This window comes from Pseudomonas sp. KBN12P06040, assembly GCF_037574965.1.
GTDB lineage: Bacteria > Pseudomonadota > Gammaproteobacteria > Pseudomonadales > Pseudomonadaceae > Pseudomonas > Pseudomonas aeruginosa.
In genome coordinates, this window is record NZ_JBBELS010000001.1 from 4770483 (window position 1) to 4885825 (window position 115343).

Sequence of the window (115343 nt, forward strand, 5' to 3'; positions counted from 1 at the left end):
GATGCCTGAGCGCGTCACCTGGAGGCTGTACTGGGCGACGCCGTTGGTCGGCGCCCTCGGCGGCTGGCTGGCAAGCCTGGTCGGCTGGCCGCTGCCGTGGATGATCGGCTCGCTGCTGGCGGTGATGCTGGTGCGCTGCCTGGCCGACCTGCCGCTGGCCGAAGTGCCGGGGGCACGCAAGTGCGGGCAATGGATCGTCGGCATCGGCATCGGCCTGCACTTCACCCCGGCAGTGATCGAGCAAGTGCTGGCGCACAGCGCGATCATCGTTTTCGGCGCCGTGGCCACCACGCTTTCCAGCGTACTGGCGATCGCCTTCATGCGCCGCAGCGGCGAGGACCGCGCCACCGCGTTCTTCGCCAGCATGCCCGGCGGCGCCAGCGAGATGGTCAACCTCGGGCAGCGCCACGGCGCGGTGCTCAGCCGCGTCGCCGCAGCGCAGAGCCTGCGCCTGTTGCTGGTAGTGCTGCTGGTGCCGGCGGCGTTCCAGTACCTGCTCGGCGGCGGCCAGCCGGGCCCGCACCAGGCCGCGCCGGTGGACTGGCGCTGGCTGGCCCTGCTGTTCCCGGCCGGGGCGCTGGTCGCGCTGGGCTGGCAGAAGTTGCGCCAACCCAATCCCTGGCTACTCGGCCCGCTGCTGCTGGCGGCCAGCGTCAGCCTCGGCTTCGACCTGCATATCGGCCTGCCGGCCGGTTCCAGCGGCGTTGGCCAATGGCTGATCGGCAGCGCCCTGGGTTGCCATTTCAACCGCAGTTTCTTTCGCAGCGCTCCGGCCTTCGTCAGTCGCACCCTGGTCTGCACGCTGTGGATGATGTTCGCCGCGGCGCTCGCCGCCGAGTTGCTCGGCTGGCTGACCACCCTCGACCACCAGTCGCTGATGCTCGGCATGATGCCCGGCGGCATCGCCGAGCTGAGCCTGACCGCCGAAGCCTTGCAGCTCTCGGTGCCGCTGGTCACCGCCCTGCAGGTGCTGCGGCTATTGCTGGTGCTGTTCCTCGCCGAGCCGTGCTTCCGCTACTGGAGGAAGCGCGCCGGCTGATCGAGCCACGCCGCCACACTGGATGTGTGGCGTTTTCCAGCCCGCCTCGTGCGGGCTTTTTTATTCCGCGCGCGGCCAGAGGGCACACAGCGGCGCCCGCCATGTGAAGAGCTGGGCGACAGTGGTCAGAGGTCCGGCAGCGACCAGTCGATAGGCGTCTTGCCGTTCTGCTCGAGGAACTTGTTGGTGCGGCTGAAGTGACCGTTGCCGAGGAAACCGCGGTAGGCCGACAACGGCGACGGGTGCGCCGACTTGAGGATCAGGTGGCGCTGCGGGTCGATCAGCTTCTGCTTGCTCTGCGCGTGGCTGCCCCAGAGCAGGAACACCAGGCGCTCGCAACGCTCGTTGACCACCTCGATGACGCGGTCGGTGAACGGCTGCCAGCCGGCATTGGCGTGGGAGCCGGCCTTGGCCTGCTCGACGGTCAGCGAGGTGTTGAGCAACAGCACGCCCTGCTCCGCCCAGCGCTGCAGGTAGCCGTTGTTGGGAATCGGGATGTTCAGGTCGCGGTTGAGTTCCTTGTAGATGTTCTGCAAGGACGGCGGCGTCGGCACGCCGGGCTGCACCGAGAAGCACAGGCCGTGGGCCTGGCCTGGTCCGTGGTAGGGATCCTGGCCGATGATCACCACCTTGACGTTCTCCAGCGGCGTGGTGTTCAGCGCGTTGAAGATCAATGGCCCGGGCGGAAAGATCACCTTGCCGGCGGCCTTCTCCTGGCGCAGGAACTCGCCCAGTTGCTTCATGTAGGGCTTGTCGAATTCCTCGCGCAGCGCTTCCTTCCAACTCGCCTCGAGCTTGATGCGGTCGTCGTTATCGGTCATGGAACCCCCTGTCTCGGTACTGAAAAAGTCGTCCGGCCTTTTTCAGAAGGTCGCCGACAGCCTGTGGCCGCGGAACCGTAGAAAAGCGCGCCGCGCTTGTCAATCTCGGGACAGGCGGGCCTCTTCCAGCGGATACTTCACGCGCACCCGGTTGCGGTACAGGCACTCGCTGGCCAGCAGGGTGCCGGCCTGGCCCTTTTCCCGGATGTCGCGCCAGATCTCGTTGAGCCTCAGCACTGCCTCGCCGTCGCGGACAAAACGCTGGGCCCTCTCGTAGACGTGGTAGCGCACAGGGCGCGGCGCGCTGCACAGCAGTTCGCCTTCCAGTTGGTGGGCGGCGATATGGAAGCGCAACTGGAAGGTATCCGCCGTCGGATTGTGCAGCACCAGGTCGATGAAGTTGTAGAAGATCGCCGCGCCCGAGCCGAACGGCAGGATCCGTCCCTCGTCGGGAAACGGGTCGAAGCTGTGGTTGGCCCGCTCCACCACGCGCAGCGGCGAATGCAGGGCCATCTAGTGGATCAGGTTGCTCAGTTGGCAGATGCCGCCGCCGATTCCGCTGCGCGCCTCGCCGAAGGACAGCTCCATGCCTTCGACGAAGCCACGCCGGGCGCTGGGCCGACCGACCAGCCGGCAGAACGAGAAGTACTCGCCGGGGCCGATGCGCACGCCGTTCATGCAGTCCACCGCCAGGCGCAGGTTGACCACCTTGTTGCGTTGCAGGGCGAGGTCGCTGTCGCCGAGGCGGCGGATCAACTTCGAGGTGTGCTTGATGTAGCGGTACGGCAGGCGCTCGTCGACCGATGGCAACCGCACGTAGCGACGGCCGCCAAGACGCCAGCGGCAGTGCCGCCAGAGACGTCGTTGCCAGACCCGCAGCCAGTAGAGCCAGGGGTGGTAGAGCGATAGGGGTTTGCGCATCGACGATCCTTGTCGGTCTCGGGCCCACGGGCCGGAGGCAGCATTATGCCCGGAGCACTAGCCCTGGTGCAGCGCCCGGTAGTGACTGGGCGCCATGCCCACCACCTTGCGGAACAGCCGCGAGAAGTAATAGGGATCGGCGTAGCCGAGCTGCTCGGCGATCTGCCGCACCTCCAGCGCGCCCTCGTCGAGCAGGCGGCAGGCGTGGGCCATCTTCATCTGGATGAAGTCCTGGATCGGCGCCTGGCCGGTCAGGGCGCGGTAGGTCTTGGCGAAATGGAAGCGCGACAGCTTGAACTGCGCCGCCAGCTCGTCGAGGTTGAGGCTGTCGTGCAGGTGCGCGCGCATCAGCGCCTGCACCGCGTCGATGTCCAGCACCCGCCCGGATTTCAGGCTGGCCCGCGCCGGACGCACCGCCAGCGAGGTGAGCAGGCCCTGCAACAGGTGCGCGGCATGGATGAAGTGCGGCAGGCTGAGGCCCTGGCGACGCAGCGCCAGCAGCGCGTCGAACTCCGCCAGCAGGCGCGGCTGCATGCCCAGGCGCAGGCGCGGAGCGCTGCCCAGCGGGCGCAGGAAGTCCTCCGCCAGGAGGCCTTCGAAATGTACCCAGTAGATGCTCCAGGGCCGCTGCGGGTCGGCGCCGTAGGCGTGTTCCAGGCCCTTGGGCAGGACCAGCAGGTCGCCGCCGCCGACCTCGACGCGCTCGTCGGCGCACTCCAGCCAGCCGCGTCCGGCACGGCAGTAGATCAACAGATGGTCGTCCGGCGCGCGCCGCTGCATGTGGTGGCCATGCGCCTCCGGGTAGTAACCGAGGGCCAGTGGGTAGCAGGCCTGGCCGAGCGGATGGCGGGCCAGGGCGCGACGCAGGCGGGGCGGCGTGATGAAACGCACCCCCTGGTTGGGCAGGGGCCAGGCGGAGGTCTGTACGGAACGCTTCACGGCGACGCGACTCGGCAGTCTGAATCCCAAGATCGTCCATCCCTTGCGCAAGATCGTCAATCCACAGGCGGCTTGCGGCCGGCTATAACGACTCAAAACAACATCCCGGTCCACCGGGAAGCGGAGGCGACGATGGCCAAGGCAATCCCCCAGCTGATCGACGGCGAATGGCGCGGCAGCCGTTCCCGCGAACTGATCGAAGTCACCGATCCGGCGACCCAGGACGTCCTCGCGCTGGCGCCGAAGGCCACCGCCGACGAGATCGAGCAGGCCATCGCCAGCGCCCAGCGCGCCTTCGAGACCTGGCGCGAAGTCCCGGCTCCCGAGCGAGCGCGGTTGATGCTGCGCTACCAGCACCTGCTCAAGGAACACCACGACGAACTCGGCGAACTGCTGGCCCGGGAGACCGGCAAGAACCTCGCCGATGCCAAGGGCGACGTGTGGCGCGGCATCGAGGTGGTCGAACACGCCGCCAACGTGGCCAGCCTGATGATGGGCGAGACGGTGGAAAACGTCGCCCGCGAGATCGACACCGCCAGTTGGATCCAGCCCCTCGGCGTGTGCGCCGGGATCACCCCGTTCAATTTCCCGGCGATGATCCCGCTGTGGATGTTCCCGCTGGCCATCGCCTGCGGCAACACCTTCGTCCTCAAGCCCTCCGAACAGGATCCGCTGACACCCAATCGCCTCGCCGAGCTGTTCCTCGAGGCCGGCGCGCCGAAGGGCGTGCTGCAGGTGATCCATGGCGGCCGCGAGCAGGTCGATGCCCTCCTCACCCACCCGGACATCCGGGCGATTTCCTTCGTCGGCTCGGTCGCCGTCGGCCAGCACGTGTACCGCACCGGCACCGCGCACCTGAAGCGGGTGCAGGCCTTCGCCGGGGCGAAGAACCACATGGTGATCCTCCCCGACGCGAACAAGGCCCAGGTTCTCGGCAACCTGGTCGGTGCCAGTTGCGGCGCCGCCGGCCAGCGCTGCATGGCGATCAGCGCGGCGGTGTTCGTCGGCGCGGCGCGCGAGTGGATTCCCGAACTGGCCGAGCGGATGGCCGCCCTGCGCCCCGGCCACTGGCAGGACCCGGACGCCGCCTATGGTCCGCTGATCAGTCCGCAGGCGCGCCAGCGCGTGCTGCGCCTGATCGCCGAAGGCAAGGCGGAAGGCGCCGAGTGCCTGCTCGACGGCTCGCAGTGCCAGGTCGAAGGCTATCCCAACGGCAACTGGCTCGGTCCCACCCTGTTCCGCGCAGTGACGCCGAAGATGGGCCTGTACCGCGAGGAGATCTTCGGCCCGGTGCTGGCTTGCCTGGAGGTCGATACCCTGGAAGAGGCGATTGCCCTGGTCAACGCCAATCCCTATGGCAACGGCACCAGCCTGTTCACCCGCTCCGGCGGCGCCGCTCGGCGCTACCAGCACGCGGTGCAGGTCGGCCAGGTGGGGATCAACGTGCCGATCCCGGTACCGCTGCCGTTCTTCTCCTTCACCGGCTGGAAGGGTTCCTTCTACGGCGACCTGCACGCCTACGGCAAGCAGGCGGTGCGCTTCTATACCGAGACCAAGACCGTCACCAGCCGCTGGTTCGACGATGAACCGACGACCGCCGAATCGTCGGCCGGCCCGAACATGACCATCCATCTCAAGTGACCCGAGGACCTATGGATTTCGACCTCACCGAAGAACAACGCCTGCTGGTGGAGAGCGCCCGCGCCTTCGCCCGCCACGAACTGGCGCCGAAGGCGGCCGACTGGGACCGCGACCATCACTTTCCGGTGGAAGTCATCCGCGCCGCCGCCGAACAGGGCTACCTCGGCCTGTACATCGCCGAGGAAGACGGCGGCCTGGGCCTGTCGCGGCTGTCCACCTCGCTGATCTTCGAGCAACTGGCCGCCGGCTGCGTGGCCACTACCGCCTACATCAGCATCCACAACATGGCCGCCTGGATGCTCGCCTCGTTCGGCGACGCGGCGCTGAAGGAGGCCTGGCTGCCCGGCCTGATCGGCGGCGAGTCGCTCGCTTCCTATTGCCTCACCGAGCCCGATGCCGGCTCCGACGCCGCGCGCCTGCGCACCCGCGCCCGCCGCGAGGGCGACGAATACGTGCTGGACGGCAGCAAGTGCTTCATTTCCGGCGCCGGCAGCACCCAGGTGCTGATCGTCATGGCGCGCACCGGCGAGGACGGCGCCAGGGGCATCTCCTGCTTCCTGGTGCCGGCCGACGCGCCCGGCATCCGCTACGGCCGCAACGAGGACAAGATGGGCTGGCGCGCGCAGCCGACCCGCACCATCACCTTCGAAGGCGTGCGCATCCCCGCCGGCAACCGCATCGGCCCGGAGGGCCAGGGCTTCGTCTATGCCATGAAAGGCCTCGACGGCGGCCGCCTGAACATCGCCAGTTGTTCCCTGGGCGCCGCCCAGGCGGCGCTGGAGCAGTCGATGCGCTACGTCGAGGAGCGCGAGCAGTTCGGCAAGCCGCTGGCGACCTTCCAGGCCTTGCAGTTCAAGCTCGCCGACATGCTCACCGAACTCACCGCCAGCCGCCAGATGGTCCGCCTCGGCGCCCATCGGCTGGACCGCGGCGACGCCGAGGCGACCCTGTACTGCGCAATGGCCAAGCGCTTCGCCACCGACCGCTGCTTCGATGTCTGCAACGAGGCCTTGCAACTGCACGGCGGCTACGGCTATCTCAACGATTATCCGCTGGAGCGCTGGGTACGCGACACCCGCGTGCACCAGATCCTCGAAGGCACCAACGAAATCATGCGGGTGATCGTCGCCCGCCGCCTGCTGGAGCAGGGCGGCATGCTCGATCGCCTGCTGTGAACGCCGCGAACCATCGCATCCGATAGTGCCGGGACGCCCCGGCCCATGATCCAGTGAGGGACTTCATGAACACTGCCGTCGAACCCTACAAGGCTTCCTCCTTCGACCTGACCCACAAGCTCACCGTGGAAAAGCACGGGCACACCGCGCTGATCACCATCAACCACCCGCCGGCCAACACCTGGGACCGCGACTCGCTGATCGGCCTGCGCCAACTGATCGAGCACCTCAACCGCGACGACGATATCTACGCCCTGGTAGTGACCGGCCAGGGGCCGAAGTTCTTCTCCGCCGGCGCCGACCTGAACATGTTCGCCGACGGCGACAAGGCCCGCGCTCGCGAGATGGCCCGCCGCTTCGGCGAGGCCTTCGAGGCGCTGCGCGATTTCCGCGGGGTGTCGATCGCGGCGATCAACGGCTACGCCATGGGCGGCGGCCTGGAGTGCGCCCTCGCCTGCGACATCCGCATCGCCGAGCGCCAGGCGCAGATGGCCCTCCCGGAGGCCGCGGTGGGCCTGCTGCCCTGCGCCGGCGGGACCCAGGCGCTGCCCTGGCTGGTGGGCGAAGGCTGGGCCAAGCGGATGATCCTCTGCAACGAGCGGGTGGATGCGGAAACCGCCCTGCGCATCGGCCTGGTCGAACAGGTGGTGGACAGCGGCGAGGCGCGCGGCGCCGCCCTGCTGCTGGCGGCCAAGGTGGCACGCCAGAGCCCGGTGGCGATCCGCACCATCAAGCCGCTGATCCAGGGTGCCCGCGAACGCGCGCCGAACACCTGGCTGCCGGAGGAGCGCGAGCGCTTCGTCGATCTGTTCGACGCCCAGGACACCCGCGAAGGGGTCAACGCCTTCCTCGAGAAGCGCGATCCCAAGTGGCGCAACTGCTGAGCCTTCCCATCGAACCCGGCGGGCTGCGCCACAGCCCGCCCGAGCCGAGAGCCCCGACATGAACGTGCTTTTCGAAGAACGCCCGAGCCTGCATGGCTTCCGCATCGGCATTGCCACCCTGGATGCGGAAAAGAGCCTGAACGCCCTGTCCCTGCCGATGATCGAGGCCCTGGCGGCGAAACTCGACGCCTGGGCCGAGGACGCCGGCATCGCCTGCGTGCTGTTGCGCGGCAACGGCGCCAAGGCCTTTTGCGCCGGCGGCGACGTGCGCAAGCTGGTGGACGCCTGCCGTGAGCAACCCGGCGAGGTACCGGCCCTGGCGCGACGCTTCTTCGCCGATGAATACCGCCTCGACTACCGCATCCACACCTACCCGAAACCCTTCATCTGCTGGGCCCACGGCTATGTAATGGGCGGCGGCATGGGGCTGATGCAGGGTGCCGGGATTCGCATCGTCACCCCGTCCAGCCGCCTGGCGATGCCGGAGATCGGCATCGGCCTGTACCCGGACGTCGGCGCCAGCTGGTTCCTCGCCCGCCTGCCCGGCAGGCTCGGCCTGTTCCTCGGCCTGAGCGCGGCGCAGATGAACGCCCGCGACGCTCTCGACCTCGACCTGGCCGACCGCTTCCTTCTCGACGACCAGCAGGACGCCCTGCTCGCCGGCCTGGTGCAGATGAACTGGAACGAGTCGCCCCAGGTGCAACTTCACAGCCTGCTTCGCGCCCTCGAACACGAGGCCCGCGGCGAACTGCCGGAGGCCCAGTTGCTCCCGCGCCGGCCGCGCCTGGACGCACTGCTCGACCAGCCGGACCTGGCGAGCGCCTGGCAGGCGCTGGTGGCGCTGCGCGACGACGCCGACCCGCTGCTTGCGCGTGGCGCGAAGACCCTGGCCGAGGGCTGCCCGATGACCGCGCATCTGGTCTGGCAGCAGATCGAGCGTGCGCGCTACCTGTCGCTGGCCGAGGTGTTCCGCCTGGAATACGCCATGAGCCTGAACTGCACGCGCCATCCGGACTTCGCCGAGGGGGTACGCGCAAGGCTGATCGATCGCGACAACGCACCGAACTGGCATTGGCCGCAGGTGGAATCGATCCCGCAGGCGGTGATCGAGGCGCACTTCGAGCCGACCTGGGAGGGCGAGCATCCGCTGGCGGGGCTCTGATCCGCCGCGCCGCCCTCTGCCGAAGGAGGGCGCGGGCCCGCCACGTCCATAGCGTCTAAGCTGTTTCACAGCATCCCCAAGAGGCCTCGCGGCCGCCACAGGAGGAGCTCCATGAAACAGATCGCCTTCATCGGCCTCGGCCACATGGGCGCGCCGATGGCCACCAACCTGCTCAAGGCCGGCTACCTGCTGAACGTCTTCGACCTGGTGCAGAGCGCCGTCGACGGCCTGGTCGCCGCCGGCGCCAGCGCCGCCCGCAGCGCCCGCGACGCGGTGCAGGGCGCCGACGTGGTCATCAGCATGCTGCCGGCCAGCCAGCACGTCGAAGGCCTGTACCTCGACGACGATGGCCTGCTCGCGCACATCGCCCCCGGCACCCTGGTGCTGGAATGCTCGACCATCGCCCCGACCTCGGCGCGCAAGGTCCACGCCGCCGCCCGCGAGCGCGGCCTGGCGATGCTCGACGCGCCGGTGTCCGGCGGCACTGCCGGCGCGGCGGCCGGCACCCTGACCTTCATGGTCGGCGGCGACGCCGAAGCCCTGGAGAAGGCCCGGCCGCTGTTCGAGGCCATGGGTCGGAACATCTTCCATGCCGGCCCCGACGGCGCCGGCCAGGTCGCCAAGGTGTGCAACAACCAGCTCCTCGCGGTGCTGATGATCGGTACCGCAGAAGCCATGGCCCTGGGTGTGGCCAACGGCCTCGAGGCGAAGGTGCTGGCCGAGATCATGCGCCGCAGCTCCGGCGGCAACTGGGCGCTGGAAGTCTACAACCCCTGGCCGGGGGTGATGGAGAACGCTCCGGCGTCGCGCGACTACAGCGGCGGCTTCATGGCCCAGTTGATGGCCAAGGACCTCGGGCTGGCCCAGGAAGCCGCCCAGGCCAGCGCCAGCAGCACGCCGATGGGCAGCCTGGCGCTGAGCCTGTACCGTCTGCTGCTGAAGCAGGGCTATGCGGAGCGGGACTTTTCCGTGGTGCAGAAATTGTTCGATCCGACCCAAGGCCAATAGACAGACAGGCGGGTCCGCGCCCAGGCTGGTCGATTCGACGATGCGAGGAGCCCGCCTTGAACGCCCTGCTGCTGCGTTACCGTTTCCGCCTGCTGTTCTTTTCCACTGTGCTGTTCACGGCGATCCTCGGCCTGCCGTCGAGCACCAAGCCACGGGTGCTCGGCAGCCTCCTGCTGCTGGTGCTGGCCGGGATGAACACCTTGCGCAGACGCAGTCCGCTGGTCTACCTGACGGCCTTCTTCGGCCTGTTCAGCCTGGCCCTGTACACCACTGCGGATTTCAGCAGTCCCTACTCCAGCCTGCCGCCCGGCCTGCTGCGCGGGCTGAGCCTGATCCTGCTGTACCTGACCCTGTTCGCCGCGCTGTTCCGCCGCGTCACCCAGGAGCGCCCGGTGACCCACGAGCTGCTCTACGGACTCTGCGCGCTCTACCTGCAGATGGCGCTGGCCTTCGCTCTCGCCTACTACATGGTCGAACAGATGCAGCCAGCCAGCTTCATCGCCAGCCATGGCGCACTCGGCCTGGATACCTTCGTCTACTACAGCCTGGTGACCCTGACCACCGTGGGCTACGGCGACATCCAGGCGATCAACCCGCTGGCGCGCCTGCTGGCCGGCAGCGAAGGAGTGATCGGGGTCCTGTTCATCGCCCTCGCCGTGGCCCGCAGCCTGACCCTGATGAGCGACAGCGAGGAGGTCTGATTATTAAGCTGGGCTAACGAGTGCATCCCCCTCGCAGCGGTTTATCCCGGCGAGCGCAGGGCGGATGATGCTGATCGACGCCGCTCTGCGGCATTTCTCGAACGGAAGGTGCAGCATGAAAATCGCCCTGATCGGCGCCACCGGCCACGTCGGCCACTATTTCCTCAACGAAGCCCTGCAACGCGGCCACGCGGTAACCGCCCTGGTCCGCGACCCGAGCAAGCTGGCGGCGCGCGACGGCCTCGGCGTAGTGCAGGCGGACGTCAGCGACCCGGCCCAGGTGGCCAGCGCCGTGGCAGGCCACGAGGTGGTCATCAGCGCTTTCAACGGCGGCTGGGGCAGCGCCGACCTCCGCGCCCGCCACGCCGCCGGCAGCCAGGCCATTCTCGACGGCGTGAAACGCTCCGGCGTGCCGCGCCTGCTGGTTCTCGGCGGCGCCGGGAGCCTGGAGATCGCCCCCGGCCAGCGCCTGGTGGACAGCCCGGAATTCCCCGAGCAGTGGAAGCAGGGCGCCCTCGGCGCCGCCGACGCCCTCGACCAACTGCGCGGCGAGCAACGACTGGACTGGGTGTTCCTCAGCCCTGCGATGCTCCTCGAACCCGGCCAGCGCAGCGGCAAGTTCCGCCTCGGCGGCGACCAGGTCCTGTTTGACGCCAAGGGCGAGAGCCGGATTTCCCTGGAAGACCTGGCGGTAGCCATGCTCGACGAGGCCGAGCAGCCCCGTCATCATCGCCAGCGCTTCACCGTGGCCTACTGAAAAGACCAGGCGCCCCTCTCGGGCGCCTTCGTCGTCAGCCTTCGGACTTCGCCGCCGGCGTGACGATATCGAACCAGAAGTCGAAGTCGCCGAGCATGCCGAACAGTTGCCCCAGCAACAGCGGATTGCCGGAACTCTTCAGTTTGCCCTCGAAGACCAGGCGTACCGCCGATACCTCCTTGAGCAGCAGCCGGTTGAGATCGGCGCGGTCGATGCTCACGGTCTGCCCGGCGTCCTCGCTCTGCACGCCGCGCAGGTTGTTCAGGTGCGAGTTCTTCAGTTCCAGCAGGTAGTTCTCGCCGATGTCCGGCAGGCGCAGGTTGATGCTCAGCGCCTTGCCTTCCGCAGCGCCGGCGTCCAGGCGCACGCCGAGATAGTCGAACAGCAGGCCGGTGTCCATCGCCGCCAGGGCATCGGCGCTGCCGGCCTTCATCGTCGGCTGGTCGCGCGGTACGCCGTGGCGCAGTTCGTAGGCGGCGCTGAGGTAGCTGTTGCGCCAGCCGGCGTTCTCCGCCTGGTAGCCGAGTTGCTCCAGGGCGTCGGCCTGCAGCTCGCGCGCGGCCCGATTATCCGGCTCGGCGAAGACCAGCCTGTTGACCACCTCGACCACCCAACGGTATTCGCCCCTGGCGTACGACGCCCGCGCTTGCTCCAACAGGCGCTCGGCGCCGCCCATGTATTCCACGTAGCGGCCCGCCGAGTCCTCCGGGCTGAGCGGGTCGAGGCTCGCCGGGTTGCCGTCGTAGTAGCCCAGGTAGCGGTTCAGCACGGCCCGTGCGTTATGGCTGACCGAGCCGTGGTAGCCGCGGTCGTACCATTCCTGGTCGAGGCTGGGCGGCAGGTGCAGGCGGTTGTGCACCTGGCCGATGGTCACGCCCTGGTTGGCCAGGTGCAGGGTCTGGTCGTGCAGGTAGCCGTACAGGTCGCGCTGCTTCTCCAGCACCTCGACGATCTCCGCGTTGCCCCAGCGCGGCCAGTTGTGCACCGCGAACATCACCTCGGCCTGCCTGCCGAAACGATGCAGCGCCTGGTTGATGTACTTGCTCCAGCCCAGCGCATCACGTACCTCGGCGCCGCGCAAGGTGTACAGGTTGTGCAGGGTACCGACCACGTTCTCGGCCATCAGCAGGGCCTTCTGCCGCGGCAGCCAGATGTTCATCTCCGCCGGCGACTCGGTGCCCGGCGTGTTCTGGAAGGTGAACGGCACGCCGTCCAGCACCAGGTCCTCGCCCTCGCCTTCGATCAGGCGGGTCGGCGCCAGCAGGCTCAGCGGTCCGCGCGCCAATCCCTTGCCGATGGCCATGTCGACCTGCCCCTGCGGCCCCTTGGGCAGTTGCGTGCCGTACTGGTAGGTGGCGCGGCGCATCATGGCGTTGCCGGCCAGGACGTTCTCCTTGATCGCCGCCTCCATGAAGCCGGCCGGAGCGATGATCTGCACCGCGCCGCTGGCGACCTGCTGCGGCTCGACCAGACCGCGCACGCCTCCAAAGTGATCGGCGTGGGCGTGGCTGTAGATCACCGTACGGATCGGCCTCTCGCCCAGCTCGCGGCTGACCAGCTCGTAGGCCGCCCTGGCGGTGGCCGGGGTGGTCAGGGTGTCGACCACGATCCAGCCGCTGTCGCCGCGGATGAAGGTGATGTTGGCCAGGTCGAAGCCGCGCACCTGGTAGATACCCTCGGCAACCTCGAACAGGCCGTACTTGAGATTGAGCAGGGCCTGGCGTTGCAGGCTGGGATTGATGCTGTCCCGGGGCTTGCCGTCGAGGAGGAAGTCGTAGCCGCCGAGCTGCCAGGCGACGCTGCCGTCGGGGTTGCGGATGAGCACCCGCTCCGGGCGCCGGATCAGGCCGCGTTCGGCGCGCTCGAAGTCGGCACGGTCGGCGAACGGCAATTCCGCTTCGACCCGCCGCTGGGCCTCGACGGTGAAGGCGCTGGGCGGCTTGGACGCGGAGGGTTCGGCGGCGCCGGCGAGTAGCGGGGCGAGCGCCAGGAGTGCGAGCAGACGGCTCATCGGATGCTCCGTTTTATTGTTGTGAGGTTCGGCTGGCACTATGCCGAGCGGCACGGCAATAATTCCAATGCATTCCAGGTCCACATTCGATGCGGAGTCCGCATGAGCGATCTACGCCAGTTCCGCCACTTCGTCGCCCTCGCCGAGCACGGCCACTATGCCCGCGCCGCCGAAGCGGTGAATCTCAGCCAGCCGGCGCTGTCACGCAGCATCCAGGCGCTGGAGGGACAGTTGGGTTGCACCCTGGTGGAGCGCGGCAGCCGCGGCGTGGCCCTCACGGCCCACGGCCGGCTGGTGCTGGAACACGCTCGGCGCCTGCTGGCCGGGCATCGCGCACTGCACAACGCGGTAAGCCAACTGGGCAATCTCGACAGCGGCGAGCTACGCCTGGGCGGCGGTCCCTTCCCCGCCGCACGGCTGTTGCCCGAGGCACTGGCCGGTTTCTCCAGCGCCCACCCACGCGTGCGCGTCGCACTGCTCATCGAGGACTGGCAGACCCTGCGCCAGCGCCTGCTGGATGACGCCGTCGAACTCTTCGTCGCCGATATCCGCGAGCTGCAAGGCGATCCGCAGTTGCGCATCCACCCGCTACGCGAGCATCCCGGCGTACTCTTCTGCCGCCCCGGCCATCCGCTGCTGGGTCTGGAGCGGCCGAGCGCCGGGCAATTGGCCGATTACCCGCTGGCCGGCCCGCGTCTGCCCGCGGAAGTCCGCGGCGACCTGGCGCGCCTGCTGCAACGCGACGAACCGCTCGGCATACAGTGCGACGATGTGCTGATGCTCAAGGGCCTGGTCGGCTCCAGCGAGCTGATCAGCCTGGCGCCCTGGGACGTGGTTGCCGCCGACGTCGAGGCCGGCCGCCTGGCGCTGCTGCCCTGGCCCGCCGGCGCCGAGCCCGCCCGCGCCAAGGGCTCCGCCTACGGTCTGGTCAGCCGCGCCGGCCGCAGCCTGTCGCCGGCCGCGGCAGTGTTCGTCGAGCGGGTGCTGGAACAGGACCGGCGCTTCGCCGCCACCTGAGGATCAGCGCCAGCGAGCGTCGTCGCGGCGCTCCTGCCAGGAACGGTTCCAGTCGCGCCCGCGGTTGTCACGGTCGCGGTCGTGATAGCGCTCGTAGCGGTAGTCGGGACGATGCCGGTGGTCGTCGCGGTCGTAGACCACGCAGGCCGACAGCGGCAGGACGAGGATCAGCAGGGAAAGCAAACGACGCATGGCGCCTCCTGTGCGGTTCCGGCCTCTCCTGCGGATGCGGGAGGATTGCCTGTTCCGGAACCTGCACATCGGACTGCGCGGCGCGCGGGCGGTGCCCGCGGCGAGAGTAAAGCCTGTGTAAATCAGCCGAGGCTACGCAGGTGCAGGACGCCGAACAGCAGCACCTGGAGGCGCTCCAGCCAAGGTGCCGGGCGCGCCTTGAGACGCCCGTTGAGCAGCAGGATCTCGGCGGCATGGACCAGCACCAGCACGCCGGACAACAGCAGGATCGGTCGATGCAACTCGCCCAGCGGGTAGGCCAGGTTGACCAGCGCGACGAGCCAGAACATCGCCAGGGCGCCCTTGGCAAACGACAGAAAATGACTCATGGGAACCTCCTCGTTTCGGTATCGGCAGAGTGTGCCGAGCAAATGCGCCAAGAGGGTCCGCACTTTCGACTGGAAAGCACGACGGCGCCCGCAGGCGCCGCCTTTCCTTGCGCACCTCAGTTGCGCCAGCGAGGCGCCCCGCCCTGCTGGCCCCGGTGCCGCGGACGATCCTGCCCACCGTGTTGCTGCCAGCGTTGCGGAGAATGCCCGCGCCATTGCGGCTGGCCGCCGCGCTGCCAGTTGCCCGGATGCCGCTCGCCGCGATGGGCCGGGCGCGATTCGTGGTGGCGCTGCGGGTAGCGATATTGCTCGCGCCGGTAGTCGCGGTGGCCATCGTAGCGGCGTGGCGCCGGGTAGTAGCGTTGGTCGTAGTAGCGCGTCGAGTAGTAGCGCCGTTCGCTACGCCAGCCATCGTCGTAGACGCGATAGCGCGGCACTTCGTAGGCGTAGGGCTGGCCGCGATAGCGGCGCCAGTCGCCGTCATCGTAGTCGTAGTCATACACCGCGCAGCCACCCAGGCTGGCGAAAAGCAGAAGAAGCGGGACTCTCAGGAATGTGCGCCACATGGCAGCCTCCTGCGGCCCCGCCGCCAGCCGGACGACCGGCGACGCTGCGAGGCGCGCATACGACGTGAAGACTCGGGAAAAGGGAGCGGGCTCAGCACCAGCCTTTCTTGGCCTGGCCTGGAGGACAATGGGGCGGGCCGCCGCGATGGTAGCCGTAGTAACCCTGGTCGAAGTCCAGTTCGACGCAGGCGCCCGGCCCCCCGCTGCAACCGCTCCCCAGGAAGGCCGCCGGCAGCAGCCCGATCAATCGCATGACCATCAGCATTCTCCTTCATCGCAGAACGCAGCCGAACCACGCCTGGACAAGATCCCGATGGAGCGGGAAGCCGGTTGCGGCGGTTGCAACCCGGCTGCACTAGAGACCGAAGGGAAAAACGGAAATTCCCTGAATCCGACCAACGACAGGCCCCTCCAGGGCGTGACCGCCGCCGGCGTTTCTCGGTAGAGTGCGCGGATCAAGGACTGTCGGCCCCGCCGGCAAGGCTCAAGGAGCATGCATGCAACCCATCGACCGCGCCCAGGCACAGCAGCGCGCCAACGACATCCTGGTGTTCCAGCGCGAGCTGCAACGCCTCGACCAGGAGCAGGCGTTCCGCCTCGAACCGACCCAGGCCCGGCAACTCGCCGACTATCACCTGGCCCTGCTGGACAGCTACCGCGACCGTTTCGACATCGACCACGACCTGCGCAGCCAGCAACTTTCGCTGGGCATGCGGGTGGCCTCGTTCTTCGGCGCCCTGGCCTTCGCCGCCAGCGTGTTCCTGCTGTTCTATCGCTTCTGGGGCCTGTTCCCCACCGTCGCCCAGGTGGCGATCCTGGTCGGCAGCGCCTTCGTCGCGTTCTTCGCCACGCTCTGGGTCCAGGCCAAGGACGCCTCTGGCTACTTCAGCAAGCTGGCGGCGATGGTCGCGTTCGCCTGCTTCGTCCTCGACCTGACCATGCTCGGGCAGATATTCAACGTCACCCCCAGCGACCTGGCCCTGGTGCCCTGGGCGCTCTACGCCCTGCTCCTGGCCTACCTGTGCAACGCCCGCCTGCTGCTGGCGGCGGCGATCCTCTGCGTGATGGGTTTCATCGCCGCGCGCGTCGGCACCTGGGGCGGCGGCTACTGGCTGGGCGTAGGCGAGCGACCGGAGAACTTCTTCCCCGCCGCCGCGCTGATCTTCGCCGTGCCGCTGTGCTTCGAGCAGCGCAACTTCAGCGGCTTCGCCGTGATCTACCGGGTGTTCGCCCTGCTCGGCCTGTTCCTGCCGATGCTGGTGCTGGCCAACTGGGGCTCAGGCAGCTACCTGGCGCTGCCGTCGGCGCTCATCGAGGGGCTCTACCAGGTCGCCGGCTTCGTCGCCGCCGCCCTGGTGATCTGGCTCGGCGCGCGACGCAACTGGGCCGACGTGAGCAATACCGGGATCACCTTCTTCGTCATCTTCCTCTACACCAAGTTCTTCGACTGGTGGTGGGAAGCGATGCCGAAGTACCTGTTCTTCCTGGTGCTCGGCCTCAGCGCCTTGCTGATCCTGCTGGTCCTGCGCCGCCTGCGCACGCCCCTGGGCATCGCCGCGAGGACTGACGCATGAATCGCAACCGTCGCAACGCCCTGATCGCCGGCAGCCTCCTGCTGCTGGCGGCGAACCTGGCCGCCCTCGGTGGCGTCGCCTGGAACCGGTCCGGCGAGGCCGAAAGCAAGCTGGTGCTCAGTCAGCGCGAACTCCAGCGCAACTGGTCCTACGGCTTCTGGAGCGAAGAGAACAGTGGCGTCGAACTGCGCCTGGAGCTTCGCTCGCCGAACGGCGAGCCGCCCAATGACCTCGCGCCCCCGCTGCCGCCCGAGCAGATGCGCGCCCTCGGTTTCAGCATCCCGGACGCGCTCGACGAAGAGAGCGTACGGCGCTACCGCCGCCAACAGGAAAAACAGGTGCTACTGGTCCTGGAGCTCGACGGCCCGGCCTATCGCCGCGAAGTACGCCTGGCCGAGGAGCGCCTGGCCGAGGCCCGCGCCCGCAGCAAGGCCCTGCCCAAGGACGAAATGCTGTCCAGCCAGATGGAAGCCGCTCGCCACCAACTGAAGCATGAGCTGGGAGAGGCCAGCCGACTGTTCATCGTCGACGCCGGCCTCGACCTGGCCGCCCTGCGCCAGCGCTACCCCGAGCGCCAGCGCTACGCCATCGTCAAGGGCCGGGTGCGTCCCTGGTCCGCGGTCGACGAAGGCAGGACGCTGGTCGGCGGCTACATCAGCCGTACCGACCTCGCCGCGATCAACGTGCCACGACAATGGCACGCGGTATTCGCCAAGGTCGACGGACAAAACTACCGGCTAGCGCCGCTGGAACTGCACCTCAGCTTCGGCCAGCGCCTGGAGCCCTGGATCACCAACGCCGTTCGCCGCTGAAACGCCCCGCCCGGCGCGCGATGCTTGCATCCGCGCGCCGGGCGCTGCACCCTGGGCACCCGCCAGCCATCCACCGCGTCATGAACAGCGAAATCGACCCCGGCCGCTGCCCGCTGTGCCAGCAATCCAACCGCTGCACCCTGGCCGATCCCGCTAGCGCCGCCCAGGCTTGCTGGTGCTTCACCACGGAAATCGATGCGGCCGCGCTGGAGCGGATTCCCGCCGAGCTGCGCCGCCGTGCCTGCCTCTGCCCGCGCTGCGCGCAACTATTGCCGCCCGACGCCGACGACTGATGCGCCTGGACCGCTTCCTCGCCAACCTGCCCGAACTCAGCCGCCGCGACGCGCAGATGCTGATCGCCGGTGGACGCCTGCGCGTGGACGGCCAGGTGGTGCGCGACGGCACCCACGAAGTGCGTGTCTTCAGCCGGGTGGAACTGGACGAGCAGCTGCTCCAGGCTGGCAAGCCGGCGCGCTACTACATGCTGCATAAACCGATGGGCTGCGTCAGCGCCACCCGCGACCCGCAACACCCGACCGTCCTCGACCTGTTCCCGGAAGACCAGCGCGACGACCTGCACATTGGCGGTCGTCTCGACTACAACACCACCGGCCTGATGCTGCTGACCAACGACGGCCAGTGGTCGCGCCGCCTGACCCTGCCGGGCAGCCGGCGCGACAAGGTCTACTACGTGGAAACCGAGGCGCCCATCGACCAACGCTACGTGGATGCCTTCGCCGCCGGCCTCCACTTCCGCTTCGAAGACCTGATCACCCTCCCCGCGCAGCTCGAACCGATCGGCCCACGCTGCGCCCGCCTGACCCTGCACGAAGGCCGCTATCACCAGGTCAAGCGCATGTTCGGCCACTTCGACAACAAGGTGCTGCGCCTGCACCGCGAGCGCATGGGCGATATTTGTCTCGACCCGCAGTTGCCGCCGGGTGCCTGGCGCCCCCTGAATGCTGAAGAAATCTGTTCGGTGTGAAACCCCGCCGCCCGCCGCCTGTCCACCGAAAGAGGCCGGACCGCAGGGGTTTGGCCGGCCGTCGCGAGCGACGCTAAGCTGAATGGCGTCTGTCGGAGCGACAGCCTTTCCCGCATGGAGCAAGAGAAAGCGCCGATGAAAAGATCCCTTGCCGTACTGCTGCTGGCCTTCGCCGTCGGCAGCCTCCACGCGGCGCCCGCCAGCCCAGCGAACGCGCCTTTGCCGCCGGCCGACATCAAGGCGCGGCTGAAGAGCATGAAGCCCGGCGAGTACCTCTGGTACCCGGAGGTTTCCCCGCAGGGACCAGTGACCATCGTGGTCAGCCTTACCGAACAGAAGGCCTACATCTACCGCAACGGTATCGCCATCGGGGTCAGCACCCTCAGCTCCGGCAAGAAGGGCCGGGAGACCCCGACCGGAGTGTTCTCGATCCTGCAAAAGAGCGTCGACCACAAGTCCGACCTCTACAATAGCGCGCCCATGCCCTACATGCAGCGCCTTACCTGGGACGGCATCGCCCTGCACGCCGGCAACCTGCCCGGCTATCCCGCCTCCCACGGCTGCATCCGCCTGCCCATGGCGTTCGCCAAGAAGCTCTACGGCATCACCGGATTCAGCTCCACCACGGTAATCATTTCCAACGCCAGCAGCGCGCCGAAGGAAGTCGACCACCCCGGCCTGCTGGCGCCGACGGTAGCGGACGGGCGACCGGTGACGCTGCCGGTGGAGCCCGGAGAGATCGCCTGGAACGACCCCGGCGCGGAGCGCGGTCCGTTGTCGGTGCTGATCAGCCGCGCCGACCAGCGCGCCTATGTCTACCGCGGCGGCCAGCGCATAGGCACCGCACCGGTGCAGTTGCCGGCACGCCCGCAAACCGGCATGGCAGTGTTCTCGCTGCTGGAAAAGCCGACCCTGGACGAAATCGGCGAGACCTCGCCGAACCTGCGCTGGTCGGTGGTCCAGGTGAGCAACCCGGGACAGGGCCTGACACCCTCCGAGCAACTGGGCAAGATCCGCATGGACCCGACCTTCGTCCGCGAAATGCTGAGCGCCATGGACGTCGGCAGTACCCTGGTGATCACCGACTGGGCCTCGACCCGGGACACCCACAGCGACTCCGATTTCACGGTGATCGCCACGGAAACACCGAACAATCCGACGAAATCGCTTAAAAAGTAGTCGGCAAGTTGTTCAAAAATCGAGCACAATGCCTCTCATCCGGTAAAAACCACACTGAACCGATGGGAATACTGCTCGTATGCCAACCTTCCTCCGTGCCGCCCTGCGCAGGCTGAGCCTGGCGGGCGCCACCCTTTGCGCACTGGCCAGCGGGCCGGTGTTCGCCATGCCACTTCCCTCCGCCAAGGACCTTCAGAAACTCGCTCCCCAGGCCAGCCTGCCGACCCTCGAACTGGCCCTCACCGCCTATGCCTGCGCGAGTGCGAGCCAGGGTGGCGACAACGGCCTGCTGACGGTGATCGACTACTCGCGGCCGTCGCGCGACAAGCGCCTCTGGGTATTCGACCTGAAGGCCCGCAAGCTGCTCTTCGAAGAGTGGGTGACCCACGGCAAGAACAGCGGCGATGACCTTGCCACCTCCTTCTCCAACCGGCCGAACAGCTACCAGTCGTCGATCGGGCTGTTCCAGACCGGCCAGCTCTATACCGGCAAGCACGGCCAGTCGCTGCGCCTGGTTGGCCTGGAGCCGGGTTTCAACGACAAGAGCGAAGAACGCGCCATCGTCATGCACTCCGCCGCCTACGCCGATCCCAGGGTGGTTCCCGGGCTCGGCCGCCTGGGCCGCAGCCAGGGCTGCCCTGCGGTACGCCCGGCCGTGGCCGCCCGGCTGATCAACACCCTCAAGCGCGGCAGCTACGTGTTCGCCTACTACCCACAGCCGAAGTGGCTGGAAACCTCGCGCTTCCTCGCTCCGCAGAGCTGCGCCGTGGCACGTGCGGCACGCACGCCGGAAGTCATCGCCAGCCTGCTCAAGTGAACCGCCGGGGCGGCGGCCGCGCCGCCCCTCTCCTTCCCGGCCCCCCGAAATCGCGGCATCGGCGCTTGCCCGGCGGCATTTCGTCGGATTCCTTCCCTTCTTCCCCCATCCACAAGCGAAACAGGGCTTGCAGCCCGGCACGCCGGCTGCTTAACTGACGCTCACGTTGTGACCGATCGGTCACAAACGACTTCCAAGAAAGCCCGCGTGACTGCCCGCGCTTCGGCGCCGGCCTTTCCTGCCCGGCCAATAGCTGCATCGCCAAGACCCGAAAGGGTTTCGGACGAACTCTATTTGCCTGTAAGTCGTTGAAAATTAAAAGTTTATTAAATCCATCCGAATGACATTCAACTGTCATTGGGAGGCGCTTTCATCTGCCCATGAGCATTTTGTATTCGCCGCGACAAGCAGGTCGCCGCGTTCCCATCGAACGATTCCAGGAGGAAGCGACATGAGGCCGGAAACAGCCATCATCGAGATCCACGGGCAATACAGGATTCACACCGAGTTCTACGGCAACCCCTCGGCGCAGCAGACCATCATCCTGGTCAACGGCTCGCTGTCGACCACAGCGTCCTTCGCCCAGACCGTGAAGTACCTGCAGCCGCATTACAACGTGGTGCTCTACGACCAGCCGTATGCCGGCCAGTCCAAACCCCATAACGAAAACCGCACGCCGATCAGCAAGGAATGCGAGGCCAGGATCCTGCTGGAACTGATCGAACGCTTCCGCGCCGACGTGGTGATGTCGTTCTCGTGGGGCGGCGTCGCCACCCTGCTGGCCCTGGCGCAGCGTCCCGGACGGATCCGCAGGGCGGTGGTCAACTCATTCTCGCCTCAGCTCAACCCGGCCATGCTCGACTACCTGCATCGCGGCCTCGACTACCTCGCCGCCTGCGATCGCACCCAGGTCGGCAACCTGGTCAACGAAACCATCGGCCGCTACCTGCCGCAGTTGTTCAAGCGCTACAACTTCCGCCACGTCAGCAGCCTGGACGAGCACGAATACCACCAGATGCACTTCCATATCCGCGAAGTGCTGCGCCTGAACGCCGATAGCTATACCGAGAGCTTCGCCGGCATCGAGATCCCGGTGCTGTTCATGAACGGCGAGCTGGACATCTACACCACGCCCCACGAAGCCCGCCAGTTCGGCCAACTGATCCGCGGCGCGGAATTTCACACCATCCGCAATGCCGGCCACTTCATCGACGTCGAGCACAAGGCCGCCTGGCAACAGACCCAGGACGCCCTGCTGGCCTTCCTCCGCCCGCAGCGCACGCAGCCGCTCAACCCGATCTACCGCCCCCAGCCCAACGGCGCCAGCGTCCCCCTCGCCGCCCTCGCCAGCTAACCGCCACCGCCACGGGGAGCCCCGCTCCCCTGGCGGAAAAACCCAGCGAAATCAACAAAAACCCCGCCCCGGGCTTCACCTGCCGCCGCGCATCTGGTAAAAAGGCGCCCTGGCCGCAAAAGCCGTCCGAGCGGGCGTCGTATAATGGCATTACCTGAGCTTCCCAAGCTCATGACGAGGGTTCGATTCCCTTCGCCCGCTCCAAATCACCCTGCCAAGCCCCTGAAATGCCTAGCGTTTCGGGGGCTTTGCTTTTTGGGGGAAGGAAAGGTGTCGAAGAAGTGTCGAGGCGCATTCAGCGCTACATGCTCAGGAGTAGAAAGCCATCACTCGATTGGCCCCACCAAGCAGTAGCGGATCAATTGCTGCTCAACGCTCTGCTTCTGTCGCAAAACCAAGATCACTGCCGCCTCGCCTTGCTCTTCGTGGAATTCGTAAAAAACACGATAGGGGCCGGTATTAAGCTCGCGATAGCTCAGCACCCCCAGAAGACTCGCCTGCTGGCTGACTGGGTAACCTTTAGGTGCAAGTGAAATCTTCTCTTCAATCTCATCCAAAAGGCTCAGTACTGACTGGAGTGCAGCCTGTTCACCTTGGAATGGAGCCAAGTGGTGGACTTGGTCTTCGATGCTTTGCTCTGCGGTATCAGTAAAACGAATGACGACCGGGGACATTAAACCTCCTTATTCTGGCTGAGCGAACCTCCTGGAAAGGCGAGCTTTCAAATCATCAACAGAGCGATGCTTGCCTTCTGCGTACTGGCGGGAGCCAATCGCAAGCAACTTCACCAGCGCAATTGCTTCATCGCGCTGCTTCCGCTCAGCATATGACTCAACCACATAGGCAGGAACACCGTTCTGCGTGACGACCATTGGCTCGGATAAATCCAGGTCAGCCGCATGACGTTTCAAATAACTAATTGTCTCGACTCGCATGAGCCGGTACCTCCATTGCTGTGGGAACACTTAAGGTCTGGAACTCAGGTTCTACGGTGTTCGAACTCCACCACGCTCCATATCCAGGCGACGAGTGGGATTCGCGCGTCGGCAGTCTGTCTACCGTCGGCTCCAACATCATAATCCGAATTCAGACCGAATTTGAACCACCTCAAGTCTATTTTTCTTTCCCTCTGTCGACCCCCGCAGCCTTCAACCTATGAGCGGGTTGAATCGAACAGCCTCAGATAGGTGGTCTTGGGAGAGGTGCGCATATCGCATCGTCATCGACAACGAGGCGTGCCCCAGGATGTGTTGTAGGGTCACGATGTGCCCGCCGTTCATGATGAAGTGACTGGCGAACGTGTGGCGCAGTACGTGGCTGGCCTGCCCCTTCGGCAGCTTGATCGAGGTCGACAGCAGCACCAGGCGGAACACGCCAAGGCAGTTCGTGAACGGCCCGTGGATCTGCCAATGCCGGCGAAGGTCGGCGCCCAATTCTTCCGAGATCGGCACCGAGCGCACACGCTTGGACTTGGTGTTGGCAAAGATCACCGTATTACCTTTCAGACGTTCCGGCGTCAGCGCCTGAGCCTCACCCCATCGAGCCCCTGTCGCGAGGCAGATACGAGCGACCATCTTCGGATGTGGCGACGTGGTGCGCGCATCCAGGGCCGTAAGCAGTTCGGACACCTGATGCTTGGTCAGGTACGACAGCAGTCTTTCCTGAAGCTTGAGCGGCCGCATGCGCCCTACCGGATTCTCATAGTCAATGACGCCGAGTTGACGCAATTCGTTGTACATGGACTTGAGGTAGCCAAGACGGTTATTCGCGGTCTTGCCCGACATGCCATTGGCTATCTGCCGGCTACGCAACCGAGCCACTTTCGCGGGCTCCAGGGAGACAGCGACCGGGTCGCCCAGGTCCTTTGCCACCAACCGCAGAATCGCCACGCAACGATGCCCGTTGCTCAGGGTCTGGCCGTGCAGTTCATACCAGAGTTCGACCAACTCCGAGAGACGCCGACGGTCCTTCGGCCTGAGCGTCCAGCAGGGGTTTTCCGCACACTTCTGACGCGCGGTGGCCTCGAATTGCTGCGCCTCCATCTTGGTCTTGAACCGCTTGCGAAAGCGCTTGCCCTTGATCGGTTCTACATCGACGAACCAACGGCCATCGGGGAGCTTGGTGATCGACATTAGACGGCATACCCCCGCCGCAGATACCGATCACACATCAGCTTGTGTATGTGCCTTTCCAGATCGCGACGAGTCCAACCCTTGGCGAGATAGTGGTCTTCGATAACGTGCCAGAACTCCAGTTTACGGGCGGACTCAATAGCCTTTTTTGCCGGGACACGCTCCCGCGCGATCAGGCTCACGAACTGGCCGAGAAACATCTCGCAGTTACGCCCGCTAAAGCCCTTGGCGGTCTTGTAATAGCGCCGATACTCGGTGCGCTCGATCAGCGGATCGCACTCGACCTGGACGCGGGCGTCCTGGCTGATCAGGCTCCAGAACGGATCGTAGACCGCCGTCCGGCTCAGCAGCTTGAAGCTTTCGCAGGCGTAGTTCCACAGTCCTTGCAGGTGCGGGCAAAGCCCCTCATAGGTGCGGCAGCCGATGACCTCTCCCGAAGCCATGCGCGAGCCTTCGGAGAACTGCTGGACGATGGAGTGGTGATAGCGAAACTCGATCCGCCACACCGTTTCCAGGGGGTTATAGGCCGGGTCGCCATCGCCGAACGGATCGCCGTTCAGGGTCGCCCACACGCTTTCCCAATAGTCGAGCTTGTCGGTGGCCCGAGCCTGGAGGGTCTTGTTATAGATCGACAGTTGCAGGCCGTTGGCCGAGCCGAACATGTACGTCTCGCCACGCCCGTAGACCGAGGCGTTGCCGTCGAATTCGATCCGCTCGATACCACTGATTTGTCGCACCCGACGCGAGCGGCAATGCATGCGGTCCACCAGATCGCGAGGCGGTTTCCAGCCCTGCACGTCCAAGGCGATATGCACAGCGGCTTGGTTGGTTTCGCAGTGACTCAGCACGGCAGCGGCCAAATCATCCAGCACGCCCTGGAGGATGCGCGGATCGGCGCCATCGAGGGCGTGAGGCGATACCTCGATCTTGAGGTGCGAGCCAATGGTATCGACCTTGATGTTGTGATTCTTGATCAGCAGGATCAGACCCATTTCAGCGTTCTGCAGGCGGTACTGATAGCCAGAGTCGCGACCGATACGGCCCTTGGACCATTCGTAGCCGGCGAACTCGACCACATCCACCGACAGGTCAAACAGCGCCATGACTTCCGGCCGGAGCTTGCCGTTGTACAACTGCCGCACCGTATCCACGCCGCAACGCAGAATGCGCACGCCTGACAGATCGGTGAATTGAGCCGTGGTGTCGTCGAAGAACAACCGCCCTTTCGGGCTTTCCAAGACCTGACCGTCCGACTCAATACTGACGCGAATTTGATGGCTGATTTTCTTCATCTTTAACGATCCAAATTGGTACGAATTGAAACCGCAATAGGTGGCTTATCTGACGTGTTACAGGGGCGTCGGCCGCGCCTTCGGCCTATCGCTCATGCCTTGCGCTCCCGGCCGGCGGCGCGGCCCGCCCCTCATGGCGGCACCCCTACCGCCGCTAGCGCCGTCATCACCGTCCACCAGTGATGCAGCGCCCAGCCCATCGCCACCGGAACGAGGAATTCCCAATCGATCATTTCTGCCTCCAGGGCCGCGAGGCGTATTCGGAATCGGGGACGATGGTCAGCGGCGACTGGCCCCTGGCCGGTGCGTCTGCGGACGCGGCGACAGGCGCTGCCGGAGCGATGCTGGCCACCGCGCCGGCCTGCCTCCCGGCACAGGTGACGGTCTGTTTCCAGTCCTCATAGCGAAGCTCTACGACGCACTCGCCCTTGGGCGTCACCCGGTAGCCGGAGCCGATCAGTTGCCAACTGGTGAGTTCCAGGCGCCGGCCCGTGGGATCCTCCAGGGCGAACAGGTAGATATCGCCCCGCGACTTGCGGTAGGCGTGGGCAAGGATGGAGATCCGCCGATCGGCGAAGGGATGGGCGTTCAGATCAACAGGCGCAGCAGCAGGCCCATCAGGTACAAGCCCAGGAGGAAGAAAGCTATTCGCAGCAGGACGCGCTGGAGCAGCCACAGCAGCGGGCGCAGCAGGGGCTTGAGCAGGGTCGCCAGGAGCGTCGGCAGGTGTCGCAGCAGCCGGAGCGCCAATCGTGCGCAGAGGCCCCATATACCAGACAAAGCCAATAGTGCCGGCCAGCAATGCCAGTAGAAGAACCAGCTTAGGCGACCGGAAGAGGCTCTTGCCCGCCTTGGTGTCTTGGGTCTTGCCGGTGGCCGTGGACTGGTAGAGGGCGAAGGTCTGCTTTCGGATTCGCTTGTATTCGATGATGGTGCCATCGGCGGGCGGACGGTTGAGTTGGGCGTCATGCTGGGCCTCCTTGTAGCGGCCAGGGATGCCGATCACCGCGAGGTTGGAATGCTTGTAGGCCATCTCGCAGGTCATGCGGATGTCGTCGCGGATGTAGGAGATGTTCGGCGTGGTGAGGACAATGTCCCAGTTGAAATGCCGGTGCCGGGTCCAGGCGTCGAGCCAGCCCATGGGGCGGTCGGCCGCGTGGGCCGCTTCCGGTCCACCGGGGTAGTCGAAGCGTTCGAGGTCTTTTTCCCGCCAGGACTTGGGAAACAGCAGTTGGGTTTCGTCGAAGATCAGGAAGGCCCCGCGGGGCGCCCACTGGAACCACGTGCGCATCTTTTCGAGGTCTTCCAGCGACTCCAGATCGAGGTTGATGATTTCCGCCGTGTTGGGCAGGTCCGGGAAGACCTGATAGGCCCGCTCCAGGGTGAAGCCGCGCACGTTGGTGATGATCACCCGCCCGTCTTTCAGCGCGGGCACGGCGTCATCCTGGATCGCGCCGGAGGTCTTGTAGGAGCCATTGGGGCCGTGGTGGATCTTGATCGACACGGATCACCTCCCAATGAACGGCACGAAGCGCATGCAGAAGCGCGTCGCCGCCGCGACCATGATGATGTTCAGCGCCTGCGGCACGCCGAAGAAGGCCAGACCCGCCGCAATCGGACCCGGTAGCGCGGCGTACATGCTGCGGATCATCTGCGGCACGCCGAGGCTGTCGATCAGTTCGCGGGCGGCGGTGTAGCTGACATCGATCAGCAGGATCAGGGTCTGGAGCGCGGCGTACATCGACGCCTTGGTGGCGACCACCAGGCCGTCGCGCACGAAGTCATAGATGCCTTGGGCGAAGAAATCCCAGATCCACTGGAAGAAGGCGATGATCTGATCGAGAAAACCGGAGAGCCATTCCATAGGGTCAGTCCTTCAGCAGAATGAGGGCGGCGATCAGCGCGGCCATTAGCAGCAGCGCCACGCGCAGGCTGGAGAGTTGGCCGGCGTAGTCGGAGATACAGAGGGAGTAGGACTTGCCCCAAATGGTCATGGACTCGCAGGGCAGTTGCCCGCCGCCTTCCGCCAGGTTGAGGTCGAAGGCCCCCTTCATCTGGTCGACGTTGGCCTTCACCTTGGTCTTGAGTTCTTTCTTGGCTTCCTCGACCTTCTTTTCCCAGGTGGCGATGGCGTCATCCCAGGTGCCGGGCGTGGGTTCCTTGAGTTCGCCGCCGGGGCCTTCGGGGCCGGTGGAGCAGTTCTCTTTCGCCGGGTCGCAGGTGCCGTTGCCATCGCCGCCCGTGCCGCTGCCGTCACCGTCGCCGCTACCATCGCCCCCGCCGTTGCCGTCCCCTCCCCCGCTGCCGTCGCCGCCATTGCCGGTGCCGCCGTCGTTGCCGCCGCCGTTGTTGTCTCCACCGCCATTGCCATCGCCGCCGCCGTCACCGCCCGGCGTGGTTGGGTCGGTTGGATCCGTGGGATCGGTCGGGGTCTTGACGCAGGTAGTCCCCGACCACGACCAGCCGGGCGGGCAGCCGGGGTCGTTCGGGTCGGAAGGATCGGTGTTCGGGGTGTCGGGCGGGTTCAGCGAGTCGCCGGTCTGCGCGAAGGTGTAGGAATCGGCACCGCAATTCTGTCCGGTGCCCTTGAGGATGTAATTGCAGAAGCCGGTGGTGGTGGAGCCTTTGACCAGATAGCAACTGGCCGGGCTGGGGTTGCCGCCGTACTCGCAGCTTTGATAACAGGCGCTCGGTGCGCCGCCGTCGCCGACATAGTTCCGCCCGCCCGAGGTGACAACAGGCGAGTCCGGGCCCTTGGCCGGAAACAGTTCGCCTTCCTTGCACTCTTCGGGTGGCGGCTTGCAGGCACCGTCGGCCGGATCGAGTTCTTGCTCTGGAGGACAGCTATCGCCAGTCAAGATGGTAGCCGACGTCTGCCAGGTGATTCCGCCAGTACCCGAAACATTGCACTGAACTTCCTTGTAGCTCAGTTTGTTGATTTCCTTTAGCCAGTTGGCCGACGTGTTATCGAAGTAGTACTGGCACGCCGCCGTATAGGATGGAAAGAAGGCCGTGGGCTTTCCGGGGATGGAAATCTTCCATTGGTAGAAGTCCGCGCTCGCCAAGGAATGCCACAGCAACGAGACCAGCAGGCCCAGCAGCGGAAGAAGTCGGCCAAGGCCGGAACGTGCGTTGTTACTCATCCAGTCACCCATGAAAAAGCCCCCTGCCGGAAACTCCGGAGGGGGCTTCCGCCTCGGTCTGTTCGGTTAGAAGAATTCGCCGGTCCGGTACCCGGTGATGAAGGCGCCGGCGAAGAACGCCCCCAACCACACCGACCAGAGCACCCGTTACGCCTTGCGCAACATGCTGTAGATCAGGCCGGCGACGGCCAGGATCACCAGGGCGCCGACGATGTAGCCGCCAATGGCCTTCATATCGCCCTGCCCATCGGTGATCGCCGATTCCACCGCGCTGGTGTCGATCACCCCGGCGAAGGCCGGCAGCGAAGTCGCGGCAGTGACGGAACCGGCGATGCACAGGTTGCGGAACGAGGCGATCGGGCTGAACTTGGCGATGCGTTGCTTCATTGCTTTCATGGTGTTTCCTCTCTACTTGGCTTTACGAAGAAGTGACGCGACCCAGCCAATCAAAAGCCCCGTCACGAACGATCCCAGGACGCCAGCGGCACCGATGCCGAAGGCTTCCGGGGAGAAACCACCGTTGACCAGGATGTCCACGTATCCAGCAGCCTCGGGCGGAATCAGGTAGGCCTGTTGCCATGCGAGTTCGCGACACGCCGTGAAGCCCTCGGGGGTCGAGGTCCACGCGGTACACACCTGCACAGCGACAACGCCTGACATAGCGATCAGTCCTCAAACAGCCAGGGAGGCCGCTAGGCCGTCGATCCAGCCCCAGGCGTAGCCGGTGGCCAGACCTACCGCGAACAGCGAGAGATAGCGGAGCATCGCGGCCTCCTACGGCTTACGCCTTGGCGTCCGGGGACTTGTCTTGTTTGTCCTGGCCCTGCGGCTGCTGGGCCGGGCGCGGGGCTTGGGCCTGTGCTTGCGGGCGGGCCGGGGCTTGGGCGGTCGGCGCCATCGGCTTGCCGCCCACCGCCAACAGATCCACAAGGACTTGGGTATTGGTGATCCGACCGAAACGGTCTTGGGTCGGGCGGACCACGCTGGCGAACTTGCAGAGCACCGGCTGGCCTTCGAAGACGATGGCGTCCAGCAGGGTCGGCTCGATGTTGTATTCGCTGATCTCGAAGCCCTTGGCGTTGCCACGGGCACCTTCCGGGATCGGGGCGATGGACTGGACCGAGGCGTAGATTTCCCCGGTCTTGGTCGAGGTATAGGTGTCGGTCTTGGTGACCCACAGTTCGACGACGCCGCCTTGGGTTGCAAACATGTTCATCGGTGTTTCTCCTTCAATTCGCCTTTTTCGGCGTGAGTTGTCCCGCTGCTGCAAATTCGGCTGTTTCGCCTTCATTCAGCGGTGTTGGGTGAAAGTGATGTGTGGGCGATCCCTTCGGGCCGGGCTCTATTCGCTAGCGAACCAAGCCAACCACGGGTGTTCGTCTCAGCCCATTCGAGTAACGGTCCCTATCGCAACGTCGTCTCCGACAGCCAAGGGGAACGCTTCCCCTTGGAACCCGCAGAGCAACACCAAGGGCTCTGCCCTTGTCATCCCGCTCTTGCCGCCGAGGGCTCGGGAGCGCGGGGCGGAGGAGCTGCCCCACACTCCCAAGCAGAGGCTGTTTCAGGGGGGAGGCGTTCAAGGGTGCGCTGCGCCCGTGCTTCCGTTCGCCGGAACGGTGAGGCTGTTCCGACGAGCCGGGAGCGCGGCCCTTGACCGGATCGGCCACGGTGCGGGCGGCTTGGATCAAGCAGAGCAGGAGCAGCGCTTTCAGGGTCTTAGCGAGCATGGGTCAGCCCTCCAATTGGAATGCTTCGCGCACGGGCACAAAGGGCGTGGGCTTCCCGCTGTCGTACACAACGTGCCAGTACTTCGGCGGACGCCGGGACGGGTCGTGTTTCGCGCAGAAGGAACGGGGACGGCAGAGCCAGCGGCCACCTTCCAGATAGGGCAGCCCAGGGGGCCGGCAGTCCGGACACGGCGACGGGTTGTGCAATGGGATGGCCTGCCTTGCGGACCAGCACACAGAGCAGGCGCAGTCCGGGGCGTGGGTTTGGCGCAAGTAATTCGGAGACGACATGGTCAGCTTCCTCCTTATCTTGGCGAGCACGACCCCAGGCGAGAGCCTCAACCCGCAGGTCGGTCAGATAGGATTCTTCCGGCTGGGAGAGGTAGCCGGCGTCCATGAGGCCATCGATCAGCATCAGGGCGCGGTCGAAGGGTTCGCTGGGATGCTCTGCCGCGTGCAGCAGATAGCCCTCAAGGAAGCCCAACAAGGCGTTAATCGGGTTGCTCGACAGAACGCGCGCTACCTCATCAGCGCCTTCAAAGCTCTGCTCAACACGGAAGACCAGTTCGGCATTCAGGGAACGCATAGAGGCCTTGGCAGCCTGTTCAACCCGAGCGCGAAGAGCTGGAGGCATACGGAGCTTGAATTGCGGATCAGCGCGGCTCATGCCGTCCACTCCTGTTCCAACAGCCAGTTGCGCAGCAGCGCGCTATTCACCATGCGCAGCTTTCCAAGCTTCACGGACGGCAGCACACCCCGGTAAACCCAGGCGCGGGCAGTGCCATAGCTAATGCCGTTGCGCTCCGCCCACCGTTCGATGGACTCCACATCCTGTTGCGGCCCTATCAGGGCGCTGGGGTTAAGCTCTTCCAGTTCCATGCTCATTCCGTCACTATTCGTTTCAGTAACACCGAGGGGCAAATATACGGTGTAATTATTGAACTCATGACGGAGTCTATCAGTTCAGATTTGGAGTTCAAATATTGAACTGTTGATTTTATAGATCAATATGGAATCAATTCAAGATAGAGCTATAGCATTAATATATAAGGCTGGGCTTGACGAGCTAGTAAGGCAATCTGATATCACTTGGAGTCGATGGAAGAATCTGCGTCATCGAAAAGCCAGAATCAGCACTGAAGAAGTTGAGGTGCTAGTGAGGCTCTATCCAAATTATGCCTTATGGATAGCAAGTGGGCAGGTTGCACCTGAGGTAGGACAGACAAGCCCTGCATATGAAGAGGCTAATTCAAACTTGCCCAATCAAAGCGCGGGATAGCAATTACTAAAAAAGCAGCTAAGCGTTGGTATGCCCAAAAGGAGAGGGCGGTCTGATGAAGATTCCTTTTAGTCTTAAAGTTGATAGTGGGGCAAGTCGTTTTACAAAACTGGGAATGTATTATGGTGCAAATGCACTCGAGGCTCTCTCTGAGGTTGTCTCAATAACAACGCATGCCATACTTCATAATGAAGTAAAAACACAAACTACTGCGGTAAAAGGGTTTAGTGTGGATTTTAAAAATTCACACACAGGATCTTTTATCCAGAAGTTTGAAGTTGAATTTAATACCTCAGAGTCTCTTAGTACGATTAACTATATAGGGATTGATGCGTATGTGGAGTTACTTGCAATACACTTGGCTCTTCCTCTAGGGTATAAATCCTCACTTCAAAGCGCCTCTGCTAAACGCTGGTTTAGAAGCTACATGGAAAATGGTGAAGAATTGGTGGAGCGCTTAGAGGGGCCACTGAAAAGACTTCATATGCCAGTATACGGGCAGGGCTATCAAATGGTTCTTTCTAAAGCTAGAACTCCTTTGGTTGGCTTCAATGAGCGCACGCACGATTTTTTAACTACATCTATAACAAGCCCAACCAGAGAAACCATTACCATGGGGGTTAGTCGGTTCAATGCTCGAACTGGAACGGGGCGCTTCATTATTGATGATGAAGCGGAGTCAATAAGTTTTTCACCGTATAAGGGTGTTATTTCTCAGCGAGCGAAGCAAGTGCTTGCTGCAAGCTTGAAAGACTTGGCTAACGATGTGTTTACCCCTGTAAGTGCAGAGGTGACTAGGGTTAGCTCTCGTGATGGTCGAGTCAAACACTATCGCTTGCACTCTGTTAAATGAAAGTCCTTCCGCTGTTAGTTCCAAGCGTCATTTTAGTGGTGGCGCTTTCTTTTTACTTTGGAAGCTTTAACTCGGGGCTTTCTAGTGATCAGTCGGTTTGGGGCGCTTTTGGTGACTATGTTGGCGGGATACTGAATCCGGTTCTGACTTTTACCACCATTTACCTTCTTATTAAAAGCCTTGATAGCCAAAATAGATCTCTAGATAACGCAGAGCGGCAAGCTTTGGAGGCGCGAGATGCTTTATTAAAGCAGCAGGAGACGGAAGGGTTAAAGCAATTTGACTCTTTATTTTTTGTGTTTACAGAAATCGCAGCAAATACGTATGGGCGATTTGTTATTAGAGTTGGTCACAACAAAGAGTTTCTGGGGCATGAGGGTATAACATACGTATCTGAGAGACTTGAGCGGGCATCTGCCGAGTCTAAAGATGTAATAGCCGAGTTTGAGCGTCTTGATGAGAGTCATCATAACGTAATATATGAGTTGGTTCAGGCTTACTGCTCGATATTTAAGATGATTTTGGAGTTTTGTCCAGAGGCTCAAAGGGATAGATATATATCTATTGCTGTTTCAGTTGTTCCGGTAAAGGTGGTGCATCTTTTGTCTATGGCGGAGGCTTACACCAAATGGCCTGTATTAGAGTCGACTCGGACTGCTGGTTTCTTTGATAAGGCTTCAGTTGTGGGGCTTGTAAAGCACTTCAAGAAACTTGCAGAAAAATAAAGCCAATTCAAGGAGGCAACATGAAAACCGACAGGGACGACGCACCGGACTATCTACGCAGCAAGAAAAAGCCCGGTCCATGGCGAGTGGCGGCCATCCTGAGTGTGGGCTCCGCAATTGCTTGGACTGTAATTACGTTGTTTGCCAAGCCAATTGTGATCGACGTTGACCAACTCAAGCAAGCGATTCATATAGACGGCAAACCGCTGCTCGGCCAGCCACCGGCGCCACAGTCTAATAACGAGTCAGAAGAGAATGTAAAGCTACGATCCGCTCCAGTGGCCCCACCTAAGCATCAGCATACATACCAGTCCAGCAATCCGCCTCAGTCACATGCATCGATCCATTGGACGGAAGAAGAAAAGTCGAGGGCCATAGTAAGTGCTCAGAACGTATTCAATGATAGAAACTATACACCCCAAAAACCGGCCAACATCTACACACCATCAGCAATCCATCGAGTAGTAACAGGGCCACAGAAAACACAGCAACACCAAGCCAACTGGGTAAGCCACGACAAAACTTCCAAATGGATAAAAAGTTGGAATGGCGGCACAAACTACCTAGCAGAATGGCTCTCCGTTAACAATTACATAGATAGCCCCACTGTCTGCGCCAATCACCGACGCGGATCAATCGACTACCGAGAATGTCGTAAAGCTGCCAAGCAGCATTTCCATGAACAATGCAGAATATGGCGTGCGCGTTATGACAATGACCGCAAAGCAAGAAGTGATCGAATGAAGACGCGTTACTGTACTGCAGCGAGCAGCTTCAATCCAATGGGATAATTTAATTAAAATCAAGGCAACTTATTTTTGAGAAACCAATACAAAACCAAAAATATGGATATACTAGGCGAGAAACAGTCCACTTCTGGTCAGTTCCTACCGATCATAACGGACAAAAATCGGCCAAGAGCGGACGCTTAGATTAGGAAAATAAGTCTGTCCCCTTTTCTTGTCCAACAGCCGGATCAAACCGTTCGCCTTTCTCTCTGAGGCAAGCTAAAGCTCACCCTTTGACCAAACGTTAAAGCACACCCAAATGCACGAGCATCTCGACCATCTCGCCTTTCGGTTCTTCAAAATATTCGCTCAGTTTGAGTACGCGCTGAAAGCCATGGGCTACGGACGAGCAAGTCGAAACGACGCAGCAGAAGCAGACTGGGACAGATTTTCCAACGAGGTTGGCGTCGTGCTACTTGGAGAACAGGACGCGAATATAGCTGGTGCGGTTGAATATTTGTTTCAAAACCCACCTAAGCGACAAGTATGGGTTAATGGTATGGCCGAGTGGCGAGAAGTTGGAAACGATGAGCGCTCGCCTCAAACGCTCTTTGCACATATACGACGCGTCCGTAACAATCTTTACCACGGAGGCAAATTCAATGATCGGTGGCTTGCTCCAGATCGCTCCATCGAACTTATATCAAATTCTTTACTTCTTCTGGATTATCTCGCGCAATCCAATCACCAACTCCAAGAGACAATACGAGGAAATGCACCTAACTGATCGGTCAAACAAGCGCCCACACCAGCCATGGCCTCGCCAGTTCAGACACCTGTCGAAAATTTGTCGAAATCAATGGCACGAAGAGCTACGGAGTGAAACATCTAAACAGCGAGAACAGTGGCATTGGAACGTATCGGAACGCTTCAAAACCCTGTTTTAGAGGGTTCGATTCCCTTCGCCCGCTCCAGATCCCAATGCAAAGGCCCCTGACACCAACCAGTGCCAGGGGCTTTCTGTTTTCAGGCTTTACCGCGTAAAGCCCGGGAAAGATCGGAAGCGCCCCATGGATTTCGGCGGAGGCGCAGCCGGAAGGTTCCTCTTCCTTACATCATCAGCGAGTAGGCCCGCTCCAACTGGTCCAGATCGATATCCAGAGGCAGCGGCAGGGGCGCTTCGCCGATGTGCTGCTCGCTGGCGAACTTTCCCTCGGCCAACACACGTGCCGGGTCGTTGAGGGCGAGGAAGTCACCCCCGTCGTATTCCCAGAAGTTCAGCGGTGAGCGGCCGGAATAGGTTTCGTTCCAGCATGCGACGTACGAACGTTCGCCCAGGACTTTCGGACGGCAGGAAACGTAGGGTTCCAGATAGACCTCATGGGTGAGGTACAGGAAGGTGAGGTCATCCACGCGATAGGCCGGCGCTTCGCTGACCTCCTGAGGCTCCTCGTCCAGTTGCGCTTCGGGGTTCGCTCCCGGATCGACCGCTGCGACAGCGGAAAACCCATCCGCCCCCCGGGGTTCTTCCATGGCCATGCCTCCGCCGATGAACAGGGAAGCAACCACGACCAATAACTTCAACATGACGCGCCCTCGCCTGAAAATCGCGGAGATTACGCCGCCAACTTTTCAGGTATGCGATCGGGGTGGCCCGCAACCTTCCGCCCCGCCGCCCGATATCGGGCAATTCCTACACGACGGAAGACGCATCCACCTGGGCCCGCACCCGGCTCGTCTTCTCGCTCAGCGCTCTTTCACGGTGTTCCGCAGCGAATTAGTAATTATCTGTAGGAATAACTCCTCAACAGCCTCGTATCACTTCCGCTCGAGCCGAATCTCGACCAGCTTGCCATCGATGAAGCGCAAGTGTCGGTAGACGCCTCCACTGGGGCCATACACCCAGAATTCGGTGCGTGCGGCATTCAACTTGGGCACGCCGTTGTTGCGCAGGGCAGGCTCGTTGACGATCCTGCTCAGCGGTTGCCCGCACCTTTCCAGGACTTGCTCGACGCTGTCGCCCTCGTCCACCAGATGCGTGCCGCATCTCATCGAGGCGAGGGCAGGAATTGCCAACGAAGACATGAACAGCGTCAGCGCCGTGCGAAACATGGATACCTCCCGCCTCCCCCGATAATGAAAGCGCGGACCGCCGCGGGGCGAGGCGAACTCCCTCACAAAGGCGCAAGCGTCGCACAGCGGCATGGCGACGCAGGCAGTTCCTTGCCGTCGCTTCGCCAGCTTCGTTAGACTGCCGCATCGCAGCACGCTTTCGTGGCTGCGCCCTCCCCGATCCGAGGCTTGCATGTTGGAGATAGTAGTCATCCGATAACCGCCACTTCGTCATCCCGCACGAGGTGTCGCCGGTTATCTGCCTTCGCCATGGCTCGCACGCGCCTTTTCGCGCAGTGCGGCCGCGTTGTCACACCGATGATTACAGGTTCTACCGACATGAACGTTTCCAAGCCGGAACAACGGACGCTTCACGCCTTGGCCCAGGGCGGCCATATCGCCTTCCTTCGCGACGCTTCGGGCAAGATCACCCGCGTCGAGTGCTACAACCGCGACGGCCACCTGCTGCTCGACTGCACCCTGGCGGTGTTCTCCAGGCTGAAGAACAAGGGCCTGGTCCACTCCCGCCAGGGCAGGCCCTACCGGATATCCATGGCCGGGCTGAAAGCCGTGCGCCCGCAGGCGGACAATCGCTGACCCCCTTTCTTTTCCATTGCCCTCGCCGGGACAAGGCGGGGGTTCCGAGGAGTGCTTGCATGAATATTTCCATCCGTGCGGAAACGCCCGGCGACATCGACGCCATCGCTCGCCTGACCGAAGCCGCATTCCGCAACGAAACGCACAGCAGCCATACCGAGCAGTACATCATCGACGCCCTGCGCCGTGCCGGCGCGCTGACGTTTTCGCTGGTGGCCGAAGCGAACGGCCAGGTGATCGGCCATATCGCTGCCTCACCAGTGACCATCGATGGCGAAGCGGGCGACTGGTACGGCCTCGCGCCGCTATCGGTGGCGCCCGAGCGGCAGCACCAGGGCCTCGGTTCGCAGTTGGTCCGGCGCCTGCTCGCCGAGCTGCGCATGCTGCCCGCGGGCGGCTGCGTGGTACTGGGCGAACCGACCTACTACTCGCGCTTCGGCTTTCGGGTGAAAAGCGGCCTGGCGTTGCTCGGCGTTCCCGCCGAATACTTCCAGGCACAGTCCTTCAGCGGGCGCATGGCGCGAGGAATAGTGGCCTTCCACGCCGCATTCGACGCCAGCGGCTGAGCCGGAACGACAGCAGCCGCTATGTCGCCCGCTGGTCGCGGGCTCAATCGAACTGGGTGCCCTTCTGGATCAGTTCCACCTTGTAGCCGTCCGGGTCTTCGAGGAAGGCGATCACGCTGCGTCCGTGCTGCATCGGCCCGGCCTCGCGGGTGACCCGATAGCCCAGCGCCCTGGCCCGGGCGCAGGTGACGGCGGCATCCTCGACCTCGATGGCTAGGTGGCCGTAGCCGTCGCCCTGGCTGTAGCCGTCCCGGTCCCAGTTGTGGGTCAACTCCAGGGCAGCGGCCGCGCGCTCGTCCTGGTAGCCGACGAAGGCCAGGGTGAAGCGGCCTTCGGGATAGTCCCGGCGCCGTAGCAGACGCATGTCCAGGGCGCGGGTGTAGAACTCCAGCGCGGCCTCGAGATCGGCCACGCGGAGCATGCTGTGCAGGATTCGCATGGAAATTCTCCGTGGAGTCCGGCGGCGAGCCGCCGGAGCGGGAATCAACCCTCGACGCGGTAGCCCTTGAACAGGAAAAGCGGACCGAAGGCATAGCTGTCGATCAGTTCATAGAAGCGCGCGATGGTTTCGTTGCGGCAATGCTGGAGGAACGCCGCCTCGTCTTCGTACACCTCGTCGAGGTAGAAGCGGTTGCGGTTGTTCTCGTCGCGGATCACCTCGAAGCGCAGGGTGCCCGGCTCGTTCTGCAACGAGCCATTGGCATCGAACAGGCCTGCCGCGGCGAACGCTTCGCGCTTGTCGGAGGGAACGTCGAACTGAACCAGTACGTGGTAGGTCATGGAATCTTTCCTCGTGAAATGGGGTTGGAAGCGATCGCGAGGTCCATGCTAGGGTGGCCTTCCACTCATTAAAAGTAATCAATAATCAGCAAATCGCTCACTTAAAGAGAATGATGTGAAACTCTCCCAACTCGGATTCTTCTGCGCGGTGGTCGAACGCGGCACCATCGCAGCCGCGGCCGAACAGTTGCATTGCGTGCCGTCGAACATCACTACCCGCTTGCGCGAACTCGAAGGACAACTCGGCGTAGCCCTGTTCAACCGCGAAAGGAACCGCCTGCTGGTCACCCCCGAGGGCCGCCTGTTGTACCGCCACGCCCGGCGCCTGCTGGCGCTGGCCGACGAGACCGCCGCGCTGTTCGCCGGCGACCAGGCGCACGGCGCGCTACGGGTCGGCGCGCTGGACGTGGCCCTGGCCAATCACCTGCCCCAGCGCCTGGCCCGCTACCGCCGCGAGTCGCCGGGCGTTGAACTGCACATCCGCCCGGAGCATTCGCTGCTGCTCGAGCGTCTGCTGATGGAAGGAGAGCTGGACCTGATCGTCACCGACGGCCCCATCGAACACCCGTTGCTGGCCAGCCGCCTGGCCTTCCGCGAGCGCCTGTTGCGAGTCACTCCCGCCGACCTGCCGGCGCCCACTCCCGAGGACCTCGCCGGCCTCGAACTCTATGTGTTCGGCCACACTTGCCACTACCGCCGCCAGGTCGACCGCTGGCTGGCGGAGAGCGGTATCCAGCCGCGTGCGACCCTGGAAATCGAGTCCTACCCGAGCCTCTTCGCCTGCATCGAGGCCGGTCTCGGCTTCGCCTGCGTGCCGGAGAGCTTCGTTGCACGCATGCCCTCCACGCGACGGGGTTTCCATGCCGAACCGGTAGCCGGCCTGGACTCCAGCGATATCCATTTCGTCTGGCGCAAACAGCAAGCCTCGCCGCTGATCCAGGGCTTCATCGACAGCATCGGCGCCGACTGACGCCAACGAACGATGCCGCAACACAAACGCACTCGGAAAAATCGGTAACAGCGGAACCACTGCACAGACCAGAGAAAAAGCCGCCACCAACCAGGCCTGGCGGCGACACCGGAAGTACCCTCGGCGGCCGATTGCCGAGCCGATCTCCTCCCTGCCCCCTGGGTTTTCCGACGAAAGACCTTGATTCGTGGGAGGTAGGGTCGTCTCCGCTAGATACCCCTCAACCCTGCGTGCGGGCTCCATGCCCGAGCGCCTTGGCGAGATTTGCCCATAGAGCCATCACTTATGACTGCGACAGACAGAACGCCCCCGCCATTGAAATGGCTCTGCCTCGGCAACCGTGATGCGAACGACGGATTCGAGCTCTTCGCCCATGGCATCTATGCGAGGAACGGCGCGTTGGTCGGCAGCAAGCTCTCCCTGCGCGAACGGCGCCAGCGCGTCGACCTGTCGGCCTTCCTTTCCGGCGCACCGCCGCTGCTTGCCGAGGCGGCGGTCAAGCACCTGCTGGCGCGCCTCCTGTGCGTGCACCGGCACAACACCGACCTCGAACTGCTCGGCAAGAACTTCATTCCCCTGCATGCCAGCAGCCTGGGCAACGCCGGGGTCTGCGAGCGGATCCTGGCCTCGGCCAGGCAATTGCAGCAGCACCAGGTCGAACTCTGCCTGCTGCTGGCCATCGACGAGCAGGAACCCGCCTCGGCGGAGTACCTGGCGTCCCTCGCCCGGCTACGCGACAGCGGCGTGCGCATCGCGCTGCACCCGCAACGCATCGATACCGACGCTCGCCAGTGCTTCGCCGAGGTCGACGCCGGCCTCTGCGATTACCTGGGCCTGGACGCGCGCCTGCTTGCCCCCGGCCCGCTGACGCGTAACCTGCGCCAGCGCAAGAGCATCGAGTACCTGAACCGGCTGCTGGTGGCACAGGACATCCAGATGCTTTGCCTCAACGTCGACAATGAGGAACTGCACCAACAAGCCAACGCACTCCCCTTCGCCTTCCGTCACGGCAGGCACTATTCGGAGCCTTTCCAGGCCTGGCCGTTCAGCAGTCCGGCCTGCTGAACGCCGATGCGGCTGCCAGCCGTCACGCCAGGCTGGCCCGCTATCCCGCCAGGCGCTACCCTTGGCGGTTTCGACGGACAGGGACGACGGTCATGGGCAACTATTTCGAGAGCCCCTTCAGGGGCAAGCTGCTCTCGGAACAGGTCAGCAACCCAAACATTCGGGTGGGGCGCTACAGCTACTACTCCGGCTACTATCACGGGCATTCCTTCGACGACTGCGCCCGCTACCTGATGCCGGACCGCGACGACGTGGACAAGCTGGTCATCGGCAGTTTCTGTTCGATCGGCAGTGGCGCCGCCTTCATCATGGCCGGCAACCAGGGACACCGCGCCGAATGGGCATCGACCTTTCCCTTCCACTTCATGCACGAAGAGCCTGCCTTCGCCGGCGCCGTGAACGGCTATCAGCCAGCGGGCGACACGCTGATCGGCCATGAAGTCTGGATCGGTACCGAGGCGATGTTCATGCCCGGCGTACGGGTCGGCCACGGAGCCATCATCGGCAGCCGCGCGCTGGTGACCGGCGATGTCGAGCCCTATGCCATCGTCGGCGGTAACCCGGCCCGGACCATTCGTAAGCGCTTTTCCGATGGCGATATCCAGAACCTGCTGGAAATGGCCTGGTGGGACTGGCCACTGGCCGATATCGAGGCAGCCATGCCACTGCTGTGTACTGGGGATATCCCCGCCTTGTACCAGCACTGGAAACAGCGCCAGGCCTCGGCCTGACGGTTGGACGAAGGAGGTCGAGGATTTTTCTCGGGCCCGATGGCCTACCCTCTATGCTTCCAACGGTGTACTGTCGCGATGCCTGGCCATCCAGGCATGCGTGCCAGAGCCACTCCAGCGACCGTACCGGCGGAACGAAACGCTGTGTTTCCGCCAGCCCGTGCCGAGCAACGATTGCCGGAACGATCGCAGGACTTCATGACCGGCGGCCTCCTGGAACGGCTACCGGGCAAGACGAGTGACAAGAACGACACATGATTGAAGAAGCCACTTCCAGCAAGCACTCAGGCACGACGGACGCCCCGCTGGTATCCGTCGTAGCGCCCTGCTTCAACGCGGAAAAGTACCTGGAAGAAGCCCTGCGCAGCATCTACGAGCAGGACTACCCGAATTTCGAAGTGATCATCGTCGACGACGGTTCCACCGACAACAGCTACGCCATGCTGGAGCAGTTGCAGAAAGTCCACGGTTTCCAGCTCTACCGCCAGCAGAACCAGGGCGTCAGCGCAGCGCTGAACTTCGGCCTGCGACACGCCCGCGGCGACTACGTAGCCACGCCGGACCTGGACGACATCATGCTGCCACACTCGTTGAGCGTGCGCGCCGCGTACCTCGACCAGCACTCGGAAGTCGGCTGCGTCGGCGCCCTGGTGATCTACATCGACAGCGAAGGCCAGGAAACCAAGCGGCAGAACGGCAATCGCATCCGCCAGCTGGACTTCGACTACCTGCTCGGCAACGCCTACGTTTGCGGCGACCCGGTGTCCCTGTACCGCATGGAGGCCCTGCGCGCAGCCGGCTTCTACGATCCCGAGATCAAGGTGCAGGACTTCCAGATGACCCTGCGCATCGCCAGCCAGGGCTACCAGATCCACAAGCTGCCGGTGCTGGTCACTCGCTACCGGCGCCACCCCGACAACCTGTCGCGGCGCTACAAGGTGCTGCTCGATGCCGACCTGCGCACCATCGAGCCCTACCAGTCGCATCCCGCCTACGAGCGCGGCCGCACGGAACTGGTCAACAAGGCCCTGAAATACGCCGTGGTCGCGGACAAGCGGCATGCCTGGCAACTGCTCCGCTCGCTGCCGCTGCGGCAGTGGAACCGCACCACCTTCCGCCGGTTGAAGCGCTTCCTTCTCCATCACGAGACCACCTGAGCCCCGCGGACTCCAAGGTGGCAAGGTAATTCGATGAAATTCCTGGAAAAACTGAAAAAACGCAAAGAGCGGAAGTACTTCCGTGGCTGGGAAAAGATCTTCAAGGCCCCGGAGAAGATCCGTCTTGCCTACCCACATTACGAGGTCGGCGTGGGCACCTACGGGATCCCGGAGGTCACCGAGTTCGGCGACAAGGCCACCCTAAGGATCGGCGCCTACACCTCGATCGCTGCCGGCGTGAAGATCCTCCTCGGCGGCGAGCACCATACCGACTGGCTCACCACCTACCCCTTCCCGAAGATGATCGATGAGGTCGCCGACATCCCTGACAGCACCACGACCCGCGGCGACGTGGTCATCGGTAGCGACTGTTGGATCTGCACGAACGCGCTGATCCTCTCCGGGGTCACCATCGGGCATGGTGCGGTAGTCGCCGCCGGCGCGGTGGTGACCCGCGACGTGCCGCCATTCGCCATCGTCGGCGGCAACCCGGCCCGGCAGATCCGCTGGCGCTTCGAGGAAGACATCCGCGAAGCCCTGCTGGCTTCGTCCTGGTGGGACTGGCCGGTGGACGAGGTGAAGCAGGTCGCCCGGACCCTGTGCAGTACCGACATGACAGCCTTCCTGCGCTACATCGAGCAACGCAAGGGCTGATTCCCCGGCGGGAACGATCGCCGGTCATGGGCTATACCTCCCCGATACACCTTGGTTTCGAATCGCCGCCCGACAACGGGTAGGCCGGCCGCTTGACGCCCGCGGCCGTTCTTCGAGGGAGCTTGAATGACCGCGCTGCACGACCTTCCGGGAACCCGCCTGCTGGCACTGTTCGCCCGCCGGGAACTCTCGCCCAGCGAGTACTACGAGCATCTGCTGGCCCACATCCAGCGCTGGGAACCGCATCTCAACGCGCTGTATCGCTTCGACCCGCAACGGATTCGCGAACAGGCCGCGGCGGCCACCGAGCGTTGGCGCAAGGGACAGCCCAAAGGCCCGCTGGACGGGCTGCCGGTAACCATCAAGGAGCTGATCGCGACCGCTGGCGAACCTATCCCATTGGGCAGCGCCGCCACCGCCCTGCAACCCGCGACCTGCGACGCGCCGCCGGCCGCTCGGCTGCGCGAAGCCGGCGCGATCGTCCTGGCCAAGACTACGGTTCCGGACTTCGGCATGCTTTCATCCGGCCTCTCCAGCTTCCACGGAGTCACCCGCAATCCCTGGAACCTGGCCAACAATACCGGCGGCTCCAGTTCGGGCGCGGCAGCGGCGGCCGCCGCCGGCTACGGACCGCTGCACCTGGGCACCGACATCGGCGGCTCGGTGCGACTGCCGGCGGGCTGGTGCGGCCTGGTGGGCTTCAAGCCAAGCCTCGGGCGGATCCCCATCGACCCTTACTACACCGGTCGCTGCGCCGGTCCGATGACCCGCTGCATGGACGACTGCCTGCTGCTGATGCGTTACCTCGCGCAGCCCGACGCCCGCGACGCCACCAGCCTGCCGCCGGAAGTGCTGGACTGGAGCGCCGAGCCGCTGTCGGTGCGCGGCCTGAGGGTCGGCCTGCAACTCGACCCCGGCTGCGGCCTGCAGCCCGACGCGGAAATCCGCGCCGCGATCGAGGCCGCGGCGCGGCTGTTCGAGGAGCACGGCGCCCAGCTCAGGATCGTCGAACCGCTGATGGACCGGAGCCTGCTCGACGGCCTGAACGACTTCTGGCGCGCCCGCCTGTGGAGCGAACTGCTGCTCCTCGACGAGACGCGGCGGGCCAGGGTGCTGCCCTATGTCCACGCCTGGGCCGAGGGCGGCGCACGGGTCAGCGGGGTCGATGCGGTGCGCGGTTTCAACCAGACCTTCGAGATGCGCCGGCGCGCCGCCCGGCTGTTTGGCGAGATCGACCTGCTGCTGACGCCGACCAACCAGGTCGAGGCCTTCCCCGCCGACTGGGCCTCGCCGCTGAACGATCCGCAGCGGCCGTTCGAGCACATCGTCTTCACCGTGCCGTGGAATATGGGCGAACAGCCCGCGCTCTCGATAAACTGCGGCTTCACGGCCGCCGGCATGCCGATCGGCCTGCAACTGGTCGCGCCGCGCTTCGCCGATACCTGGCTGTTGCGCATCGGCAAGACCTACGAAGGCTGGCGCGGTCCGATCCACGGCTGGCCACGGCCGCCGGCTGACTGAAGCCGGCAGCCGCTCGTCGCTCGGCTCCAGGCCTGAGTGTTTCAGTCGTCACTCCGAGAGGGCCTTCGCCATGCGCTCCCCCACCCGTCCCCCGGCGGCCGCCGATCCGGCCAGCCGCCGCAGCGTCTTTGCCGTGGTCCTCGGCAACGCCGTGGAATTCTTCGACTTCGGGGTCTATGCCACCTTCGCGGTGATGATCGGACGGACTTTCTTCCCCTCCGACAGCGCCTTCGTCAGCCTGCTCCTGTCGGTCACCGCGTTCGGCGTCGGCTTCGTCATCCGCCCCCTCGGCGCGATCCTTATCGGCGCCTACGCCGACCGCGCCGGGCGCAAGCCGGCGATGCTCCTTACCCTGTTCCTGATGGCGCTGGGCACCGGCGGCATCGCGGTGCTCCCCGGCTACGACAGCATCGGCCCGGCCGCGCCGCTGCTGCTGGTGTTGACCCGCCTGCTGCAAGGCCTGGCCTGGGGCGGCGAGGCCGGGCCGGCGACCACCTACATCCTCGAGGCGGCACCGCCGCACAAGCGCGGCACCTACGCCTGCTGGCAGGTCGTGGCGCAAGGCATCGCGGCGGTCGCCGCCGGGCTGATGGGCTACCTGCTCACCCTCTGGCTCGACGAGCGCCAACTGCAGGAATGGGGCTGGCGGATTCCCTTCGCGGCCGGCCTGCTGGTCCTGCCGATCGGCCTGTACATCCGCCTCAACCTGGCCGAGACCTTTTCCGGACGCGGCCGCCAGGCCAGCACCCGGAGCCTGCTCGGCGAGTTGTTCGGCAATCATCGGCGGGCCCTGCTGCTCGGCCTGCTGATCCTCTCCGGAAGCACCATCACCCAGTACTTCCTCAACTACATGACCACCTTCGCCCTTACCGAGCTACACCTGCCGGCGGGCATCGCGATGCTCTCGACGCTGGTCGCCGGCGCCGCACTGGCGCTCTCGGCGTTGCTCGGCGGCGTGCTCTGCGACCGCTACGGGCGCCGCGCCGTGCTGATCCTGCCGCGCCTGGCGCTGCTCGCGGTGCTGTTCCCGGCACTGCAGGCAATGACCCGTCACCCCGAGCCGGCAGTCTTCCTCACCGTCCTCGCCCTGCTCTCGGCCCTGCATGGCATGAGCGGCGCGGCGCTGATCGTGCTACTGGTAGAAAGCTTCCCGCGGGCGCTGCGCTCCACCGGTTTTTCCCTGGTCTATGCGACCGGCGTCGCCGCGTTCGGCGGCACCGCGCAGGTCGTGGTGACCTGGCTGATCGGCGTCACCGGCAATCCGCTGTCGCCGCTGGGCTACCTGCTGCTGGCCAACCTGGTCTGCCTGGGTGGGGCCTGGCTGGCCCGCGAGACCTGGCCGGGTCGCGGGGACATGGGAGGCGCGCCGCTGGTGCTGCGCGACTGAGAACTTGCGCGGTTCGTTCAAGCGCCGCCGGCCTGTCGCGAGCGACGCTGGGGACCTCATTCATCCGGAGGTCCCACCATGCAGTTCTTCCTGCGCTACGCCTACGCGCCCCTCTTCTGGTCCGGCTTCATCGGCCTGGCGACCTGGCAGGTCGGCTATCGCCAGGCTTCCCACGCCTGGCTGGTCGCCCTGTTCCTCGGGGCGCTCGGCCTGTCCTTTCTCGCCGAACGACGACTGCCCTACCAGCCACGCTGGAACCGGCCGCACGCCGACCGCCTGCGCGATGTCCTGCACGCGTCGGTCAACGAAAGCCTGAACGCACTTGGCATCCTCGCCCTGCCACTGCTGGCCGGAGTCCTGGGCTTCTGGCCGGTATGGCCGCAGGCCTGGCCGCTGTGGCTGCAACTGCTGCTGGCGATCGTCCTGGCCGATCTCGGCATCACCCTGGTGCACTACGCCAGCCACCGTTCGGCGCTGCTTTGGCGGCTGCACGCGGTGCACCATAGCGTGCAGCGCCTGTACGGTTTCAACGGGCTGATGAAGCATCCCCTGCACCTGGGCCTGGAAGCGCTCGGCGGCACCCTGCCGCTGTTGCTGCTCGGCGTGCCGCAGACGGTCGCCGCGCTGCTCGCCTTCGCCATCGGCATCCAGTTGCTGCTGCAACACAGCAACGTCGACATGCGCATCGGCGGGTTACGCCATGTGTTCGCCTGGGCACCGCTGCATCGCCTGCACCACATCCGCTACGGGCGCGCCGGCGACGTCAACTTCGCGCTGTTCTTCAGCGTCTGGGACCGCCTGCTCGGCACCGCCCTCCATCGTCCCGACTACCGCCTGGACAGCACCGACATGGGCATCGGCGACCAGCCTGACTATCCCCGCAACTATGCCGGCCAGTTGCTCGCGCCATTCCGCGACCTGCCACGCAGCAGGCACGTCCCACAGCCGCCGGAAGGATTGGGGCGTTCAGCCGGCCAGGCGTAGGTGCGGCAGCGACAGGCCGGCGCGGATACCGAGCAGGCTGCGTACGCTGCGCGACAGGTGCGCGGCGTCGGCGAAGCCGGCGTGATGGGCCGCCTCGGTCAGGCTGCGCCCCTGCAAGGCCAGGGCGAAGGCCAGGTACAGGCGGCGCCAGAGCACCAGGCGGCGTACCGACAGGCCGACCTGGACGGCGAACAGCCGCTCCAGTTGGCTCAGCGAAAGACTGGCGCTGCGCGCCAGTCTTTCCGCCTCGACCCGCGCCGCGAGTTGCTCGTCGAGCGCCGCCAGGGCCTTTTCGACGCGGCGGTCGAGCCGTCGACGAGGCAGCCGCGCAAGCCGCCCCAGCAACGCCTCGGGCTCGCCGGGAGCGTCCTCGAGAAGCTGACGCAGGTCGTCGCTGTCGAACGCCAGCGGCTCGGCGTACAGCGCCAGCAACGGCTGCGACGCGTCGACGCGATGGGCTTGCAGCGAGGGCACCAGCAAGCGCCGGGCCTCCAGTACCTGGCCAGCGACGCGCACCCGCAGCGGCGTCTCCGCCAGCAGCAACTGGTGGGCATAGTGCGCGTGCTCGCGGGTATCGCCGTTGACCCCGGCGAACAGCGCGTGGTCCCGCGCCAGCCAGACCTCGCCCTGCCAATGCCGCTCCGTCATCGCGTACCTTCCGTCAACCGTTCCGTGGCGAAACGGTGTCGGCTATGGCGACCGCCGTCAAGCCCGCAAGGTCAGCGTCCGAACCAGTCGCGCCGATCGTCGAAGGCGTGCTCGATCAGATCGAGCAAGGCACGCACCTCCACGCGGTTCTCCGCTTCCGGCTGCACGCTCATCCAGACTTCCCGCCGCATCGGCTCGTCGAAGACCTGCGGCAACGCCGCCAGGTTGCGCTCCAGGCGTCCGGCGTAATGCGGCAGCAGGCCGATGCAGGCGCCCCAGAGGATCGCCTGTAGCAGCAGGTCGTGGCTCTGTACCTCGATCACTCCCGACTGGCGAGCCGCCACCCGCCGGTTCCAGGGCGCCAGGGCGGCGCTGGCGGCGTGGCCGTGGAGCTGCGCCAGCAGGTAGTCGTCCAGCTCGTCCTCGCTGGCCGGCCGCGTGCGCTCGCGCGAATAGCGCTTGCCGATGTGCGGCTGGTACTCCAGCTCGGCGATGCGCGCCGGTGCGGCGAAGTGGCCTTCCATCGGCGGATGCGGCTGCCCCGGATCGGCGATCCAGATGGCGATCTCCGCCGGCCCTGCGCTTTCCGGCCAGCCCTCGCGCAACTCGGCGAGGGCTACGCGCAGGTTGGCGTTCTTGCGCAGGTAGCCCCACAGCTCGCGACTGAGCACATCGTGCAGGACGCTTTCGGCCACCGCCAGGCGCACCAGCGGCTGTTGCCGGTGAAGATCGGCGTGGCTCTGGCTGTCCTCGACCAGGCGCTGCCCGGCGGCCTGGACGATGCGGCCCTCGCGGGTCAGCGAGAGGGCGTTGCCCTCATGCACGAACAGATGCAGGCCGAGGCGCTCCTCGAGCCGGGCCAGGGTCTTGCGCAGCAGCGTCGGCTTGACGTCCAGGCTGCGCGCAGCCTGCATGAAACAGCCGCAACGGGCGGTGACCAGGAAGAAATGCACCACCTCCAGGGAGCCGAACAGCTCGTGCCAATAGGCACGGTCGTCGCGTCCCTGCGCGGGCCTGAGCAGTGCCGGGCGCTGCCCGGCGGACTCCGATAGGGCCATGCTTCCTCGCTAGCGTCCAGGCATGAGGCGGATCCGCAGTTCGATCGGCTGCGGCATGTGTTCCGGCGGCGGCAGGCGCAACGAACGGTCCATCAGCGCGCGCCGCAGTTCATTCTCGATCGGCTCGGCGTCGCTGCGCAGGCAGGCGAGACGGACGATCCAGCCGCGTTCGTCGAGCCAGACCCGCAGGTCGATGTCGGTATTCGGCAACTGCCCCGCCGCGCGCCGCGACTCCAGGAAGGCCAGCAGCCGCGGCGCGGTTTCGGCGTCTTCGCCCAGGCGCTGCTGGACCTGCTCGCCGAGCCATGCGGCATAGGCGCCCCAGAGCCGCTGGCGTTCGTCGCGGAACCGCTCGGGCTCGCCGAACAGCCAGCTGCGCAGGTGCCGCCAGCGGCTCGCGCGCGGCCCACGCCTGGCCTCCGGGATGCCGTCCATCAGTGCAGTTCCGCCAGGGTCTTGCCGAGCAACGCGCCGTCGATGCTCAGGGTAGCGTTGTTCACCAGGCCATCCAGGTAGGCCTTGGCGATCTGCTCCTGGCGTTGCGCGCGCAGGCTTTCGCGCAGGCGACCACGGACCTCGTCGAGGGTGGCGAGGCGGGCGTCGCGACGCTCGGTCAGCTTGACCAGGTGGAAGCCGTTGGCGCCCTGGATCGGCTCGGACACCGCGCCGACCTTCAGCCGTTCCAGCGCCGGACGGATCGCCGGCAGCAGTTGCGCCTGCGCCAGCAACCCACCGATGTCGCCGCCGTTGCGGGCGGTCTGCGGGTCGTCGGAATGCTTGCGCGCCAGTTCGGCGAAGTCGCCGTCCGCGGCCTGCCGGTAGAGTTCCTGGGCGCGCTTGCGCGCTTCGGCAAGCCCGCCGGCCGCAGAGGCGGCGATGAAGATCTGGCTGACCCGGTACAGCGCCGGTACAGCCAGTTGCGCCTTGTTCGCCTGGTAGGCGGCCTGCAGTTCGGCATCGCTGGGGTAGTCCTCGGGCACCGTGCTCACCGACTCCAGGTAGGTACGCAGGACGATCTGCCGCGCCGCCGCATCGATCAGCGTCTTCACCTGCGGACGCTGTTGCCAGTCCTGGGCGCTGGCCTGTTCGTAGAGCGCCTTCTCGGCCAGTCGCGCACGCATCCAGCGTTCCATCGCGTCGCGGTTCTCGCTCAACTGCGCGCGGGTTTCCGCCGGCACCTCGGCCAGCAGCGCCTTCAGTTCGTCCGGCGCCACCTGCAAGGCACCGAGGCGGGCCACCGCGGGTTCCGCGGCGGCGCTGGCAGATGGCTTGGCAAGCGCGGCCTGGGCCTGGCCCGCGCCGCCGTCCTCGCGCTGGCCACAGCCGGCGAGAACGGCAAGCGCGAACGCCAGGATGCCGCAACGAAATGCCGGCCGCATCGGCTCAGGCCTCGCCATCGACGGGTTGACCGGCATCCTGCGCCATGCCCTGCTGCTCCGCGGCCAGGCGGCTGTAGTCGCGCAGATAGGCGATGAACTCCTGCAGCAGGCGATCCCACAGTTCGATATGGTTACGCAGGTTGGCCGGGCTGACGCCGCCGGCGACGATCACGTCCATTTCCATCACCAGGAACTCGCCCTGCTGCGACAGGCGGCCGAAGCGCCGGCTGAGATTCCAGCGCTCGGTCAGCCCGGCGGGCAATTCGCCCTGCACGCGCAGGGCGCAGCTGAAGGTGAAGTCGAGGTAGCTCGCCGGCGTCGCCGCCGGATTGCCGAAGCGCACCGCGTAGCCGATTCCCTGGCTGGCGCTGAGCAGTTGCACGACGCCGTTCTGCTCGCTGCGGTTGACCCGATAGCCGGCCTCCTGCAAGGCCTCGGTCAGGCTGTCGACGGAAAGGTGTTCGATCAGGGTGATGTCGTTCATGTCCGGGTTCCTGGTTTGCTATCGGATTTCACTGGGCGAGCGCCGCCTGGCGGTTCTCGACCTGGGTCTTGTAGAGGTCGTCGCCGAGCTTCTGCGCCATCTCTTCGAATTTCACCCGCGCACCGCTGGCGAACGGTTGGCGGATCTTCATCACCTCGGCGACGCTGACGTTCTCGTAGGCGCCGAGGATCTCCTTGGCCACGCCATACATCTCCCGATTCTTCGCGGTGCACTGCTGCAACTGCTGGTCGTGCTCGCGGAACGCCAGGTCGAGCTTCTGCCGCTCGGCCTCCTTGGCTCGCGCCATGACCAGCAACTCGTCGTAGGCCTGCTTGTACTTGCCCAGTTGCTCGTTGCTCGCCTCGACCATCTGCCGCGCCCGGTCGTGCAAGCCCTGTTGCTGGGCCGAGAGCTGCTCGGCCTGGCCCTTGGCCCGGGCCAGCTCGGCGCTCAGTTGCTTGACCTGAGCCAGCGCCGCATCGCGCTGGCTTTCCAGCGCGGCTTTCGCCGCGGTGGCCTGGGCCTGTTCGGTCTGCAGCGCCTGGAGTTGCTGGGTGGTGCTGCGCAACTGGGCGCGCAGGCGTTCCTCCAGGCTGTCGGCATAGGCCGCCTGGCTGGCGTAGGCGGCGAAGGCGGCCCCGGCGAGCAGCGCCTGGGCCCAGATCGGTAATGAGAAAGGTCGCGTGTTCATGGTCTGCCTCTTCATGGTCTGCCTCGAGGAGCGCTCAGAAGCGCGTGTTGACCTCGAGTTGCAGGACGTCGATGGAGAACGGTGCGCCGTAGACCTCGTCGGAGCTGAGCCAGCGCGCGGTACCGTAGACGCGCTTGTCGAAGCCATAGCTGGCGCCGAGGATGTAGCCCTTGGCGTTGGTCCCGCCAAGGTGGAAGGTGGAATCGTTGAAACCATCCGGCAGGGCATCCGGCTGGATGTACTTGTAGGCGGCGAAGACCTGCCAGTCGCCGGCGTCGCGCATGTCCAGGGCGTTGCCCAGGGTGAACTGGAGCATCCAGGCGTTCGCCCCGCTCTTGATGTCGCCATCGGAGCCGAGGTTGTTGGCGATCTGCGCCACACCGCCGGCGCGCTTGCGCATGTCGCCCTCGTCGTAGCCCAGGTTGTGCACGTAGTTGCCGGCCACCCGCAGCTTGAAGTCGTTGGGCAGCTCGGCATCCCAGCCGAGGTTCAGGTCGAGCAGGTTGAACTCCGAGGCCAGGCCGACGTACTGCGGGTTCGGCGTGTTCGCCGGGTCGGCCGGGTTGGGCACGATGTCGCGCAGGAGGAACACCGTGTTGCCCTTCTGCATGAAGGTCGGACGGCTGCCGTCGGTGTCGCACTCCGGATCCCCGGCCCAGGGCCGGCAGGGGCTGGAACGCCGCCCTTCGATATCGTCGAAGCGGTAGTAGGCCAGCGCGCCGGTAAGGCTGTGCTGCGGGTTGATCTTCCAGGTGGCGCCCAATTGCGCGCCGTACATCCACTTGTTGTCGCTGTCTTCCTTGTCGAAACCGTTCGACGAGGCGGTGTCCGAGCTGTACTCCACGGGGAACGCGCCGACCGTGCCGAACAGCGAGACATCGCGGCTCAGCGGCTGGTTGAAGATCGCCGCCACGCCGTCGAAGTTGAGGTCGTTGGAATACAACAGGTCGGTGGACAGGAACGGATTGGCGATCCGCCCGCCGGTCAGGCTCAGGCGCTCGCTGGGCTTCCAGGTCAGGTAGCCCTGGTCGAGCCAGAGGTCCTTCTTGCCGAAGCCGCCGCCGAGGGTCTGGGTGGTCGACACCGGGTTGTTGTCCGAACCGGTGCCGATGCGGATGCCGGCGCTCCAGCTTTCCGACAGCGCCGCCTTGAGGCCGAAGCGCGCGCGCAGGCGCAGCAGGCTGTCGCGGTCCTCGCGGGTGTTGAGCAGCGGCGGCAGGCCCGAGCTGGTATTCGGGTTGACGTCATAGGGACCGTCGTCGTTGAGTTCGGCGAAGTCGGTGATCTGGTTGCTGTTGCCGTTGCCGAAGGAGCGCGACTCGTAGCGCAGGCGCACGTCGCCGTCGAAACTGATGCGCGAGGCCCAGTCCGGGAAGGCGTTGGGCTGCGCCCAGTTCTCCGCCTTGGCCTGGGTCATTACCTCGGCCTTCACTTCGTCGCGGATCTGGTCGCGCACCACCTGCGGGATATAGGGTACGCGGACCTCCCCGGGGACCGCGGCGACGGCCGCCGCGGGCGCCACGGCCTGGCGCGCCTGCTGGGCCTGCAACGCCTCGGCCTCGGCCTGCCTGACCAGCGCATCGGCCTGTTCCTTCTTCAACACGCCCTGCTGTACCAACAGGCGGATCAGGTTGATCGTGGCGTTCTCCGAGGGCGCCGGCGGCTGGGCCTGCGCCTGGCCGGCCAGCGCGGCGAGCATGACGCCCATCCCCAGCGCCAGTCGGTTCACTTTCGCGTTCATCTGTGTACGGCTCCTAAGGTCCTTCAAGGCAGTCGCCTGCCGGAAATCGTTCTGGGTTGGCGTCTTCTCATCCCGGCCGCTTGCCCTGCAGGGCGATGCGCACCGGCAGGGTCAGCGAAGCCGGCGGGCGTTCTTCCAGGCGGCCGGCGGCGCGCAGCGCGGCCAGCACCTTCTGGTCGGTCTCGGGGTCGCCGCTGGAGCGGGTCAGTTCGGCCCGGGTGATATCCCCCGAGGAACTCAGCCAGATCTCCGCCTGCAGGCGGAACGCCAGGTTGCGCAGCTCCGGGTTGTCCCGCAGCAGGCGCTGGAAGGCGTAGGCCAGGTACTGGCTATAGCTGGCGTTGCCGGCGCGACCGCCGCCGGAACCGGCCATCCCGCCGCCCTTGCCGGCGCCGATGTTGAAAGCGTCGGAGCCGGACTGGGCGTCGCCATCCATCTGCATCGGGTCGGCCAGGTCGTCGGCCGGCGACGGCGGCGCTTCCTCCTGCGGCTTGACCTCCTCCAGTTCGGGTTGCGGTTCCGGCTCGACGATCTTTTCCTCTTCCACCGGCTGCTCCGGTTCCGGCGGTTTTTCCGGCGGCGGCGGAGGCGGTGGCGGCAGCGGGATGATCGCCGGCACCTTGGGCGCCTCGCGGCGCACGCCGCTCATGTCGTTGGCCCACTCCCAGACCAGCCAGGCGAGGCCGGCGAGCAGCAGCGCGCCGAGGCCCCACTTGAGGTAGCGCAGGGTCGGGTTCGCCGGGCGGCCGTCGATGGACAGCGGCGCGGCATTTTTCGGCTCGGGGGTGTGCTTGGGATCGGCGGACATGTTCATCCCGGGCCTCAGGTCGGTTTGCCGGTGACCAGGCCGACCTGGGACAGCTCCAGGCGGCGCAGCAGGTCGAGGACCTCGATGACCTTCTGGTACTGCACCGTGGCGTCGCCGCGGACCACTACCGGGAAGTCGGGGTTGAGGGCCTTCTCCGTACGCAGGCGGTCCTCCAGCTCGGGCAGGGTCACCGGGTAGGCGTCGAGGAACACCTGGCCGGCGTCGTTCACCGAGATCGCCTTGGTCTTGGGCTGCGACAGCGCCACGGTGGCACTGGCCTTCGGCAGGTTGATCTGGATCCCGGCGACCTGGGCGGTGGCGGTGAGGATGAACATCACCAGCACCACCATCAGCACGTCCACCAGCGGGGTGATGTTGATGCTGTCGACGGCGCCGTCGTCGTCATCGTCGTGGCTGCTGTTCACGGAAGCCATGGCGTTCTCCTCAGGCCGGCAACGGCTGGCCGTTGCGACGATGGGCCACTTCGCTGAGCTGGCTTTCGCCATGCACCTCGGCGAGGCGGGTGACGAACTCGTCGACGAACACCCGCATGTCCGCGCTGACTTCCTTGTTCCGCGTGACCAGGCGGTTGTAGCCGAACAACGCGGGGATCGCGACGAACAGGCCCATGGCCGTGGCCAGCAGGGCGGCGGCCATGCCCGGGGCGATGGCATTGATGTTGACGTCGCCGGCCATGGCAGTGCCGAGGAACACCACCATGATCCCCAGCACGGTGCCGAGCAGGCCGATGTAGGGGCCGCCGGCGATGGCGTTGGACAGGCTCGACAGGCGCGAGCCGAGCTGCTGGTTCTCCTTGATGCGCACGCCGTCCATGGAGGCGCGGATCGCCTCGATGGTGGCCGCGGAGACGGAAGAGGTGTCGGCGCCCTGCTCGCGGCGGGTGCGGATCTCCTTCACCGCCACCTGGTACAGGCGCCACAGCGAGGAGTGTTGCAGGCGGGCGGCCAGCTCGCGGTCGTCGGCGAGCAGTTCCAGGCGCGTGCCGACCTCGGCGAAGCGCTCGCGGAACAGCCCGTTGGCACGACTGACGCGGCCGACGTTCTGGTTCTTGCGGTACATGATGACCCACGACTGGACCATCATCAGCGCCAGGATCGCGATGATCACCCAGGCATCCAGCGGCACTGCGTTGAGCAGGAAGCCGAGCTTGCCGAAGCCGAAGCCGGACTGCTTCTCGTCGACCCCGTAGGCCACCAGGCGCGACTCGGCGCCCTGGGCGGTGGCATCGGCGAGGAGCAGCGCCGCCGGGCGGGCGATCTTCGACAGGCGCAACTCGTCGATGGCGCCCTGGAAGGGTTGCAGGGTCGGCGCCGCGGCGCTCGCCTCACCTTCCCCGCTTGCCGCTTCGGTGGCGACCGCAGGCGCGGCCTGGCCTTCCGCGCCGATGGCGATCGCGCCGCTGAACGCCGGCAGCGCCGCCGCCAGGCTGGCGACTTCGCGACCGCCGAGATACAGCGCCAGCCGGGTACCGTCGGCGACCAGCGCCAGATGCTGCCATTGCCCCTGCGCCAGGGCCTGGCTGGCGGCAGCGCGCTGACCGTTCAGCTCGACGAAGGGCGCGCCCTGGGCCAGGCCGACCAACAGGGCGTTGCCGCCTTCGCGGCGCGACAGCAGGACCTGTTCGCCGGCCAGTTGGTCGGGACGCACCCAGCCGCTGAAGCTGAAGGTGCCACCGGCGCTCACCGCCAGCGATGGGCTGGCCGGCAGCAGCAGCGGCTGGCCCAGCAGTTGCGCGGAGCGACCGATGACGCCCTCCACCGGACTGCCGGCGGCGGTCTGCGCATTGTTGGCGTAGGCGGTGGAGTCCCGCGGCGGAGTGCCCGGCGCACCGTCGAAGTGATAGACCAGGGTGTAGTCCGGGTCGAACACCGACTGGCCGTTGCCGCTCTCCGGCGCCTTGGCGTTGCCGTAGTACATCCAGATGTCCTGGCGCTGGCCACCCTCCACCCGCGGCACGTCGACCCAGATCAGGGCCATGCCCATCAGTGGGTCGAAGCTCTCGACCTGGTGGCGCAACACGGTCTTGTCGTCGGCGGCGACGAAGCGAATGTCCGAGCCGTTCTCGTTGACCCCGTCGAAGGTGAAGTTGCCGGTATGCAGGCGCACCAGCAACGGCAGGCGACCGAGACTCTCGTTGATCGCCGCGCCTTGCGGGGTGGTATCGACCGAGACCTGCTTGCGGTACTGCCAGTCGTCCTGCCACCAGGCACTGGCGCTGGCCGGGGCCAGCAGGCCCAGGCAGATCAGCGATGTCAGCAATAAGCGATACATGTGGGGTTACTCCGGGGTCAGCGTCAGAAGCTCGCCTGCACGCTGAAATGCAGGCGCGAGTCGTGTTTGTCGGTGTTCGTCCCTTCCAGCAGCGGGAAGGCCCAGTCGAGGCTGCCGGACAGCCAGTCGGCGAGTTGCGCGCGGGTGCCGATGCCGACGCTGGCCAGGCTGAAGTCGTCGTCCTGCTCGGGCAGCGCATCCTGCAGGCGCAGTTGCGCGCCCTCGGCGAACACGTAGAAGCGCCAGTCGTTGACATAGCTGCCGGCGCGCTTGCCGAGGAAGCGTCCGAGGGACGGCGTACGCCATTCCTGGGAGAGCAGGTAGCCGTCGTCGGCGGTGTTCTCCGCCGCCAGGTAGCCACGCACGCTGGTGGCACCGCCGGCAGCGAACTGTTCGTTGGAGATCAGCGGCCCGGAGGCGAGCTGGAAGGCCGCCTTGGTCGCCACCTGCCAGTCGCCGCCGAAGGTCAGGGTGTGGTTGAGATCGCCCTTGAGCACACCGAAGCCGGACTTGGCGCGATAACGCTTGCGGTCGAATTCCTCGTCGTCGTCGCCGTAGCCGAGGAGACTGCCGGTACCGGCCACCAGGCTCAGGCCGAGGGCCAACTGGGAACGTTCGGTGTAGCGGAAGCCGTTGTAGCTGAGGGTCAGCGGGGCGTACTTGATCGGCACCCTGTCGTTGTTGCCGCCGATCCGGGTCTGTTCCTCGAAGTCCTTGAAGTCGACGCCGAAGGAGAACGAGTGCGACCAGAGGCCGGTGACCGGCAGGCTGTAGATCGCCGCGACGCCATAGGAATGGCCCTGGCCGACCACATTCATGCTGCCCACCGTGGCCACGTCGCTGTCAGACTGGTAGCCGGACAGCTGCACGCTCCAGCGCTGGCTCAGCGGCGCGGTGTAGGAGCCGGACCAGACCTTGGCGTTGTCCTGGTCCTGCGGCGCGGTGAAATAGGTCAGCGAGATGGCGTGGCCGAGTTGCCAGAGGTTGTCGTAGCCCAGCGAAACCACCGAGCGCAAGTGACGGGTGTCGGCGCTGTAGTCGTTGTTCAGGCCGATGCTGGCGTGCCAGGGATTCTTGTCTTCCACCTGCAGGTCGACGTCCATGGTGCCGGGCCGCTGGCCCTCGCGCACCATCGGCAGCACCTGGCGGCCGGGGGTGCGGTTGACCTGCGCCAGCTCGCGCTGAACCTGGGCGAAGTCGGGTACCTTGCCCTCCTCCAGGGCCGGCACTTCCTCGCGCAACTCCACCGGCGAATAGTGCTTGGCGCCGACCACCCGAACGCGACCGACAGTGGTCTCGGTGACCTGCAGGTAGACCACCCCGCCGCTCACCTGCTGCTCCGGCAGCTCGACGTAGACCGACTGGTAGCCCTTCTCCTGGTAGGCGGCCTGCAGCGCATCGCGCGCCCCCTCGATGTCGCCCAGGCTGCGCTGCGGTCCAAGGAAGGGATACACCGCCGCCTCGATGGCGCGGTTGTCCAGCACGGTGTTGCCGCGTACCACGTACTCGTTGATGTCCACCAGACGCTGGGGCTCGGCTCCCGCCGCGGCGGGAGGGGCCTCGTCGGCCAGCGAAGCGCACGACAATGCGACAGCCAGGCAACCGATCGACCAGCGCTGGCGAAACGGGTGCGCACAATTGAACAGCGAACGCTTCACACGGTCCCCCGAAGTTCCATCGGGACTTATTGTTCTAATGCAACAAGTCCGTTCATCGAACAGTTCTATGAAAGACAACAAACTAGCGATGACGCATGAACAACCTGTTAAAAACAGCGCCCCGCCCTTATGAAATTTCGTTCTTTTCTATTTTCACTTTCGCGCTAGATATTCAGCCGTCGCGCTCCGCCATGGCGCGCTTGCCATGTATGCAACAAGGCGAAGTTCAGGGAGAACTCCGGCATCTGCATGAGATCCCCAGAAATCACTTCCCCGATAATCCTGCCTATTATCCTTACCGCCTCCGCGCTGTTCAGCAGGACGGTTATATCGCCGACGAAAACCGGAAAACTCCAGATCTTCTGCTTCATTTCCAGGCCGACGAACCAGCGATACAGCAGGTTGTAGTTCAATTGCTCGTACAACTGCTGCTCGCTGGGAATCGCGTACAGCAGTTGCAGCAGCAGCGCATGGATCAGCGGCTCCGGGGCCAACTGCATGCCATGTTCGCGGGCGAGCGCCGAGAGGACTTTAGCCTCTTCGCCAAGGAGACTTTCTATTTGCGGTTTCAGCAACGCCAGGGAATGTCCCGGCGGTATATAGCTGGACACTTCCTTGAGCGCACCCTGCCAATCTTCCTGGGACACTATCCAGACCCATGGCGCCCCATATCGATAAACCGATACCGGTTTCTTGCGTGCGGCTTCGACGATCTTCGATAGGCGCTGGTCAAGTTCCTGCATACCGACTTTCGAGTAACTTTCCATCAATACTCACCGTCCTTCGCCGTATTCACCGGAGTGACCACGGCCGTTAGCGGATACTGTTCTCTTGTTTCAGAGCGGAACGCGTCTTGCTCGAACGACACGCTCATTTCCAGCAACCGGTCAGCGCAACCGGGAAATAGCCGATTCCTTTCGTTCCCGTCCCTGCCTTTCACCACTGAATTCCGTTTTCCTTATTCACACCTGTTTGACGGCAACCCCGCCGCACCACCGAACTTTTGTCATGAAAACTTCATGCGACCGGCCGTTCGCGCGCCGCCGGCGGGGACGAACGGGCATTCACCCGAGAATCGACCAGCACCTCGGAAGTTCGCCGAAAAAAAGGCCCTCCGTGGGGAGGGCCTGGCGGGTATCGTGCCTCCGCGGCGGTGCCTTACAGGATCAGGTTGCCGCGCTCTTCATCGGTCAATTGGCTGCGCGCCTGTTCGCCGAGGGCTCCGGCGCCGAGCACCTGCACGGCGCTGTCCGGGTTGTAGCCCGGCGAACGACTGGCGCCGTCGCGCGAAGGCTCCAGGCGCTCGTTGCCGAACCCGAGCACCTGCACCGTGATCACCGACGGCATGCGCTGCCGCGCGGCGGCCTGCTGCTGGCGACTGACGTCCTCCGCCGCCTGGGTCGCGGAACTCGCCGCGGCGCTGGCGGAGGTCAACGCACCGGTATTCACCGAAGCCACCAGCGGAATGCCGCTGGACTGGCCCTGGGTCTGGATGTTCGCCGCGTTGACCACCTGCAGCGCCGCCACGTTGACGTTGCCGGAGACCCGGATGCCCGCCTCGCCGGCATCGATGGTGCCGAGCGGGGCGATCAGGTCGATGTCGCCCGGCGCCACTTCGGGAATCGGGTTGAGGGTGGCGATACCGGCGCCGGTGCTGGGCACCTGCGGCGACAGGCTGACGTTGCCCCAGGCGTCGTAGATGCGCCGCGGCGGGGTGTAGACCACGGTGGTCTTGCTGCCGCGCCCGGCGTTGATGTCGCCCTCGGCCGACCAGATCTGGATATCGCCACCGAAGGTGGTCATCACCCGGCTCTGGCCGAGCAGGATGCTGCTAAGGGCGTAGGAACGGATATTGCCAACGCCCTGGGTCACCACACCGGCGGTGGACGGCGGCGCCTCACCTTCGATACCGAATACCTGCTGCCCACCCGGGGTGAGCAACTGGATGTCGCCACCGAAGTTGGTATGCACGCCGGCACCGCCGTACATGACGATATCGCCTTCGTAGCTGATCGGATTGCCCGCCGGATCGCGCTCGGGGAACAGCGCGGCGATCGCGTTGCGCCCGCGCAAGTAGCTGCCCTGGCGCACTCCGCCGACCTCGTTGTACTCGCGGCCGCCGGCCTTGAGCTCGGCGAAGTACACCTCGCGGGCGAAGATCCGCTGCTGCTCCGCCGAGAGGCCGGCGAGGAACTCCCGCGCCTGCTGTGCGTCGCCGCTGAAGCCATAACGCCCGCTCAACCATTCGATCAATTCGTTTTCGTAGATCCGTACCACCTTGCCGGGCTGTTCCGCCAGGGGCGTTCCTGCCTGCGCCAGGTTGTCGAGCTCCAGGTAACGCCGGAGGAAGCCGGAGTAGTCCGCCTGGCTGGCGCCCGCCTGCAGGACGATGCTGGCGCCGGAGCGCGTGTCGCCCGCGGCGACCGCCCCCAGGCTGGTGACCGCCACCTCGTCGTTCATCAGCAGGTTGCGTCCGGCGCTGATCTCCAGGCTGCCCGGTCCCGCGACGTTGAAGTTGCCGTAGAGGATGTCGCGCCCCGCCTGCACCAGCGACACGTCGGTAGCCGAGGTATTGACGAACAGATTGCCGCTGCTGGCGTAGACCCCCATGTTGTCGCTCGCGGTCCGCTCGGAGCCCAACCCGGTGCCGCTGCTGACGATGTCACGGCCGGCGATCATGCGCACCGCACCATGCCCCTCGTAACGCAACTGGCCGAAACGCACATCGCTGGTCCCGGTGTAGCGCAGCAGCCGGCCACTGTCGACACCGACCAGATCACCCGCAAGGGCGTAGAAGCGCGACGGTTCCAGCGCCGCCCCCCATTCGCCGGAGACGCTGTTGGCGCCGAAGGCGAACAACGGGAAGTGGTTCGTGTCGGCGCGGCTGCCGTCGCTGGACAGGTTGTCGACCTGCCGCGTGATCCCGGTATAGCCCTGGTAGCTCGGATTCAGCGGCGTGGCCAGGCTGCCGGTGCTGGCGCCGGAACGGCTGATGCTGTAGCCGCCGGCGTAGATGGAGTCGCCGGCCAGCAGGTCGAGACGGCCCTGACTCGACGGCGCCAGGACCAGCGCGGTCCTGTCGCTGCGAGCGTTTTCGCGGAGTGTCGCGTTGCCATAATAGAGGCTGCCGGTCAGCGCCACGGCCGACAGCTTCGCCGGATAGACCAGCGCGGAATCGGTGTCCTGTTCCGTCCTACCTTGGGAAACCGGGGTCAGGTTGCCTCCCGCCGATGTCAGGTCGATCGCCGTGCGTTCGGTCCACAACGAGAAACCGCTCAGGCCGTAACCCTCGACACCGCTGGCGCTGGTATAGGGGGTGCCGTTCATCAACGGCGTCCGCCCGGGATCGACCACCCCTTGCAGCACCAGGTCACCCAGGCTGTTCAGGCTGAAGGTGGCGTCGCCCGGCACCAGCGTCGGCCCGCCGTTGGCCAGGCCGAGGGTCGAGACGAAGGGATCGTAGGCGCGCCGTTCGCCCGGAACCTGATCGCTATCCAGACGACCATAGATCAGATCGATACCACCCAGGCTCGTCGCCCGGACCTGAGCATTGCCGCGCAGGTTGACCATCGCGCCGTACAGTGAACTGCCCTGATCGAAGGGCGTCAACGGGTTGAGCGCACCGCCGATACGTACGTCCATGTCTCCGCCGCCGCTCAGGGTCAGTTGGCCATCGGCGCCTACCCGGCCGCTACCGCCCACCGCCAGCACCAGCCCCTGGCTGCGCTGCGACGTTTCCTGCGGAACGCTGGACGTGCGCGCCTCGATGACGCCCGCATCGCCCGCGACCTTCAGGCTCAGATCGCCACCGCCCAGGGTGCCGATGCCGGTGAAGCCCACCTGCTGCGTGGCGGCAGCCGCTCCATCGCCGCCCGGCTGGCGCGCATAGGTGCCGAAATTGATCCACCAGGCGGTGCGGTCGGCCGTACCGGCGGTCGAACCGCTGCCCTGGCGCCAGAGCCAGTTGCCGACGGCCGCCGAGTCGTAGCCGGCGTTGGGTACGGCGCCGGACAACCGACCCAGCACATCGCCGCGCAGATCGCCACCGACCGCCAGCGTCAGGTTGCCGCCCAGGGTCGGGTACCAAGCGCTGTAGAGGCTCTGTTCGCCGCCGTCCACCCATTGCTCGTAACCGCCCAGCGCCGGATCGCGCAGAACGCTGCCGCCGTCCCTGGCACGCGCCAGGTTGTAGCTGGAATCGACCGCGCTCGCGGTACCGGCGGTGTAGACTCCGAATGGCGAATCCATACGCAGGTTGCCGGCGGCGAACAGGTCGAGATCGCCAGTGCCGGTGCGCAGCACGCTGAAGCGCGAAGCGTAGGGTTCGGCTTCCAGCGCATAGTCGTCGCTGGACGCAGCGCACCAGGTCGGGAAATCGTCACAGATGGTCGGGTAGCCCAAAGCCTCCGGGTCCAGTGGGTCGCCCGGCTTGATGCCGGGGTCGCCCCATCCTGCCACCCCTTCCTCGGTCCACACCATGCCGCCCGAACTCGCGGCGCACCAGGTCGGGAAATCGTCGCAGATGGTCGGGTAGCCCAAAGCCTCCGGGTCCAGTGGATCACCGGGCTTGAGGCTAGGATCGCCCCAGTTATCCACCCCTTCCTGGGTCCATACCAGCCCACCACCCGCCGCCGGTATGCGCCGCATGCCGTAGTGCGTATCGGCGAGGCGCATCTGCCCGCTGGAACGCGGATCGGTCAGCCGCGGATCGGCCGCCTGCAGATCGGCGCCAGCCACCAGGCGCACGCTCCAGGACTGCGAACCGGCCGCCAGCATCGGCGCGATGGCCCAATTGTGCGAAACCGCACCGGCCGGGCGTACGTCCACCGACGCGGCGCCATCGGGCAGGCGGATATCGCTGCCAGCCGGCAGGAAGGCCCCGGCGCGCAAGGCCAGTCCACCGGCCAGACGCACGCCGTCGACTTCGTCGTTGGCCAGCGTGGCGCGGCCGGGCAGCGGCACGCCGCCCGGCCAGGTCATCCCCGTCACGGGCGTCGCCAGCGGCAGACGGCTGCCGGCGCCGAGGCGGGTGCCGGCGGGCAGGTCCAGAGCCTCGCCAAGCAGGCTGCCGGCCGGCCGGAGCAGGTTGCCGGCGGCATCCAGCAACGCTCCCTCGAGCACCGTTCCCGCCGGCAGTTGCAGTGGCTGGCTGAGCACCGCCTCGACCGGCAGCCGGGTACCGGCGGCCAGGGTCATGGCCTTGATCGGCAGTTCGAAGTTGAGCGTCTTGCCGGCCGGGAAGAAGCTGTCGTCGTCCAGCCGCACGCCAGCCGTCGGCACCACCCGATCGCCGCCCAGGTGATCCTGGCCGGCTAGCAGCAACCAGCCCTGATCGTCGTCGGTTTCCGGCGGCGGGGCGAAACCGTCGGTGACGCTGCCGTAAATGTTCAGGTCGCCGCCGGCGCGGATCGCCAGCGAACCGGCCTCGCCGGAGCCGTATACCGAGGTTTTCGCCGTCCGCGGGTTGAGACTGGCGTAGCGATGGCCCGACAGGTCCAGGTCGCCCTGCACCACCAGGTCGCCATCGGCCGTGGCGCTGACGATCTCCAGCCCGGGGCGCAGGTGGAAAGCTTCCGCGTAGGTGGCATTGTTCAATCCAGCCAGCTTGCCGTCGAGCAGGGCGCTATTGGCCAACGCCGCCTGCATGAACAGTTCGCTCTGCTGGTGCTTGCCATCCAGGTAGGCCTGGGTGATCTCCTGGTACGGCCGGCCGTTGCTCGCCGGCAGAGCGGCGACCGGCGCGTCGTCGTAGCGCTGCACGGCACTGAGGGTGATGGCGCGGGCACCAAGGATCTGCAGCGGCGCACCGGCGTCGATGGCGATATCGCCCGCCGTCGCCCCGCCCAGACGCGGCGCGTACAGGTCGAGGGTGCCGCGGGCGACGCCGTCGTTCTGCCCGGGCGCGCTTCCCGCTGCCGCCTCGGTGCCGTGGCGCAGGTCGATACGGGCACCGGCGCCGAGGCTGAGCAGCCCGTCTCCGGCGTTCAGCTCGATCAGCGCGCGGTTCGGCGAATCGATGATCTTGCCGTAGCTGTCCACCCGCAGCCGCCGCCCATGGGCATCGAGCAGCGCCTCGCCACCGATGCTCAGGCCCTGCTTGGCGGCCAGGCGGATACTGCCGACCTGCTCGCCGCTGGCGTCAAGCACGCCGTTCACGCTCAGATGGCCACCATCCAGCGACACCTCGATCGTCGAGGCCCTGACGTCGTTGCCGATGTTCAGGTCGCCCTGCTTGATCTGGAAACTGCGCGCACCGAACACCTGACCGGCATTCAGGCGCTGGTTGAGAGCGGCGAACCGGCTGTCTGGCGTACCGTCCTCGCCCAGCCGCTGGGCACGGATCTCGACGCTGCCCGCGGCGTATGGCACCAGGGTGCCGCCAGCGTCGTATTCGCCGCTGCTCGCCGCCAGGATCTGCCCTTGTAGGTCGACCACGCCGGCCGCGCTGTCCAGCGCCACCGCCGTCAGGCTACCGGCCTGGTTGTTGCTCGCCGACAGGTCGATGCGCGAAGCGCCGGCCTGGCGGATATTGCCGCCGTGGCTCAGCAGGTTGACTTCGCCACCCCAGCTGTAGCGGATCACGTCGTCGAAACGCAGCGCGCGCCCGGCTAGGTCGAGCTGGGCGCCGGCGCCCAGTTCCAGGTCCTCCTGCGCGGTCAGGCTCAACTTGCCGCTGGGCAGGCCGACGCGGGTGTCCAGCAGGAGGCTGGCGCCCTCCAGGGCCAGTTCGGCGCCCAGTGCGCCGTTGGCCAGTTCGACCGGGGTGGATGCCGCGCCGCCGCCCCCCGCGCTGACCCGCAACGCACCGCCCGCCAGCAGGCTGTTGCGCGAGCCGGCCTCGCCGGTGAGCAAGGGTGTGATCAGGTTGAGATCGCCGCCGCTGTATGCGTAGCCGCTACCAGCCCGATACTCGCCCTGGCTCTGGTAGACCGCGAGGCTACCCTTGTGGTTGGCGGTGATCCGCTCGCTGGCCGCCAGGTTGACCGTGGCGAAGCCCAGCGCCAGGCGCTGGTAACTGTCGATGGCGCTGGGCTGGCTGAAGGGACCGTAGCCGAACTCCAGGCGTTCGCTGCGGATGTCCAGCGTGCCCTGGCCACTGCCGGCGCCGCCGGTGATGACCCCGGCGGCCGGCGTCTGCGCGCCGTTCCAGATCAGGTTGGAGGTGCGGATCGAGGCGACGCTGTCGCTGTCGCCGTAGCCATAGATCGCCGGGGTGCCCAGCACCAGGCGCGACAAGCGGGAGCGACCGCTGCTCGGATCGTAGGAATCGAGGCTGACGTCGCCGTAGAAGTTGAACGCGTCGCGGGCGTTCAGCACCAGCGTCTCCAGGGGCGGCGCGCCCTCCGACGCATCACCCTGCAGCAGGCGGTCGAGCACTTGCTGGTCGAGCGCCAACCCGGTCGGCAGCACACCGCGCTCGGCCAGTTCGGCCAGCAGCGCCTGCTCGCCGACATTGAAGCCGCCCGCCGCCAGGGTCAGGTTGCGGGTGCCATAACGCACGCTGCCGTCGAGCACGAAGCGCTTGTCGGTGGCCGCGACCAGACTGCCCTCGGAATACAGCCGGGTTTCGCCGGCCACACCATCGGCAGCGGGAACGCCAAGCAGGATGTCGCCGGGACCACTGTCCGGCGTTCCGGCTTCCGGTGGCAAGACGTTCAGCACGCCGTTCGACAGGGCGAGCATGGAACGCCCTCCCGACGCATACAGGAAGCCATCCCGTGCATCGTAGGCAGCAGCCCCCCGCCCTAGGGTGACAATGGCGGCACCTTGTTCAAGGCTGATCGCCTCCCCCGGCCGATTCGCCAGGAGGAACACCTCGGGTGCGGCCAGTTCGGCGCCATTGCGCAGGACGATGCTTTGCGCGCCATCGGTGATGTCGAAGGTGACGTAATTGCCGCCTTGCCCGTAGAGCACTGCTGGCGTCGAGCCGATCACCATGCGCGCCGCACCGAAGGCGTTGAGATCGTCGGCCCGCAGCGTCACGCCCTGGAACCCCTCGCTGGCCTGCGCGCCGGCGCCGACGATCTCGATCCGCTGGTTGTTGCCCAATACCACCAGACTACCGCCATAGCCGCCTCTGGCGGCCTGGAACAGCCCGGTGCCGTCGAACGCCAGCGCATCGGCACCGCCACCGGCGAGCAGGTCAAGGCGCAGGCTGCGCGCATCCACCGGCAGCATCGGCCGCGGGATGCCACGGCGAGCAGCATCGGCCATGGCGAAGTCGCTGTAACTCGTTTCGTTGTACTGCGAATGGCGCCGCAGCACATCCGCCGGGGTCAGCAGCACCTGGCGGAACAGTTCGTCGCGCACCCCGGTGCCGACGAGGGACAACTGCCCGGCCAGCGACCAGGAGCCGCTGCGCATGAGCTGGGTGGGCGCTGCCCGTCCCAGCCCGGCCTGGCCGTTGAGTTCGACCCGGTACGCGCCGGGCAGCAGGGCGTAGGTCGACGGCAACAGGGTGTAGGTTCCCGCCGACAGGCCGGGCACGCCGCTACCGATGCTGATCTGCTGGCCGACCAGCGGGTCGACGGCGCCGCCTTCGGCGGCCACCGGCGCGATGCGCTGAACCCCGGGCACAATGGCGTAGATCGGATTGTCGGCCAATCCCGGCAGGTCGAAGCGGCCCTCCTCGTCGAAACGCACCAGCGGGTTGTAGCGCGCATCGGTGGAGCCACCGCGGCCGGAAACGAAACCGGCGCCGAGCAGTTCGCCGCCGCCGGAAAGATCCAGCGTCGCTCCGGACGCCACCCGTACGGAGCGGCCACCCAGGTCGACCCCGGTATCCATTATCCCCCTCTCGTTGAAGCTACCGCCGACGCCGGTCAGGGCGATTTCCTCCCCGGCATAGCGCCAGACCTGGCCGTCTACCGTGCCGCCGTAGGGCAAGGTCAGGCCGGCGCCGCTGACCGAGGTCAGGCTGCCAGACAACAACTCGACCTTGTCGGCGTTCTGGCCGATTTCCAGATAGCCCAACGGAGCGCGCACGACGCCGCCCTGAACGACGCTCGCCGCCCCCAGCGACAAGCGACCGAAGACCGCCAGAGGCTGCTCTGGCGTCGTCGCGTCGCTGCGCTCGATACGCAAGCTGCGCGCCGGGTCGAACGCCACAGCGGCGCCATCGGCCTGGTAGCCGTAGCCGGCGAGAATCCGCGCGCCCGCCCCGGTGCCCGGATAGAGCTGCGCAGCGCGGATGAGCAGATCGCCGCCACTGAGCACCTGGGTGTTGATGCGCTCTACGGGCGTCGCGTTCCCCGCCAGCAAACGCATGTCGCCCGTGCTGGACAGCTCGACCCGGTCGAAGCCACGCCGGTCAATCGTCTGCGTCCCGCCACTGGCGTCGCGGAAACTGCCACGCGAGCCGAAGACCAGGCTGTCGCGGATATCCAGCACCTGCGCGCTGGCTTCGAAGAGCGCCTCGCTAGGTTGCCTGGAAACCTCGAACAGGCCGGTCGACAGCGGCTGGGTTTCGTTGTTCTCCGCCGCTTCGTTGACGAATGCTCCCGCCAACAGCAGGGACGGTGCCGACAACCTGACCCGGCTATCGCCGGCGGCGCCTTCGCCAAGCCCCAATGCCCCGCTGTAGAGGCGCAAACGTTGCGCCAGGGACAGCTCCAGATCGCCGGCGAAACTCAGCAGGCCGTCGCTGAACAGGGTCAGGTCACCGAACCCGCCATCCTGTACCTGGCTCGCCGCCAGGCGGCCATGGCCATAGGCATAGTCTCGCCCTTCCCCGGCGGCTTCGCGCTGCTGGCCGACGATCAGCTCGCGCGGGCGCAGCACCTGGTCGGTCGCCAGGCTGGTCAGGTAGTTCGGCGTGGCCAGCGCCAGCGTCAGGCTGCCGGCGGCGGCACCTTCCCCGCCGGCGAAGGCGCGCAGGTCGCCATCCAGGTACAAGCCATTGGCCGACGCCAGGGAGATACTGCCGCCGGCGCTGCTGACCCGGGTCTGGCCGACTCCGGGCACGTCCAGAAGCGCCTGGGTGCCGGAGGCATCCAGCAGGCTTCCCGGGCGCAGGTCGATGAACAGTTCGGCGGCATCGGCCTTGCCGCTGGCATGTTCGACCGTGCCGCCGATGACGATGCTGCCACCATCGACCACCTGGCCGTAGCGCCGCCCCTGGAAGTCCAGCGCGGTCGCAGCGCGTGCGGCGACATCGAGCACACCCTCCTCGCCAACGCGGATGGCGCGCTGGTGGCCGACGCTCTCGACCTGATCGCGCACCGGATCGGGCAACGCCACGCTGCCCAGTTCGATCGAGCCGCCCCAGGCGTTCAGGCGACCATCGACGTTCAACTGGCCGACGCTGCGCAGCTCGATGCGCTGGCCGGGATCGACCTCCAGCAGGCTGCCATGACCGATGTCGAGGACGCTGTCGGCCACCTGCCCGGCACCACTCTGGCGGCTGCCGGCCTGCAGGAACAGGCTGGCGCCGGGACGCTGGCGCAGTTCGCCGTCGGCCGGCCGCTCCTCGTATAGCGGCGTCAGCCAAGGCTCCAGCGCGAGCAGCGGGTCGGCGCCGCTGGCGACGCTGATGGCGTCGTCGCGGAAACGGTACAGCGGACGCAGCACCTTCACCTGTGCGCCTTCCGCCACTTCCAGTCCCTGCTCGCCGATCACCTGATAACTGGCGAAGCCCTTGTCGAAGAACCCGGCGGCCAACGCCAGGGTGCCGTCCTGCGCCGCCGCGCCAATGCTCACCCGCGGCGCCTGGACGCTCAGGGTGCCGGCGCCGGCGACGCCATGGCCGGCCAGTTCACCGCCCAGTTGCAGGCGGCCGTCACCTGCCGCCGAGCCGGTGTTGGCCGACAGCGTCAGGTCGCCGCCCTTGCCGCCCACCTGTTTGCCATCGGCGAGCAGCGCGGCCCCGGACGACACGTCGATCCGGCTGCCATCGCCCAGCGACAGGTCGCCGCTGCTACGCAGGGAAATCCGCCCGCCGTCGAGATAAGCTCGGTCGGCATCCACGCCGCCCTGCATCTGGTTGCTCCAGAGGCCACGCGCATCCAGCGTCACGCCATCGCCCAGGGTCAGGGCGGCACGTTGGCCGGCGGCGGGGGTGAGATAGGTATCGATCCGCTCGCCACGGGCCACCTCCACCTGCTCCAGCACGTTGCCCAGGCGCAAACTGCCGGCGCGCGCCGTGAGGTCGGCGTTCACCTCGACCTCGGGCGCGTACAGGACGATCTCGCCGCCATCGCCGACCTGCAGGGCATTGTCCACCGCGATCCGCTCACGGGCGGCCACGCGCAGCACCCCCAACTCGAAACCCGACAGCCGTTCGCTGTCGAGCAGGAGGACGCCCCGCTGTTCCTCGGCCAGCGCGGTATCCAGGTCCAGGTTCGCCGCCAGCGGCTCGCCGCCATCGGCCAGGCGCACCTGCTGCAGGGTCGGCGCAAGGTTGTACAGCACGTTGCCGCTGGCACTTTCGTAGCGCGGGGTATAGCTGCCCACGATCAGCTCGGCGCCGCGCGCCACTGCGTTCTGCGCCTGCTGGTAGCCATCCGCCCCCGGCTGCGGCGCGCGCACCTGGCGCTCGCCCTGGAATACCTTGCCGAGCAGGTCGCCCTCGAGCACCGCCGAAGCGGTGCCGACCACCAGGCGGCCAGCATCGCGGCCGACCATGTAGCCGCTCTCGTAACGGCTTTGCGGGGCGATCAGCGGATTGTAGAAATAGCGCGTCTGCCCCCAGCGCGGGCTGCTGTCCTCATAGCCGCGGTAGATGCCCTCGTAGAGCAGGTCGCCGGGGGCGCGGGAGATTTCGTAGAGACGTCCGTCGCTGCCCTTGAGCCAGGTCTGCCGGATCAGGCCGCCCTGCACATCGAGGGTCCCGCCGGAGAGGTTGACCGTCGAGCCGGGCTGGCTCACCAGTTCGCCGCCGGTGAAGGTCAGGGTGCCGCCCTGGGCCATCCACTCGCCGGCCGAATGGTTGCGCGTGCCAAGGTAGCCACCCAGTTCCAGCAGGCCGCCGGCGGTATACCAGCGATCGGTGGCGTAGCCGTTGGTGCCGGCCGGAACCAGGACCAGTTCGCGGGCATCGACCCAGACATCATTGCTGGCCAGTCCGCCGCCGTCGCGGTTGACCGGCGCGTCGCGCTGCTCGTTGCCCTGGACATTGATCTGGATGTTGTTGCTTTCCATCGCCACCTTCACCCCGACGGCGCCGGCGACGTCCACCTGCGCGCCGTCGCGCAGCAGGCTCCGGCCCGCCGCGCTGACCGCCACCTGGCCGCCGCTGGCCAGGGTCAGCGAGCCGCCCTGGAAATCCACGCTACCGCCGCTGATGATCTCGACCCGCGACTGCTCGCTGCGATCGGCGACCCGGCTGAGGTTGTCGAAACGACCGATCACGTTGTTGGTCGGCGTGGTGCCATCCAGCGCCTGCTGGGCGGCATCGCGCTGGCTGTCGAGGGCGCCGGCGCCGCTGGCGTCGACCAGCACCGCGGTGGTGCTGCCCTCGCCCAGGACCACGCTGCCCCTGGCGTCGCTGGCCGAGTTGAGCAGGTGGATGGTGCCGCGCACGTCGGTTGAGCTACTGGACAGGGCGACGCCCTCCTGGCGGACCTGGCGCCCGGTCAGGGTGATGTCGCCGGTGGCGGCCTGGATCAGCCCCTGGTTGACCACCCGGCCGGCGGCGCTGTCAGCGGCCAGGGAGGTGGCCACTTCATTGCCGCGGGTGGTGGAGCGCAGGTTGCCATCGGTGCCGACGCCACGGCGAATGTAGAAGCTGTCGCCCGCCGCCAGGGTGGTCTGGCCCTTGGGCGTGACGATCTGCCCGGCGTTCTCCACCTCGCTGCCGAGCAACAGCACGTAGCCGCCCGCCGCGGTGGAGCTGGCCGGATTGGCGGTCTGCAGCAAGGCGCCCTGCTCCACCCGCACCGCGCCGGCGGCGTCGGTGAAGCTCGGCTGGCTGCCGTTGGCGTCGAAATACAGGCCGCGTTCGCGGAACTGGCTGTCGCTGATGCTGGCGGCGGCAGCCACCAGGTTGCGTACGTTGACCTGGCTGCTGCCGCTGAACACCACACCGTTGCGGTTGGCCACCATCACCGTGCCGTCGGCCTTGATCTGGCCCTGGATCTGGCTCGGCCGGGCGCTCGGGTCGTTGACCCGGTTGAGCACCGCCCAGTTGCTCTGCTGGTCGAACTGCAGGGTGGTCTGCCGACCGATGTTGAAGGTTTCCCAGTTGAGGATCGCCCGATCCGCGGTCTGCTCTACCGTCACCGTGGTACGCCCGTCGGCCTGCGACTGCACTGGCGCCTTGGCGTTCTGCCAGGCCTGCTCGAAAGGCAGGGAAGCGTCCACTTTCAGGCCGCCCTCGCCCAGGCCGTCCGGGATGTCCGTCGGCGCCGCCAGCGCAGCCTGGCGTCCCGCCGCCTGGGCGGCCTGCTGCGCGGCGATGGCCGCCACGGTGTTGTTGAGGTTTTGCAGCGAACGCTGCAACTGCTGGTTGACCTTCTGCTGCTGGGCCAGCGGCGGTGGCGTCATGCCCGGCAACTGCGCGCCCGGACGCGCCGCCCCGGCGCTCTGCTGGGCGCCCTTGGCGGCGAACCAGGCGGCGCTGAACGGCTGGGAAGCCTGGGCGCCACCTGCAACCATGAGCAAGGCGATGATCTGTGCCAGCGGTTTCAGCCGCGGCAAGCCGCCATCGAGCGAAACGGTGACGGGGGACGACGGCACGAACGGACGAGACGGCATGACGCGAGATTCCTTGGGCGTGTTCAACTCGACGCGTCGGCTTGCCAACGCGCATTCCTGATAGAAAGACAGCCCGCAACAGGGCGGGCCGAAGTCTTGTCACGGAAAGTTCATGGAAAGCGGCTAAGCGCCGGAAAAAAAGAAACCGGCAGTGCTTGCGCACCGCCGGTCTCCGCTATCGCCCGTGGACTGGAGCGTCTTAGAGCGGACGGCCGATGCCGTTGCAGACGTTGGAATGGCCGATGTACAGGTTGTTGGTGGAGGTCAGGAACGACTGGCGTACGGCAAGCTTCCAGGAAGCCGGCAGCGGCACGAAGCGATGGTTGGTGATCGCAGTGTCGTTGTTGACGCTGGCGCCGTAGTGACGGGTGAAGAAGTCGCGCACCTGCTGGGTCTGGGTAGCGTCGGCGTAGCACTGGCTGAAGATCAGGTTGGTGAAGCCGAGGATCGGATAGCCGGTGGTCGGATACGGACGGACGCTCGGATCGGTCGCACTGGCAGTGGCGGCGAAGACCGGCACCCAGTTGTTCGGGTCTGAACGCTGTGCGGTGGTCGGCGGGGTAACGGCACCGATGGCTGCCGAGACGTTGGCCGGAGCCGGCGATACGCCGCGCACCTGGGCGACCTTGGTGGCGTCGTCGAGGCCGGCCAGCGTCGGCGCGGCGAAGTCCGGGCTCATATAGGTGATGCGGCCTTCGGCGGCGTTGAGCGTATTCATCACGGCCTGGCTGCCCTGGGCCGATACGGCGCCAGCCGGCAGGCCGCCGGAGAAGCTGTTACCGAAGCTGGTGGTGATGGCGAAGGTGCCACCTTCGAGGGCGCTGGAGCAAGAGGCGTTGAGGAAGCGGGTGAACAGTTCGGTAGTGCCGCTGCTCTCGGAACGGTAGACCACTGTGATGGCGCCGCTACGGCCCGAGCCAGGAATCTGACTCCAATCGGTCAGACGGCCGGAGAAGACACCGCAAAGGGTGTTCACGTCTGCGAAGTTGACGGCGTTGCTACCTGACTTGTTGAACGGCAGAGCGACCGAAGTGGCTACCGACGGCACCTGGATCAGCGGACCCCAGGCGGAGCCATGGGCGCTCAGATAGGGGTTGGTTTCGTTGGTCTTGCTCAGTTTGGAGTCGCTACCAGCCCAATGCACGTTCTTGTTGGTAGTGCCGGCGACGAACTTGGTGTAGTCGTTGTTCAGGAAGGCCGCCTTGCCGTTGCCGCTGCCTACGCCGATGTAGGCGGCGAAGCCGGCGGTCAGGACGCCGGGCTCCTGGTACAGCTGTTGCGGCAGGGTGGCGCCACCGCCGTTGATTTCGGCCATGGCTTGGGCGGATACGAGGGCGGCCACGCTCAGCGAGGCAGCGATCAGAGAGCGCTTGAACATGAAGAATCTCCTTTCATCGTGGTGTTGGTACGTTGAGGAAGTCGTCTTGCATGAGGCGGCGCCGTGCTTGCCGGGCTTTGCATCCCTAGCCGGTCGAAGGGGCCGCTGGGGATAAAACTCGCAAGTTCCGGTGACAGATCGGGGAAAAAATCTCGGGAGCATCGAATTGTTTTCGCAGCCTTTCCTCGGGTGTTCGCAGGCTCTGCGCCGGGCCTTTTCGCGGGACCTGCGAGGTTCCGCGAGCGCCTCCCGGCGGCCGGCCCGCGACGGCCATGGCGCGCCCTCGGGGCAACCTCGCTGAAACATGCACCCGAGCCCTGGCGAGAGGCCACACGGGTTGATGACAGCGAGAGGAAGGCCTGCTTGCACAGGCCCCTCCCGTAGGGCGGATTACGCCAGCGGCGTTATCCGCCGATACCTCTCTTCGGAAGACTGCTGAGACGCCCCATCCCCACGGCGGATAGCCGCGAGCGGTTAATCGCCCAGCACGGGAAGGGCTTGTTCAGGCACGGACTACTGGACCAGTTGGTTCATCTCGATGATCGGCATCAGCACCGCCATCACGATGGTCAGCACCACCCCGCCCATGACCACGATCATCAGCGGCTCGAGCAACGCGGTCATGCCCATGGCGCGGCGCTCGATGTCGCGCGACAGGGTCTGCGCCGCGCGGTCGAGCATCGGCGGCAGCGCACCGGTCTTCTCGCCGCTGGCGATCAGGTGGGTGAGGATCGGCGGGAATACCTGCCGCGTGCGCAGCGCCGAGGCCAGCGAGACACCTTCGCGAACCTGCGCGGTGGCCTCCTCCACCGCCTGCGCGAGGCAGTCGTTGGCCAGCGTCTGGCGCGCCGCATCGAGCGCGCGCAGCAGCGGTACGCCAGCGCTGCCGAGGATCGCCAGGGTGGAGGCGAAGCGCGCGGTATTCACCCCGAGCACGAAGCGTCCGAGCAGAGGCAGGCGCAGCACTCGCCGGTGCCAGCCGAGCCGCGCCTGCGGGTCGCGCAGGTACAAGCGCCAGCCCCAGTAAGCGCCACCGATGGCGCCGGCGCAGAGCCAGCCCCAGGCGCGCACGAAGTCGCTGGCCTGGAGCATCGCCCGGGTCAGCGCCGGCAGATCCTGGCGCGCCTGGGAGAAGGCGCTGACCACCTGCGGCACCACGTAGCCGAGGAGGAAGATGACGATGCCGATGGAGACCACGCCGACCACCGCCGGGTAGATGAACGCGGTGAGGATCTTGCCGCGCAGGGCGTTGCGTTCCTCGATGTAGTCGGCCAGGCGCTCCATCACCTGGGCCAGGTCGCCGGACTCCTCGCCCGCCGCCACCAGCGCCCGGTAGATTTCCGGGAAGTCCCGCGGCCGTGCGGCAAGGGCGTCGGCCAGGCGCATGCCGCCGCGCACGTCGCTGCGCACGGCGCTCAGGGTCTGGGCGATGTGCTTGCGCTCGGCCTGGTCGAGGGTGGCGCTCAGCGCCGCCTCCAGCGGCAGGCTGGCGGCCAGCAGGCTGGCCAGCTGGCGGGTGGCCCAGGCCAGGTCGCCGTCGGACAGGCGCGGGGCGAACAGCGCGCCCGCCCCTTGCCCGGCCCCGCCGCCGGCCTGCTCGCGGACCTCCAGCGGAGTCAGGCCGCGGGCGCGCAGTTGGCCGAGGGCGCCACGCTGGCTGTCCGCCTCCAGGGTGCCGGTCTCGATCCGGCCCTGGGCGTCGGCGGCTTCGTAGCGGAAGGTCTGCATCAGGCGTCCCGGGTCACGCGGAGGATTTCCTCCAGGGTGGTGGAGCCGCTGGCGATCCAGCGCTCGCCGTCCTCGCGCATGCTGCGCATGCCGGCGGCGCGGGCGGCTTCGCGGAGATCCTGCTCGGCGCGGCCCTGGTGGACCAGGCGGCGGATCTCGTCGTCGATCACGAACAGCTCGTGGATGCCGGTGCGCCCGCTGTAACCGGTCTGGTTGCAGGCAGGGCAGCCAACCGCGCGCCAGCCGCCGTCCTCTTCGACCCGGCAATGCGTGCACAGGCGCCGCACCAGGCGCTGGGCGAGTACGCCAAGCATCGACGAGGCGAGCAGGAACGGCTCGACACCCATGTCCACCAGCCGGGTCACCGCCGACACCGCGTCGTTGGTGTGCAGCGTGGCCAGCACCAGGTGCCCGGTGAGCGAGGCCTGCACGGCGATCTGCGCGGTTTCCAGGTCGCGGATCTCGCCGATCATGATGATGTCCGGGTCCTGCCGGAGGATCGCCCGCAGGGCTACGGCGAAGGTCATGTCGATGCGCGCGTTGACCTGGATCTGGCTGATCCCCGGCAGGTCGTACTCCACCGGGTCCTCGACGGTGAGGATGTTGCTGGTGCTGGCGTCGAGCCGCGCCAGGGCGGCGTAGAGGGTGGTGGTCTTGCCGCTGCCGGTGGGCCCGGTGACCAGCACGATGCCGTGCGGCTGGCGGATCAGGTTGTCCAGCGGCGCCAGCACGCCCGGGGCCATGCCCAGAGTCTCCAGCCTCAGGCGTCCGGCCTGCTTGTCGAGCAGGCGCATCACCACCCGTTCGCCGTGGCCGGTGGGCACGGTGGAGACGCGAATGTCGATCGGCCGCCCGGCTACCCGCAAGGCGATGCGGCCATCCTGGGGCAGGCGTTTCTCGGCGATATCCAGCTGCGCCATGATCTTGATCCGCGACACCAGCGCCGCGTGCAGCGCCTTGCGCGGCGCAACCACGTCGCGCAGGGCGCCGTCGACGCGGTAGCGCACCACCGAATGGGTCTCGAAGGGCTCGATGTGGATGTCGCTGGCCTCATCGCGCGCCGCCTGGGTCAGCAGCGCGTTGATCATGCGGATCACTGGCGCGCCATCCTGGGTGTCGAGCAGGTCAGTGACCTCGGGGATATCGTCCATCAGGCGGTCGAGGTCGACCTCGCTCTCCGCCGCGCCGACCACCGCCGCGGCGCTGCCGGTATCGGAGTAGGCGCTGGCCAGCAGGGTGTCGAGTTCGTCGTCGCGGACGCTCTCCAGGCTGGCCAGCGCATGCCGCTGGCGCACCTCGCTGATCGCCCAGCCGGGCGTGCGCGGGCTGACCAGCAGGGTCGCGCCATGCTCGCCCGGCCGCAGCAAGGCGCGCTGCGCCTTGGCCCAGGCGTAGGGCAGCAGGCTCATAGCGGCGCCGCCTCGCCCAGCGGTACCGCGCGCAGCGGCCGCGGACTCGGGCGCAAGTCGTAGGCGGCCTGCGGGATGCCCTGCTGCGCCGGCGGCAGCACCGGAGCCTGCATGTCGCCGACGCTCCAGTCGTGGCGCGGCTGCACGCGCTGCTGGGCGCGGCGGATGAAGTCGTAGCGGTTGAGGGTGATGCTGCGCCCGGCGGCGGCGTCGCGGACGATGTAGGGACGCAGGAAGACCATCAGGTTGGTCTTGGTCCGCGAGCGCTTCTGGTAGCGGAACAGCGAGCCGACGCCGGGGAGGCTGGAGAGTCCGGGAACGCCGTCGGTGTTGTCCTGCACGTTGTCCTGCAACAGGCCGCCGAGGACCATGATCTGGCCGTCGTCGAGGAGGATGCTGGTATCGATCGCGCGCTTGTTGGTGACCACCCCGGCGGCGGTGCTGGCGCGCTCGTCGACGCTGCTGACCTCCTGGTAGACGTCGAGCTTGACCGTTCCTCCCTCGGAGATCTGCGGACGGATGTTCAGCTTCAGGCCGACGTCCTCGCGCTGGATGGTCTGGAACGGGTTGTTGCTGGTACCGCCGCCGTCGGTGACGTACTGGCCGCTGACGAAGGGTATGGTCTGGCCGACCATGATGCTCGCCGACTCGTTGTCCAGGGTCAGCAGGTTCGGGGTCGACAGGACGTTGGTGCCGCCGCGGCTCTTCAGCGCCCGGGCGAGCACCTTGAGGTCGAGGATCTTGCCGATCCCGGGGATGTCCACGGTGCCATCCACCAGGCCGATGTTGAGCCCCTTGGGCAACACGTCGATGGTGTTCTTGCCGGCCGTGTTCAGCGCCGACTGGCCGAAGTTGACCCCGCCGAACACGCCGTTGCCGCCGAGGTTGCCGGCCTGCCACTGGATGCCGAACTCGCTGGAGTCGTCTTCGCTGACCTCGACGATCAGGCTTTCGATCACCACCTGGGCGCGGCGCTGGTCGAGCAGGTCGATGACTTCGCGGAGGTTGCGGTACAACGGCTCGGGTGCGGAAATCAGCAGGGTGTTGGTGGTGGCGTCGGCCTGTACGGTGACCCCGCCGGCGGAGAACGCCGAGTTCTCCTCGCCCATCGCACCGGGTCCGGCGCCGCCCTGGCCGCTGCCCATCGCACCATAGGCGCCGCCGCTGCGGTTGCTGCCGCCCAACCCGCTGGAACCGCTGCCCGTGGTATTGCCGCTGCTCCCCAGGCCCTGGCTACCAGTACCGCTGTTGCCGCCACCGAGCATGCCGCCGCCGCTCAGGCGCGCGCGCTGCTGGTCGCCCTCGTTGCCCTCGCCGCCGCTGTCGCCGGTGATCAGCCCGCGCAGGGCCTGGGCCAGGCGGGTCGCCTGGGCGTTGCGCAAGTAGACCACATGGAGGTTGCCGGGATTGCTTTGCACGCTGTCCAGCTTGCCGATCAGGTCGCGCGCCAATTGTGTGCGCTCGGGGCTCGGCGAGCGGATCACGATGCTGTTGGAGCGTGGGTCGGCGAGCACCACGGTCTTCTGGCCCTGCTCGGCGCCGCCGCTGCCCTGGCTGTCGAGCAGTTCGGAGACGGTGCTGGCGATGTCCACCGCGATACCGTTCTGGATCGGCACCACGTCGATGTCGCTGGCGCTGGGGATGTCGATGCTGGCGATGATCCCGGCGACCCGGTCGAGGTTTTCCGCGTAGTCGGTGACCACCACGGTGTTGTTCCCCGGATAGGCATTGATCGGGTTGTTCTGCGCGACGATCGGGCGCAGCACCGGGATCAGGTTCACCGCGTTCTCGTAGCGCAGGCGGAAGGTCCGCGTGACCATGCCGTTGGCCGCCGGCCGGTCGGCGCCGTAGACCGGCCCGCCGAGCAGCTTGGCGTCGGCCTCCGGCACCACCTGGCTGACCCCGTCGACGTCGACCACGCTGAAGCCCTGCATGCGCAGGGCGCTGGTGAGCATGCGGTAGGCGGTGCGCGCCGGTACCTGGCCTTCGGAAACCAGGGTCAGCTTGCCCTTCACCCGCGGGTCGACCAGGAACTGCCGGCCGGTGGCGCGCGACAGCGCGCGCACCACCGCTTCCACCTCGGTATCGACGAAATTCAGGCTGACCGGCTGCTCGCCGAGTTCGGCCGCTGCCGCTGAGACCGGAGCCACGGCACCGGAGCGCGCTACGCCGCGCCCGGCACTCAGCGCGCGGCGGGCCTGCTCGGCCTGGGGCCGCTCGCGGACGTCGGCGCTGCGCAACGGCGCACCGGAGCGGACACTGCTCAGCGGCCGGCCGACTTCCTCGTCGGCCGGGGGCACGCCGGGGACCTTCGGCGTCTCGCTACACGCCGCGACCAGCAGCGCGCCCAGCGCCACGCCCAGTACAGGCCAACGACGCCGGGCATGGTGGAAAGCTGATTGCCTCATGGGGAATCCTTGGGAGCGGAAGTCGACTGCAAATGGATCGAGGCGGACACCAGCCCGCCGGACGGCTCGCTCGAAGAGCCAGAGCGCTCCTCGGAAGGAGCGTCAAGACGCGTCACCTGCGCCTCGCTGACGCTCAGGCGCAACGCCGCCGGACTGCGCGCCAGCCAGCGCAGCAAGGCCTCGCCGGACACGCTGGCGAAGTCCAGTTGCCATTGGCCCGGTTGCGGGGCGTCCAGTTGGAAACCGTCGAGTCCCTGATCGCGCAGGCTGCGACGGATCGCCTCGGCGTCCGCCGTACCGCTCAGGGTCGGACCGCGCAACGCCTCGACCTCGCGCAACACGCCGTCCACCGCCGCGGCCTGCGCACGCAGGCGCGGCAGCTCGGCTTGCCAATGCTCGATCCGCGCCAGCGGCGGATCGATGAACACTTGCCAGGTCAGCGCCAGGCATAGCGCCAGGCCACCGCCGGCGAGAATCTTGCGCTCGCGCGGCGCCAGTTGCCGCCAGTAGGCCTGCAGCCGCAGCAGCAGGGGACTCCAGCGCTGCGCCGGGGTATTCAGCAGGCCCGCCAGGCGCTTATTCATCTTCATCGGCAGCCGCCTCGGCAGTGCCACTGTCTGCCGCGCCAGCGGCCGGCGCTGGCGGCGCTTCCATGGCGCGCACCTGCCAGCCCTTGTCGGAGGCATCGGCCTGCAACCCGTGCTTGCCCAACTCGCCCTGCCAGGCAGCGGCATCGCCGCCTGGCGGTCCCGGCAGCAGCTCCAGGTCCAGTTCGCCGGCGTGGTAGTCCAGTCGTTGCAGGCGTCCGGCGAGGAACGGCATCGCCTCGCCGGCGCCATGCAGCAGCGCGGCCAGCCCCGGTACGGCATCGCCATCGGCCTTGCCGGCCAGATAGGCGTCGCGTCGCTCGCGAGCCTGGCGCAACGGATCGAGCACCACCGGCAGTTCCGGGAAGGCCTGCTGCACGCGTTGACTGCTCTGCCGTTGCAAGGACTGGCCCTGCCCGGCCAGTTGCCCGGCGTACAGGTTCAGACCGGCGACCCACACCAGCAAGGCCAGGGCAGCGCAGAACAGGGGCATCTTCCAGGTGCCGTTGCCGGCGCTCGTCGCCGGCGCTTTCAGCGCCAATCCCCACGGACTGGCGGGCCCGCTCCAGCGCAGCGCTTCGTCCAGCATCTCGGCCCGCTCCAGGGCTGCGGAGCGCCACGCCGGACGCTCGCCCAGCCAGAACAGCCGCAACTCCTGCGGGACCTCAGCGAGGCCCTGCTCCGGCAAGGGATGGACCACAGCGTCGCTCAGCGAGCGGCGCAACAGCAGATGGCCGTCCCACTCGCCGGCCACCCAAGCGTCATCGCGCAACGGCAGGAGGAACGGCGCGGCCTGCACCTCCCGCACGTCGAGCCGCAGCCGCTGCACGGCCTGCTCCAGCGAGGCCAGCGCCGACGCCTCCAGCCACCCCAAGGTCAGGCGCCCGTCGGCACCGCGCGGGCCGTGGGCCAGGCGTAGCTGCGCCGGATCGCCGAGGACCAGCGCCTCGGCCGCGCAGTTCACCGCGGCGGCGAGCTTCGCCGCAGGCAGCGCCGGCAGTTCGAGACTGACCAGGCGGCAATCGCGCGGATGCAGGAACAGCGCCACCGGCAATCCCTGGCGCCGCCGCGCCAGTTCCGCGAGCGAGACCTCGATTCGTTCCTGCACCGCGCCGCGCGCATCCAGGCGCAAACAATGCAGCGGCGCCGCCTCGGCGAACTCGTTCAGCGGCGGCAGCAGGCAACGCCAGGCGGCCTTCATGAGCCCACCCTCATCCAGTTGACCGCCGTGCTTTCACCGGCCTTGCGCTGCACCAGGGCTTGCAGGCGCACCTCTTGCCGGTCGCGCCGAGCATAGGCGGTGAGCAGGAACCAGTCGCTGGTGATCCCGACCTTCACCGACTGCGCCTGCAATTGCGGCATGTTCAGGCGGTTGACGAAGTCGCCGCGATTGAGGAACCAGCGGCCCCGGTCGCGCTCGCCGAGCACCCGCCGCGCCTGGTCCAGCCCGAGGCCGGGGACACAGGCGGCGAGCACTTCGGCGCGCGCGGTGTTGCCGTTGATCCAGGTGGTTTCGGGCAGGATGGTGACGTAGGGCCGCAGGCGCTCCAGGGTCGCCGGCGGAATGCCCAGCCGCGCCAGGTCGTCGAGACGCCTGAGCGCCGGCATGCGCGCCGGAAGCGCACGCAACACGGCGCCCGGCGAAGTCTCGCGGCCGCTGTCGAAGCCTGCGGGTTGCGTCTCGGCCGGCGGCGCTTCGGCGGGCAGCCGTGCATAGGAATCGAGTACCCGCTCGACGATCAGCCGCGTCTCCTTCGGGCGCACGCCGAGCAGACCGGCGAGGCGTTCGAAGTTCGCTCGCTCCTGGAGATCGGGGCGCTGGTCGACCAACAGGTTGCGCAGGTTGAACTTGCCCTGCTCGTCTTCCAGTTGGCCGTTGAACGGCAATTCGGCGCTGCTCAGACGCAAGCCACGCATCGGTTGCGCCCAGCGCTGGTCGAGGCGGGTCAGCGGGTCGCGGCGGCTGTCCTCGAGCAGCAACTGGCGGCTCCATTCCAGGCCGCCGCGCAGCATCCAGCCGGCCTGGATGCGTAGCTGCTCGCTTTCCAGGGCGCGGATGAATGCGCTCTGGCGGGCGATCAGGCCGGCGGCTATGACCGCAACCACGGTGACGATCAGCAGCGCGCTGATGATCGCCATGCCGCGCTGGCGATGACCGTTCATGGCGCGCTCAGAGCTGCCAGGAGCCGATGTCGGCGTTGATGCCCTCGCCGCCCGGCTGCCCGTCGGCGCCGAGGGAGAACACGTCGATCTCGCCGTTCACGCCGGGATTCAGGTACTGGTAGGGCTTGCCCCAGGGGTCGTTGGGCAGGCGCTCCAGGTACGAGCGCCAGTTGCTCGCCGAGGCATCGGCAGGACGCTCCGCGAGCACCTTCAAGCCCTGCGCCTGGCTCGGATAGCGGCCCTGGTCGAGGCGGTAGAGCTTGAGCGCCTGCATCAGCCCGGAGATGTCCTGGCGCGCCGCGGTGGCACGGGCCTGGTCGGGACGGTCGAGCACCTTGGGCACCACCATCGCGGCGAGGATGCCGAGGATCACCACCACCACCATGATCTCGATCAGGGTGAAGCCCCGCTGTCCCCGATGTCCTTTCGGGCTGGAGCTGAACTGCACGACATCCATCTCGACACTCCTCGGCATGGTTCGATTCGCCGCGGATTGTTTCAGGAAGATATGTCAACGATATTGAAAATCCTCGGGTGCGCCGCTCTTCCGGAGGCGCCCGCAAGGCCCTGGAGCCGGGCTTTCCGGCAGGCGCCGGGGATGGCTCGCGGGAGCGCCCTCCCGAGCTTTTGTCAGGGATCGGTCAGATTTCCCGGCTAGCCTGGAAGTCCCCTTTCGCCGACCTTTCCGCGATGTCCACGCGCCTGTCTTCCCGCGGTTTCACCCTGATCGAAGTGCTGGTCGCGCTGGCCATCGTCGCCATCGCCCTGGCCGCGGCGATCCGCGCGGTGGGCCTGATGACCGACGGCAATGGTCTGTTGCGCGACAAGTCGCTGGCCCTGCTGGCAGCGGAGAGCCGGCTCGCCGAGCTACGCCTGGGCGTCGGCGCGGCTCCGGGAAACAGCGATTTCGAATGCTCCCAGGGCCGCCTGCGGTTGTACTGCGAACAACGCGTCGAGGCCACCGACGACCCCGCGCTACTGTGGGTGGAAATCCGTGTGCGCACGCAGCGCGAACAGGCGGTGCCGCTGGCGCGCCTGAACACCCTGCTGAGCCGCTCCCGGTGATCTCAACCGCGCTTGAGGGTAGCCAGCGGCGGCGGTTCGGCGAGCCGCTGCATGGGCACCCGGCGAACCTCGCCGTTCTGCTCGATGAGCACCGCGTCGGCCTCGATCCGCCGCACCTTCGCCGCACGTGCCAGGACCTCGCCCTCGCGATAGGCCTGGGCCGGTGCGCCGTTCACCGAGAGGATGGCGATCGCCGCGGGACCACCGCTGATCAATCCCGCCAGTTGCACCTCGACCTCACCGGAAGGCGCCGCGAACCAGCGTTGAGCGGCGTCCTCGCCGCTGGGCGGCGGAACGGCGGCGACCTCGGCCTGGACCACGCCGGGAATCGGCGCCAGCAACAGATAGCCCCAGAACAGCAGGCCGGCGAGGATCGCCAGCACGGCGGCGAACTGGACCAGGCGGGGCGGATCGATACGGGGCATGGCCGGCATGGCGGGGCTCTCCTGGCGTATGGGCGACGGGCGCCACGAACGGCGCCCCGGCACCAGCCTAGCGCGGAATTCTCTCCGTTATGTTTCACACGCCGATCATCTTCGTCGGGCACTCTGGAAACCTCTCTCTTCGCGGAGCGGCATCCGGTGAGGCGACCCCGGCAAGGCGGTTTCACCCTGATCGAACTGATGGTGGTGCTGGTAATCGTCGGCATCGCCACGGCGGCCATCAGCCTGAGCGCCCGCCCCGACCCGACGGGTCTGCTGCGCCAGGATGCCGCGCGCCTGGCGCGGTTGCTGGAAATAGCCCAGGGCGAAGCACGGGTACGCGGTACGCCGATCCTCTGGCAGCCCAGCGCCAAGGGCTATCGCTTCAGCCCGCAGGCCTATCGCGGCAAGACCGACGCCTTCGCCGCCGACACCGAATTGCGCGCGCGCGACTGGCAGGCCGCGCCGCTGCGGGTCAGCGTGCGCCCGCCGCGGCCGGTGTTGCTGGACGTCGAATGGATCGGCGCGCCGTTGCGGATAACGCTCTCCGACGGCCAACACAGCGTCACCGTGCTGCGCGAGGCGAACGGCCATGTCCGGGTACACTGAACGCGCGACGACGCGGCGCCGGCAAGCCGGCTTCACCCTGATCGAGGTGATGGTCGCGATCATGCTCATGGCCATCGTCAGCCTGATGGCCTGGCGCGGCCTGGACAGCATCGCCCGGGCCAGCGCGCACCTGGAGGACAGCACCGAGCAGGGCGCCGCGCTACTGCGCGCGCTGAACCAGCTGGAGCGCGACATCGCCCTGCACAGCGCCATCCGGGAGGAGACCGGCCTGCCCAGCGGCGACGAGCCGATCCGGGCCGGCGACAGCCTGCCGCCCGGACTCGCACTGAAGCGCCTGAGCGAGATCCCATTGCGCCTGGACATCGTCCGCGCCAGTACCGAGCCAGGCGCGCCGCTGCAGCGCGTGCGCTGGTGGCGACAGGGCAAGATCCTCTACCGCGCCGCCTCGCCCAGCGGCGACCGCCTGCCGTTGCCGCCGCTGGCGGAGCGGGTGGCTGTGCTGGACGACGTGAGTCGGTTCGAGATCCGTGCCTGGGTGCCGGGAAAGGGCTGGACGCGCCTGCCGGCACGCAGCAAAGTCCGCGCCAGCGGACTGGAGATCAGCCTGGCGCGGGTCACCCGCAACGGCGTGGAGCGCTATCGACGGGTGGTGGCCCTGCAATGAAGCGGTGGCTCAGCCGAGCAGCACCACCCCGCCCGGCAGGCGGGTGACCTCGATGCCATAGGCATCGCGGATCAGGGTCGCCACGTCGGCCAGTTGATCGAGGCTGAAACGGGCCTGGACCCGGCGTCGGCCAAGGGCCTTGTCCAGCAGCAGGAGCATGCCGGGACGGTAGCGGTTGATTTCGTCGATCACCGTGGCCAACGGTACGTCGTTGAACACCAGCATGCGCTCGCGCCAGGCCATCACCTCGGCAACGTCGAAAGGCACCGGCGGACCGTTGCGTCGCTCGTCGAAGGTCAGCTGCTGGCCGGCCTGGAGGTCCAGGCGCTGACCGAGGTGTTCGAGCCGCACGCTGCCCTCCAGGCAAGTCACCACGCAAACGTCACCGCTGCTGCGCACATTGAAGCGGGCCCGGCTGGCGCTCAGCCAGGCGCTCCCGGCCATCACCCGCAGGCTGCTCTGCGGCGGGTGGCTGGCGATGATCTCGGCCTCGCCGCCGAGCAGTTCGATGGTTTCCTGCTGCTCTTGATTGCGCCGCACGTTCAGGCGGGTGCGGGTGTTCATCTCGATCCGCGTCTCGCCGCTCACCTGCACCTGGCGCTGCTCGCCGACCGCCGTGACGTAGTCGGCGCCGCCCAGGCCATGGTCGAGCAGCGACGGGCGCAAGACGAACAACGCCACCGAGGCGGCCAGCGCACCGCCGACGAACCAGCGACGACCGAAACGCCTCGGCGCGATCTGCGCCACGGCCGGCGACTCCAGCGGCAGAGCGGCGGCACTGCCGAGTGCCTGCCAGAGATCGCGCGCCTCGACGAACGCTCGCAGGTGTTGCGGGCTGCGCGCACACCACTGGCGGAAGGCCCGCGCGTCGCCCTGGGTGACGCGTCCGGAGGTCAGGCTGATCACCCAGGCGTGCGCTTCGTGGCGAAGGTCGCCGGTTTCATCGGTGGCGGAGTCTGAGGCTGTCATGACTGTGCTGTACGGACACCGGAATGGCTCATGGGATGGATATGGCGGCGGTTTTCCACCTGCTTATGCTTATGACGGTTTTCCGGCCCCGGGACCGAACCTCTGGATGACTTTTCTTTCCAGGCGCTCCGCGCAGAACCACAGGGCGGCCTTGAGTTCCTTCTCCACGGTGCGGGTGGAAATGCCGAAGCGACGGGAGATTTCCGCATGCGGCGTCTCTTCCAGGCGCGAGGCGATGAGAATCTGCCGACGCCGCGCCGGCAGTTCGCAGAGCGCCTCCAGCAGGCGACGGATCTCGGCGTGACCGCCGACGATGCGCTCCGGGTCGAGGCCTTCGTCGGCCACCTGCAACAGCTCCGCCACCTCCTCCCCGGTGAGCAGGCGGGCGTCGCCCTCGCGGCGGTCGGCGGCAATGTTCAGGGCAATACGGAACAGGTAGGCCTGAGGCTTCTTGACCTCCAGGGCATCATCCAGCCGGTCGACTCTCAGGTAGGTTTCGTGCAGCACGTCGCACGCCAGGTCCTCGGAGCCCAGGCGCCGTTTCAGGCGCGCCTTGAAGTCGTCGTAGGAGGCGAGGAACAGCTTCACCATCGCGCTTTGCCGCGAATCGCTCATGACCCTCCCACTCCCTCCGTCAGCTTGCATTCCATGGCCTTGCCCGTCGTCTTCGGCAGCAACAGGATGGTCAGCGGCTGGGCCAGCGTAGCGGGCGTCGCCTGCATCACCCGCACGCCGCGCAGGCTTTCCACCAGGGCGCTGTCCCGCTGCGGGTCGCCGGTCGAGCCGAGCAGGCGACTGTGGCGAACCTCGCCGAAGCGACCGATCCAGAGTTGCAGCACCGCGCGATAGGTACCCGGACGAGTGCGCGGCGAGCGGCACAACTGTTCTTCCAGCGCCGCCTGGACCGCTCCCGCGTAGCGCCGATCCAGCGGCTGCTCGACCTTCGGCATCTCTGCCGGCAGCGGCGCAGCATTCCTGACGGCCTGCGCCGGCAGCAGGGTGAACGCTTCCTGGCTGGTGTAGCGCGCCATCAGGCCGGTTCCGCCGAGCAGTCGGGTCAGGGCGTCGCTGGCGGTGAAGCGCCCCTGCAAGCGGGCCGAGCGCCGTCCACGGGCCAGCTCGCCATCCACCAGAACCGCCATTCCCGTCACCCCGCTGTAGGTCACCAGCGCCGATGCCAGGCTCTGCGGAGGAATATCGAACGCGTGCACCGCCAGGCGCAACGGCGGCCTGCCGCCATCGCCCGGCACGGCGCCGGACGCCGGCAGCAGCATGCCGAGACCGAGCAACGACACTGCGCACGACCTTGCCACCCCGAGGATCGACATCAACGGATTCCAGTCCGAACTACCCGGTTCAGGCCAGATGGCCATCACCCAGGAGGGACATCCTGATGGCACTGTGTGACTGTGGTGTGACGGTACCTGCGGTGACATGTTTTCACCGATTGCCGTATAAGCGGGAAACCACCATCCCAGCGCGGGAGAATCGCCATGCACCGTTCATCGCAGGTTCTGCCGGCCCTGATCCTGGGCCTGGCCATGAACGCCACCCTGGCCGACGAGCCGACGCCGCCGGCGAACTGCATCAACACCGAGGTCAACGGCTACCAGGCTTTGTCCTATGAATGCCTGAGCCAGCAGATGGCCGATCCTGACAGCGCGGCCAGGGCCCGCCGCGAACAGGAGCTGGATTCCGCCGCCATCGTCCGGCGTCCGCCAAACCAGCTCGGCCTGTACAACCAATCGGCGACGCGCATTCGCCTGGGCACCTCGTTCGGCAACTCAGTGGAAGCGCAGCGGCCGCCTCGCTAAGGACCTCCGCAGGTCCGCGCTCCTGGCCGGCGGCGCAAGACAGAAAACCCCGGCAACCAGGCCGGGGCAATCGTCGTCGGCGAGGTTGGCCGCCGATCAAAGGACAAGGAACGCCCCTCAGGCGAAGGTACGCTCCAGCAGGTCGCCGAAACGATTGAAGGCATCGCTGGCGCCCTTGGCGGCCAGGCGCTCTTCTTCCTCGTTCAGCTCGATGCCGTCGAGGATCGCCACGAAGCTCTTCCAGCCTTGCGCGCGGCCGCCTTCCGGCTCGGCCAGATGGCGGGCGCCGAAGTTCTCGTCGAGTTCGAGCGCGGCGGCTTTCTTGAACAGGAACGCAGCGCCCAGCTTCGAACCTTCGGAAACGAACAGCCAGCCCAGTGCCTCGGCCAGGCTCAGGTCGGCCTCGCGCACGCTCTGGTCGCCCTCCGGCACCGGATGGCCGAGGTCCGCCAGGTCTGCACGAGCGGCGTCGTCGCGGGCGCGGGAAGCCAGGCCGGGGAACAGGCGGGCCAGCGCTTCGTTGCGATAAAGCAGCTCCAGGTCATGCTGGAAGAGGTACTGGGCGGCGACGAAGCGGGCGAAATTGTCCCGGCTGGCGAAGGGTTCCTTGCTCTTCACCAGGCTCTCCAGGCGCTGGTGCGGCTCGTTGGTCAGCAGGTTGAGGCGTTGCGAACGCAGGTTTTGCCGAGTGGATTCAGGGGCCAGGGTATCCATAGGGGAATTCCTTTCGAGGGACGGAACGCACTGGGCCGACATAGCATGCCCAGGATCAATAACGATTCTCAATTATATTCGTTATTGAATCTCAATGTCACATGAAAGGATGCCGACCGACTGCCATTGACCAGAAAAGGACTACAGCAAATACTGTATTTACATACAGTATTCGGGTTATTTCCTTGGCCTCCCTTTCATCCGTAGCCGACATCACCCCACCCGCAGCCGTCGCCGGACGAGGCAATGGCATAGCGCTGAGTGCGCTGCTCGACGCACGTAGGATCTGGAAAGGCCAGTCCGCCGTGCCGGCCGGCGCTTCCCTGCCCACCGGGCATGCGCGCCTGGACGCACTGCTGCCCGGCGGCGGTTGGCCGGAGCATGCCCTGAGCGAAATCCTCCATGCCCGCGACGGTGTCGGCGAACTGCAACTACTGATGCCGACCCTCGCTCGCCTGACCCAGGCGCAACGTCGCGTCGTACTGGTCGGCGCACCCTACGTACCCTATCCGCAGGCCTGGCTGGCCGCCGCGGTCGACCTGCGCCACCTGGTCCTCTTGCAGGCCAGCGGACGCGACGCCTTGTGGGCTGCCGAACAGTGCCTGCGCTCGGGCAGTTGCGCCGCTGTGCTGTGCTGGCCGCAGCAGGCCGACGACCGCGCCCTGCGCCGCCTCCAGGTCGCCGCCGAAAGCGGCCAGGCCCTGGGTTTCGCCTATCGTCCCCTGCGCGAAGCGGTCAACCCTTCGCCGGCAGCGCTACGCCTGTGCATCGAAACCCGCCCCCCACGCCTGCGCATCCTCAAGTGCCGGGGCGGCCTCGCGCCGGCGACCACCCTGCCAGCCAGCGCCTGGCAATGAGGCGGCCATGCTCTGGGCTTGCATTCTCCTGCCGCAACTGGCCATGGACAGCGCGCTGCGTCAACGGAGCAATCCCGACGCACCGCTGGCGCTGCTCGGCGGCCCAGCGCAGCGCCGGCAGTTGCAGGCGGTCAACCCTGCGGCACGCGCGCTCGGCCTGAAGCCCGGTCAATCGCTGATCGCCGCCCAGGCCCTGAGCCGGGACTTCGCCACGGCGGAATACGACCTCGCCGCCGTGGAGCGCTGGCAGGCCTTCCTCGCCGCCTGGGCCTACGGTTTCAGCTCGCAGGTCAGCCTGCACTATCCGCGCGCGCTGCTGCTGGAAGTGCAGTCCAGCCTTGCCCTGTTCGGCCCCTGGCCACGCTTCGAGGCCCGCTTGCGCAAGGAACTCACGGCGCTGGGCTTCCGCCATCGCCTGTGCCTGGCGCCGAACCCGGTGGCGGCGAGGGTCCTGGCGAACAGCCACGACGGCCTGGCCATCGAGGACGAGACAGCGCTGCAACGCCAGTTGTCCGCCCTTCCGCTGGACCGCCTGGGACTCTCGCGGGAGCTGGCCGTCGCCCTCGGACGCATGGGACTGCGCCATCTGCGCCAGGTCCTCGAGTTGCCGCGCGCCGCCCTGGCCCGTCGCTTCCCGGCCGAACTGCTGTTGCACATCGACCGCCTCTGCGGCCGCAGCCCGCTGGCGCTGGAGCACTACCGGCCGCCGGACACCTTCGACCTGCGCATCGAACTCAATTTCGACGTGGAATCGCACCAGGCCCTGCTCTTCCCCCTGCGACGGCTGAGCGCCGATCTCGCCGCCTTTCTCGCCGGACGCGACAGCGGCGTGCAGCGCTTCACCCTGCATCTGGAGCATCACGGGCGCGCCGACAGCCAGGTCACGGTCGGCCTGCTCAGCGCCGAACGCGAGGCGGCCATGCTCTTCGAACTGACCCGCGGCCGTCTCGAACAGCTGCAACTGCCCGCCCCCGTGCATGCCGTGCGCCTGGAGGCCCGCGAGCTGCCTCCTTTCACGCCGCAGCACCGCGAACTGTTCGACGAGCGCCCACAGCAGTATCTCGGCTGGGAACAGTTGCGGGAACGCCTGCGCGCGCGGCTGGGCGACGAGGCGGTACAGGGCCTGAGCGCCGTCGCCGAACACCGTCCGGAGCGAAGCTGGCGGCCGCACAGCTGCGACAGGGCGCAATCGCCGGCAGCCTGCGGCCTCCGCCCCGGCTGGCTGCTGGCGGAGCCACGCCCCCTCGGCGAGGCCTTGCCCACCGTGCTGGCCGGCCCGGAGCGGATCGAGTCGGGCTGGTGGGATGGCGAAGACATCCGCCGCGACTATTATCTGGTGGAAACCCGCAGCGGACAACGTGCCTGGGTCTATCGCGAGGTCGGCAGCGAAGGGCCGCTGTGGCTGCATGGCTGGTTCGCATGAGCGCCTACGCCGAACTGCATTGCCTGTCCAACTTCAGTTTCCAGCGCGGCGCCTCCAGCGCCGCGGAACTCTTCGCCCGTGCAGCGCGCCTGGGCTATCGGGCCCTGGCGATCACCGACGAATGCAGCCTGGCCGGTATCGTGCGGGCCTGGCAGGCGGCGCGGGAGCATCAGGTACAACTGATCGTCGGCAGCGAAATCCGCCTCGAACAGGGGCCCAAGCTGGTCCTCCTGGCGGAGGACCTGGAGGGCTACCAGAACCTCTGTCGCCTCATCACCCGCGGCCGGCGACAAGCCGACAAGGGCCACTACCGGCTGCTGCGCGAAGACCTGCAACAGCCGCTCGCCGGCCTGTTGGCGATCTGGTTGCCGAACGACCATGAGGACGAGCAGGCTGCCTGGCTCCGCGAACGCTTCCCCCAGCGCCTTTGGCTGGGCGTCGAGTTGCATCGCGGCGCCGATGACGATGCCCGCCTGGACAAACTGCTCGCGCTCGCCTCGCATCTCCGGCTACCGCCCGTGGCCTGCGGCGACGTCCACATGCACGCCCGCGGCAGGCGAGCCCTGCAGGACTGCATGACAGCGATCCGCAACCATCTGCCGGTCAGCGAGGCCGGCGCCTATCTCTTCCCCAACGGGGAACGCCACCTGCGTACCCTGGAGGCCCTGCTGGGGATCTACCCGCAAGCCCTGCTGGCGGAAACCCTGAAGATCGCCGAACGCTGCCGGTTCGATCTGGAACAGCTGAAATACCAGTATCCACGCGAATTGGTACCGGCCGGACACGACCCGGCGTCATGGCTCCGCCATCTCACCGAACAGGGCATCGCCAGGCGCTGGCCGAACGGCGCGAGCGCCAAGGTCCGCAAGCAGATCGAGAGAGAACTCGAGCTGATCGCCGAACTGGGCTATGAAAGCTATTTCCTCACCGTGCAGGACATCGTCGCCTTCGCCCGGGGCCGGGAAATCCTTTGCCAGGGCCGCGGCTCGGCGGCCAATTCAGCAGTGTGCTTCGCCCTCGGCATCACTGAGTTGGACCCGGACCGGACCAACCTGCTGTTCGAGCGCTTCCTTTCCCGCGAGCGCAACGAACCACCGGACATCGACGTGGATTTCGAACACGAGCGCCGCGAGGAGGTCATCCAGTACGTTTTCACACGCTACGGACGCCAGCGCGCGGCGCTGACCGCGGTGGTCAGCACCTACCACGGCGCCGGCGCGGTGCGCGACGTAGCCAAGGCCCTGGGTCTGCCGCCCGAGCAGGTCGACGTCCTGGCCAACTGCTGCGGCCGCTGGAGCGACCAGGCCCCCAGCGCCGAACGCCTGGAAGAGGCCGGCTTCGATCCGCAGAGTCCGATCCTGCGCCGGGTGCTGGCCCTGACCGGCGAGTTGATCGGTTTTCCGCGCCACCTCTCGCAGCACCCCGGCGGCTTCGTCATCTCCGAGCAGCCATTGGACACCCTGGTCCCGGTGGAGAATGCGAGCATGGCCGAACGCACGGTGATCCAGTGGGACAAGGACGATCTCGACGCGGTCGGCCTGCTCAAGGTCGACGTCCTCGCCCTGGGCATGCTCAGCGCCCTGCGCCGCAGCTTCGACCTGATCCACGCGCTGCGCGGCGGCAAGCGGTTGAGCATCGCCAGTATCCCGAGCGAAGACCCGGCTACCTACGAAATGATCAGCCGCGCCGATACCATCGGCGTGTTCCAGATCGAGTCGCGCGCCCAGATGGCCATGCTGCCACGCCTGCGCCCGCAGAAGTTCTACGACCTGGTGATCCAGGTCGCCATCGTCCGCCCAGGGCCGATCCAGGGCGACATGGTGCATCCTTACCTGCGCCGGCGAAACGGAGAAGAGCCGGTGGCCTATCCGTCAGCCGAACTGGAGAAGGTCTTCGAACGTACCCTGGGCGTCCCGTTGTTCCAGGAACAGGTCATGGAACTGGCGATCGTCGCCGCCGACTACACGCCGGGCGAGGCGGACGAACTGCGTCGTTCGATGGCCGCCTGGAAGCGTCATGGCGGCCTGGAACACCACCGCGAGCGGCTGACCCGAGGCATGCTCGCCAACGGCTACGAGGCCGACTTCGCAGCGCGCATCTTCGAGCAGATCAAAGGCTTCGGCAGCTACGGTTTCCCTGAATCCCACGCCGCCAGCTTCGCCCTGCTCACCTACGCCAGCAGTTGGTTGAAACGTCACGAGCCGGCGGCCTTCGCCTGCGCCTTGATCAACAGTTGGCCGATGGGCTTCTACAGCCCCGACCAGTTGCTCCAGGACGCCCGCCGTCACGCCCTGCAGACACGCCCGGTGGATGTCCGCCACAGCGGTTGGGATTGCAGCCTGGAGTCGTTTGGCCAGGCGCAACCGGCCATACGCCTTGGCCTGCGGATGATCCGAGGCTTTCGCGAGGAGGATGCCAGGCGTATCGAGCAGGTCCGGGAGGCCCAGCCGTTCCTCGACGTGCACGATCTCGGCCGACGCGCCAGGCTCGACGCCCGGGCCCTGGAGTTGCTGGCCGATGCCGGCGCCCTGCGCGGTCTCGCCGGACACCGGCACAAGGCGCGCTGGGCCGTCGCCAGCGTCGAGCCGCAATTGCCGCTGTTCGCCGAAGGGACCGTCATCGAAGAGAGCACGGTCAGCCTGCCACTGCCTTCGCGCGGCGAGGAACTGCTGAGCGATTACGCTCTCCTCGGCACCACCCTCGGCCCGCATCCGCTGAAACTCTTGCGTGGACAGCTCAAGGCCCGCCGCTGCCGCGACTCCCGCGAACTGGCGAAACTGGGACATGGACGACCGATACGGGTCGCCGGCCTGGTGGTCGGCCGGCAGCGCCCACAGACCGCCAGCGGCATCACCTTCATCACCCTGGAAGACGAGTTCGGCATGGTCAACGTGGTGGTCCGACACGACCTTGCCGAACGGCAGAGGCGGCCATTCCTCGAGTCCCGGCTGCTACAGGTGGAGGGCATCCTGGAGTCCTCCGGCGAGGTGCGCCACGTCATCGCCGGGCGCCTGCATGACCTGACCCCTCTACTCACCGGCCTGGACGTCCGCAGCCGGGATTTCCATTGAGACAAAGAAAAAGGCAGCTCGAGAGACGAGCTGCCTTGGGATGGCCAACAGGGATGGCCACGAAGGGGGGAGCGCTCAAGATACTGTTTATTCATACAGTAAATCAAGCGATTCCCTTCATCGGAAGCCATCTTTTGTCTTTCTCCTCGAAGCGAGGCTCTAACTCGCGGATCGGGATCGGTACGGCGAACGCAAGAGCGCCAGCGCCATGCGGATCCGCCCGGACTCTCGCTACGCTAGACGCGAAAGAGGACATGCCAGGAGGGGTTCGGCAAGGTGAACAGGAAGCACGCCTTTTTCCGCGCGCAAAAGCAAAACCCCCGGTCATCACTGACCAGGGGTTTTGGGATAGGAGCTTGACGATGACCTACTCTCACATGGGGAGACCCCACACTACCATCGGCGATGCGTCGTTTCACTTCTGAGTTCGGGAAGGGATCAGGTGGTTCCAACGCTCTATGATCGTCAAGCAATTCGGTTGGATATCCGTTCGCTTGGGCTTACGTCTATCCGGATTCAGGTATGTGATTTCAAGGTGTTTTGCGGTTCATGCGAACTTTCGGTTCGTCGACTTCACCTTACAACACACAATCGTCAGATTGTTTGGGTGTTATATGGTCAAGCCTCACGGGCAATTAGTACTGGTTAGCTCAACGCCTCACAACGCTTACACACCCAGCCTATCAACGTCGTAGTCTTCGACGGCCCTTCAGGGGAATCAAGTTCCCAGTGAGATCTCATCTTGAGGCAAGTTTCCCGCTTAGATGCTTTCAGCGGTTATCTTTTCCGAACATAGCTACCCGGCAATGCCACTGGCGTGACAACCGGAACACCAGAGGTTCGTCCACTCCGGTCCTCTCGTACTAGGAGCAGCCCCTCTCAAATCTCAAACGTCCACGGCAGATAGGGACCGAACTGTCTCACGACGTTCTAAACCCAGCTCGCGTACCACTTTAAATGGCGAACAGCCATACCCTTGGGACCGGCTTCAGCCCCAGGATGTGATGAGCCGACATCGAGGTGCCAAACACCGCCGTCGATATGAACTCTTGGGCGGTATCAGCCTGTTATCCCCGGAGTACCTTTTATCCGTTGAGCGATGGCCCTTCCATACAGAACCACCGGATCACTAAGACCTACTTTCGTACCTGCTCGACGTGTCTGTCTCGCAGTCAAGCGCGCTTTTGCCTTTATACTCTGCGACCGATTTCCGACCGGTCTGAGCGCACCTTCGTACTCCTCCGTTACTCTTTAGGAGGAGACCGCCCCAGTCAAACTGCCCACCATACACTGTCCTCGATCCGGATCACGGACCAGAGTTAGAACCTCAAGCATGCCAGGGTGGTATTTCAAGGATGGCTCCACGCGAACTGGCGTCCACGCTTCAAAGCCTCCCACCTATCCTACACAAGCAGGCTCAAAGTCCAGTGCAAAGCTACAGTAAAGGTTCACGGGGTCTTTCCGTCTAGCCGCGGATACACTGCATCTTCACAGCGATTTCAATTTCACTGAGTCTCGGGTGGAGACAGCGCCGCCATCGTTACGCCATTCGTGCAGGTCGGAACTTACCCGACAAGGAATTTCGCTACCTTAGGACCGTTATAGTTACGGCCGCCGTTTACCGGGGCTTCGATCAAGAGCTTCGCTTGCGCTAACCCCATCAATTAACCTTCCGGCACCGGGCAGGCGTCACACCCTATACGTCCACTTTCGTGTTTGCAGAGTGCTGTGTTTTTAATAAACAGTCGCAGCGGCCTGGTATCTTCGACCAGCCAGAGCTTACGGAGTAAATCCTTCACCCTAGCCGGCGCACCTTCTCCCGAAGTTACGGTGCCATTTTGCCTAGTTCCTTCACCCGAGTTCTCTCAAGCGCCTTGGTATTCTCTACCCGACCACCTGTGTCGGTTTGGGGTACGGTTCCTGGTTACCTGAAGCTTAGAAGCTTTTCTTGGAAGCATGGCATCAACCACTTCGTCATCTAAAAGACGACTCGTCATCAGCTCTCGGCCTTGAAACCCCGGATTTACCTAAGATTTCAGCCTACCACCTTAAACTTGGACAACCAACGCCAAGCTGGCCTAGCCTTCTCCGTCCCTCCATCGCAGTAACCAGAAGTACAGGAATATTAACCTGTTTCCCATCGACTACGCTTTTCAGCCTCGCCTTAGGAACCGACTAACCCTGCGTCGATTAACGTTGCGCAGGAACCCTTGGTCTTTCGGCGTGGGTGTTTTTCACACCCATTGTCGTTACTCATGTCAGCATTCGCACTTCTGATACCTCCAGCAAGCTTCTCAACTCACCTTCACAGGCTTACAGAACGCTCCTCTACCGCGTCACTTACGTGACACCCGCAGCTTCGGTGTGTGGTTTGAGCCCCGTTACATCTTCCGCGCAGGCCGACTCGACTAGTGAGCTATTACGCTTTCTTTAAAGGGTGGCTGCTTCTAAGCCAACCTCCTAGCTGTCTAAGCCTTCCCACATCGTTTACCACTTAACCACAACTTTGGGACCTTAGCTGGCGGTCTGGGTTGTTTCCCTTTTCACGACGGACGTTAGCACCCGCCGTGTGTCTCCCATGCTCGGCACTTCTGGGTATTCGGAGTTTGCATCGGTTTGGTAAGTCGGGATGACCCCCTAGCCGAAACAGTGCTCTACCCCCCAGAGTGATACATGAGGCGCTACCTAAATAGCTTTCGAGGAGAACCAGCTATCTCCGAGCTTGATTAGCCTTTCACTCCGATCCACAAGTCATCCCCTACCTTTTCAACGGGAGTGGGTTCGGTCCTCCAGTCAGTGTTACCTAACCTTCAACCTGCTCATGGATAGATCGCCCGGTTTCGGGTCTATACCCAGCGACTAAACGCCCTATTAAGACTCGCTTTCGCTACGCCTACCCTATACGGTTAAGCTTGCCACTGAATATAAGTCGCTGACCCATTATACAAAAGGTACGCAGTCACCTAACAAGTAGGCTCCCACTGCTTGTACGCATACGGTTTCAGGTTCTATTTCACTCCCCTCTCCGGGGTTCTTTTCGCCTTTCCCTCACGGTACTGGTTCACTATCGGTCAGTCAGTAGTATTTAGCCTTGGAGGATGGTCCCCCCATGTTCAGACAAAGTTTCTCGTGCTCCGTCCTACTCGATTTCACTTCAAAGATCCTTTCGCGTACGGGGCTATCACCCACTATGGCCGCACTTTCCAGAGCGTTCCGCTAAAATCAATGAAGCTTAAGGGCTAATCCCCGTTCGCTCGCCACTACTAAGGGAATCTCGGTTGATTTCTTTTCCTCAGGGTACTTAGATGTTTCAGTTCCCCTGGTTCGCCTCTTGCACCTATGGATTCAGTACAAGATACCTAGGTTATCCTAGGTGGGTTCCCCCATTCAGAGATCTCCGGATCAAAGTCTGTTTGCCGACTCCCCGAAGCTTTTCGCAGGCTACCACGTCTTTCATCGCCTCTGACTGCCAAGGCATCCACCGTATGCGCTTCTTCACTTGACCATATAACCCCAAGCAATCTGGTTATACTGTGAAGACGACATTCGCCGAAAATTCGCGCTTGAACTCGCAAATTTTACCTTGACTTGAATGATCACCAGTGAAAGAGATCATTCAGTCTTACTTCTATCACATACCCGAATTTTTAAAGAACAGTTCTGGTGCAAAGACCAGAAATCAATGTTCATTCACGAACATTCATTTCTGAGCTTTCGACGATTGTTTTAGATGGTGGAGCCAAGGAGGATCGAACTCCTGACCTCCTGCGTGCAAAGCAGGCGCTCTCCCAGCTGAGCTATGGCCCCGTATCGGATCACGCAGCACACCAACAATTGGTGGGTCTGGGCAGATTCGAACTGCCGACCTCACCCTTATCAGGGGTGCGCTCTAACCAACTGAGCTACAGACCCAATCGTCTAACCAGTGAATCAAGCAATTCGTGTGGGAGCTTATGAAGAAGCTGAGATCTTCGATTAAGGAGGTGATCCAGCCGCAGGTTCCCCTACGGCTACCTTGTTACGACTTCACCCCAGTCATGAATCACTCCGTGGTAACCGTCCCCCTTGCGGTTAGACTAGCTACTTCTGGAGCAACCCACTCCCATGGTGTGACGGGCGGTGTGTACAAGGCCCGGGAACGTATTCACCGTGACATTCTGATTCACGATTACTAGCGATTCCGACTTCACGCAGTCGAGTTGCAGACTGCGATCCGGACTACGATCGGTTTTATGGGATTAGCTCCACCTCGCGGCTTGGCAACCCTTTGTACCGACCATTGTAGCACGTGTGTAGCCCTGGCCGTAAGGGCCATGATGACTTGACGTCATCCCCACCTTCCTCCGGTTTGTCACCGGCAGTCTCCTTAGAGTGCCCACCCGAGGTGCTGGTAACTAAGGACAAGGGTTGCGCTCGTTACGGGACTTAACCCAACATCTCACGACACGAGCTGACGACAGCCATGCAGCACCTGTGTCTGAGTTCCCGAAGGCACCAATCCATCTCTGGAAAGTTCTCAGCATGTCAAGGCCAGGTAAGGTTCTTCGCGTTGCTTCGAATTAAACCACATGCTCCACCGCTTGTGCGGGCCCCCGTCAATTCATTTGAGTTTTAACCTTGCGGCCGTACTCCCCAGGCGGTCGACTTATCGCGTTAGCTGCGCCACTAAGATCTCAAGGATCCCAACGGCTAGTCGACATCGTTTACGGCGTGGACTACCAGGGTATCTAATCCTGTTTGCTCCCCACGCTTTCGCACCTCAGTGTCAGTATCAGTCCAGGTGGTCGCCTTCGCCACTGGTGTTCCTTCCTATATCTACGCATTTCACCGCTACACAGGAAATTCCACCACCCTCTACCGTACTCTAGCTCAGTAGTTTTGGATGCAGTTCCCAGGTTGAGCCCGGGGATTTCACATCCAACTTGCTGAACCACCTACGCGCGCTTTACGCCCAGTAATTCCGATTAACGCTTGCACCCTTCGTATTACCGCGGCTGCTGGCACGAAGTTAGCCGGTGCTTATTCTGTTGGTAACGTCAAAACAGCAAGGTATTAACTTACTGCCCTTCCTCCCAACTTAAAGTGCTTTACAATCCGAAGACCTTCTTCACACACGCGGCATGGCTGGATCAGGCTTTCGCCCATTGTCCAATATTCCCCACTGCTGCCTCCCGTAGGAGTCTGGACCGTGTCTCAGTTCCAGTGTGACTGATCATCCTCTCAGACCAGTTACGGATCGTCGCCTTGGTAGGCCTTTACCCCACCAACTAGCTAATCCGACCTAGGCTCATCTGATAGCGTGAGGTCCGAAGATCCCCCACTTTCTCCCTCAGGACGTATGCGGTATTAGCGCCCGTTTCCGGACGTTATCCCCCACTACCAGGCAGATTCCTAGGCATTACTCACCCGTCCGCCGCTGAATCCAGGAGCAAGCTCCCTTCATCCGCTCGACTTGCATGTGTTAGGCCTGCCGCCAGCGTTCAATCTGAGCCATGATCAAACTCTTCAGTTCAATACTGCTTGGGTTTTGAGAAAACCCTAAACTTGGCTCAGCAATCGCATTCTCTTAAAAAGAGATAAAACTCTCGAATTCACGAGTGTTACTTGCGTTGCTGATAATCTTGCGATCACCAGTCTTACATCACAAGCACCCACACGAATTGCTTGATTCGACTTGTTAAAGAGCAGTTGGTCAAGGCTTTCGTCTCAACCGAGGCCGCGCATTCTACAGCAACCTCTCTTTCCGTCAAGCGTTATTTTCGAAAATTTTCTTTTCTACTCAACCGCTTGCGCCGACCTTCAAACCATCTTCCGATCAGCGGGAGGCGTATTCTACAGCGTTCAAACTCGCTGTCAAGCACCTCGATGAAGCTTCGTTTCGAATCCCTTTCGGGACCGAACCGCTGCGGCGGACAACCTGCCGGAGCGCTTCACCACTCCTGGGAGAGAATCCGTAAATCCTTGATTTTCAAGCATTTACTCTTCGTCGTCGCCGGGAGTGGTGCGCATTATAGGGAGATAGAAACTGGCGTCAACACTTATTTGAAACTTTTTAACCCAAAGGTCAGGAAGCCCAGAGGACGCTCCATTCCTCCTTTATAGGCTGGCTTGCCCCGCCCTCTCCTTCTGTTGCCTCATATAAGGAATGCGAGCCACGGCTCCGCCGCTTTCGACGAGTGTTCCATGCGCCTCATACATACCTCCGACTGGCACCTGGGTCAGACCCTGCACGGCCAGGACCGCGATCATGAACACGCGCGCTTCCTCGACTGGCTGCTGCGCCAGCTGGAAGAGCAGCGCGCCGATGTCCTGCTGATCGCGGGCGATATCTTCGACACGATCAATCCACCGCTCAAAGCCCAGGAGCGCCTCTACGACTTCATCGTCAGCGCCCATCGGCGGCTGCCGCGGCTGGAGATCGTGATGATCGCAGGCAACCACGACTCCGGCGCGCGCATCGAACTGCCCGCTCCGCTGATGAAACGACTGAACGCCCATGCCATTGGCCGGATCGGCTGGATAGACGAAAGCCTCGATAGCGATCGCCTGCTGCTGCCCCTGCACGACGCGGATGGCCAGGTCGCCGCCTGGTGCCTGGCCCTGCCCTTCCTGCGTCCCGCCGAAGTCACCGGAGGCGGGCTCGGCGACGATTACCTGGCCGGTATCCGCCAGGTGCACGAACGCCTGGTTGCCGCCGCGCAAGCCTGTCGCAAGCCGGGACAGGCACTGGTCGCCGTCAGCCACGCACACATGGCCGGCGGCGCGGTTTCCGAAGACTCCGAGCGAAACCTGATCATCGGCAACGTCGAAGCGCTGCCCGCCAGCCTGTTTCCGGAGCAGATCGCCTACGTAGCCCTCGGTCATCTGCACAAGCCACAGAAAGTCGCCGGACAGGAGCGCATTCGCTATAGCGGCTCGCCGCTGCCGCTGTCCTTCGCCGAAGTGAACTATCGCCACCAGGTCCTCCTCGTCACCCTGGAAGGTGAGCGCCTGAAGGATGTGCAGAGTCTCCCGGTGCCACGCGCGGTGGAACTGTTGCGCATCGGCCCCGCGCCTCTTGGCGAGGTGCTCGATCGAATCGGCGAACTGGCCGAGGCCGACCTGCTGAACGAACAGCGGCCCTGGCTGGAAGTCCGCGTCATGCTGGATCAACCGCAACCGGACCTGCGCCAGCAGGTCGAGAGCGCCTTGCAGGGCAAGGCTTGCCGCCTGGTGCGCATCGCCAGCGAATACCAGCGCCGCGACGAAGAACAGGCGCCGCTGCTCGGGCTCGACCAACTCAACCCCCAGGAACTGTTCAGCCGCGCCTGGGAAAGCGCCTATGGCTCCGGCCCGGATGCGCAGGCGCTGGATGACTTCGCCAGCCTGCTGCAAAGCGTCGAACTGGCCACCGAAGAACCCCCGGGGAAATAAGCCGCTCCATGAAGATTCTCGCCATCCGCCTGAAGAACCTTGCCTCCCTCGCTGGCGAGCAGGAAATCGACTTCACCCGCGAACCGCTGTCCAGCGCCGGCCTGTTCGCCATCACCGGCCCGACCGGCGCCGGCAAGAGCACCGTACTGGACGCCCTGTGCCTGGCCCTGTTCGGCAGCACGCCGCGGCTGGAAAGCACTTCGGCCAGCAGCAAGGTTCCCGATGGCCGGAACGAGCTGTCCAGCAACGACGAACGCAACCTGCTGCGCCGCGGTTGCGCCAGCGGCTACGCCGAAGTGGATTTCGTCGGCATCGACGGCCACCGCTATCGCGCCCGCTGGGAAACCCGGCGCTCCCGGGACAAGGCGGACGGCGCCTTGCAAAAGAGCCAGCAGAGCCTCCAGGACCTGGAGACCCAGCAAATGCTGGCAGCGAACAAGAAAAGCGAGTTCCGCGAACAGCTGGAGCAGAAGCTCGGCCTCAACTTCGCCCAGTTCACTCGCGCCGTGCTGCTGGCCCAGAGCGAATTCAGCGCCTTCCTCAAGGCCAGCGACAACGACCGCGGCGCATTGCTGGAGAAACTCACCGACACCGGCCTGTACAGTCAGTTGAGCAAAGCCGCCTACCAGCGCGCCAGCCAGGCCGACGAGCAGCGCAAGCAACTCGAGCAACGCCTGGAAGGCAGCCTGCCGCTGGCCGAGCAGGCCCGGGCCGGGCTCGAGGCGGCGCTGGAATCCCACGCCCAGGCGCGTCTCCAGGAGCAACAGGCACTGCAACGTCTGGAAGGCCAGCAACAATGGTTCACCGAGGAGCAGCGGCTGCTGCAATCCTGCGAGCACGCACAAGGCCAACTGGCCGAGGCCAGGCAGGCCTGGGACGCCCTGGCGACGGAGCGGGAAACCCTGCAATGGCTGGAGCGCCTGGCTCCGGTTCGCGGACTGATCGAACGCCTGAAGCAACTCGAGCAGGAACTCCGGCACTCCGAGCAGCAGCAGCGGCAGCGCACCGAGCAGCAAGCCGCGGGCGCCGAGCGCTTGCAAGGATTGCAGGCCCGCGTGCAGGAGGCGCGCGAGCGCCAGGCCCAGGCCGACAACCATCTGCGTCAGGCCCAGGCGCCGTTGCGCGAGGCTTTCCAGCTGGAGAGCGAGGCCAGGCGCCTGGAGCGAACGCTGGCCGAGCGACAGGAACTCCATCGGCAATCGAACCAGCGCCACGCCCAGCAAAGCGACGCCGCTCGGCAACTGGATATGGAGCAGCAGCGCCATGTCGCGGAACAGGCGCAACTGCAGGCGGCATTGCGCGACAGCCAGGCTCTCGCCGCGCTCGGCGACGCCTGGGCGACCCACCAGGGCCAGCTCGCCGCCTTCGTGCAACGTCGCCAGCGCGCGCTCGAAAGCCAGGCGCAGCTCCCCGAGCTGGAAAAATCCCTGGCCCACGCCGGGGAACCGCTCGAACGCTTGCAGGCGCAATGGACCGCCCTCCATGGCAGCGAGCCGGACGACCTGGCGGCACGCCTGGACGAATTGCGCCGGCAGACCGATAGCCTGGAACGACAACAAGCGCTCCACAAGGAATGGCAACAGGTCCTCGACCAACGCGCCGGTCTGGCTCGACGCCTGGGCGAACTCGACCAGCGTATGGTCGAGCAGGAGCAGGCATTGCTCGACCTGAAGCGACAAGGCAGCCAATGCGCCGAGCAGGTGAAGGCGGCGGAGCAGGCCCTGGAGGTCACCCGCGAGTTGCTCCAGCGCCGACGTCTGGCCCGCAGCGCCAGCGTCGAGCAACTGCGCGCCGGCCTGGTGGACGGCGAGGCCTGCCCGGTCTGCGGCAGCCAGGAGCATCCCTATCACCAGTCCGAGCAACTGCTCGCCGCCCTCGATGAACACGACGACCAGGAGCAGGTCCGCGCCGAGCAGTCCCTCGAGCGGCTGCGACAGACCCTGGTCGGTCTGCGCGAGGGCTATTCCAGCCAGCGGGAAAGACTCAACCAGAGTCGCCAGGAGCAGCAGGAACTGACTGGCCAACTGGCCGCGCTCGATCGGCAACTGGAGCAATGGACGCTGCCGGAAGAACTGCGACTCCTGCAGCCGTCCGCGCAGTTGGAGTGGCTGGCACAACGCCTGGACGACCTGGCAGAGCAGCGCCAGCAGTGCCAACGAGACTTCGACCGGCTGATCGCCCGCCAGCGCCAGACCCAGCAATTGCAGCAGGAACTGCGCGCCGCCGAGACGATCCTGCAACAGCGCCAGCAGGCGCTGACGGAACAACGGCAGCGCTACGAACATTTGCAGCAGCAGGTCGAGGAGGACAGCCAGCAATTGCGCCCATTGCTCTCCGACGAGCACTGGCAGCGCTGGCAGGCAGATCCGCAGCGGACTTTCCAGGCCCTCGGCGAGTCCATCGAGCAACGCCGGCAGCAACAGGCGCGGCTTCAGCAGGTCGAACAGCGTCTGCAGGAGCTCAAGCAGCGCTGCGATGAATCAAGCTGGCAACTGAAGCAAAGCGACGAGCAACGCAACGAAGCCCGCCAGGCAGAGGAAAGGGCCCAGGCGGAACTCGCCGAGCTGAACGGACGCCTCGGCGCTCACCTGGGCCAGCACGCCTGCGCCCAGGACTGGCAGCTATCGCTGGAGCACGCCGCGCAAGCGGCGCAGAGCGCCGTCGAGACGCTCCAGGCGCCCCTGGATTCGCTGCGCGAGGAACAACTGCGACTCGCCGAAGCCCTGGAACACCTGCAGCAGCAACGCAAGCGCCAACAGGAGGAGTTCCAGCGCCTGCAGGCCGACTGGCAGGTCTGGCGCGAACGCCAGGACAACCTCGACGACAGCCGCCTCGACGCCCTGCTCGGCCTTTCCGAGGAACAGGCGACGCAATGGCGGGAGCAATTGCAGCGACTGCAAGAGGAGATCACCCGCCAGCAGACACTGGAAGCAGAGCGCCAGGCGCAACTGCTCCAGCATCGCCGGCAGCGGCCGGAAACCGACCGCGAGGCGCTGGAAGACAACCTGCGGCAACAGCGCGAACGCCTGGCCACCAGCGAACAGGCCTACCTGGATACCTACAGCCAGTTGCAGGCCGACAACCAGCGCCGCGAGCAGAGCCAGGCGCTGCTTGCCGAGCTGGAGCGAGCCCGCGCCGAGTTCCGCAGATGGGGCCGCCTGAACGAACTGATCGGTTCGTCCAGCGGCGACAAGTTCCGCCGCATCGCCCAGGGCTACAACCTCGACCTGCTGGTGCAGCACAGCAACGTGCAGTTGCGCCAGTTGGCGCGGCGCTACCGCCTGCAGCGCGGCGGCAGCGAACTGGGCCTGCTGGTGGTGGACACCGAGATGGGCGACGAACTGCGCTCGGTGTATTCGCTCTCCGGCGGCGAGACCTTCCTGATTTCCCTGGCCCTGGCGCTCGGCCTGGCCTCGATGGCATCGAGCAAGCTGCGCATCGAGTCGCTGTTCATCGACGAAGGCTTCGGCAGCCTCGACCCGGAATCCCTGCAACTGGCGATGGATGCCCTGGACAACCTGCAGGCCCAAGGGCGCAAGGTGGCGGTGATTTCCCACGTCCAGGAAATGCACGAACGGATCCCGGTCCAAGTGCGGGTCCAGCGCGAGGGCAACGGCATGAGCAGCCTGAAGGTGGTCGGCTGAACCGACCGCCCGGGCGGCACGTCAGAACGGCAGCTCGGTCTGTTCACCCGGAGCATGCGGCGGCTGCTCTTCCCTTTCCGGCCGCAGATGCAGCATCAGCCCGCTGAGCCGGCGTACCTTGCGCCGCACTGCTTCCTCGAACACCCCGGGCAGGCTTTCCACCAGGCTGAACCAGTCGCGGGCGCGGGTGATACCGGTGTACACCAGCTCCTTGGTCAGCACCGGGTTCAGCGCGTCCGGCAGGACCAGCGCGGTATGGGCGAACTCCGAACCCTGCGACTTGTGCACGGTCATGGCGAACACGGTGTCCACCTCGACCAGGCGGCTCGGCAGGACGAAGCGCACGCCGCCGCTACCGTCGTTGCGCGGGAAGGCCACGCGCAGCGCGAAGCGCAGGCTGCCGTCGTCGTTGCGCTCGGGCAGGCGCAGGGCGATGCCGATATCGCCGTTCATCAGCCCCAGGCTGTAGTCGTTGCGCGTCACCAGTACCGGCCGCCCCTCGTACCAGCCGTGATCGGCCTCGATCAGGCCAAGGCGCAGCAGTTCCGCCGCCACCCGCTGGTTCAGTCCTTCCACGCCCCATGGGCCGCGGCGCAGCGCGCAGAGCAGGCGGAAGGCGTCGAAAGCCGTCAGTACCGACTGCGCCCAGCGCTCCCAGGCGCCATCCTCCAGCGCCAGTCCGGCGGCCGGGCGGCCTTCGGCCAGGCGTTGCAGGTAGTGCCGGTAGCCGTACGGCGTGCCCGGCGCCTGCGGATGACCGTCGACGAACAGCCGGGCGAAGGCTGCATCGCGCTCCCCGCGCAGGCGCAGGTCGAAGAGGTCGGCGGGCGGACTGTCCAGCAGCGCGCGCGCGTCGCCGGCCTGTTGCCGGTTGACCAACCGCGCCAGGCGCCCGATCCCGCTGCTCGCGCCGAAGCGCCGGGAATGCCGCAGCATGACGGTCTGTTGCGCCAGCGGATGCGCCTGCGCCGAACCTTCGCGCAAGCCCTGCCAGGTTTCGCCGCTGACCCGCTGCAACCAGGCGCGGGTCTCGGCGCTGTACCAGCCCTCCTCGGCATCCCGGCAGAGATCGCCGAGCACCGCGCCGGCCTCTACCGAGGCCAACTGGTCCTTGTCGCCGAGCAGGATCAGGCGCGCCTGCGGCGGTAGCGCATCGAGCAGGCTGGCCATCATTTCCAGGTCGATCATCGAGGCCTCGTCCACCACCAGCACGTCCAGCGCCAAAGGGTTGTCCCGGTGGTGGCGGAAGTGCCGGGTATCCGGACGGCTGCCGAGCAGACGGTGCAGGGTAGTGACCTCGGCGGGGATCGCCTGCAACACGTCTTCCGCCAGCGGCAGGGCCCGGACCTGCTGGCCGATGGACTCGGAGAGACGCGCCGCGGCCTTGCCGGTGGGTGCCGCGAGGCGGATGCGCAGCGGCTGGCCGGCGGCTACCGCCGGTGCCTGGAGCAGACCGAGCAGGCGCACCACGGTGGTGGTCTTGCCGGTACCGGGACCGCCGGTGATCAGGCTGAAATAGCCGCGGGCCGCCAGGGCACAGGCCAGCTTCTGCCAGTCGGTGACGCGCTGGCCGTCTTCCGTCGGCGCCTGCGCGAACAGCGCGGCCAGGCGCGGCGCCAGGTCTGCGGCCAGGGGCGCCTGCCGACCCAGGCGCTCGCGCAGGGCCAGGGCGATCTCCAGCTCGTGCCGCCAATAACGACGCAGGTAGAGACGCTGAGCGCAAAGCACCAGCGGCGAGGTCGCCGTCTCGCTCGGCTCGGGATCGCCTGGGCGCTCGTCGACCACCTCCACCAGCGATGACGCCGCCAGGGCCTCGCGCCAGGCGTCGAGGCGCACGCCGCGCAGCAGTTGCGACGGCAGCAGCACATCGCGGCCTTCGTCGCCTTCCGGCGGCAGCGACAGTGCCGCGTCAGGCGTACCGAGGGTCGCCTCCAGGTCCAGGCAGACGTGCCCGTGGCCCAGTTGGTGGCTGGTCAGCGCTGCCGCCAGCAGCACCCGGGGATCGGCCTGCGGCTGCAACTCGACGAGGAAGGCGACGAACGCCCGGTCCAGCGCCCGCAGCCAGCCGCGCGCCACCCACAGGTCGAGCTGGCGCAGCAGGTCGTGGCGTGCCGCCAGCGGTTGCGCTACCTGGTCGTCGCGGCCATCGCGGACTTCGCCGGCCAGTTGCTTGAGGGTCGGATTCATCGCTCGGCTCCCGGCTGGCCGCTGAACAGCGCGTCCAGGCGTTCGATCAATTCCCGCGGCGGGCGCTCGAAGTGCAGGCCCTGGGTCGCCGCGCGGGCGCCGCGGAGGAACAGGTACACGGCGCCGCCCATGTGGCGGTCGTAGTCGTAGTCGGGCAGGCGCGCCTTCAACTGCCGGTGCAGGGCCAGCAGGTACAACACGTACTGCAGGTCATAACGGTTCTCCAGCACCGCGGCGGTCATCGCTTCCGGGCTGTAGGCGCCATCGTCGGCGCCCAGCCAGTTGGACTTGTAGTCGGCCACGTAGAAACGCCCCTGGTGCTCGAAGACCAGGTCGACGAAGCCCTTGAACATGCCGTTCAGCAGGGTCGGCGCCAGCGTCGGACGCGCCGCGCCGCCAAGGGTATGGCGCCGGACCAGGGCGTCGATCGCCTCGGCCTGGACCTGGTGGGTGGCGAACCAGAACTCCATTTCCACCTGGTAGGCGACCAGCCCGGCCAGGCTGGTTTCGCCACCGGGCCAGCGCAGCGGTTCGGCGAGATACTGTTCCAGCCACAGATCGAGCGGTTCGGCCCAGTCCTTCCAGCCCCGCAGGTCGCAGCGTCGCGCGACCAGTTCGCGGCGCCGCTGGGCATCGGCGCGCGCCACATCGAAGCCTTCGCGGCCGGCCCATTCGAGCAGCCCGTGGAGGAAGGTGCCGGGAGCCGGTCCGCGCGGGAAGCGATGCAGGTCGTCGCGCATCTCGCTGGCGTGCGCGACCGGCGGCTGTTCGGCGGAACGGCCTTCTTCGTGGAAGGTGGCTTCCTCGGCGCTGATCGGCTCCTGCGATTCGTCGCTCTCCAACGCCTCGTCATCGTCCAGCCCGGCGGAGGCCTGCAATTGCAGGCCGGAATAGCTGGCGACCCACCACTTCTCGCGGCTGCTGCGGCGGGTTTCGCGGGCCTGCCCAAGGCCCTGGCCGCGCCCTGCAACATAGCGTTCGGCGTCCGCCTCGGGGGCCGGCTCGACGACGATCTCCCGGCACTCGCCGCGCAGCGCGGCGAGGCATTGGCCGAGGCCATCGCTGCCGATGGTCGCGCCGCCGGCAAGCAGGTAGCCCAGAGCCCCCTTGTGCAACTCCGGCGACTTGCTGTTGCTCGCCACCAGCGGCGCGATGCCCAGCCACACCGAATGGCGAGCGCGGGTCAGGGCCACGTAGAGCAGGCGCATGTCTTCGCCGAGGCGCTCGTCGTTGGCCTGCTCGTAGGCCCGCGCAGCCTGCTCCTTGCGCCGCGCCAGCTCGATGACCCGCCCTGCAGCGCCATCCTCGTGGAAACTCGCCGGCGCGCCGCTGTTGCCGTCCAGCTCCCTCCAGCTGCAGATGAAGGGCAGCAGCACCAAGGGGTATTCCAGCCCCTTGGACTTGTGGATGGTCACCACCTTGATCAGGTCGGCGTCGCTTTCCAGGCGGAGGATCTCTTCGCTCCCCGGACTCTGCACCTGCTCGGCCAGATGACGGATCAGCGCGTGCTCGCCGTCCAGCTCCACCGCCGCGCGCTGCAGCCACTCGGCCAGGTGCAGCAGGTTGGTCAGGCTGCGCTCGCCATCGGCATGCCGCAGCAGGCGCGCCGGCAGTTCGAAGTCGGCGAGCAGGCGCCGCAGCATCGGCAATACGCCCTGGGCCTGCCAGGACCGGCGATAGTCGCGGAAGCGCAGGACCATCCGTTCCCAGAACAGTTCGTCCTGGTTCAATCGTTCCAGGGTCGCCCAGTCCAGGTGCAGGCTGCGGGTAGCCAGGGCGACCCGCAGCAGCGCATCGGCACCGGGGTCGGCGCAGGCGCGCAGCCAGTGCAGCAGGTCGGCGGCTTCCTGGCTGTCGAACACCGAGTCGCGGTCGGACAGGTAGACGCTGGCCAGACGCCGCGCCGCCAACGCGCTACGGATCGCCTCGGCCTCGGCGCGACCGCGGACGAGGATGGCGATATCCGCCGGGCGCAACGCCCGCCAGCCGCCCTGCTCGTCGGCGAAGCCGGCGCGGCCCAGGTCGGCCAGGCTCAGCCAGCGGCGGATGGCGCTGGCGCTGCGCTCGGCCATTTCCTGGCGATACGCCGCGGAGCCGAGCACGCCGGCTTCGGCGTCAAGGTTCCAGAACGTCATCGCCGGCGCCTCGGCACCGTCGATCAACAAACGTTCGGCGCGCCCCTGGGCGTCCACCGCATGGAACGGCACCGGGTTTTCCAGCCCCTCGCGGGCGAAACGGAAGGCGCCGCGCGGATGCTCTTCGGCGAAGGCGAAGCAGCGGTTGGCGGCCGCCACCATGGCGGCGGTCGAGCGGAAGTTCTTGCCGAGGGTGTAATGCCGCCCGCGAGTGGCCTCGCGGGCGCGCAGGTAGGTATGGATGTCGGCACCGCGGAAGGCGTAGATCGCCTGCTTGGGGTCGCCGATCATGAACAGGCCGGTCTCCCGCGCCTGGGGCTCGCCGGGATCGGCGGCGATCCGGTAGATACGCTCGAAGATCCGGTACTGCACCGGGTCGGTATCCTGGAACTCGTCGATCAGCGCCACCGGGAACTGCTCGCGGATCAATTGCGCCAGGCGCTCGCCACCAGGCCCCTGCAAGGCGCGGTCGAGGCGGCTGAGCAGGTCGTCGAAGCCGATCTCGGCACGCCGCTGCTTCTCGACCTCCAGTTCGCGCCCGACTTCGCCCAGCGCGTGCAACAACAGGTGGGGAGCGAGATCGGGACGCTCTTCCTGATGCGCGGCCCAGGCGTCGATGGCCCTTAGCGCGGCATGCTCGGGCGCCACGCGCTTGGCGGTGAGCTTGATCCGGGTCTGGCCGAACTTGCCCAGGTTGGCCGGCTGCTCGCCGCCCTCGCTCCAGTCCGCCAACGCTTGCAGCCAGGCGTCGAAGGTCTCGTCGCTGTCCTTGCCGCGATAGCTGTTGCCGTTCAGGTAGGGACGCAGGTCGCGCAGCAGCGCTTCCAGTTCGACGCGCGCTGCGCGCCAGGCGGCGCGGGCCTGCGCGTCCAGTTGGTCGAGCTGGCGATACCAGTCGCCGCCCTGCTCCAGCAAGGCTGCCAGTGACTCGGGCGCACTCAGCGCCTGGTCGGCGTAGCGGAAGTCGGCGTCCTGCCGCGCCAGCAGCGGCTGCAAGGCCTTGCCCAGCGCCTCCGGCCCACTGTAGCAACTGGCCACGGCTTGCGCCGCCGGAGCCGTCAGGCCGTAGAAGTTGCGCCGCCAGTAGTCCCGCACCACTTCGGCGAGCAATTCGCTCTGGTCGGTTTCCAGGTTCTGGGTGAACAGGCTGCCGCTGTCGAAGGCGTGCTCGCGCAGCATCCGGTAGCACCAACTGTGGATGGTCGATACCGCGGCCTCGTCCATCCACTCCGCGGCCAGGCGCAGCAGGCGCGCGCAGCCCGGCCAGCGCTCGGCGGGATACTGCTGGCGCAACGCGACCAGCAGGCCGTCGTGGCGCTCCTGCGGCTCGGCGAAACAACGCGCCGCTTCGCCCAGGCGGCTGCGGATACGCTCGCGGAGTTCCTGGGTCGCCGCATCGGTGAAGGTCACCACGAGGATTTCCGGCGGGCTCAGCGGCCGGCCGAAAGCGTTCTCGCCGCCATGGTCGAGGACCAGGCGTACGTATAGCAGGGCGATGGTGAACGTCTTGCCGGTACCGGCGCTGGCCTCGATCAGGCGGCTGCCGTGCAACGGGAAATCCAGCGGATCGAGGGCCACGGGCATCTGCTGCTGGCTCATGCCTGCTCCTCCGCGCCACGTCCCAGGGCAGCCAGCAGCGGCGCGTAGAGCTGCTCGGCCCAGTGCGCGAACTCACCGCTGGCGAGCAGCCGGTCGAAGTCCGGATAGACCCGAGCCAGCGCCGGCGAGGCGTCCACCTCGCCCCCCATGCCGAACCCTCCCTCGTAGCGCTTGCGCGCCTCGCGCATGGCTTTCTCGGGCTCTGCGGCGCCACCACTGGCGAGCCAGGCGAAAGCGGTCCGGCAGGCCAGCGGCAACGGCTGGCGCATGCCCTGGAGCCAGGCGTCGATCAACTGGTCGAGGTACTCGCCGGCGCGCTCGCTCGGCAGCGGCGGAATCTCCAGGGTGCCGGTCTGGCTCACCAGCACGCTGCTCACCGGCTGGCCGAGACGTTGCAGGGCGAGGTGCTGCAACCAGTGGCGTACCAGGCTGTGCCACTTGAAGCTGCGCCCCTCATGGAGCTTGCCGCTGAGCAATTGCAGGCGCGCCAGGCGCCCGGAAGCGTCGCGACGCAAGCCGCCGAGCCAGTCCTCCAGCTCCAGCCCGGACGGATGGCGATGGCGCAACTCCTGCTGCTGCTCGACCGCCTCCGGCCAGCGCTCGATTTCCTGGCGGTAGCGCCAGAGCAGGTCGGGCAGCGGTTGCAGCAAATGGCGCGCGGAGAACTCGCCGAACGCCGCCAGCGGCAGGCGACCCTGTCGCCGCAGTCGCTCGACCTGGGCCTGCAACTGCACCGGCAGGCCCTCGGCATCCCAGTCCCGCTCGACCCAGCGCTTCATGCGTTCGGTCAGCTCGAATTGCAGCTTCCAGTTGTCCAGCGCGTCCAGTTCGAAAGGCTCTTCGTCGTTGCCGGTCAATTGCTCGTCGTCGAAACGCACCTTGAGCCGCTGCTGGAAGAACGCATTCACCGGGTTGGCGAGGAACTCCGCCAGCGCTCGCAGCCCCAGCGCGCCCTCCAGCTCCAGCGGCGCCAGGGGCGCTTCGGCGTCGGGAGCGCCGATCTCGTCCTCGCGATGGACCTCGCGCCACTCGCGGGCGTAGGTGAACAGGCCATCGACGCCCTGCTCCGGCGCATCGTGAAAATACCGGCGGCTGAACGGCTGCAGCGGATGCTCCTGGGTCAGGGCACGCAGCAGCGCCTCGCCATCGCCGTCCGAGTCCAGGCGCCAGCCGGCCACCAGGTGATCGCGCAACTGGCCGATCAGCACCGAGGGCGGCCGCTCGCCATTGTCGCGGATACTCCGCCCCACCCAGCTCACGTAGAGTTGCTCGCGCGCCGAGAGCAGCGCCTCGAGCAGCAGGTAGCGGTCGTCCTCGCGCCGCGAGCGGTCGCCGGGGCGGTAGTCGTTGCGCATCAGGTCGAAATCCAGCGGCGACTGCTGGCGGGGGTAGTCGCCATCGTTCATGCCAAGCAGGCAGACCAGCCGGAACGGGATCGCGCGCATCGGCATCAACGTGCAGAAACTCACCGCGCCAGCCAGGAAGCGCTGGTTCAGGCCGCCCTGGTCCAGGCCGCCGAGCCAGGCCTCGCGTATCACGCTGATCGGCAGCGGCTCGGCGAAGACCGCACAGGCGCAGTGTTCCTGCCAGCGCTCAAGCAGTTGCAGGAGCTGGGTGAGGAGCAGTTCGTCGCGCTCGTCGTGGGCCTCGAAGAACACCGTGAGCAGGGCCTGCAGGCGCTCGCCCCACTGCGCCGGGGTGGCCGGTTCGGCCAGCTCCGCGTAGGCCACCTCGAGGCGCTCCAGCAGCACAGCCAGCGGGCCTGCCAGGGCGGCGTCCAGGCCACCGACCTCATCGTAGGGCTGGATGCCTTGCAGGGCCGCGCCTTCGCCGACCGCGTAGCCGAGCAGCATGCGCCGCAGACCGAAGCGCCAACTGTTGCCCTCCAGTCCCGCTGGCAGGCCGAGACGCTCGCGCTGCGCGGCATCCAGCCCCCAGCGCACGCCGGCGCCTTCGATCCAGCGGTGCAGGGTCGCCAGGTCGGCCTCGTCGACGCCGAAACGCCGGCGCAATGCCGGGACGTCCAGCAGGTCGAGGATCTCGCTCACGGCGAAACGGCTGTCGGGCAGTTTCAGCAGGTGCTCCAGGGCGATCAGCAGCGGCTCGCGACCGCGCTGTCCCTGGTCGGCCAGGGTATAGGGAATGAAGCGCTGGTCGTCGCGCGGCACCTGGCCGAACACCGCCTCGATGTGCGGCGCGTAGGCGTTGATGTCGGGGACCATGACGATCACGTCGCGCGGCTTCAGGCTCGGATCGGCGTTGAAGCGGGCGAGCAACTGGTCGTGGAGGATCTCCACTTCGCGCTGCGCGCTGTGGGCCACATGGAAGCGGATCGAGGCGTCACTCCGCGGCGCCACCGGCGGCCAGTGCTCGCGGGTTTCCGCCAACGGGCGCAGTTCGAGGATATCGTCCTGCAACTGGCCGAGCAGCCCGTGCGGGGCCTCCTCGCTGAACAGGTCGATGCGCCCGCCGTTGACCTCGCCGAACAGGTTCCGATAGCTGTCCGGGTCGTCGTAGCTGTCGAGCAGGTTGATGTAGTCGCGGCCCTGCTTGCCCCAGGCCGCCAGCAACGGCTGGGCATGCTGGTGCTGGCGGTCCTCGTCGAGGTCGGCGGGGACGCCGGCGCGGCGCTGCTGGCGGCGGTACTCGTGGCGCAACAGGTCCTTGTCGGCGACGATGTCGGCCCAGTGGTGGCGACAGGGGTTGTGCACGCAGAGCAGCACCTGGCTGAACCTGGCCAGGGCGGCCAGTGCCTCGAGGGTCTGCGCCGGCATCGAGGAAATCCCGAACACCACTACTCGTCGCGGCAACGCGCGCGGCGCCGCGCTGGCGAAGCGCAGCGCCTCGATGAAGCGCCGGTGCACGCCGGAGCGGCTGCGGGCCAGGCTATCGGCACCGACGTCGGCGAGCAGCGCGCGCCACAATTCGGCCTGCCAGCGCTCGTCGGCACCGAGCGGGCGCGCCTGCCCGTTCGCCGTGCGCAACTGGTCGCGGCCCTGGCTCCAATCGTCGAGCCAGTCGCCGCGATAGACCTGGTACTGGTCGAACAGGTCGGCCAGGCGCTCGGCCAGTTGATGACGCTTGCGCAGGTCGGCATCGTCGGCGAGGAAACGTTGCAGGGTGCGGAACTCGGGACGCTCCAGCAATCCGGGAAGCAGACGCATCAGGCGCCAGGTCAGCGGCGCCTTGTCCAGTTCGGAAACCTCGGGAATGCTTTCGCGGCCCAGCACCGCGCGATAGGCCTGCCAGAGGAACTGCGCCGGCAACTGCACCTCCAGCGCCGCGGCGATGCCGCCACCGCCGCCGCCGTCCTCGCGGGGATCTTCGGCCAATGCCAGCTTCAACCATTGGGCGATGCCGTTGCTGTGCACCAGGACCCGCTCGCTTTCCAGCGGCGCCAGCGGATAGCGGCGCATCCAGGAAACGGCGAGGTCGCGCAGGTCGTCCAGGCGATTGCCGTGGACGATCATGAATCCGGGCGTGAGGGCGGTGGTTCCCAAGGGTTCTGGCATCGGTACGGCTATTCCTGGCGCAAGGCTCTGGCGAAAGAGGTCAGGATCGGGCGGCGACGAAGCGTCGTTCCAGTTCGAGGCTGTCGGCCATGCGGAAATCGCTCCAGCGCTCGCTCAGGCCGAGATGGCTGTCCGCCTGGCAATCCGGGGCACTGGCGCAACGGCGGGTGAAGGTGTTGACCACCTCGACCATCTCCTCGCGCTCGGCGCCGACCAGCAGCGCCGCGTGCGCCAGCACCACCGGCCGGCCGGCGCCGTTGCGCCGCCAGCGTTGTGCGGTCCCGGCGAGCTTGCGCCCATCCAGGGTGACATTGTAGCGGCCGTCGCAGAAGGAACCGGCCACGGCGCCCACGCCGGCGTCCAGGCCGCGCTCGCGGAGCCAGTCGCAGATCGGCTGGCACAGCCGCAGGTAGGCGGTTTCGATACGGGTCTGCTCGTTGTCGCCGGGCCCCAGCGCATAGGACAGGGCGATGTTCAGCACGCCCGGCGATTGCGGCACCGGCTCGCCGCCGGTATCGCGCAGCAGCACCGGCCAGCCGCGTTCGGCGACCGCTGCGCTGGCCGGCGCGAACCCTTCCAGGCGCTCCATCCGGCGCGGCATGACCAGCGCCCGATCGCACGGCTGCCAGAGCAACAGGCCATGCTCGCGGGCACCGCCACACACCTCGTCGAGCAGGGCGCGCTCGGCGTCCAGCCCATCCTGCACGGAAAACACTTCGACCACGATTCTTCCTCTTCCAGGCTGGCACGGCTCGGCTCCCGCGCGGGGAGCGCTGCCTATGATAGCCAGTGGCGGCGCCTCCGTGCGCCGTAATCGCGAGGAAGTTGCCGGGAAATCAGCAGGTTGCCGAGCGCAGGCGGGCCGGGCGGCGCTGCCAGAACTCGGCCAGAAGGACCCCGGCCAGGGTCAGCGCGCCGCCGACCAGGTGATGGACGGTCAGGCGCTCGCCGAGCACCAGGGTGGCGATGCAGGCGGTGATGATCGGCAGCAGGTTGAAGAACAGCGCCATCCGGCTCGGCCCGAGACGGGCGACACCGTGCATCCAGGCCAGCGCGGCGACGATCGAGGCGAACAGCGCGGCGTACAGCACCAGCGGCAGGTTGGCGGCGTTCAGGCCGGTGCGCGGCGACAGCAGGTACAGCGGCAGCAGGGCGAGGATCGCCACCAGCACCTGCAGGTAGAGCAGTTGCATGGCCGGCAGCTTCAGGCTCCATTTCTTCAGCAGCACGCTGTACACCGCATAGGCCAGGGTGGCGACGATCATCATCGCGTCGCCGAGGTTCACTCCATGCTCCAGCAAAGCGCCGAGATGGCCCTGGGAGATCACCAGCACCACGCCGGCCAGCGACACCAGCGCGCCGAGCAGCGCCCCGGCGTTCAGCCGGTGGGCCAGGATGCTGCTGGCCAGGCCCAGCGACATCAGGGGCATCAGCGACAGGATGATGCCCATGTTGGTGGCGCTGGTCAGCGCCGCCGCGTAGTAGGCCAGGCTCTGGTAGACGGCCATGCCGAGCAGGCCGAGGACCACGAACTTGCCGAGGTTGGCGAGGATGTAGCGGCGGTTGCGCAGCACCGGGCCGAGCATGAAGGGCGTCAGCGCCAGGCCGACCAGCAGCCAGCGGAAGAAACCGATCTCGGCGGGCTGGATGATCCCCACGGCGAGCTTGTTGACGACGGTGTTGCCGGCCCAGATGAACACGGCCAGCAGGGGAAACAGGTATTGCATGAGGGTTCCGCACTATGAAAAAGGAATATGCGGCCATTCTGAGCCAGTCCGAATACAGACGTATAATGAATTCCAGACAAACCACCCGTAGGTTCGGACATGTCGACCACCACCCTGCTGCGCCTTCCCGATCTCCAGGGGCAGTCTTTCGACGTCTATTTCCGCTATGACGAGTTCGGCGCCGACACCCATTCGCCGCCGCACACCCACGCCTGGGGCCAGCTCAACTATGCAGCCCATGGCGTGATGCAGCTGGAGATCGACGGCCAGCGCTTCCTCTCGCCTCCGCAATACGCGGTATGGATACCACCGGAGCGGGTGCACAGCTGCTACAACAGCCAGGCCATCGTCTACCGCTCGCTGTACCTCTCCACCGAGCTGTCACGACGCCTGCCGGCGACACCCTGCACCCTGGCGATCAGCGCGATCCTCAAGGCGATCCTCTCGGACTTCGCCGAGCGCGGGGTCAACCTGCCGACCTCGGCGCAGGACCTGCGCCTGGCCCGGGTCGTCATGGACCAGCTGGAATGCGCCCAGCCCCACGACGACTACCTGCCCTACGGCCGTACCCCGGCGCTGCGCGAGGTGCTCGACGCACTGCAGGCCGAGCCGGGCGACAACCGCTCGCTGGCGCAATGGGCGCAGCAGGTGCACAGCACCGAGCGAACCCTGGCCCGACACTGCCAGCGCGAACTGGGCATGACCTTCGGCGAATGGCGCCAACGCCTGCGCTTCCTCGCGGCCATCGAGGCGCTGGAAGCCGGCAGGGGGATCCAGCAGATCGCCTTCGACCTCGGCTACAGCAGCCCCTCGGCGTTCATCTCGATGTTCCGCCGGCTGGCCGGCACCACGCCGGAACAATACCGCCTGGCCAGCCGCGCCCAGGACATGCCGATGCTGTAACCCGCCGTGCATGCGATGCGGCTATGCTCGCAGCAGCCGCCATCCGGAGTTCGCATGCCAACCGCCAGCCGCCATCCCGACACTGCCCTCGCGGTGTTCCTCGCCTTCCTCAAGCTGGGCTGCAGCGCCTTCGGCGGGCCCATCGCCCACCTCGGCTATTTCCGCGACGAGTTCGTCCGCCGCCGCGGCTGGCTGAGCGAAAGC

97 protein-coding genes, 3 tRNA genes, 3 rRNA genes and 2 pseudogenes (2 of these 105 cut by a window edge) are annotated in these 115343 nt (G+C 66.1%); 44 read left to right on the forward strand and 61 right to left on the reverse strand.

The window, feature by feature from the left end; all coding sequences use genetic code 11:
- Positions 1-9 carry the 3' end of a tripartite tricarboxylate transporter permease gene (locus VQ067_RS22435; protein ID WP_003110251.1) on the forward strand. Its footprint begins 1509 nt before the window's first position, so 9 of the gene's 1518 nt are visible here — the last part of the coding sequence; its start codon lies beyond the left edge, outside the window; it ends in the stop codon at positions 7-9.
- Positions 2-1039, forward strand: a complete 1038-nt coding sequence (locus VQ067_RS22440) for an AbrB family transcriptional regulator (RefSeq protein ID WP_003134364.1) — start codon at positions 2-4, stop codon at positions 1037-1039. Before VQ067_RS22435 ends, VQ067_RS22440 begins: the two co-directional genes overlap by 8 nt.
- A gap of 125 nt (positions 1040-1164) precedes the next feature.
- Here VQ067_RS22440 and ung read toward each other — a convergent pair whose 3' ends face one another.
- The 3 genes and pseudogenes from ung to VQ067_RS22455 all read right to left on the reverse strand — a co-directional run bounded on the left by ung (position 1165) and on the right by VQ067_RS22455 (position 3720).
- Entirely contained in the window at positions 1165-1860 is a 696-nt protein-coding gene (gene ung / locus VQ067_RS22445; RefSeq protein WP_003106436.1) for a uracil-DNA glycosylase, read from the reverse strand.
- Between the two features lie 99 nt (positions 1861-1959).
- Positions 1960-2781 (reverse strand): annotated as a pseudogene (locus VQ067_RS22450) (VanW family protein).
- A 57-nt stretch (positions 2782-2838) separates the two neighbouring features.
- Positions 2839-3720, reverse strand: a complete 882-nt coding sequence (locus VQ067_RS22455; protein ID WP_010793852.1) for an AraC family transcriptional regulator — start codon at positions 3718-3720, stop codon at positions 2839-2841.
- Between the two features lie 132 nt (positions 3721-3852).
- Between VQ067_RS22455 and VQ067_RS22460 the strand changes: the two genes are divergently transcribed.
- From VQ067_RS22460 to VQ067_RS22490, 7 genes are all read left to right on the forward strand, one after another.
- Positions 3853-5361, forward strand: a complete 1509-nt coding sequence (locus VQ067_RS22460; protein ID WP_023097959.1) for a CoA-acylating methylmalonate-semialdehyde dehydrogenase — start codon at positions 3853-3855, stop codon at positions 5359-5361.
- An 11-nt stretch (positions 5362-5372) separates the two neighbouring features.
- A complete protein-coding gene (locus VQ067_RS22465) occupies positions 5373-6536 on the forward strand; it encodes an isobutyryl-CoA dehydrogenase (RefSeq protein WP_003085499.1) in 1164 nt (387 codons plus the stop codon).
- A gap of 65 nt (positions 6537-6601) precedes the next feature.
- Positions 6602-7420 carry an enoyl-CoA hydratase gene (locus VQ067_RS22470; RefSeq protein WP_003085498.1) on the forward strand — a complete coding sequence of 273 codons (819 nt, stop codon included), beginning with the start codon at positions 6602-6604 and terminating at the stop codon, positions 7418-7420.
- Positions 7421-7478: 58 nt separating this feature from the next.
- Complete coding sequence (locus tag VQ067_RS22475; RefSeq protein WP_003114169.1) at positions 7479-8582, forward strand: enoyl-CoA hydratase/isomerase family protein; 1104 nt, start codon at positions 7479-7481, stop codon at positions 8580-8582.
- A gap of 111 nt (positions 8583-8693) precedes the next feature.
- The gene (mmsB, locus tag VQ067_RS22480; RefSeq protein ID WP_003116513.1) at positions 8694-9590 is read left to right on the forward strand and encodes a 3-hydroxyisobutyrate dehydrogenase; all 897 of its coding nucleotides are present in this window, start codon (positions 8694-8696) and stop codon (positions 9588-9590) included.
- Positions 9591-9646: 56 nt separating this feature from the next.
- Positions 9647-10291 carry a potassium channel family protein gene (locus VQ067_RS22485; protein WP_003085490.1) on the forward strand — a complete coding sequence of 215 codons (645 nt, stop codon included), beginning with the start codon at positions 9647-9649 and terminating at the stop codon, positions 10289-10291.
- A 115-nt stretch (positions 10292-10406) separates the two neighbouring features.
- Positions 10407-11048, forward strand: a complete 642-nt coding sequence (locus VQ067_RS22490; RefSeq protein ID WP_003098346.1) for an NAD(P)-dependent oxidoreductase — start codon at positions 10407-10409, stop codon at positions 11046-11048.
- Positions 11049-11082: 34 nt separating this feature from the next.
- On the opposite strand, the gene VQ067_RS22495 is transcribed toward VQ067_RS22490, so the two are convergent.
- Positions 11083-13059, reverse strand: a complete 1977-nt coding sequence (locus VQ067_RS22495) for an alkyl/aryl-sulfatase (protein WP_033990010.1) — start codon at positions 13057-13059, stop codon at positions 11083-11085.
- Positions 13060-13161: 102 nt separating this feature from the next.
- Between VQ067_RS22495 and VQ067_RS22500 the strand changes: the two genes are divergently transcribed.
- Positions 13162-14076: a LysR family transcriptional regulator gene (locus VQ067_RS22500; RefSeq protein ID WP_022579822.1), complete on the forward strand. Its 915-nt coding sequence runs from the start codon at positions 13162-13164 to the stop codon at positions 14074-14076.
- A 3-nt stretch (positions 14077-14079) separates the two neighbouring features.
- Here VQ067_RS22500 and VQ067_RS22505 read toward each other — a convergent pair whose 3' ends face one another.
- The 4 genes from VQ067_RS22505 to VQ067_RS22520 form a co-directional block, all read right to left on the reverse strand.
- On the reverse strand, positions 14080-14268 hold the full coding sequence (locus VQ067_RS22505; protein ID WP_003085482.1) for a hypothetical protein: 189 nt from the start codon (positions 14266-14268) through the stop codon (positions 14080-14082).
- Between the two features lie 122 nt (positions 14269-14390).
- Positions 14391-14636, reverse strand: a complete 246-nt coding sequence (locus tag VQ067_RS22510) for a DUF1145 domain-containing protein (protein WP_003085479.1) — start codon at positions 14634-14636, stop codon at positions 14391-14393.
- A gap of 116 nt (positions 14637-14752) precedes the next feature.
- On the reverse strand, positions 14753-15202 hold the full coding sequence (locus VQ067_RS22515; RefSeq protein WP_009315242.1) for a hypothetical protein: 450 nt from the start codon (positions 15200-15202) through the stop codon (positions 14753-14755).
- Between the two features lie 91 nt (positions 15203-15293).
- Entirely contained in the window at positions 15294-15467 is a 174-nt protein-coding gene (locus tag VQ067_RS22520; RefSeq protein ID WP_009878032.1) for a hypothetical protein, read from the reverse strand.
- A 232-nt stretch (positions 15468-15699) separates the two neighbouring features.
- Between VQ067_RS22520 and VQ067_RS22525 the strand changes: the two genes are divergently transcribed.
- The 8 genes from VQ067_RS22525 (at position 15700) to VQ067_RS22560 (ending at position 22127) form a co-directional block, all read left to right on the forward strand.
- The gene (locus VQ067_RS22525) at positions 15700-16776 is read left to right on the forward strand and encodes a DUF2157 domain-containing protein (protein WP_023096061.1); all 1077 of its coding nucleotides are present in this window, start codon (positions 15700-15702) and stop codon (positions 16774-16776) included.
- The gene (locus tag VQ067_RS22530; protein ID WP_033954244.1) at positions 16773-17588 is read left to right on the forward strand and encodes a DUF4824 family protein; all 816 of its coding nucleotides are present in this window, start codon (positions 16773-16775) and stop codon (positions 17586-17588) included. Before VQ067_RS22525 ends, VQ067_RS22530 begins: the two co-directional genes overlap by 4 nt.
- An 80-nt stretch (positions 17589-17668) precedes the next feature.
- Complete coding sequence (locus VQ067_RS22535) at positions 17669-17881, forward strand: cysteine-rich CWC family protein (RefSeq protein ID WP_003085460.1); 213 nt, start codon at positions 17669-17671, stop codon at positions 17879-17881.
- Positions 17881-18573, forward strand: a complete 693-nt coding sequence (locus VQ067_RS22540; protein ID WP_003085458.1) for a pseudouridine synthase — start codon at positions 17881-17883, stop codon at positions 18571-18573. The genes VQ067_RS22535 and VQ067_RS22540 overlap by 1 nt, the downstream gene beginning before the upstream one ends.
- 135 nt (positions 18574-18708) lie before the next feature.
- Positions 18709-19752, forward strand: coding sequence for a L,D-transpeptidase (locus VQ067_RS22545; protein WP_003134392.1), 1044 nt, complete (start codon positions 18709-18711; stop codon positions 19750-19752).
- Positions 19753-19831: 79 nt separating this feature from the next.
- Complete coding sequence (locus VQ067_RS22550; protein ID WP_003085453.1) at positions 19832-20569, forward strand: murein L,D-transpeptidase catalytic domain family protein; 738 nt, start codon at positions 19832-19834, stop codon at positions 20567-20569.
- Positions 20570-21020: 451 nt separating this feature from the next.
- Complete coding sequence (gene phaG, locus VQ067_RS22555) at positions 21021-21923, forward strand: (R)-3-hydroxydecanoyl-ACP:CoA transacylase (protein ID WP_003085447.1); 903 nt, start codon at positions 21021-21023, stop codon at positions 21921-21923.
- Positions 21924-22053: 130 nt separating this feature from the next.
- A tRNA-Gly gene (locus VQ067_RS22560) sits at positions 22054-22127 on the forward strand.
- A 122-nt stretch (positions 22128-22249) separates the two neighbouring features.
- On the opposite strand, the gene VQ067_RS22565 is transcribed toward VQ067_RS22560, so the two are convergent.
- The 13 genes and pseudogenes from VQ067_RS22565 to VQ067_RS22625 all read right to left on the reverse strand — a co-directional run bounded on the left by VQ067_RS22565 (position 22250) and on the right by VQ067_RS22625 (position 31096).
- On the reverse strand, positions 22250-22597 hold the full coding sequence (locus VQ067_RS22565; RefSeq protein ID WP_019486378.1) for a type II toxin-antitoxin system RelE/ParE family toxin: 348 nt from the start codon (positions 22595-22597) through the stop codon (positions 22250-22252).
- A gap of 9 nt (positions 22598-22606) precedes the next feature.
- Positions 22607-22858 carry a type II toxin-antitoxin system Phd/YefM family antitoxin gene (locus tag VQ067_RS22570; RefSeq protein WP_003114155.1) on the reverse strand — a complete coding sequence of 84 codons (252 nt, stop codon included), beginning with the start codon at positions 22856-22858 and terminating at the stop codon, positions 22607-22609.
- A 213-nt stretch (positions 22859-23071) separates the two neighbouring features.
- Entirely contained in the window at positions 23072-24055 is a 984-nt protein-coding gene (locus tag VQ067_RS22575; protein WP_033990852.1) for a phage integrase, read from the reverse strand.
- On the reverse strand, positions 24055-25347 hold the full coding sequence (locus VQ067_RS22580; RefSeq protein WP_033990854.1) for a hypothetical protein: 1293 nt from the start codon (positions 25345-25347) through the stop codon (positions 24055-24057). Before VQ067_RS22580 ends, VQ067_RS22575 begins: the two co-directional genes overlap by 1 nt.
- 229 nt (positions 25348-25576) lie before the next feature.
- Entirely contained in the window at positions 25577-26851 is a 1275-nt protein-coding gene (locus VQ067_RS22585) for a zonular occludens toxin domain-containing protein (protein WP_033990855.1), read from the reverse strand.
- Between the two features lie 3 nt (positions 26852-26854).
- Positions 26855-27211 carry a DUF2523 family protein gene (locus VQ067_RS22590; protein ID WP_003114150.1) on the reverse strand — a complete coding sequence of 119 codons (357 nt, stop codon included), beginning with the start codon at positions 27209-27211 and terminating at the stop codon, positions 26855-26857.
- A 4-nt stretch (positions 27212-27215) separates the two neighbouring features.
- Positions 27216-28502: an attachment protein gene (locus VQ067_RS22595; RefSeq protein ID WP_371032312.1), complete on the reverse strand. Its 1287-nt coding sequence runs from the start codon at positions 28500-28502 to the stop codon at positions 27216-27218.
- A gap of 135 nt (positions 28503-28637) precedes the next feature.
- Positions 28638-28886 (reverse strand): major capsid protein, encoded by a 249-nt coding sequence (locus VQ067_RS22600; protein WP_033990857.1) that lies wholly within the window; start codon positions 28884-28886, stop codon positions 28638-28640.
- 12 nt (positions 28887-28898) lie between these two features.
- Entirely contained in the window at positions 28899-29150 is a 252-nt protein-coding gene (locus VQ067_RS22605; RefSeq protein WP_033964688.1) for a hypothetical protein, read from the reverse strand.
- A gap of 121 nt (positions 29151-29271) precedes the next feature.
- On the reverse strand, positions 29272-29706 hold the full coding sequence (locus VQ067_RS22610; RefSeq protein ID WP_003140508.1) for a hypothetical protein: 435 nt from the start codon (positions 29704-29706) through the stop codon (positions 29272-29274).
- A 514-nt stretch (positions 29707-30220) separates the two neighbouring features.
- Positions 30221-30508: a lysogeny maintenance protein PflM gene (pflM, locus tag VQ067_RS22615; protein WP_052150385.1), complete on the reverse strand. Its 288-nt coding sequence runs from the start codon at positions 30506-30508 to the stop codon at positions 30221-30223.
- Between the two features lie 256 nt (positions 30509-30764).
- Positions 30765-30884 (reverse strand): annotated as a pseudogene (locus VQ067_RS22620) (Arc family DNA-binding protein); the annotation flags it as partial.
- Entirely contained in the window at positions 30881-31096 is a 216-nt protein-coding gene (locus tag VQ067_RS22625; protein WP_016852068.1) for a hypothetical protein, read from the reverse strand. The gene VQ067_RS22625 and the pseudogene VQ067_RS22620, both read right to left, overlap by 4 nt.
- 130 nt (positions 31097-31226) lie before the next feature.
- Here VQ067_RS22625 and VQ067_RS22630 point away from each other — a divergent pair, with 130 nt between their 5' ends.
- From VQ067_RS22630 to VQ067_RS22650, 5 genes are all read left to right on the forward strand, one after another.
- Positions 31227-31496 (forward strand): hypothetical protein, encoded by a 270-nt coding sequence (locus VQ067_RS22630; protein WP_071534861.1) that lies wholly within the window; start codon positions 31227-31229, stop codon positions 31494-31496.
- Between the two features lie 55 nt (positions 31497-31551).
- A complete protein-coding gene (locus VQ067_RS22635) occupies positions 31552-32349 on the forward strand; it encodes a hypothetical protein (protein ID WP_125093622.1) in 798 nt (265 codons plus the stop codon).
- A complete protein-coding gene (locus VQ067_RS22640; RefSeq protein WP_126071378.1) occupies positions 32346-33074 on the forward strand; it encodes a hypothetical protein in 729 nt (242 codons plus the stop codon). The genes VQ067_RS22635 and VQ067_RS22640 overlap by 4 nt, the downstream gene beginning before the upstream one ends.
- 20 nt (positions 33075-33094) lie before the next feature.
- Positions 33095-33865 carry a hypothetical protein gene (locus tag VQ067_RS22645; protein WP_071534860.1) on the forward strand — a complete coding sequence of 257 codons (771 nt, stop codon included), beginning with the start codon at positions 33095-33097 and terminating at the stop codon, positions 33863-33865.
- Between the two features lie 256 nt (positions 33866-34121).
- Positions 34122-34589, forward strand: a complete 468-nt coding sequence (locus tag VQ067_RS22650; RefSeq protein ID WP_125093624.1) for a hypothetical protein — start codon at positions 34122-34124, stop codon at positions 34587-34589.
- A gap of 323 nt (positions 34590-34912) precedes the next feature.
- On the opposite strand, the gene VQ067_RS22655 is transcribed toward VQ067_RS22650, so the two are convergent.
- Both VQ067_RS22655 and VQ067_RS22660 read right to left on the reverse strand, forming a co-directional pair.
- Positions 34913-35389, reverse strand: a complete 477-nt coding sequence (locus VQ067_RS22655) for a hypothetical protein (protein ID WP_003085438.1) — start codon at positions 35387-35389, stop codon at positions 34913-34915.
- Between the two features lie 231 nt (positions 35390-35620).
- On the reverse strand, positions 35621-35914 hold the full coding sequence (locus tag VQ067_RS22660; RefSeq protein WP_003085435.1) for a DUF2845 domain-containing protein: 294 nt from the start codon (positions 35912-35914) through the stop codon (positions 35621-35623).
- Positions 35915-36253: 339 nt separating this feature from the next.
- Here VQ067_RS22660 and VQ067_RS22665 point away from each other — a divergent pair, with 339 nt between their 5' ends.
- Both VQ067_RS22665 and VQ067_RS22670 read left to right on the forward strand, forming a co-directional pair.
- Positions 36254-36511 (forward strand): YjhX family toxin, encoded by a 258-nt coding sequence (locus tag VQ067_RS22665; protein WP_003085431.1) that lies wholly within the window; start codon positions 36254-36256, stop codon positions 36509-36511.
- Between the two features lie 59 nt (positions 36512-36570).
- The gene (locus tag VQ067_RS22670; RefSeq protein WP_023096064.1) at positions 36571-37077 is read left to right on the forward strand and encodes a GNAT family N-acetyltransferase; all 507 of its coding nucleotides are present in this window, start codon (positions 36571-36573) and stop codon (positions 37075-37077) included.
- 43 nt (positions 37078-37120) lie between these two features.
- Here VQ067_RS22670 and gloA read toward each other — a convergent pair whose 3' ends face one another.
- A complete protein-coding gene (gene gloA / locus VQ067_RS22675) occupies positions 37121-37516 on the reverse strand; it encodes a lactoylglutathione lyase (RefSeq protein WP_019485089.1) in 396 nt (131 codons plus the stop codon).
- Between the two features lie 44 nt (positions 37517-37560).
- Entirely contained in the window at positions 37561-37857 is a 297-nt protein-coding gene (locus tag VQ067_RS22680) for a putative quinol monooxygenase (protein ID WP_003085421.1), read from the reverse strand.
- A 115-nt stretch (positions 37858-37972) separates the two neighbouring features.
- Here VQ067_RS22680 and VQ067_RS22685 point away from each other — a divergent pair, with 115 nt between their 5' ends.
- The 8 genes from VQ067_RS22685 to VQ067_RS22720 all read left to right on the forward strand — a co-directional run bounded on the left by VQ067_RS22685 (position 37973) and on the right by VQ067_RS22720 (position 46326).
- Complete coding sequence (locus tag VQ067_RS22685) at positions 37973-38827, forward strand: LysR family transcriptional regulator (protein WP_014603585.1); 855 nt, start codon at positions 37973-37975, stop codon at positions 38825-38827.
- A 285-nt stretch (positions 38828-39112) separates the two neighbouring features.
- On the forward strand, positions 39113-39892 hold the full coding sequence (gene toxR, locus VQ067_RS22690) for a toxA transcriptional regulator ToxR (protein ID WP_003120800.1): 780 nt from the start codon (positions 39113-39115) through the stop codon (positions 39890-39892).
- Between the two features lie 92 nt (positions 39893-39984).
- Positions 39985-40623 (forward strand): type B chloramphenicol O-acetyltransferase, encoded by a 639-nt coding sequence (catB, locus tag VQ067_RS22695; protein ID WP_019485091.1) that lies wholly within the window; start codon positions 39985-39987, stop codon positions 40621-40623.
- Positions 40624-40877: 254 nt separating this feature from the next.
- Complete coding sequence (migA, locus tag VQ067_RS22700) at positions 40878-41780, forward strand: alpha-1,6-rhamnosyltransferase (RefSeq protein ID WP_340080917.1); 903 nt, start codon at positions 40878-40880, stop codon at positions 41778-41780.
- Positions 41781-41813: 33 nt separating this feature from the next.
- Positions 41814-42434: a CatB-related O-acetyltransferase gene (locus VQ067_RS22705; protein ID WP_003085401.1), complete on the forward strand. Its 621-nt coding sequence runs from the start codon at positions 41814-41816 to the stop codon at positions 42432-42434.
- 126 nt (positions 42435-42560) lie between these two features.
- Positions 42561-43955, forward strand: a complete 1395-nt coding sequence (locus VQ067_RS22710) for an amidase (protein ID WP_003085396.1) — start codon at positions 42561-42563, stop codon at positions 43953-43955.
- Between the two features lie 70 nt (positions 43956-44025).
- Positions 44026-45342: a citrate-proton symporter gene (locus tag VQ067_RS22715; RefSeq protein WP_033990859.1), complete on the forward strand. Its 1317-nt coding sequence runs from the start codon at positions 44026-44028 to the stop codon at positions 45340-45342.
- Between the two features lie 78 nt (positions 45343-45420).
- A complete protein-coding gene (locus tag VQ067_RS22720; RefSeq protein WP_033990860.1) occupies positions 45421-46326 on the forward strand; it encodes a sterol desaturase family protein in 906 nt (301 codons plus the stop codon).
- Here VQ067_RS22720 and VQ067_RS22725 read toward each other — a convergent pair.
- The 21 genes from VQ067_RS22725 to gspG all read right to left on the reverse strand — a co-directional run bounded on the left by VQ067_RS22725 (position 46309) and on the right by gspG (position 80907).
- A complete protein-coding gene (locus tag VQ067_RS22725) occupies positions 46309-46974 on the reverse strand; it encodes a helix-turn-helix transcriptional regulator (RefSeq protein WP_003085387.1) in 666 nt (221 codons plus the stop codon). The two genes, VQ067_RS22720 and VQ067_RS22725, sit on opposite strands and share 18 nt — an antisense overlap.
- Before the next feature lie 71 nt (positions 46975-47045).
- On the reverse strand, positions 47046-48032 hold the full coding sequence (locus tag VQ067_RS22730) for a LysR family transcriptional regulator (protein ID WP_003120804.1): 987 nt from the start codon (positions 48030-48032) through the stop codon (positions 47046-47048).
- A 9-nt stretch (positions 48033-48041) separates the two neighbouring features.
- Complete coding sequence (locus VQ067_RS22735) at positions 48042-48467, reverse strand: hypothetical protein (protein WP_003110838.1); 426 nt, start codon at positions 48465-48467, stop codon at positions 48042-48044.
- Positions 48467-49411, reverse strand: a complete 945-nt coding sequence (locus VQ067_RS22740; RefSeq protein ID WP_003098445.1) for a peptidylprolyl isomerase — start codon at positions 49409-49411, stop codon at positions 48467-48469. Before VQ067_RS22740 ends, VQ067_RS22735 begins: the two co-directional genes overlap by 1 nt.
- 4 nt (positions 49412-49415) lie before the next feature.
- Positions 49416-49895 carry a YbjN domain-containing protein gene (locus tag VQ067_RS22745; protein WP_033990862.1) on the reverse strand — a complete coding sequence of 160 codons (480 nt, stop codon included), beginning with the start codon at positions 49893-49895 and terminating at the stop codon, positions 49416-49418.
- 28 nt (positions 49896-49923) lie between these two features.
- A complete protein-coding gene (locus VQ067_RS22750; protein ID WP_003085372.1) occupies positions 49924-50586 on the reverse strand; it encodes a hypothetical protein in 663 nt (220 codons plus the stop codon).
- Positions 50587-50620: 34 nt separating this feature from the next.
- A complete protein-coding gene (locus VQ067_RS22755; RefSeq protein WP_003110840.1) occupies positions 50621-52327 on the reverse strand; it encodes a putative porin in 1707 nt (568 codons plus the stop codon).
- 67 nt (positions 52328-52394) lie between these two features.
- On the reverse strand, positions 52395-53141 hold the full coding sequence (locus VQ067_RS22760) for an energy transducer TonB family protein (protein WP_003098450.1): 747 nt from the start codon (positions 53139-53141) through the stop codon (positions 52395-52397).
- An 8-nt stretch (positions 53142-53149) separates the two neighbouring features.
- Positions 53150-53569 (reverse strand): ExbD/TolR family protein, encoded by a 420-nt coding sequence (locus tag VQ067_RS22765; protein ID WP_003085366.1) that lies wholly within the window; start codon positions 53567-53569, stop codon positions 53150-53152.
- Positions 53570-53579: 10 nt separating this feature from the next.
- Complete coding sequence (locus VQ067_RS22770; protein WP_033990863.1) at positions 53580-55427, reverse strand: DUF2341 domain-containing protein; 1848 nt, start codon at positions 55425-55427, stop codon at positions 53580-53582.
- A gap of 23 nt (positions 55428-55450) precedes the next feature.
- The gene (locus VQ067_RS22775) at positions 55451-57085 is read right to left on the reverse strand and encodes a ShlB/FhaC/HecB family hemolysin secretion/activation protein (protein ID WP_015503474.1); all 1635 of its coding nucleotides are present in this window, start codon (positions 57083-57085) and stop codon (positions 55451-55453) included.
- A 164-nt stretch (positions 57086-57249) separates the two neighbouring features.
- Positions 57250-57852 (reverse strand): transposase, encoded by a 603-nt coding sequence (locus VQ067_RS33530; protein ID WP_003085362.1) that lies wholly within the window; start codon positions 57850-57852, stop codon positions 57250-57252.
- Between the two features lie 391 nt (positions 57853-58243).
- On the reverse strand, positions 58244-70777 hold the full coding sequence (locus tag VQ067_RS22785) for a filamentous hemagglutinin family protein (protein ID WP_033990864.1): 12534 nt from the start codon (positions 70775-70777) through the stop codon (positions 58244-58246).
- 199 nt (positions 70778-70976) lie between these two features.
- Entirely contained in the window at positions 70977-72155 is a 1179-nt protein-coding gene (locus VQ067_RS22790) for a substrate-binding domain-containing protein (RefSeq protein WP_003085359.1), read from the reverse strand.
- A 513-nt stretch (positions 72156-72668) separates the two neighbouring features.
- Complete coding sequence (gspF, locus tag VQ067_RS22795) at positions 72669-73883, reverse strand: type II secretion system inner membrane protein GspF (RefSeq protein WP_022579875.1); 1215 nt, start codon at positions 73881-73883, stop codon at positions 72669-72671.
- A complete protein-coding gene (gene gspE / locus VQ067_RS22800) occupies positions 73883-75292 on the reverse strand; it encodes a type II secretion system ATPase GspE (RefSeq protein WP_003120811.1) in 1410 nt (469 codons plus the stop codon). Before gspE ends, gspF begins: the two co-directional genes overlap by 1 nt.
- On the reverse strand, positions 75289-77700 hold the full coding sequence (gspD, locus tag VQ067_RS22805; RefSeq protein ID WP_033990866.1) for a type II secretion system secretin GspD: 2412 nt from the start codon (positions 77698-77700) through the stop codon (positions 75289-75291). The genes gspE and gspD overlap by 4 nt, the downstream gene beginning before the upstream one ends.
- The gene (locus VQ067_RS22810; protein WP_009315211.1) at positions 77697-78290 is read right to left on the reverse strand and encodes a type II secretion system protein M; all 594 of its coding nucleotides are present in this window, start codon (positions 78288-78290) and stop codon (positions 77697-77699) included. The genes gspD and VQ067_RS22810 overlap by 4 nt, the downstream gene beginning before the upstream one ends.
- Positions 78277-79488, reverse strand: coding sequence for a type II secretion system protein GspL (gene gspL, locus VQ067_RS22815; RefSeq protein ID WP_023093653.1), 1212 nt, complete (start codon positions 79486-79488; stop codon positions 78277-78279). The genes VQ067_RS22810 and gspL overlap by 14 nt, the downstream gene beginning before the upstream one ends.
- Positions 79485-80450, reverse strand: coding sequence for a type II secretion system minor pseudopilin GspK (gspK, locus tag VQ067_RS22820; RefSeq protein ID WP_003106847.1), 966 nt, complete (start codon positions 80448-80450; stop codon positions 79485-79487). Before gspK ends, gspL begins: the two co-directional genes overlap by 4 nt.
- Positions 80451-80457: 7 nt before the next feature.
- Positions 80458-80907, reverse strand: a complete 450-nt coding sequence (gspG, locus tag VQ067_RS22825; protein WP_003085349.1) for a type II secretion system major pseudopilin GspG — start codon at positions 80905-80907, stop codon at positions 80458-80460.
- A gap of 233 nt (positions 80908-81140) precedes the next feature.
- On the opposite strand from gspG, the gene gspI reads away from it, so the two are divergent.
- Complete coding sequence (gspI, locus tag VQ067_RS22830; RefSeq protein WP_003085347.1) at positions 81141-81515, forward strand: type II secretion system minor pseudopilin GspI; 375 nt, start codon at positions 81141-81143, stop codon at positions 81513-81515.
- A 2-nt stretch (positions 81516-81517) separates the two neighbouring features.
- On the opposite strand, the gene VQ067_RS22835 is transcribed toward gspI, so the two are convergent.
- Positions 81518-81949 (reverse strand): type II secretion system protein N, encoded by a 432-nt coding sequence (locus VQ067_RS22835; protein ID WP_003141149.1) that lies wholly within the window; start codon positions 81947-81949, stop codon positions 81518-81520.
- A gap of 147 nt (positions 81950-82096) precedes the next feature.
- Between VQ067_RS22835 and gspH the strand changes: the two genes are divergently transcribed.
- Both gspH and VQ067_RS22845 read left to right on the forward strand, forming a co-directional pair.
- Positions 82097-82546 (forward strand): type II secretion system minor pseudopilin GspH, encoded by a 450-nt coding sequence (gene gspH / locus VQ067_RS22840; RefSeq protein WP_003085343.1) that lies wholly within the window; start codon positions 82097-82099, stop codon positions 82544-82546.
- Positions 82530-83171 (forward strand): PulJ/GspJ family protein, encoded by a 642-nt coding sequence (locus VQ067_RS22845; protein WP_033990867.1) that lies wholly within the window; start codon positions 82530-82532, stop codon positions 83169-83171. The genes gspH and VQ067_RS22845 overlap by 17 nt, the downstream gene beginning before the upstream one ends.
- Positions 83172-83180: 9 nt before the next feature.
- Here the strand turns inward: VQ067_RS22845 and vreR are convergent, their stop codons facing one another.
- The 3 genes from vreR to vreA all read right to left on the reverse strand — a co-directional run bounded on the left by vreR (position 83181) and on the right by vreA (position 85468).
- Complete coding sequence (gene vreR / locus VQ067_RS22850; RefSeq protein WP_015503482.1) at positions 83181-84140, reverse strand: anti-sigma factor VreR; 960 nt, start codon at positions 84138-84140, stop codon at positions 83181-83183.
- Positions 84141-84209: 69 nt separating this feature from the next.
- The gene (gene vreI, locus VQ067_RS22855) at positions 84210-84755 is read right to left on the reverse strand and encodes an RNA polymerase sigma factor VreI (protein ID WP_003085329.1); all 546 of its coding nucleotides are present in this window, start codon (positions 84753-84755) and stop codon (positions 84210-84212) included.
- Positions 84752-85468 (reverse strand): TonB-dependent outer membrane receptor VreA, encoded by a 717-nt coding sequence (gene vreA / locus VQ067_RS22860; RefSeq protein WP_003120815.1) that lies wholly within the window; start codon positions 85466-85468, stop codon positions 84752-84754. Before vreA ends, vreI begins: the two co-directional genes overlap by 4 nt.
- 165 nt (positions 85469-85633) lie before the next feature.
- On the opposite strand from vreA, the gene VQ067_RS22865 reads away from it, so the two are divergent.
- A complete protein-coding gene (locus tag VQ067_RS22865) occupies positions 85634-85954 on the forward strand; it encodes a hypothetical protein (protein WP_003116538.1) in 321 nt (106 codons plus the stop codon).
- 117 nt (positions 85955-86071) lie between these two features.
- Here VQ067_RS22865 and pigA read toward each other — a convergent pair whose 3' ends face one another.
- Positions 86072-86668 carry a biliverdin-producing heme oxygenase PigA gene (gene pigA / locus VQ067_RS22870; protein WP_004364213.1) on the reverse strand — a complete coding sequence of 199 codons (597 nt, stop codon included), beginning with the start codon at positions 86666-86668 and terminating at the stop codon, positions 86072-86074.
- Positions 86669-86919: 251 nt separating this feature from the next.
- Between pigA and imuA the strand changes: the two genes are divergently transcribed.
- From imuA to dnaE2, 3 genes are read left to right on the forward strand one after another with little or no spacing between them, the layout of a single operon-like run.
- Positions 86920-87525, forward strand: a complete 606-nt coding sequence (gene imuA, locus VQ067_RS22875; protein WP_031628000.1) for a translesion DNA synthesis-associated protein ImuA — start codon at positions 86920-86922, stop codon at positions 87523-87525.
- 7 nt (positions 87526-87532) lie between these two features.
- Positions 87533-88948, forward strand: coding sequence for a Y-family DNA polymerase (locus tag VQ067_RS22880; RefSeq protein WP_003116540.1), 1416 nt, complete (start codon positions 87533-87535; stop codon positions 88946-88948).
- Positions 88924-92019, forward strand: coding sequence for an error-prone DNA polymerase (gene dnaE2 / locus VQ067_RS22885; protein ID WP_074241364.1), 3096 nt, complete (start codon positions 88924-88926; stop codon positions 92017-92019). Before VQ067_RS22880 ends, dnaE2 begins: the two co-directional genes overlap by 25 nt.
- Positions 92020-92373: 354 nt before the next feature.
- Here the strand turns inward: dnaE2 and rrf are convergent.
- The 5 genes from rrf to VQ067_RS22910 form a co-directional block, all read right to left on the reverse strand.
- Positions 92374-92489 (reverse strand): 5S ribosomal RNA (gene rrf, locus VQ067_RS22890).
- 144 nt (positions 92490-92633) lie between these two features.
- Positions 92634-95524: ribosomal RNA gene (locus tag VQ067_RS22895) — 23S ribosomal RNA — on the reverse strand.
- 226 nt (positions 95525-95750) lie between these two features.
- Positions 95751-95826: transfer RNA gene (locus VQ067_RS22900), tRNA-Ala, on the reverse strand.
- Positions 95827-95854: 28 nt separating this feature from the next.
- Positions 95855-95931 (reverse strand) — tRNA-Ile (locus VQ067_RS22905).
- Between the two features lie 64 nt (positions 95932-95995).
- Positions 95996-97531 (reverse strand): 16S ribosomal RNA (locus VQ067_RS22910).
- The 16S, 23S and 5S rRNA genes sit together here with 2 tRNA genes alongside, the layout of an rRNA operon.
- Before the next feature lie 671 nt (positions 97532-98202).
- Here VQ067_RS22910 and VQ067_RS22915 point away from each other — a divergent pair.
- Positions 98203-99432 carry an exonuclease SbcCD subunit D C-terminal domain-containing protein gene (locus VQ067_RS22915; RefSeq protein ID WP_033991505.1) on the forward strand — a complete coding sequence of 410 codons (1230 nt, stop codon included), beginning with the start codon at positions 98203-98205 and terminating at the stop codon, positions 99430-99432.
- Between the two features lie 8 nt (positions 99433-99440).
- Positions 99441-103076, forward strand: coding sequence for an AAA family ATPase (locus tag VQ067_RS22920; RefSeq protein WP_033991506.1), 3636 nt, complete (start codon positions 99441-99443; stop codon positions 103074-103076).
- 21 nt (positions 103077-103097) lie between these two features.
- Here the strand turns inward: VQ067_RS22920 and recD are convergent, their stop codons facing one another.
- The 5 genes from recD to VQ067_RS22945 all read right to left on the reverse strand — a co-directional run bounded on the left by recD (position 103098) and on the right by VQ067_RS22945 (position 114236).
- On the reverse strand, positions 103098-105263 hold the full coding sequence (gene recD / locus VQ067_RS22925) for an exodeoxyribonuclease V subunit alpha (RefSeq protein ID WP_033991507.1): 2166 nt from the start codon (positions 105261-105263) through the stop codon (positions 103098-103100).
- Positions 105260-108997: an exodeoxyribonuclease V subunit beta gene (gene recB, locus VQ067_RS22930; protein WP_023096079.1), complete on the reverse strand. Its 3738-nt coding sequence runs from the start codon at positions 108995-108997 to the stop codon at positions 105260-105262. Before recB ends, recD begins: the two co-directional genes overlap by 4 nt.
- Positions 108994-112509, reverse strand: coding sequence for an exodeoxyribonuclease V subunit gamma (gene recC, locus VQ067_RS22935; RefSeq protein ID WP_033991508.1), 3516 nt, complete (start codon positions 112507-112509; stop codon positions 108994-108996). The genes recB and recC overlap by 4 nt, the downstream gene beginning before the upstream one ends.
- A 40-nt stretch (positions 112510-112549) precedes the next feature.
- Complete coding sequence (locus tag VQ067_RS22940; protein ID WP_003110110.1) at positions 112550-113233, reverse strand: lipoate--protein ligase family protein; 684 nt, start codon at positions 113231-113233, stop codon at positions 112550-112552.
- 112 nt (positions 113234-113345) lie between these two features.
- On the reverse strand, positions 113346-114236 hold the full coding sequence (locus tag VQ067_RS22945; protein WP_003093799.1) for a DMT family transporter: 891 nt from the start codon (positions 114234-114236) through the stop codon (positions 113346-113348).
- 99 nt (positions 114237-114335) lie between these two features.
- Between VQ067_RS22945 and VQ067_RS22950 the strand changes: the two genes are divergently transcribed.
- Both VQ067_RS22950 and chrA read left to right on the forward strand, forming a co-directional pair.
- Complete coding sequence (locus VQ067_RS22950) at positions 114336-115139, forward strand: AraC family transcriptional regulator (protein WP_004364263.1); 804 nt, start codon at positions 114336-114338, stop codon at positions 115137-115139.
- Positions 115140-115193: 54 nt separating this feature from the next.
- Positions 115194-115343 carry the 5' end (the start) of a chromate efflux transporter gene (gene chrA, locus VQ067_RS22955; RefSeq protein WP_003110111.1) on the forward strand. It continues 1056 nt past the right edge of the window, so the window shows 150 of its 1206 coding nt (coding positions 1-150); the start codon lies at positions 115194-115196; its stop codon lies off the right edge, out of view.

Coding starts and splice junctions, on each gene's coding strand:
- VQ067_RS22440 (WP_003134364.1), top strand. CDS start 2: ATGCCTGAGCGCGTCACCTGGAGGCTGTACTGGGCGACGCCGTTGGTC.
- ung (WP_003106436.1), bottom strand. CDS start 1,860: ATGACCGATAACGACGACCGCATCAAGCTCGAGGCGAGTTGGAAGGAA.
- VQ067_RS22460 (WP_023097959.1), top strand. CDS start 3,853: ATGGCCAAGGCAATCCCCCAGCTGATCGACGGCGAATGGCGCGGCAGC.
- VQ067_RS22465 (WP_003085499.1), top strand. CDS start 5,373: ATGGATTTCGACCTCACCGAAGAACAACGCCTGCTGGTGGAGAGCGCC.
- VQ067_RS22470 (WP_003085498.1), top strand. CDS start 6,602: ATGAACACTGCCGTCGAACCCTACAAGGCTTCCTCCTTCGACCTGACC.
- VQ067_RS22475 (WP_003114169.1), top strand. CDS start 7,479: ATGAACGTGCTTTTCGAAGAACGCCCGAGCCTGCATGGCTTCCGCATC.
- mmsB (WP_003116513.1), top strand. CDS start 8,694: ATGAAACAGATCGCCTTCATCGGCCTCGGCCACATGGGCGCGCCGATG.
- VQ067_RS22490 (WP_003098346.1), top strand. CDS start 10,407: ATGAAAATCGCCCTGATCGGCGCCACCGGCCACGTCGGCCACTATTTC.
- VQ067_RS22495 (WP_033990010.1), bottom strand. CDS start 13,059: ATGAGCCGTCTGCTCGCACTCCTGGCGCTCGCCCCGCTACTCGCCGGC.
- VQ067_RS22500 (WP_022579822.1), top strand. CDS start 13,162: ATGAGCGATCTACGCCAGTTCCGCCACTTCGTCGCCCTCGCCGAGCAC.
- VQ067_RS22505 (WP_003085482.1), bottom strand. CDS start 14,268: ATGCGTCGTTTGCTTTCCCTGCTGATCCTCGTCCTGCCGCTGTCGGCC.
- VQ067_RS22510 (WP_003085479.1), bottom strand. CDS start 14,636: ATGAGTCATTTTCTGTCGTTTGCCAAGGGCGCCCTGGCGATGTTCTGG.
- VQ067_RS22515 (WP_009315242.1), bottom strand. CDS start 15,202: ATGTGGCGCACATTCCTGAGAGTCCCGCTTCTTCTGCTTTTCGCCAGC.
- VQ067_RS22520 (WP_009878032.1), bottom strand. CDS start 15,467: ATGCTGATGGTCATGCGATTGATCGGGCTGCTGCCGGCGGCCTTCCTG.
- VQ067_RS22525 (WP_023096061.1), top strand. CDS start 15,700: ATGCAACCCATCGACCGCGCCCAGGCACAGCAGCGCGCCAACGACATC.
- VQ067_RS22530 (WP_033954244.1), top strand. CDS start 16,773: ATGAATCGCAACCGTCGCAACGCCCTGATCGCCGGCAGCCTCCTGCTG.
- VQ067_RS22535 (WP_003085460.1), top strand. CDS start 17,669: ATGAACAGCGAAATCGACCCCGGCCGCTGCCCGCTGTGCCAGCAATCC.
- VQ067_RS22540 (WP_003085458.1), top strand. CDS start 17,881: ATGCGCCTGGACCGCTTCCTCGCCAACCTGCCCGAACTCAGCCGCCGC.
- VQ067_RS22545 (WP_003134392.1), top strand. CDS start 18,709: ATGAAAAGATCCCTTGCCGTACTGCTGCTGGCCTTCGCCGTCGGCAGC.
- VQ067_RS22550 (WP_003085453.1), top strand. CDS start 19,832: ATGCCAACCTTCCTCCGTGCCGCCCTGCGCAGGCTGAGCCTGGCGGGC.
- phaG (WP_003085447.1), top strand. CDS start 21,021: ATGAGGCCGGAAACAGCCATCATCGAGATCCACGGGCAATACAGGATT.
- VQ067_RS22565 (WP_019486378.1), bottom strand. CDS start 22,597: ATGTCCCCGGTCGTCATTCGTTTTACTGATACCGCAGAGCAAAGCATC.
- VQ067_RS22570 (WP_003114155.1), bottom strand. CDS start 22,858: ATGCGAGTCGAGACAATTAGTTATTTGAAACGTCATGCGGCTGACCTG.
- VQ067_RS22575 (WP_033990852.1), bottom strand. CDS start 24,055: ATGTCGATCACCAAGCTCCCCGATGGCCGTTGGTTCGTCGATGTAGAA.
- VQ067_RS22580 (WP_033990854.1), bottom strand. CDS start 25,347: ATGAAGAAAATCAGCCATCAAATTCGCGTCAGTATTGAGTCGGACGGT.
- VQ067_RS22590 (WP_003114150.1), bottom strand. CDS start 27,211: ATGGAATGGCTCTCCGGTTTTCTCGATCAGATCATCGCCTTCTTCCAG.
- VQ067_RS22595 (WP_371032312.1), bottom strand. CDS start 28,502: ATGGGTGACTGGATGAGTAACAACGCACGTTCCGGCCTTGGCCGACTT.
- VQ067_RS22600 (WP_033990857.1), bottom strand. CDS start 28,886: ATGAAAGCAATGAAGCAACGCATCGCCAAGTTCAGCCCGATCGCCTCG.
- VQ067_RS22605 (WP_033964688.1), bottom strand. CDS start 29,150: ATGTCAGGCGTTGTCGCTGTGCAGGTGTGTACCGCGTGGACCTCGACC.
- VQ067_RS22610 (WP_003140508.1), bottom strand. CDS start 29,706: ATGAACATGTTTGCAACCCAAGGCGGCGTCGTCGAACTGTGGGTCACC.
- pflM (WP_052150385.1), bottom strand. CDS start 30,508: ATGTCGTCTCCGAATTACTTGCGCCAAACCCACGCCCCGGACTGCGCC.
- VQ067_RS22625 (WP_016852068.1), bottom strand. CDS start 31,096: ATGGAACTGGAAGAGCTTAACCCCAGCGCCCTGATAGGGCCGCAACAG.
- VQ067_RS22630 (WP_071534861.1), top strand. CDS start 31,227: ATGGAATCAATTCAAGATAGAGCTATAGCATTAATATATAAGGCTGGG.
- VQ067_RS22635 (WP_125093622.1), top strand. CDS start 31,552: ATGAAGATTCCTTTTAGTCTTAAAGTTGATAGTGGGGCAAGTCGTTTT.
- VQ067_RS22640 (WP_126071378.1), top strand. CDS start 32,346: ATGAAAGTCCTTCCGCTGTTAGTTCCAAGCGTCATTTTAGTGGTGGCG.
- VQ067_RS22645 (WP_071534860.1), top strand. CDS start 33,095: ATGAAAACCGACAGGGACGACGCACCGGACTATCTACGCAGCAAGAAA.
- VQ067_RS22650 (WP_125093624.1), top strand. CDS start 34,122: ATGCACGAGCATCTCGACCATCTCGCCTTTCGGTTCTTCAAAATATTC.
- VQ067_RS22655 (WP_003085438.1), bottom strand. CDS start 35,389: ATGTTGAAGTTATTGGTCGTGGTTGCTTCCCTGTTCATCGGCGGAGGC.
- VQ067_RS22660 (WP_003085435.1), bottom strand. CDS start 35,914: ATGTTTCGCACGGCGCTGACGCTGTTCATGTCTTCGTTGGCAATTCCT.
- VQ067_RS22665 (WP_003085431.1), top strand. CDS start 36,254: ATGAACGTTTCCAAGCCGGAACAACGGACGCTTCACGCCTTGGCCCAG.
- VQ067_RS22670 (WP_023096064.1), top strand. CDS start 36,571: ATGAATATTTCCATCCGTGCGGAAACGCCCGGCGACATCGACGCCATC.
- gloA (WP_019485089.1), bottom strand. CDS start 37,516: ATGCGAATCCTGCACAGCATGCTCCGCGTGGCCGATCTCGAGGCCGCG.
- VQ067_RS22680 (WP_003085421.1), bottom strand. CDS start 37,857: ATGACCTACCACGTACTGGTTCAGTTCGACGTTCCCTCCGACAAGCGC.
- toxR (WP_003120800.1), top strand. CDS start 39,113: ATGACTGCGACAGACAGAACGCCCCCGCCATTGAAATGGCTCTGCCTC.
- catB (WP_019485091.1), top strand. CDS start 39,985: ATGGGCAACTATTTCGAGAGCCCCTTCAGGGGCAAGCTGCTCTCGGAA.
- migA (WP_340080917.1), top strand. CDS start 40,878: ATGATTGAAGAAGCCACTTCCAGCAAGCACTCAGGCACGACGGACGCC.
- VQ067_RS22705 (WP_003085401.1), top strand. CDS start 41,814: ATGAAATTCCTGGAAAAACTGAAAAAACGCAAAGAGCGGAAGTACTTC.
- VQ067_RS22710 (WP_003085396.1), top strand. CDS start 42,561: ATGACCGCGCTGCACGACCTTCCGGGAACCCGCCTGCTGGCACTGTTC.
- VQ067_RS22715 (WP_033990859.1), top strand. CDS start 44,026: ATGCGCTCCCCCACCCGTCCCCCGGCGGCCGCCGATCCGGCCAGCCGC.
- VQ067_RS22720 (WP_033990860.1), top strand. CDS start 45,421: ATGCAGTTCTTCCTGCGCTACGCCTACGCGCCCCTCTTCTGGTCCGGC.
- VQ067_RS22725 (WP_003085387.1), bottom strand. CDS start 46,974: ATGACGGAGCGGCATTGGCAGGGCGAGGTCTGGCTGGCGCGGGACCAC.
- VQ067_RS22730 (WP_003120804.1), bottom strand. CDS start 48,032: ATGGCCCTATCGGAGTCCGCCGGGCAGCGCCCGGCACTGCTCAGGCCC.
- VQ067_RS22735 (WP_003110838.1), bottom strand. CDS start 48,467: ATGGACGGCATCCCGGAGGCCAGGCGTGGGCCGCGCGCGAGCCGCTGG.
- VQ067_RS22740 (WP_003098445.1), bottom strand. CDS start 49,411: ATGCGGCCGGCATTTCGTTGCGGCATCCTGGCGTTCGCGCTTGCCGTT.
- VQ067_RS22745 (WP_033990862.1), bottom strand. CDS start 49,895: ATGAACGACATCACCCTGATCGAACACCTTTCCGTCGACAGCCTGACC.
- VQ067_RS22750 (WP_003085372.1), bottom strand. CDS start 50,586: ATGAACACGCGACCTTTCTCATTACCGATCTGGGCCCAGGCGCTGCTC.
- VQ067_RS22755 (WP_003110840.1), bottom strand. CDS start 52,327: ATGAACGCGAAAGTGAACCGACTGGCGCTGGGGATGGGCGTCATGCTC.
- VQ067_RS22760 (WP_003098450.1), bottom strand. CDS start 53,141: ATGAACATGTCCGCCGATCCCAAGCACACCCCCGAGCCGAAAAATGCC.
- VQ067_RS22765 (WP_003085366.1), bottom strand. CDS start 53,569: ATGGCTTCCGTGAACAGCAGCCACGACGATGACGACGACGGCGCCGTC.
- VQ067_RS22770 (WP_033990863.1), bottom strand. CDS start 55,427: ATGTATCGCTTATTGCTGACATCGCTGATCTGCCTGGGCCTGCTGGCC.
- VQ067_RS33530 (WP_003085362.1), bottom strand. CDS start 57,852: ATGGAAAGTTACTCGAAAGTCGGTATGCAGGAACTTGACCAGCGCCTA.
- VQ067_RS22785 (WP_033990864.1), bottom strand. CDS start 70,777: ATGCCGTCTCGTCCGTTCGTGCCGTCGTCCCCCGTCACCGTTTCGCTC.
- VQ067_RS22790 (WP_003085359.1), bottom strand. CDS start 72,155: ATGTTCAAGCGCTCTCTGATCGCTGCCTCGCTGAGCGTGGCCGCCCTC.
- gspF (WP_022579875.1), bottom strand. CDS start 73,883: ATGCAGACCTTCCGCTACGAAGCCGCCGACGCCCAGGGCCGGATCGAG.
- gspE (WP_003120811.1), bottom strand. CDS start 75,292: ATGAGCCTGCTGCCCTACGCCTGGGCCAAGGCGCAGCGCGCCTTGCTG.
- gspD (WP_033990866.1), bottom strand. CDS start 77,700: ATGAGGCAATCAGCTTTCCACCATGCCCGGCGTCGTTGGCCTGTACTG.
- VQ067_RS22810 (WP_009315211.1), bottom strand. CDS start 78,290: ATGAAGATGAATAAGCGCCTGGCGGGCCTGCTGAATACCCCGGCGCAG.
- gspL (WP_023093653.1), bottom strand. CDS start 79,488: ATGAAGGCCGCCTGGCGTTGCCTGCTGCCGCCGCTGAACGAGTTCGCC.
- gspK (WP_003106847.1), bottom strand. CDS start 80,450: ATGAACGGTCATCGCCAGCGCGGCATGGCGATCATCAGCGCGCTGCTG.
- gspG (WP_003085349.1), bottom strand. CDS start 80,907: ATGGATGTCGTGCAGTTCAGCTCCAGCCCGAAAGGACATCGGGGACAG.
- gspI (WP_003085347.1), top strand. CDS start 81,141: ATGTCCACGCGCCTGTCTTCCCGCGGTTTCACCCTGATCGAAGTGCTG.
- VQ067_RS22835 (WP_003141149.1), bottom strand. CDS start 81,949: ATGCCGGCCATGCCCCGTATCGATCCGCCCCGCCTGGTCCAGTTCGCC.
- VQ067_RS22845 (WP_033990867.1), top strand. CDS start 82,530: ATGTCCGGGTACACTGAACGCGCGACGACGCGGCGCCGGCAAGCCGGC.
- vreR (WP_015503482.1), bottom strand. CDS start 84,140: ATGACAGCCTCAGACTCCGCCACCGATGAAACCGGCGACCTTCGCCAC.
- vreI (WP_003085329.1), bottom strand. CDS start 84,755: ATGAGCGATTCGCGGCAAAGCGCGATGGTGAAGCTGTTCCTCGCCTCC.
- vreA (WP_003120815.1), bottom strand. CDS start 85,468: ATGTCGATCCTCGGGGTGGCAAGGTCGTGCGCAGTGTCGTTGCTCGGT.
- VQ067_RS22865 (WP_003116538.1), top strand. CDS start 85,634: ATGCACCGTTCATCGCAGGTTCTGCCGGCCCTGATCCTGGGCCTGGCC.
- pigA (WP_004364213.1), bottom strand. CDS start 86,668: ATGGATACCCTGGCCCCTGAATCCACTCGGCAAAACCTGCGTTCGCAA.
- VQ067_RS22880 (WP_003116540.1), top strand. CDS start 87,533: ATGCTCTGGGCTTGCATTCTCCTGCCGCAACTGGCCATGGACAGCGCG.
- VQ067_RS22915 (WP_033991505.1), top strand. CDS start 98,203: ATGCGCCTCATACATACCTCCGACTGGCACCTGGGTCAGACCCTGCAC.
- VQ067_RS22920 (WP_033991506.1), top strand. CDS start 99,441: ATGAAGATTCTCGCCATCCGCCTGAAGAACCTTGCCTCCCTCGCTGGC.
- recD (WP_033991507.1), bottom strand. CDS start 105,263: ATGAATCCGACCCTCAAGCAACTGGCCGGCGAAGTCCGCGATGGCCGC.
- recB (WP_023096079.1), bottom strand. CDS start 108,997: ATGAGCCAGCAGCAGATGCCCGTGGCCCTCGATCCGCTGGATTTCCCG.
- recC (WP_033991508.1), bottom strand. CDS start 112,509: ATGCCAGAACCCTTGGGAACCACCGCCCTCACGCCCGGATTCATGATC.
- VQ067_RS22945 (WP_003093799.1), bottom strand. CDS start 114,236: ATGCAATACCTGTTTCCCCTGCTGGCCGTGTTCATCTGGGCCGGCAAC.
- VQ067_RS22950 (WP_004364263.1), top strand. CDS start 114,336: ATGTCGACCACCACCCTGCTGCGCCTTCCCGATCTCCAGGGGCAGTCT.